Source organism: Ralstonia sp. 24A2 (genome assembly GCF_051783885.1).
GTDB lineage: Bacteria > Pseudomonadota > Gammaproteobacteria > Burkholderiales > Burkholderiaceae > Ralstonia.
The window spans coordinates 922,889-1,032,822 of sequence record NZ_JBPVZD010000002.1 but is presented as its reverse complement, the minus strand read 5'-3'; the positions used below and the strand labels follow the sequence as shown (position 1 = coordinate 1,032,822).

115 protein-coding genes and 1 pseudogene (2 of these 116 running past the window's edge) are annotated in these 109,934 nt (G+C 64.5%); 59 read left to right on the top strand and 57 right to left on the bottom strand.

The features are described 5' to 3' along the window. The 4 genes from ACS13N_RS09695 to ACS13N_RS09680 all read right to left on the bottom strand — a co-directional run. Positions 1-865, bottom strand: the 5' portion of a protein-coding gene (locus tag ACS13N_RS09695) for an NAD(P)H-dependent glycerol-3-phosphate dehydrogenase (protein ID WP_438931467.1). The gene continues 152 nt to the left of window position 1, outside the view; only the first 865 of its 1,017 coding nucleotides appear in the window; the start codon lies at positions 863-865; the stop codon falls past the left edge of the window. A 109-nt stretch (positions 866-974) separates the two neighbouring features. Continuing rightward, positions 975-1,496: a protein-export chaperone SecB gene (gene secB, locus ACS13N_RS09690; RefSeq protein WP_021196351.1), complete on the bottom strand. Its 522-nt coding sequence runs from the start codon at positions 1,494-1,496 to the stop codon at positions 975-977. Positions 1,497-1,645: 149 nt separating this feature from the next. Further along, entirely contained in the window at positions 1,646-1,903 is a 258-nt protein-coding gene (gene grxC / locus ACS13N_RS09685; RefSeq protein WP_004633497.1) for a glutaredoxin 3, read from the bottom strand. 17 nt (positions 1,904-1,920) lie between these two features. Continuing rightward, a complete protein-coding gene (locus ACS13N_RS09680) occupies positions 1,921-2,343 on the bottom strand; it encodes a rhodanese-like domain-containing protein (protein ID WP_438931466.1) in 423 nt (140 codons plus the stop codon). 174 nt (positions 2,344-2,517) lie between these two features. Between ACS13N_RS09680 and gpmA the strand changes: the two genes are divergently transcribed. From gpmA to ACS13N_RS09665, 3 genes are all read left to right on the top strand, one after another. Beyond that, positions 2,518-3,264 (top strand): 2,3-diphosphoglycerate-dependent phosphoglycerate mutase, encoded by a 747-nt coding sequence (gene gpmA, locus ACS13N_RS09675; RefSeq protein WP_438931465.1) that lies wholly within the window; start codon positions 2,518-2,520, stop codon positions 3,262-3,264. 118 nt (positions 3,265-3,382) lie between these two features. Next, a complete protein-coding gene (locus ACS13N_RS09670) occupies positions 3,383-4,969 on the top strand; it encodes a S41 family peptidase (RefSeq protein WP_438931464.1) in 1,587 nt (528 codons plus the stop codon). A gap of 69 nt (positions 4,970-5,038) precedes the next feature. Beyond that, positions 5,039-5,800 carry a HesA/MoeB/ThiF family protein gene (locus ACS13N_RS09665; protein WP_438931463.1) on the top strand — a complete coding sequence of 254 codons (762 nt, stop codon included), beginning with the start codon at positions 5,039-5,041 and terminating at the stop codon, positions 5,798-5,800. Positions 5,801-5,869: 69 nt separating this feature from the next. Here ACS13N_RS09665 and bfr read toward each other — a convergent pair whose 3' ends face one another. The 10 genes from bfr to ACS13N_RS09615 form a co-directional block, all read right to left on the bottom strand. After that, positions 5,870-6,349 (bottom strand): bacterioferritin, encoded by a 480-nt coding sequence (bfr, locus tag ACS13N_RS09660; RefSeq protein WP_039598989.1) that lies wholly within the window; start codon positions 6,347-6,349, stop codon positions 5,870-5,872. Positions 6,350-6,510: 161 nt separating this feature from the next. Beyond that, entirely contained in the window at positions 6,511-6,786 is a 276-nt protein-coding gene (locus ACS13N_RS09655; protein WP_021196344.1) for a (2Fe-2S)-binding protein, read from the bottom strand. Positions 6,787-7,017: 231 nt separating this feature from the next. Beyond that, positions 7,018-8,769, bottom strand: coding sequence for a phosphoenolpyruvate--protein phosphotransferase (gene ptsP, locus ACS13N_RS09650; RefSeq protein WP_438931462.1), 1,752 nt, complete (start codon positions 8,767-8,769; stop codon positions 7,018-7,020). A gap of 35 nt (positions 8,770-8,804) precedes the next feature. Beyond that, positions 8,805-9,074 (bottom strand): HPr family phosphocarrier protein, encoded by a 270-nt coding sequence (locus ACS13N_RS09645; protein WP_039598987.1) that lies wholly within the window; start codon positions 9,072-9,074, stop codon positions 8,805-8,807. Continuing rightward, positions 9,043-9,498 (bottom strand): PTS sugar transporter subunit IIA, encoded by a 456-nt coding sequence (locus ACS13N_RS09640; RefSeq protein ID WP_039598986.1) that lies wholly within the window; start codon positions 9,496-9,498, stop codon positions 9,043-9,045. Before ACS13N_RS09640 ends, ACS13N_RS09645 begins: the two co-directional genes overlap by 32 nt. 119 nt (positions 9,499-9,617) lie before the next feature. Continuing rightward, positions 9,618-10,601, bottom strand: a complete 984-nt coding sequence (gene gshB / locus ACS13N_RS09635) for a glutathione synthase (RefSeq protein ID WP_438931461.1) — start codon at positions 10,599-10,601, stop codon at positions 9,618-9,620. Between the two features lie 24 nt (positions 10,602-10,625). Then, positions 10,626-11,921, bottom strand: coding sequence for a glutamate--cysteine ligase (gshA, locus tag ACS13N_RS09630; RefSeq protein WP_438931460.1), 1,296 nt, complete (start codon positions 11,919-11,921; stop codon positions 10,626-10,628). Positions 11,922-12,337: 416 nt separating this feature from the next. Continuing rightward, positions 12,338-13,876: an ammonium transporter gene (locus ACS13N_RS09625; RefSeq protein ID WP_438931459.1), complete on the bottom strand. Its 1,539-nt coding sequence runs from the start codon at positions 13,874-13,876 to the stop codon at positions 12,338-12,340. A 29-nt stretch (positions 13,877-13,905) separates the two neighbouring features. Further along, positions 13,906-14,244, bottom strand: coding sequence for a P-II family nitrogen regulator (locus ACS13N_RS09620; protein ID WP_021196337.1), 339 nt, complete (start codon positions 14,242-14,244; stop codon positions 13,906-13,908). Positions 14,245-14,313: 69 nt separating this feature from the next. After that, positions 14,314-15,132 (bottom strand): TorF family putative porin, encoded by an 819-nt coding sequence (locus tag ACS13N_RS09615; protein ID WP_438931458.1) that lies wholly within the window; start codon positions 15,130-15,132, stop codon positions 14,314-14,316. 541 nt (positions 15,133-15,673) lie between these two features. Here ACS13N_RS09615 and ACS13N_RS09610 point away from each other — a divergent pair. From ACS13N_RS09610 to ACS13N_RS09600, 3 genes are all read left to right on the top strand, one after another. Then, positions 15,674-15,937 carry an accessory factor UbiK family protein gene (locus ACS13N_RS09610; RefSeq protein WP_438931457.1) on the top strand — a complete coding sequence of 88 codons (264 nt, stop codon included), beginning with the start codon at positions 15,674-15,676 and terminating at the stop codon, positions 15,935-15,937. A 172-nt stretch (positions 15,938-16,109) separates the two neighbouring features. Continuing rightward, positions 16,110-16,622, top strand: a complete 513-nt coding sequence (locus ACS13N_RS09605) for a DUF1269 domain-containing protein (protein WP_438931456.1) — start codon at positions 16,110-16,112, stop codon at positions 16,620-16,622. Positions 16,623-16,826: 204 nt separating this feature from the next. Further along, on the top strand, positions 16,827-18,359 hold the full coding sequence (locus tag ACS13N_RS09600) for a YifB family Mg chelatase-like AAA ATPase (protein WP_438931455.1): 1,533 nt from the start codon (positions 16,827-16,829) through the stop codon (positions 18,357-18,359). Here the strand turns inward: ACS13N_RS09600 and ACS13N_RS09595 are convergent. Next, positions 18,356-18,853: a MarR family winged helix-turn-helix transcriptional regulator gene (locus ACS13N_RS09595; protein WP_438931454.1), complete on the bottom strand. Its 498-nt coding sequence runs from the start codon at positions 18,851-18,853 to the stop codon at positions 18,356-18,358. The two genes, ACS13N_RS09600 and ACS13N_RS09595, sit on opposite strands and share 4 nt — an antisense overlap. A gap of 162 nt (positions 18,854-19,015) precedes the next feature. On the opposite strand from ACS13N_RS09595, the gene ACS13N_RS09590 reads away from it, so the two are divergent. Continuing rightward, a complete protein-coding gene (locus ACS13N_RS09590; protein ID WP_438931453.1) occupies positions 19,016-20,443 on the top strand; it encodes an MFS transporter in 1,428 nt (475 codons plus the stop codon). A gap of 3 nt (positions 20,444-20,446) precedes the next feature. Here ACS13N_RS09590 and ACS13N_RS09585 read toward each other — a convergent pair whose 3' ends face one another. The 3 genes from ACS13N_RS09585 to ACS13N_RS09575 all read right to left on the bottom strand — a co-directional run bounded on the left by ACS13N_RS09585 (position 20,447) and on the right by ACS13N_RS09575 (position 22,801). After that, entirely contained in the window at positions 20,447-21,088 is a 642-nt protein-coding gene (locus tag ACS13N_RS09585; RefSeq protein WP_048933335.1) for a LysE family translocator, read from the bottom strand. 46 nt (positions 21,089-21,134) lie between these two features. After that, positions 21,135-21,788, bottom strand: coding sequence for a LysE family transporter (locus ACS13N_RS09580; RefSeq protein WP_438931452.1), 654 nt, complete (start codon positions 21,786-21,788; stop codon positions 21,135-21,137). Between the two features lie 122 nt (positions 21,789-21,910). Continuing rightward, positions 21,911-22,801: a LysR family transcriptional regulator gene (locus tag ACS13N_RS09575; protein ID WP_438931451.1), complete on the bottom strand. Its 891-nt coding sequence runs from the start codon at positions 22,799-22,801 to the stop codon at positions 21,911-21,913. Between the two features lie 133 nt (positions 22,802-22,934). Between ACS13N_RS09575 and ACS13N_RS09570 the strand changes: the two genes are divergently transcribed. Continuing rightward, a complete protein-coding gene (locus ACS13N_RS09570) occupies positions 22,935-24,500 on the top strand; it encodes an MFS transporter (RefSeq protein WP_438931450.1) in 1,566 nt (521 codons plus the stop codon). 62 nt (positions 24,501-24,562) lie between these two features. Here ACS13N_RS09570 and ACS13N_RS09565 read toward each other — a convergent pair whose 3' ends face one another. Both ACS13N_RS09565 and ACS13N_RS09560 read right to left on the bottom strand, forming a co-directional pair. Further along, on the bottom strand, positions 24,563-25,549 hold the full coding sequence (locus tag ACS13N_RS09565) for an alpha/beta hydrolase (protein ID WP_438931449.1): 987 nt from the start codon (positions 25,547-25,549) through the stop codon (positions 24,563-24,565). Between the two features lie 47 nt (positions 25,550-25,596). After that, the gene (locus ACS13N_RS09560; protein ID WP_438931448.1) at positions 25,597-25,971 is read right to left on the bottom strand and encodes a heavy metal-responsive transcriptional regulator; all 375 of its coding nucleotides are present in this window, start codon (positions 25,969-25,971) and stop codon (positions 25,597-25,599) included. 99 nt (positions 25,972-26,070) lie between these two features. Here ACS13N_RS09560 and ACS13N_RS09555 point away from each other — a divergent pair, with 99 nt between their 5' ends. Further along, entirely contained in the window at positions 26,071-26,898 is an 828-nt protein-coding gene (locus ACS13N_RS09555; protein WP_438931447.1) for an SDR family NAD(P)-dependent oxidoreductase, read from the top strand. A 19-nt stretch (positions 26,899-26,917) separates the two neighbouring features. Here the strand turns inward: ACS13N_RS09555 and ACS13N_RS09550 are convergent, their stop codons facing one another. After that, positions 26,918-27,376 (bottom strand): Lrp/AsnC family transcriptional regulator, encoded by a 459-nt coding sequence (locus ACS13N_RS09550; RefSeq protein WP_438932820.1) that lies wholly within the window; start codon positions 27,374-27,376, stop codon positions 26,918-26,920. 118 nt (positions 27,377-27,494) lie between these two features. Between ACS13N_RS09550 and ACS13N_RS09545 the strand changes: the two genes are divergently transcribed. Together ACS13N_RS09545 and ACS13N_RS09540 are read left to right on the top strand one after the other, a co-directional pair. Next, positions 27,495-28,043, top strand: a complete 549-nt coding sequence (locus tag ACS13N_RS09545; RefSeq protein ID WP_438931446.1) for an RBBP9/YdeN family alpha/beta hydrolase — start codon at positions 27,495-27,497, stop codon at positions 28,041-28,043. A gap of 31 nt (positions 28,044-28,074) precedes the next feature. Then, positions 28,075-28,203: pseudogene (locus tag ACS13N_RS09540) on the top strand (MFS transporter); the annotation flags it as partial. Between the two features lie 45 nt (positions 28,204-28,248). Here ACS13N_RS09540 and ACS13N_RS09535 read toward each other — a convergent pair. Beyond that, entirely contained in the window at positions 28,249-28,773 is a 525-nt protein-coding gene (locus ACS13N_RS09535) for a hypothetical protein (protein WP_438932819.1), read from the bottom strand. A 126-nt stretch (positions 28,774-28,899) separates the two neighbouring features. Between ACS13N_RS09535 and ACS13N_RS09530 the strand changes: the two genes are divergently transcribed. The 3 genes from ACS13N_RS09530 to ACS13N_RS09520 all read left to right on the top strand — a co-directional run bounded on the left by ACS13N_RS09530 (position 28,900) and on the right by ACS13N_RS09520 (position 30,941). Then, complete coding sequence (locus tag ACS13N_RS09530) at positions 28,900-29,415, top strand: O-acetyl-ADP-ribose deacetylase (RefSeq protein ID WP_438931445.1); 516 nt, start codon at positions 28,900-28,902, stop codon at positions 29,413-29,415. Between the two features lie 101 nt (positions 29,416-29,516). Then, the gene (locus ACS13N_RS09525) at positions 29,517-30,068 is read left to right on the top strand and encodes a TlpA disulfide reductase family protein (protein WP_438931444.1); all 552 of its coding nucleotides are present in this window, start codon (positions 29,517-29,519) and stop codon (positions 30,066-30,068) included. A 135-nt stretch (positions 30,069-30,203) separates the two neighbouring features. Continuing rightward, positions 30,204-30,941, top strand: coding sequence for a DUF2278 family protein (locus ACS13N_RS09520; protein ID WP_438931443.1), 738 nt, complete (start codon positions 30,204-30,206; stop codon positions 30,939-30,941). Positions 30,942-31,002: 61 nt separating this feature from the next. Here ACS13N_RS09520 and ACS13N_RS09515 read toward each other — a convergent pair whose 3' ends face one another. The 4 genes from ACS13N_RS09515 to ACS13N_RS09500 form a co-directional block, all read right to left on the bottom strand. Further along, on the bottom strand, positions 31,003-32,481 hold the full coding sequence (locus ACS13N_RS09515) for an FAD-binding oxidoreductase (protein ID WP_438931442.1): 1,479 nt from the start codon (positions 32,479-32,481) through the stop codon (positions 31,003-31,005). Between the two features lie 73 nt (positions 32,482-32,554). Further along, complete coding sequence (locus tag ACS13N_RS09510; protein WP_438931441.1) at positions 32,555-33,871, bottom strand: sigma-54-dependent transcriptional regulator; 1,317 nt, start codon at positions 33,869-33,871, stop codon at positions 32,555-32,557. A 25-nt stretch (positions 33,872-33,896) separates the two neighbouring features. Further along, positions 33,897-35,864 carry a sensor histidine kinase gene (locus ACS13N_RS09505; RefSeq protein ID WP_438931440.1) on the bottom strand — a complete coding sequence of 656 codons (1,968 nt, stop codon included), beginning with the start codon at positions 35,862-35,864 and terminating at the stop codon, positions 33,897-33,899. 149 nt (positions 35,865-36,013) lie between these two features. After that, positions 36,014-37,300, bottom strand: a complete 1,287-nt coding sequence (locus tag ACS13N_RS09500; protein ID WP_438931439.1) for a dicarboxylate/amino acid:cation symporter — start codon at positions 37,298-37,300, stop codon at positions 36,014-36,016. Between the two features lie 450 nt (positions 37,301-37,750). Here ACS13N_RS09500 and ACS13N_RS09495 point away from each other — a divergent pair, with 450 nt between their 5' ends. The 4 genes from ACS13N_RS09495 (at position 37,751) to ACS13N_RS09480 (ending at position 40,355) form a co-directional block, all read left to right on the top strand. Beyond that, complete coding sequence (locus ACS13N_RS09495; protein WP_438931438.1) at positions 37,751-38,080, top strand: (2Fe-2S) ferredoxin domain-containing protein; 330 nt, start codon at positions 37,751-37,753, stop codon at positions 38,078-38,080. A 22-nt stretch (positions 38,081-38,102) separates the two neighbouring features. Then, positions 38,103-38,759 carry an alpha/beta hydrolase gene (locus tag ACS13N_RS09490; protein ID WP_438931437.1) on the top strand — a complete coding sequence of 219 codons (657 nt, stop codon included), beginning with the start codon at positions 38,103-38,105 and terminating at the stop codon, positions 38,757-38,759. 82 nt (positions 38,760-38,841) lie between these two features. Next, positions 38,842-40,035 (top strand): D-alanyl-D-alanine carboxypeptidase family protein, encoded by a 1,194-nt coding sequence (locus ACS13N_RS09485; RefSeq protein WP_438931436.1) that lies wholly within the window; start codon positions 38,842-38,844, stop codon positions 40,033-40,035. 20 nt (positions 40,036-40,055) lie between these two features. Further along, entirely contained in the window at positions 40,056-40,355 is a 300-nt protein-coding gene (locus ACS13N_RS09480) for a YbeD family protein (protein ID WP_438931435.1), read from the top strand. A 68-nt stretch (positions 40,356-40,423) separates the two neighbouring features. On the opposite strand, the gene ACS13N_RS09475 is transcribed toward ACS13N_RS09480, so the two are convergent. Next, a complete protein-coding gene (locus ACS13N_RS09475; protein WP_438931434.1) occupies positions 40,424-41,386 on the bottom strand; it encodes a transcriptional regulator GcvA in 963 nt (320 codons plus the stop codon). Between the two features lie 149 nt (positions 41,387-41,535). Between ACS13N_RS09475 and ACS13N_RS09470 the strand changes: the two genes are divergently transcribed. From ACS13N_RS09470 to lipA, 3 genes are all read left to right on the top strand, one after another. Next, positions 41,536-41,895 carry a DUF2917 domain-containing protein gene (locus ACS13N_RS09470; protein ID WP_438931433.1) on the top strand — a complete coding sequence of 120 codons (360 nt, stop codon included), beginning with the start codon at positions 41,536-41,538 and terminating at the stop codon, positions 41,893-41,895. A 180-nt stretch (positions 41,896-42,075) separates the two neighbouring features. Continuing rightward, positions 42,076-42,765, top strand: coding sequence for a lipoyl(octanoyl) transferase LipB (gene lipB, locus ACS13N_RS09465; protein WP_438931432.1), 690 nt, complete (start codon positions 42,076-42,078; stop codon positions 42,763-42,765). Positions 42,766-42,821: 56 nt separating this feature from the next. Next, positions 42,822-43,823 carry a lipoyl synthase gene (gene lipA, locus ACS13N_RS09460; protein ID WP_438931431.1) on the top strand — a complete coding sequence of 334 codons (1,002 nt, stop codon included), beginning with the start codon at positions 42,822-42,824 and terminating at the stop codon, positions 43,821-43,823. Between the two features lie 84 nt (positions 43,824-43,907). Here lipA and ACS13N_RS09455 read toward each other — a convergent pair whose 3' ends face one another. Together ACS13N_RS09455 and ACS13N_RS09450 are read right to left on the bottom strand one after the other, a co-directional pair. Next, positions 43,908-44,354, bottom strand: coding sequence for a hypothetical protein (locus ACS13N_RS09455; protein ID WP_438931430.1), 447 nt, complete (start codon positions 44,352-44,354; stop codon positions 43,908-43,910). A gap of 206 nt (positions 44,355-44,560) precedes the next feature. Further along, entirely contained in the window at positions 44,561-45,550 is a 990-nt protein-coding gene (locus ACS13N_RS09450; RefSeq protein WP_438931429.1) for a zinc-dependent alcohol dehydrogenase family protein, read from the bottom strand. A gap of 101 nt (positions 45,551-45,651) precedes the next feature. On the opposite strand from ACS13N_RS09450, the gene ACS13N_RS09445 reads away from it, so the two are divergent. Continuing rightward, positions 45,652-46,572: a LysR family transcriptional regulator gene (locus tag ACS13N_RS09445; RefSeq protein WP_438931428.1), complete on the top strand. Its 921-nt coding sequence runs from the start codon at positions 45,652-45,654 to the stop codon at positions 46,570-46,572. 5 nt (positions 46,573-46,577) lie between these two features. On the opposite strand, the gene ACS13N_RS09440 is transcribed toward ACS13N_RS09445, so the two are convergent. The 7 genes from ACS13N_RS09440 to ACS13N_RS09410 all read right to left on the bottom strand — a co-directional run bounded on the left by ACS13N_RS09440 (position 46,578) and on the right by ACS13N_RS09410 (position 54,745). After that, complete coding sequence (locus ACS13N_RS09440; RefSeq protein ID WP_438931427.1) at positions 46,578-48,017, bottom strand: MFS transporter; 1,440 nt, start codon at positions 48,015-48,017, stop codon at positions 46,578-46,580. Positions 48,018-48,084: 67 nt separating this feature from the next. Beyond that, positions 48,085-49,539: an indoleacetamide hydrolase gene (iaaH, locus tag ACS13N_RS09435; protein ID WP_438931426.1), complete on the bottom strand. Its 1,455-nt coding sequence runs from the start codon at positions 49,537-49,539 to the stop codon at positions 48,085-48,087. Between the two features lie 47 nt (positions 49,540-49,586). Beyond that, entirely contained in the window at positions 49,587-50,186 is a 600-nt protein-coding gene (locus ACS13N_RS09430; protein ID WP_438931425.1) for a TetR/AcrR family transcriptional regulator, read from the bottom strand. A 114-nt stretch (positions 50,187-50,300) separates the two neighbouring features. Beyond that, positions 50,301-50,603, bottom strand: coding sequence for a CBU_0592 family membrane protein (locus ACS13N_RS09425; RefSeq protein WP_438931424.1), 303 nt, complete (start codon positions 50,601-50,603; stop codon positions 50,301-50,303). Positions 50,604-50,674: 71 nt separating this feature from the next. Then, positions 50,675-51,484 (bottom strand): TorF family putative porin, encoded by an 810-nt coding sequence (locus ACS13N_RS09420; RefSeq protein WP_438931423.1) that lies wholly within the window; start codon positions 51,482-51,484, stop codon positions 50,675-50,677. Further along, positions 51,484-53,205, bottom strand: a complete 1,722-nt coding sequence (betA, locus tag ACS13N_RS09415) for a choline dehydrogenase (RefSeq protein ID WP_438931422.1) — start codon at positions 53,203-53,205, stop codon at positions 51,484-51,486. Before betA ends, ACS13N_RS09420 begins: the two co-directional genes overlap by 1 nt. Before the next feature lie 16 nt (positions 53,206-53,221). Further along, positions 53,222-54,745 carry an aldehyde dehydrogenase family protein gene (locus ACS13N_RS09410; protein WP_438931421.1) on the bottom strand — a complete coding sequence of 508 codons (1,524 nt, stop codon included), beginning with the start codon at positions 54,743-54,745 and terminating at the stop codon, positions 53,222-53,224. A gap of 268 nt (positions 54,746-55,013) precedes the next feature. Here ACS13N_RS09410 and ACS13N_RS09405 point away from each other — a divergent pair, with 268 nt between their 5' ends. From ACS13N_RS09405 to ACS13N_RS09395, 3 genes are all read left to right on the top strand, one after another. Further along, positions 55,014-56,459 carry a PAS domain-containing protein gene (locus ACS13N_RS09405; protein ID WP_438931420.1) on the top strand — a complete coding sequence of 482 codons (1,446 nt, stop codon included), beginning with the start codon at positions 55,014-55,016 and terminating at the stop codon, positions 56,457-56,459. A 198-nt stretch (positions 56,460-56,657) separates the two neighbouring features. Beyond that, on the top strand, positions 56,658-57,737 hold the full coding sequence (locus tag ACS13N_RS09400) for a DMT family transporter (RefSeq protein WP_438931419.1): 1,080 nt from the start codon (positions 56,658-56,660) through the stop codon (positions 57,735-57,737). Continuing rightward, complete coding sequence (locus ACS13N_RS09395; protein ID WP_438931418.1) at positions 57,734-58,036, top strand: hypothetical protein; 303 nt, start codon at positions 57,734-57,736, stop codon at positions 58,034-58,036. Before ACS13N_RS09400 ends, ACS13N_RS09395 begins: the two co-directional genes overlap by 4 nt. Positions 58,037-58,214: 178 nt before the next feature. On the opposite strand, the gene ACS13N_RS09390 is transcribed toward ACS13N_RS09395, so the two are convergent. From ACS13N_RS09390 to ACS13N_RS09360, 7 genes are all read right to left on the bottom strand, one after another. Then, positions 58,215-60,329, bottom strand: coding sequence for a phosphocholine-specific phospholipase C (locus ACS13N_RS09390; protein ID WP_438931417.1), 2,115 nt, complete (start codon positions 60,327-60,329; stop codon positions 58,215-58,217). A 74-nt stretch (positions 60,330-60,403) separates the two neighbouring features. Continuing rightward, positions 60,404-60,637: a hypothetical protein gene (locus ACS13N_RS09385; RefSeq protein ID WP_438931416.1), complete on the bottom strand. Its 234-nt coding sequence runs from the start codon at positions 60,635-60,637 to the stop codon at positions 60,404-60,406. A gap of 131 nt (positions 60,638-60,768) precedes the next feature. Then, positions 60,769-61,959, bottom strand: coding sequence for a VanZ family protein (locus tag ACS13N_RS09380; protein WP_438931415.1), 1,191 nt, complete (start codon positions 61,957-61,959; stop codon positions 60,769-60,771). 89 nt (positions 61,960-62,048) lie between these two features. Further along, positions 62,049-62,705 (bottom strand): ABC-type transport auxiliary lipoprotein family protein, encoded by a 657-nt coding sequence (locus tag ACS13N_RS09375; RefSeq protein ID WP_438931414.1) that lies wholly within the window; start codon positions 62,703-62,705, stop codon positions 62,049-62,051. A 9-nt stretch (positions 62,706-62,714) separates the two neighbouring features. Next, complete coding sequence (locus ACS13N_RS09370) at positions 62,715-63,686, bottom strand: MlaD family protein (RefSeq protein ID WP_438931413.1); 972 nt, start codon at positions 63,684-63,686, stop codon at positions 62,715-62,717. Beyond that, positions 63,686-64,561, bottom strand: a complete 876-nt coding sequence (locus ACS13N_RS09365) for an ABC transporter ATP-binding protein (RefSeq protein ID WP_438931412.1) — start codon at positions 64,559-64,561, stop codon at positions 63,686-63,688. The genes ACS13N_RS09370 and ACS13N_RS09365 overlap by 1 nt, the downstream gene beginning before the upstream one ends. Beyond that, positions 64,558-65,682: an MlaE family ABC transporter permease gene (locus ACS13N_RS09360; protein ID WP_438931411.1), complete on the bottom strand. Its 1,125-nt coding sequence runs from the start codon at positions 65,680-65,682 to the stop codon at positions 64,558-64,560. The genes ACS13N_RS09365 and ACS13N_RS09360 overlap by 4 nt, the downstream gene beginning before the upstream one ends. Positions 65,683-65,869: 187 nt before the next feature. On the opposite strand from ACS13N_RS09360, the gene ACS13N_RS09355 reads away from it, so the two are divergent. The 3 genes from ACS13N_RS09355 (at position 65,870) to ACS13N_RS09345 (ending at position 68,461) form a co-directional block, all read left to right on the top strand. Then, on the top strand, positions 65,870-66,742 hold the full coding sequence (locus ACS13N_RS09355) for a biotin--[acetyl-CoA-carboxylase] ligase (RefSeq protein ID WP_438931410.1): 873 nt from the start codon (positions 65,870-65,872) through the stop codon (positions 66,740-66,742). Continuing rightward, positions 66,739-67,605: a type III pantothenate kinase gene (locus ACS13N_RS09350; RefSeq protein WP_438931409.1), complete on the top strand. Its 867-nt coding sequence runs from the start codon at positions 66,739-66,741 to the stop codon at positions 67,603-67,605. The genes ACS13N_RS09355 and ACS13N_RS09350 overlap by 4 nt, the downstream gene beginning before the upstream one ends. 91 nt (positions 67,606-67,696) lie before the next feature. Further along, entirely contained in the window at positions 67,697-68,461 is a 765-nt protein-coding gene (locus tag ACS13N_RS09345) for an SPOR domain-containing protein (RefSeq protein ID WP_438931408.1), read from the top strand. Positions 68,462-68,465: 4 nt separating this feature from the next. On the opposite strand, the gene rfaE2 is transcribed toward ACS13N_RS09345, so the two are convergent. Both rfaE2 and ACS13N_RS09335 read right to left on the bottom strand, forming a co-directional pair. Next, positions 68,466-68,963, bottom strand: coding sequence for a D-glycero-beta-D-manno-heptose 1-phosphate adenylyltransferase (gene rfaE2, locus ACS13N_RS09340; protein WP_438931407.1), 498 nt, complete (start codon positions 68,961-68,963; stop codon positions 68,466-68,468). Positions 68,964-69,049: 86 nt separating this feature from the next. Next, positions 69,050-69,910, bottom strand: coding sequence for a ferritin (locus tag ACS13N_RS09335; protein ID WP_104655572.1), 861 nt, complete (start codon positions 69,908-69,910; stop codon positions 69,050-69,052). Positions 69,911-70,348: 438 nt separating this feature from the next. Between ACS13N_RS09335 and ACS13N_RS09330 the strand changes: the two genes are divergently transcribed. Beyond that, complete coding sequence (locus ACS13N_RS09330; RefSeq protein WP_438931406.1) at positions 70,349-71,044, top strand: glutathione peroxidase; 696 nt, start codon at positions 70,349-70,351, stop codon at positions 71,042-71,044. Between the two features lie 4 nt (positions 71,045-71,048). Here the strand turns inward: ACS13N_RS09330 and ACS13N_RS09325 are convergent, their stop codons facing one another. The 6 genes from ACS13N_RS09325 to ACS13N_RS09300 all read right to left on the bottom strand — a co-directional run bounded on the left by ACS13N_RS09325 (position 71,049) and on the right by ACS13N_RS09300 (position 77,062). Next, positions 71,049-72,233 (bottom strand): patatin-like phospholipase family protein, encoded by a 1,185-nt coding sequence (locus ACS13N_RS09325; protein ID WP_438931405.1) that lies wholly within the window; start codon positions 72,231-72,233, stop codon positions 71,049-71,051. A gap of 3 nt (positions 72,234-72,236) precedes the next feature. Next, positions 72,237-73,133 (bottom strand): PhaM family polyhydroxyalkanoate granule multifunctional regulatory protein, encoded by an 897-nt coding sequence (locus tag ACS13N_RS09320; protein ID WP_438931404.1) that lies wholly within the window; start codon positions 73,131-73,133, stop codon positions 72,237-72,239. A gap of 51 nt (positions 73,134-73,184) precedes the next feature. Continuing rightward, complete coding sequence (locus ACS13N_RS09315) at positions 73,185-74,003, bottom strand: enoyl-CoA hydratase/isomerase family protein (RefSeq protein WP_438931403.1); 819 nt, start codon at positions 74,001-74,003, stop codon at positions 73,185-73,187. 68 nt (positions 74,004-74,071) lie between these two features. Beyond that, positions 74,072-75,235: an ABC transporter substrate-binding protein gene (locus tag ACS13N_RS09310; protein ID WP_438932818.1), complete on the bottom strand. Its 1,164-nt coding sequence runs from the start codon at positions 75,233-75,235 to the stop codon at positions 74,072-74,074. Between the two features lie 100 nt (positions 75,236-75,335). Beyond that, positions 75,336-75,998 carry a hypothetical protein gene (locus tag ACS13N_RS09305; protein ID WP_438931402.1) on the bottom strand — a complete coding sequence of 221 codons (663 nt, stop codon included), beginning with the start codon at positions 75,996-75,998 and terminating at the stop codon, positions 75,336-75,338. Positions 75,999-76,057: 59 nt separating this feature from the next. Continuing rightward, the gene (locus ACS13N_RS09300) at positions 76,058-77,062 is read right to left on the bottom strand and encodes an LLM class flavin-dependent oxidoreductase (RefSeq protein WP_438931401.1); all 1,005 of its coding nucleotides are present in this window, start codon (positions 77,060-77,062) and stop codon (positions 76,058-76,060) included. Between the two features lie 106 nt (positions 77,063-77,168). Here ACS13N_RS09300 and ACS13N_RS09295 point away from each other — a divergent pair, with 106 nt between their 5' ends. Further along, on the top strand, positions 77,169-78,092 hold the full coding sequence (locus ACS13N_RS09295; protein ID WP_438931400.1) for an IclR family transcriptional regulator: 924 nt from the start codon (positions 77,169-77,171) through the stop codon (positions 78,090-78,092). 3 nt (positions 78,093-78,095) lie between these two features. Here the strand turns inward: ACS13N_RS09295 and ACS13N_RS09290 are convergent, their stop codons facing one another. Continuing rightward, the gene (locus ACS13N_RS09290; protein ID WP_438931399.1) at positions 78,096-79,088 is read right to left on the bottom strand and encodes a fumarylacetoacetate hydrolase family protein; all 993 of its coding nucleotides are present in this window, start codon (positions 79,086-79,088) and stop codon (positions 78,096-78,098) included. An 84-nt stretch (positions 79,089-79,172) separates the two neighbouring features. On the opposite strand from ACS13N_RS09290, the gene ACS13N_RS09285 reads away from it, so the two are divergent. The 4 genes from ACS13N_RS09285 to ACS13N_RS09270 all read left to right on the top strand — a co-directional run bounded on the left by ACS13N_RS09285 (position 79,173) and on the right by ACS13N_RS09270 (position 82,556). Next, complete coding sequence (locus ACS13N_RS09285; protein ID WP_438931398.1) at positions 79,173-80,054, top strand: IclR family transcriptional regulator; 882 nt, start codon at positions 79,173-79,175, stop codon at positions 80,052-80,054. After that, positions 80,020-81,129 (top strand): DUF3108 domain-containing protein, encoded by a 1,110-nt coding sequence (locus tag ACS13N_RS09280; RefSeq protein WP_438931397.1) that lies wholly within the window; start codon positions 80,020-80,022, stop codon positions 81,127-81,129. The genes ACS13N_RS09285 and ACS13N_RS09280 overlap by 35 nt, the downstream gene beginning before the upstream one ends. Next, positions 81,126-81,977: an alpha/beta fold hydrolase gene (locus tag ACS13N_RS09275; protein ID WP_438931396.1), complete on the top strand. Its 852-nt coding sequence runs from the start codon at positions 81,126-81,128 to the stop codon at positions 81,975-81,977. The genes ACS13N_RS09280 and ACS13N_RS09275 overlap by 4 nt, the downstream gene beginning before the upstream one ends. A gap of 321 nt (positions 81,978-82,298) precedes the next feature. Then, positions 82,299-82,556, top strand: a complete 258-nt coding sequence (locus ACS13N_RS09270; RefSeq protein WP_021196257.1) for a BTH_I0359 family protein — start codon at positions 82,299-82,301, stop codon at positions 82,554-82,556. Positions 82,557-82,671: 115 nt separating this feature from the next. Here the strand turns inward: ACS13N_RS09270 and ACS13N_RS09265 are convergent, their stop codons facing one another. Then, positions 82,672-83,064, bottom strand: a complete 393-nt coding sequence (locus ACS13N_RS09265) for a rhodanese-like domain-containing protein (RefSeq protein WP_438931395.1) — start codon at positions 83,062-83,064, stop codon at positions 82,672-82,674. A 150-nt stretch (positions 83,065-83,214) separates the two neighbouring features. Here ACS13N_RS09265 and ACS13N_RS09260 point away from each other — a divergent pair, with 150 nt between their 5' ends. From ACS13N_RS09260 to ACS13N_RS09230, 7 genes are all read left to right on the top strand, one after another. Beyond that, positions 83,215-84,255 carry a homocysteine S-methyltransferase family protein gene (locus ACS13N_RS09260; RefSeq protein WP_438931394.1) on the top strand — a complete coding sequence of 347 codons (1,041 nt, stop codon included), beginning with the start codon at positions 83,215-83,217 and terminating at the stop codon, positions 84,253-84,255. A gap of 8 nt (positions 84,256-84,263) precedes the next feature. After that, a complete protein-coding gene (locus tag ACS13N_RS09255) occupies positions 84,264-84,617 on the top strand; it encodes a bleomycin resistance protein (protein ID WP_438931393.1) in 354 nt (117 codons plus the stop codon). Positions 84,618-84,635: 18 nt separating this feature from the next. Then, positions 84,636-87,353, top strand: coding sequence for a methionine synthase (gene metH, locus ACS13N_RS09250; protein WP_438931392.1), 2,718 nt, complete (start codon positions 84,636-84,638; stop codon positions 87,351-87,353). Positions 87,354-87,594: 241 nt separating this feature from the next. Further along, entirely contained in the window at positions 87,595-88,020 is a 426-nt protein-coding gene (locus ACS13N_RS09245; protein WP_438931391.1) for a hypothetical protein, read from the top strand. Between the two features lie 279 nt (positions 88,021-88,299). Then, positions 88,300-88,932, top strand: coding sequence for a response regulator (locus ACS13N_RS09240; RefSeq protein WP_009277190.1), 633 nt, complete (start codon positions 88,300-88,302; stop codon positions 88,930-88,932). Between the two features lie 112 nt (positions 88,933-89,044). After that, a complete protein-coding gene (locus tag ACS13N_RS09235) occupies positions 89,045-89,485 on the top strand; it encodes a response regulator (RefSeq protein WP_039598924.1) in 441 nt (146 codons plus the stop codon). A 78-nt stretch (positions 89,486-89,563) separates the two neighbouring features. After that, complete coding sequence (locus ACS13N_RS09230) at positions 89,564-89,704, top strand: entericidin A/B family lipoprotein (RefSeq protein WP_438931390.1); 141 nt, start codon at positions 89,564-89,566, stop codon at positions 89,702-89,704. A 78-nt stretch (positions 89,705-89,782) separates the two neighbouring features. Here the strand turns inward: ACS13N_RS09230 and ACS13N_RS09225 are convergent, their stop codons facing one another. Further along, positions 89,783-91,231 (bottom strand): CHASE3 domain-containing protein, encoded by a 1,449-nt coding sequence (locus ACS13N_RS09225; RefSeq protein ID WP_438931389.1) that lies wholly within the window; start codon positions 91,229-91,231, stop codon positions 89,783-89,785. 217 nt (positions 91,232-91,448) lie between these two features. On the opposite strand from ACS13N_RS09225, the gene ACS13N_RS09220 reads away from it, so the two are divergent. The 3 genes from ACS13N_RS09220 to ACS13N_RS09210 all read left to right on the top strand — a co-directional run bounded on the left by ACS13N_RS09220 (position 91,449) and on the right by ACS13N_RS09210 (position 92,790). Then, positions 91,449-91,622, top strand: a complete 174-nt coding sequence (locus tag ACS13N_RS09220) for a DUF1328 family protein (protein ID WP_438931388.1) — start codon at positions 91,449-91,451, stop codon at positions 91,620-91,622. Between the two features lie 155 nt (positions 91,623-91,777). Then, positions 91,778-92,203 carry a DUF883 family protein gene (locus tag ACS13N_RS09215; RefSeq protein WP_438931387.1) on the top strand — a complete coding sequence of 142 codons (426 nt, stop codon included), beginning with the start codon at positions 91,778-91,780 and terminating at the stop codon, positions 92,201-92,203. Between the two features lie 32 nt (positions 92,204-92,235). Beyond that, positions 92,236-92,790, top strand: coding sequence for a ferritin-like domain-containing protein (locus ACS13N_RS09210; RefSeq protein WP_438931386.1), 555 nt, complete (start codon positions 92,236-92,238; stop codon positions 92,788-92,790). 140 nt (positions 92,791-92,930) lie between these two features. Here the strand turns inward: ACS13N_RS09210 and ACS13N_RS09205 are convergent, their stop codons facing one another. After that, complete coding sequence (locus ACS13N_RS09205; RefSeq protein WP_438931385.1) at positions 92,931-93,254, bottom strand: DUF1840 domain-containing protein; 324 nt, start codon at positions 93,252-93,254, stop codon at positions 92,931-92,933. Positions 93,255-93,430: 176 nt separating this feature from the next. Between ACS13N_RS09205 and argS the strand changes: the two genes are divergently transcribed. The 5 genes from argS (at position 93,431) to ACS13N_RS09180 (ending at position 98,571) form a co-directional block, all read left to right on the top strand. Next, positions 93,431-95,221 (top strand): arginine--tRNA ligase, encoded by a 1,791-nt coding sequence (argS, locus tag ACS13N_RS09200; protein ID WP_438931384.1) that lies wholly within the window; start codon positions 93,431-93,433, stop codon positions 95,219-95,221. A gap of 80 nt (positions 95,222-95,301) precedes the next feature. Beyond that, positions 95,302-96,024 carry an SPOR domain-containing protein gene (locus ACS13N_RS09195; RefSeq protein ID WP_438931383.1) on the top strand — a complete coding sequence of 241 codons (723 nt, stop codon included), beginning with the start codon at positions 95,302-95,304 and terminating at the stop codon, positions 96,022-96,024. A gap of 135 nt (positions 96,025-96,159) precedes the next feature. Next, entirely contained in the window at positions 96,160-96,816 is a 657-nt protein-coding gene (locus ACS13N_RS09190) for a thiol:disulfide interchange protein DsbA/DsbL (RefSeq protein ID WP_438931382.1), read from the top strand. Between the two features lie 115 nt (positions 96,817-96,931). After that, complete coding sequence (locus ACS13N_RS09185) at positions 96,932-97,723, top strand: SDR family oxidoreductase (protein WP_438931381.1); 792 nt, start codon at positions 96,932-96,934, stop codon at positions 97,721-97,723. Next, complete coding sequence (locus tag ACS13N_RS09180) at positions 97,723-98,571, top strand: helical backbone metal receptor (RefSeq protein ID WP_438931380.1); 849 nt, start codon at positions 97,723-97,725, stop codon at positions 98,569-98,571. The genes ACS13N_RS09185 and ACS13N_RS09180 overlap by 1 nt, the downstream gene beginning before the upstream one ends. A 71-nt stretch (positions 98,572-98,642) precedes the next feature. Here ACS13N_RS09180 and ACS13N_RS09175 read toward each other — a convergent pair whose 3' ends face one another. Further along, on the bottom strand, positions 98,643-99,029 hold the full coding sequence (locus tag ACS13N_RS09175) for an antibiotic biosynthesis monooxygenase family protein (protein WP_438931379.1): 387 nt from the start codon (positions 99,027-99,029) through the stop codon (positions 98,643-98,645). 23 nt (positions 99,030-99,052) lie between these two features. Then, complete coding sequence (locus ACS13N_RS09170; protein ID WP_438931378.1) at positions 99,053-100,132, bottom strand: MBL fold metallo-hydrolase; 1,080 nt, start codon at positions 100,130-100,132, stop codon at positions 99,053-99,055. A 163-nt stretch (positions 100,133-100,295) separates the two neighbouring features. On the opposite strand from ACS13N_RS09170, the gene ACS13N_RS09165 reads away from it, so the two are divergent. From ACS13N_RS09165 to ACS13N_RS09120, 10 genes are all read left to right on the top strand, one after another. Beyond that, entirely contained in the window at positions 100,296-100,793 is a 498-nt protein-coding gene (locus tag ACS13N_RS09165) for a MerR family transcriptional regulator (RefSeq protein WP_438931377.1), read from the top strand. A 177-nt stretch (positions 100,794-100,970) separates the two neighbouring features. Continuing rightward, complete coding sequence (locus tag ACS13N_RS09160) at positions 100,971-102,152, top strand: isovaleryl-CoA dehydrogenase (RefSeq protein WP_438931376.1); 1,182 nt, start codon at positions 100,971-100,973, stop codon at positions 102,150-102,152. Between the two features lie 174 nt (positions 102,153-102,326). Continuing rightward, positions 102,327-104,177, top strand: coding sequence for a bifunctional isocitrate dehydrogenase kinase/phosphatase (gene aceK, locus ACS13N_RS09155; protein WP_438931375.1), 1,851 nt, complete (start codon positions 102,327-102,329; stop codon positions 104,175-104,177). A gap of 23 nt (positions 104,178-104,200) precedes the next feature. Next, positions 104,201-104,881, top strand: coding sequence for a carbonate dehydratase (can, locus tag ACS13N_RS09150; RefSeq protein ID WP_438931374.1), 681 nt, complete (start codon positions 104,201-104,203; stop codon positions 104,879-104,881). A 677-nt stretch (positions 104,882-105,558) separates the two neighbouring features. After that, complete coding sequence (locus ACS13N_RS09145) at positions 105,559-106,740, top strand: acetyl-CoA C-acetyltransferase (protein WP_438931373.1); 1,182 nt, start codon at positions 105,559-105,561, stop codon at positions 106,738-106,740. Positions 106,741-106,762: 22 nt separating this feature from the next. Beyond that, on the top strand, positions 106,763-107,476 hold the full coding sequence (locus ACS13N_RS09140; protein WP_438931372.1) for an SDR family oxidoreductase: 714 nt from the start codon (positions 106,763-106,765) through the stop codon (positions 107,474-107,476). A gap of 10 nt (positions 107,477-107,486) precedes the next feature. Continuing rightward, the gene (locus ACS13N_RS09135) at positions 107,487-108,617 is read left to right on the top strand and encodes an acyl-CoA dehydrogenase family protein (protein ID WP_438931371.1); all 1,131 of its coding nucleotides are present in this window, start codon (positions 107,487-107,489) and stop codon (positions 108,615-108,617) included. Positions 108,618-108,638: 21 nt separating this feature from the next. Next, positions 108,639-109,049 carry a rhodanese-like domain-containing protein gene (locus ACS13N_RS09130; RefSeq protein ID WP_438931370.1) on the top strand — a complete coding sequence of 137 codons (411 nt, stop codon included), beginning with the start codon at positions 108,639-108,641 and terminating at the stop codon, positions 109,047-109,049. Continuing rightward, complete coding sequence (locus tag ACS13N_RS09125) at positions 109,046-109,744, top strand: HAD family hydrolase (RefSeq protein WP_438931369.1); 699 nt, start codon at positions 109,046-109,048, stop codon at positions 109,742-109,744. Before ACS13N_RS09130 ends, ACS13N_RS09125 begins: the two co-directional genes overlap by 4 nt. Then, positions 109,744-109,934, top strand: the 5' portion of a protein-coding gene (locus tag ACS13N_RS09120) for a YchJ family protein (protein ID WP_438931368.1). Its footprint extends 244 nt past the window's final position; only the first 191 of its 435 coding nucleotides appear in the window; the start codon lies at positions 109,744-109,746; its stop codon lies off the right edge, out of view. Before ACS13N_RS09125 ends, ACS13N_RS09120 begins: the two co-directional genes overlap by 1 nt.

The following is a 109,934-nucleotide window of genomic DNA, read 5'->3' as shown; positions in this document are numbered from 1 at the left end:
AACGCACGCCCTCGGCAACGTGGCCAAGGCTGTGCAGGATGTCGTCAAGCGTGCGGCCCTGTGCGAGCTGCATGCCGACCGTGCGATTGCGTGAGAGATCGCCCGTGGCGGTGAGCAGCAAATCGCCCATGCCGGTCAGGCCCATGAAGGTTTCCGGCCGACCACCCAGTGCGATCCCCAAACGCGTCATCTCGGCCAAGCCGCGCGTCACCAATGCCGCGCGCGCATTCAAGCCCAGGCCCAGACCATCTGCCGTGCCGGTTGCAATGGCCAGCACGTTCTTCACCGCCCCCCCCACTTCCACGCCGACGAGGTCATCGCTCGCATACACACGCATCGCGTGATGGTGGAAGCCGCGCTGTGTGAGCTTGCCCAGCGCGGCGCTGGTGGACGCCACCGTCATCGCGCACGGCAATCCTTGTGCGACTTCCTTGGCAAAGCTCGGGCCGGACAACACGCCGGTCACCAGATCCGTGCGACCGGTCTGCGCCAGCACCTCGGCCACGATGGCATGTGGCAATGCACTGGTCTGCGGGTCAAACCCCTTGCACAGCCAGATCACGTTACGCACACCACCGTGCGCGGCAACCGCGCGGGTCAGGTCCGCCAGCCCGGCAACAGGCGAGGCGATGACAGCCAATGCGTCCTCGCCAGCAGCATGATCCAGCGCGGCCTGCAGGTCGGCATCGAAACGCAGCGACGCCCGCAGCGCGATGCCCGGCAGGTACGGTTCGTTGATGTGCGTGGCGGCCATCTGCGTGACGAGGCTGGCGTCACGTCCCCACAGCACGACATCGTGCGATTGTGCTGCATGGCTGGCCAGGGCAGTGCCCCAGGCGCCAGCACCCAGAACGGAAATTCGCATGCGCGTGTGCATGTTCAAGATTCGGATCGGTCAGGCAAAAGGTCGAGCAAAAGAAAAAGCCCGCGCGAGCGTAGGCCGGCGCGGGCTTCTGGCGCAATGCGCCTCGTACTTAGTGGGTGGCCTTCGAGCCGTCCGGCATCACCAGACCGCTGTTGCCGCCGGCAGCTTGGGCTTGCTCCATGGCGGCAGCCAGGCGCTGCTCGTACAGAGCCTGGAAGTTGATTTCCGCCAGGTGGATCGGCTGGAAGCCGGCACGGCCGATGGTGTCGGCGATGTTCGAGCGCAGGTACGGGTACACGATGGTCGGGCAGGCGATGCCCAGCAGCGGGTCCATCTGCTCGTCCGGCACGTTGCGGATGTCGAAGATGCCGGCTTGCTTGGCTTCCACCAGGAAGGCCACCTTCTCTTGCACCTTGGTCGTGACCGTACCGATCACCACCACCTCAAACACGCCTTCGGCCAGTTGCGAAGCGGACACGTCCACCTGCACTTCCACGGACGGCTGTTCCTGCTCGAGGAAGATGTGCGGCGAGTTCGGCTGTTCCAGCGACAGGTCCTTCAGGTACACGCGCTGGATGTTGAAGAACGGCTGGCCGTCCTGGCCCGGTTGCTGCTGTTGCTGGTCGCTCATGACTCGCCTTCAGATAGATGTGTGGTCAGTGCGCGGCGGGATCGGTCTCGCGCGCAAGACGCGTATGGTACATGACGCAATGGCGCCCACCATGAGAGCGGGCCTAAAAGTACAACGCCCGGTCAAGACCGGGCGTTTTCGTGTGGCGCTCAGGCCGCCAGCAGTGGCACCAGCCCGCCTTCGCGGTCCAGCGCAGACAGATCATCGAAGCCGCCGATGTGGCGTTCGTCGATGTAGATCTGCGGCACGGTGCGGCGGTTCGTGCGCGTCATCATCTCTTCGCGCTTGCCGGGTTCGCGGTCGATCAGGATCTTTTCGATCTGCTCGACGCCACGCTGCTTCAGGAGTCTTTCCGCTGCCACGCAATAGGGGCAGACGGTGGTGCTGTACATAACCACGTGCGCCATGCTTCAAACCTCGTTTTTTATTTCACAACCGGAAGACCGGCCTGCTGCCAGGCGGCCAATCCGCCCTCAAGCGAATAGACCTCACTGTAACCGGCCTGCTTCAACACTGCTTGCGCCTTCCCAGCACGTTGGCCGGTCTGGCATACGAGGATGATGGGGGTCTCTTTGTTCTTTGCAAGGCCGGCTGCCTTGCCTTCCAGCTCGCCGAGCGGCGCATGCTTGGCTTGCGGTAGGTGACCTGCGGCGTATTCAGCACTCTCGCGCACATCCACCACCACCGCGTTGCGACGGTTGATCAGCTGGGTAGCCGTCGGGGCACTCACCTTGGCGCCGCCGCCGCCCGAGATGCGGCGCTGGATGGGCGCCCAGAGCAGCAGCAGCCCCGAAACGATGGCAACGGCAAGCAGGGCGAGGTTGTTGTAATCGGCAAAGAACTTCACGGTATGGGTTTCCTGGATGGGTCGGGCGAGCCGAATTGGCAAACATCAGCCGAACGGTTCGGGGGCGCGATGCCCGCGGCATTATAAAATAGTCGGTTTCGGCGGCCGCACGATGACGCACGACACATCGACGCAGACCGCGCGCAGGTTTTCTCACTTCTCATCATGGCAGTCATGCATAAGCTCGTCCTCATCCGCCACGGCGAATCGACGTGGAATCTGGAGAATCGTTTCACCGGCTGGGTTGACGTCGACCTGACCGACACGGGCGTCGCCCAGGCCCGCCAAGGCGGCCGCCTGCTGCGCGAAGCCGGCTTCACCTTCGATCTGGCCTACACCTCGGTGCTCAAGCGTGCGATCCGCACGCTGTGGCATGTGCAGGATGAGATGGACCTGATGTGGATTCCGACCCGCAACGAATGGCGCCTGAACGAGCGTCACTACGGTGCGCTGTCGGGTCTGAACAAGGGCGAAACTGCCGCCAAGTTCGGTGACGAGCAAGTCCTCGTCTGGCGCCGCAGCTACGACACCCCGCCGCCCGCCCTCGAGCCCGGCGCCGAAAACGACGCCTTCGGCAACCCGCGCTACGCCGGCCTCACGCGCGAACAGGTGCCCTTGACCGAGTGCCTGAAGGACACCGTGGCCCGCGTGCTGCCGCTGTGGGAAGAATCGATCGCCCCGGCCATCAAGAGCGGCCAGCGCGTGGTGATCGCCGCGCACGGCAACAGCATCCGCGCCCTGGTGAAGTATCTCGATGGCATTTCGGACGCTGACATCGTCGGCCTGAACATCCCCAATGGCACACCGCTTGTGTATGAGCTGGATGCCAACCTCAAGCCGATCCGCCATTACTACCTCGGCGATCAGGAAGCGATTGCCGCGTCCCTCGCGGCGGTTGCCAGCCAGGGTAAGTCGAAATAAACCGTAACGAGGCGTTTGGCACTCCAACGCCTTTATACTGTCGAAGCCTGTAGCCCGGGATGTGCGCGAGCCATCCCGGGTCATGTTTATCTACTGTTCCCACGTCCACGCTCGACACATGCGAACTTCGCTCAAGAACATCAGCTTGATCGCCATCGGCCTCGTCACCGGGGTGCTGGCGACGCTCCAGCTCTCCGCCACTGCGCAGAACGCGACGGTCGGGCCGCTCCCGCTGGAAAAGCTCCGCCTGATGGCCGACATCTTTGGCCAGATCAAGCGCGAATATGTCGAGCCCGTGGACGACGACAAACTGCTGACCGAAGCCATCAAGGGCATGGTCTCCAGCCTTGACCCGCATTCGGCGTATCTCGACAAGAAGGACTTCCAGGAACTGCAGGAAGGCACCCAGGGCCGTTTCGCCGGCTTGGGCATCGAGATTTCGCAGGAAGAGGGCCTGGTCAAGGTCATCAACCCGATTGAAGACACCCCCGCCTTCCGTGCCGGCGTGCAGCCGGGCGACCTGATCACCCGCATCGACGACAAGCCCGTGCGTGGCATGCCGCTGGAGCAAGCCGTCAAGCGCATGCGCGGTGCGCCGGGCACCAAGGTCACGCTCACCATCTATCGCAAGAAGGAAGAGCGCACCTTCCCGCTGACCATCACCCGCGCCGAGATCCAGGTGCAGTCGGTCAAGGCCAAGATGCTGGACAACGGCATCGCCTGGGTGCGCATCACGAGCTTCCAGGAACGCACCGTGCCGGACCTGGCCAAGAAGCTCAATGACTTGGCAAAACAGGACGCCCACCTCAAGGGCCTGATCCTCGATCTTCGCAACAACGGTGGCGGCGTGCTGCAAGCCGCCGTGGGCGTGTCGGCTGCGTTCCTGCCGCCGGACGTGACCGTGGTCTCGACCAACGGCCAGGTGCCGGACGCCAAGCGCACGTACAAGGCGAGCTTCGCCAACTACCGCTTGAGCAACTTCGACGCCGATCCGCTGACGGGTCTGGACCCCGAGTTCAAGACGGTGCCGATCATCGTGCTGACCAACGCCTATACGGCTTCCGCCTCGGAAATCGTGGCCGGCGCGCTGCAGGATCACCACCGCGCCAAGACGATGGGCAAGACGACCTTCGGCAAGGGCTCGGTGCAGACGGTGCGTCCTCTGTCGAATGACACCGGCATCAAGCTGACGATCGCGTACTACTACACGCCGTCGGGCAAGTCGATCCAGGCCTGGGGCGTGCGCCCGGATATTCCGGTCGACCAGAACCCCGATGGCGACCCGGACGACGCGCTGATCACCCGCGAGATCGACACTGAGCGCCACCTGCACAACAAGCAGGAGTCAGAAGAAAGCGAGATGACCGAGCGCGAAAAGCGCCGCGTTGAAGAGCTGCGTCGCCTGGAAGAAGAAAACGCCAAGAAGACGCCAGAGCAGCGCGAGAAGGAACGCAACAAGAAGCCGATCGAGTTCGGTTCGGCCGACGACTTCATGCTGCAGCAAGCCATCAACGAACTGCGCGGCCAGCCGGTCAAGCGTTCGAAGTCGGTGCTCGAAGCCGTGGCAACCTCGGACAAGCCGGCCAAGTCGCCGGCAGCCAAGGACAGCAGCGATGCCAAGTCCAAGGCCAAACCGGCGGCACCGAAGCCCAACGTTCCGGCCAGCGGTGTGATTCCGGCCCCGGAGCCAAGCGGCGCCCGTTAAGACACTGGCCGGCAAACACTGGCAAACTTACGAGGCCGTGCAATGCACGGCCTTTTTCATTGCATCGCCATGAACGACGACCAACTGCTGCGCTACTCCCGCCATATCCTGCTCGACGAGATCGGCATCGAGGGACAGACGCGCCTGCTCGAAGCGCATGCACTTGTCATCGGCGCGGGCGGGCTGGGCGCGGCGGCTCTGCCCTACCTTGCGGCCGCAGGCGTGGGGGCGCTCACCATCGTCGATGACGACACGGTCGACCTGACCAACCTACAGCGCCAGATCATTCACACCACCGAGTCGGTCGGGCAACCGAAAGTGGCATCGGCACAGGCTGCCATCGCACGGCTGAACCCCGGTGTGCAGGTCAATACCGTGCAGCGCAGATTGGATGCCGACAGCATCGGCGCGTTGCTAGAGGGGGCCAATTCGAGCGTGAGTGTGGTACTCGACTGCTCCGACAACTTCGCCACGCGCCAGGCCGCCAACCTCGCTTGCGTGCGCGCGGGCGTACCGCTGGTGTCGGGCGCGGCCATCCGCTTCGACGGGCAGATCAGCGTGTTCGATAGTCGTGCCGGCGGCCCCTGCTACGCTTGCCTATTCCCGCCCGACGAGCCCGCGCCGGATGTGGCGTGCGCAACGATGGGCGTGTTCTCACCGCTGGTTGGCATGGTGGGCACCGTACAGGCAGCCGAGGCGCTCAAGCTGATTGCCGGCATCGGCCGCTCGCTTGCGGGGCGCCTCCTGATGCTCGACGGCCTGTCGATGGAGTGGACGACAATGCGCGTGGCGCGTCAGGCCTCGTGCCCGGTCTGTGGTGGCGTGCACTAGTCAGTCCACCGAGCGCGGACAACAAAAAAGGAGGCCAAGGCCTCCTTTTCCTTTGCCGATCGACGAGGCTTACTCGCTGTCGGCTTCCATCTGCGACTGCAGGAAGTTCTGGATGCCGACCTTGTCGATCAGCTCCAACTGCGTCTCCAGCCAGTCGATGTGTTCTTCGGTGTCGTCGAGGATGTCGACGAAAATCTCGCGGCTGACGTAGTCCTTGACGGACTCGCAGTGCGCAATGGCTTCGACCACCGTGGTGTGCGCAGCCTTCTCCAGCTTCAGGTCGCACTCGAGCATTTCCGGGGTGTTCTCGCCGATCATCAGCTTGCCGAGGTCCTGCAGGTTCGGCAGGCCTTCGAGCATCAGGATGCGCTCGATCAGGCGATCGGCGTGCTTCATCTCGCCGATGGACTCCTTGTACTCGTGGTCCCCGATGCGCTTGAGCCCCCAGTGGCCGTACATGCGCGCGTGGAGGAAGTACTGGTTGATGGCGGTCAGCTCGTTCTTGAGCTGGGCGTTCAGATATTGGATGACCTTCTTATCGCCTTTCATTCTTGGGGCTCCAGCAAAGTGCAACTGCGGTGATGGACGCACGCACGCGTCCGTTCAAGGCGAGCCCTGTGCTGACCCAAGCAATAAATGCCGCCGAGGCTATGAAGCCCAGGCGGCAGATCGCGGCGAATCGGGAAAAACGAGAAACAGGAAAACGGGGGTCAGGCAGCCAACGCGCTAGCCGAAATGGCCTGATCGTTGGCAACGGGCTCGTCGCGACGCTCGATTATGGCATGCGTGCTTGCACGGCCCAACACCTGATCGACGGGGATGCAGCTGACGGCTTCAGCGAGCACCTGCTTGGCGCAGTCCCGGCATTGTCCGCAGCAGGTGCCGACGCCCAGCGTCTCGGCGAGTTCGTCCATTGTCGACACACCCAGACGGGCGGCGCCATGGATTTCGCGGTCGGTCACTTGGTTGCAGATGCAGACGTACACGGCATTCCTCCGCAGCGCTCAGGACGCGCTGTGAGACCAGAATAACAGAGAATGGTAATGAGAACAATTCTTGTTCTACCCCATTCGATCGGCATGGATATGCAGGTGCACGCGAGCCGTCTTTTCACAGAAAGACGTGCAATTTCAATCACTTAGCGGGGAGTTTTCCCTGAAGCGGGCGATGTGCCGGCACGACAGTCGGTCAGAGCCGGCGCTTAAAAAATCAGCAAATCAGGCACGAGCCAGCGCGCCCAGTGCGTCCTGGATTTCGGTGGGTTCGCAGGTGTGCAGCAGGCGGTCGGCCTCGCGCATCAGACGCGGGCGGTCCGAGCGCAGAATCTGCTGCTTCACGCTCAACAACTGCGATGGATGCATCGAGAACTCGGTGAGCCCCATGCCGAGCAGCAGGCGCGTCATGGTCGAATCCCCCGCCATCTCGCCGCACACCGACACCGGCTTGCCTGCCAGATGCCCCTCGCGGATGGTGCGCGCGATCAACTGCAGCACGGCAGGATGCAGCGGGTCATACAGATGCGCGACCGCATTGTCGGCACGGTCAATGGCCAGCGTGTACTGGATCAGGTCGTTCGTGCCGATGGAAAGAAAATCCATGCGGCGCAGGAACACCGGCAGGATCAACACGGCCGCCGGAATCTCGATCATGGCGCCAACCTTGACGGTCGGGTCGTAGGCCAGGCCATCAGCGTCAAGCGAGGCCTTGGCGCGCGTGAGCAAATCCAGCGTCTGGTCGATCTCGCGGGCGTGCGCGAGCATCGGCACGAGAATCTTCACCGGCCCGAAGGCCGACGCCCGCAGCAGCGCGCGCAATTGCGTGAGGAACATCGCCGGCTCCGATAGCGACCAGCGAATCGCGCGCAAGCCCAGCGCCGGGTTGGGCGCGGTCTCGAACACGTCGTCGCGGATGTCGAGCGGCTTATCAGCGCCGATGTCGATCGTGCGGATGGTCACTGGCAGGCCTTGCATCGACTCAACCGCCGTCCGGTACGCGCGGAACTGCTCTTCCTCATCAGGCAATGCGCCACGCCGGTTCATGAAGAGAAATTCGGAACGGAACAACCCCACACCCACGGCGCCGGCCTTCACGGCGGCAGCCGCATCCTCCGGCATTTCGATGTTGGCGAGCAGATCGATCTGCGTGCCATCGAGCGTGACGGTGGGTGTGTGACGCAAGCGCTCCAGGCGCTTCTTCTGCAGCTCGCCCTCGCTGCGGCGATGGCGGTATTCCTCAAGGATGGCCACGCTCGGGTCGACGATGACGATACCGGTATCGCCATCGATGATGATGATGTCGTCCTGCCGGATCAGCGCGCTGGCGTTGTGCACGCCCACCGCTGCCGGAATGTCCAGGCTGCGCGCGACGATGGCGGTGTGCGAAGTCCGCCCGCCCAGATCCGTCACGAAACCGGCGAAGGTCTGGCCGCGAAACTGCAGCATGTCGGCCGGGGCGATGTCGTGCGCGACGACGATCATGCCGGCGTCTGGATCGCAGCCGACGGCCACCGGCGCAGGCGCCAGCGCGGGCGCACCGGCCAGCGCCTTCAGGATGCGCTCGACAACCTGCTCGATGTCGGCCTTGCGCTCGCGCAGGTATTCGTCTTCGATCTCGCCGAACTGGCGGATCAGTTCTTCGAGCTGCGTGGTCAGCGCCCACTCGGCGTTGTAGCGGCGCTGGCGAATGAGCGTCTCGGGCACCTGCGAGAGCAGCGCGTCATCCAGAATCATCGCGTGCACGTCGAGGAAGGCGCCCATCTCTTCTGGCGCATCGGCGGGCAGATCGCGCTTGAGCGTGACCAGCTCGCCGCGCACGGCGGCCCGGGCGCTACGCAGGCGCTCGACCTCGGCATCGAGCTTGTCTTCGTCGACAAGGTAGTGCGACACGTCCAGTGCCGCGCGCGCCAGCATGTGAGCACGGCCGATGGCGATGCCGCGCGAAACCGGAATGCCGTGCAGGGTGAATGGCATAGAGACGCTGGCCGGGAACTACGTTGTGTTGTGGGTTACTCGCCTTCGCCGAAGCGGTCGTTGATGAGTCCGACCAGCCCGTCCATCGCGGCCTGCTCGTCCGGGCCCTCGATCTCCAGCGAGACGGTGGAGCCGATGCCGGCGGCCAGCATCATCACGCCCATGATGCTCTTGGCGTCGACCTGACGGCCGTTGCGCGACATCTTGATCTGGCTGTCGAACTTGCTGGCGAGCTGCGTAAGCTTGGCGGAGGCGCGGGCATGCAGCCCGAGCTTATTGATGATGGTGATATCCCTCTGCAGCATATTTGTCCGGATGGTTGGCAACCTGGTTCTGAACGGCTGTCGAGCCGACCTGCAGTACGCCTTGCGCGCCGCCGGCCAGGGCCTTGGCAGCAAGTTGTTCGAGTTTTTCGGTGCGATAGCAGATGGCGCGCACCAGCATCGGAAGGTTCACGCCGGCCAGCACACGCACGCGGCCCGGATCAGCCAGACGCGAAGCGATGTTGGCGGGGGTTGCCCCGAAGATGTCGGTCAGCACCAGCGCACCGTTGTCCTCGACCAGTTCCGCGAGTTTGGCGCGCGCCTGGGCCAGCACGGCGGCCGGCTCGGCATCGGGCAGGACGTCGATTGCACCCAGCCGCTCGGGCTGGCCGCAATACACGTGTGCAGCGCAATCGCGCAGTGCGCTGGCCAGCGGCGCATGAGCGATGATCAGAATCCCTGCCATGATCGAAAAGCGAATCAGTGTGACACCGATTGTATCAGGGCCATTTGGGGCTATTGTGCGCAGATGTGGCCTAACTCCCCCGAGCGGAGGACACCCGCCGGAGGGGCTATACCGCCGTCCTAGATCGATTTCCGACCCAATCCGCCCGACGTCTTGCCGGCAGCCCGCTCCAGCGCGTCGATGAACATGCCAGCCACGTTGAAGCCGGTCTGCTGGGTGATTTCCTGGAAGCACGTCGGGCTGGTGACGTTGACCTCGGTCAGATAGTCGCCGATCACGTCCAGGCCGACCAGCAGCAGGCCGCGCTGCCAGAGTACCGGCGCAAGTGCATGCGCAATCACGTGATCGCGCTCAGACAGCGGTTGTGCTTTCCCCGTGCCTCCGGCGGCCAGATTGCCGCGCACTTCACCGGCCATCGGAATACGCGCCAGCGAATGCGGCACCGGCGAACCGCCGATCAGCAAAATGCGCTTGTCACCCTCGCGGATGGCGGGGATGTACTGCTGGGCCATGATCGTGCGCGCGCCGTTGTCGGTGAGCGATTCGATCACTGCGCCGAGATTCATGCCGTCGGGCCCGACACGGAAGATGCCCGCGCCGCCCATGCCGTCGAGCGGCTTGAAGATGACATCGCCCTGCTCGGCGTGGAAGTCGCGCAGGCGCTTGGCATCGCGCGACACGATGGTCGGCACGGTGAACTCGCGAAACTGCGCAATCGCCAGTTTCTCGGAGTGGTCACGAATCGCCTGCGGCTTGTTGAACACGCGCGCGCCCTGCCGCTCAGCAACCTCCAGCAGCCACGTGCTGGTGACGTACTCCATGTCGAACGGCGGATCCTTACGCATAAGCACGGCGTCAAAGCCGGTGAGCGGCAGCAGGCGCGCATCGCCTGCGCGATACCACTCCTGCCCGTCTTCTTCATTGCCGGTCAGGGCGATGGGCGTGGCAACGGTTTCGACCACGTTGCCCGCCAGCGTCAGCTGCGACTGCAGGCACGTGTAGATCGCGTAGCCCCGTGCCGTCGCCTCGCGCATCATCGCGAAGGTGGAATCCTTGTAGATCTTGAACGTCGACAGCGGATCGACGATGAACAGGATGCGCATGGCGGCTCCCTCAACAGCGTGTGCTTAGATCAGCGGGTTCGGGTCTGTCTTCTCGAGTTCGAGCGACGCGGCCAGCAAAGCGAGGCGAGCCACCACGCCATACATGTAGAAGCGGTTCGGCTCGCCGGCGCCCGGCTTGGCGTGGCTGTCCGGCAACGAGTTCGACGCAAACGGCAGCGGCACGAAATGCATGCCCGGCGCGTTCAGATTCTCGTCCACGCCGCGGCCTGTGTGAACCCGGTAGAAACCACCCACCACGTAGCGGTCGATCATGTAGACCACCGGCTCGGCCACGGCCTCGTTGATCTTCTCGAAGGTGTGCACGCCTTCCTGCACGATCACCTCGGAGACCTCCAGGCCTTCCTTGACCACGCTCATCTTGTTGCGCTCCTTCCGGTTGAGGCCCTTGACCTCGGAAGGATCGCGCACGGTCATCACACCCATACCGTAGGTGCCGGCATCCGCCTTGACCACCACGTACGGGGTCTCGGTCACGCCGTATTCCTTGTACTTCTTGGCGGTCTTCTTGAGCACCGTTTCGACCGCGTGGGCAAGCTCTTCCTCACCAGCGCGCTCGTGGAAGTCCAGCCCGCTGCACTTGGTGAAGTACGGGTTGACCATCCACGGGTCAATATCGATCAGCTTGGCGAACTTCTTGGCCACTTCGTCATAGGCGGCAAAGTGGTTGGTCTTGCGACGCTGCGACCAGCCTGCGTGCAGCGGTGGCAGCAGGTATTGCTCGTTGATGTTCTCAAGGATGGGCGGCACGCCGGCTGACAGATCGTTGTTCAGCAGGATCGAGCACGGGTCGAAATCTTCCATACCCAGGCGACGGCCCTTGGTGCCGATGCGCGAAATCGGCTCGACCACCAGGCGCTGGCCATCGGGCAGGTCGATCGGGGTCGGCTCCGTGATGTCTTCGGACAGCGACCCCAGGCGCACGTTGAGCCCGGCCTGGCGCATGATCTGCGACAGGCGCGCCACGTTCTGCAGATAGAACATGTTGCGCGTATGGCGCTCGGGGATCAGCAGCAGGTTCTTGGCGTCCGGGCAGATCTTCTCGATGGCGGCCATGGCGGCCTGCACGGCCAGCGGCAGCATCTCGGGCGCCAGGTTATTGAAGCCGCCCGGGAACAGGTTCGTGTCGACCGGCGCCAGCTTGAAGCCGGCGTTGCGCAAATCGACCGAACAGTAGAACGGCGGCGTGTGCTCTTGCCACTCCAGGCGGAACCAGCGTTCGATGGCGGGCGTGGCGTCAAGAATCTTCTGCTCGAGCTCCAGCAGCGGCCCGTTCAGCGCGGTGATCAGGTGCGGAACCATACCCTTCCTATTGATGTAATTTATCGCCCGCTCCGATTGTAGAGGAACAGGCAATAGCTTGCAGACGACAGCGGGCTATCGATATGCGGTCAGTGGACGGTTTCGCAAGGGGAGGTGTGTGGTAACGCACAACACCACACACAAATGGACGACAAATCGCGCGGACAAAAAAAAAAAGCGCGGGGCTGCCGCGCTTGGGGAATAGCCTGACAGATACGGGGAGCGTTCTGCAGGTGGAGGAAACCACGTCTGCAATGTAAGCGTCCGCATAACGAGAGGCAATTGAAGGTTTTTTACATCGGAGTTAAGGCCGTCCGGGCTCGGACTCCGCGCCCAGCAGGCGTTTCACTGTTTGAAACGCAACACCGCAAAAAACCCGGCGCGAAGCCGGGTCTTTCGCAGCGTCAGGCAGACGATCAGTCTTCGTAGGCAGTTTCGCCGTGAGACGTGATGTCCAGACCTTCGCGTTCCTCTTCTTCCGGCACGCGCAGACCGACGATCGCATCGACGATCTTGTACGAGATGAAGGCGACCACGCCAGACCAGATGATCGTGGTCAGCACGCCTTGGAGCTGAATCCACAGTTGGCCGCCGATCGAGTAGCCGTCAGCCACCTTGTTGGCGACGTAGTCGTAGATGCCGGTGCCGCCCAGGCTCGGGCTGGCGAACACTCCGGTCAGCAGCGCGCCGAGGATACCGCCCACGCCGTGCACGCCGAACACGTCGAGCGTATCGTCCATGCCCAGCATGCGCTTGAGGCCGTTCACGCCCCACAGGCACAGCAGGCCGGCGAGGATGCCCAGCGCGATCGAGCCCATCGGGCCGACGAAACCGGCGGCCGGGGTGATGGCCACCAGGCCCGCCACGGCACCCGAGGCTGCACCCAGCATCGACGGCTTGCTCTTGCCGATCCACTCACCGAAGCTCCACGACAGCACGGCAGCGGCGGTGGCCAGCAGCGTGTTGACGAAGGCCAGTGCGGCGGAGCCGTTGGCTTCCAGGGCCGAACCGGCGTTGAAGCCGAACCAGCCGAACCACAGCAGCGAGGCACCGACCATCGTCAGCGTCAGGCTGTGCGGCTTGAGGGCTTCACGGCCAAAGCCAATGCGCTTGCCGAACAGGAAGGCGCCCACCAGACCAGCAACGGCGGCGTTGATGTGCACCACGGTACCGCCGGCAAAGTCCAGCGCGCCCTTCTGGAACAGCCAGCCCGACTTGGACGTCATCACTTCAGCCGCCTTGGCATCGGTAAAGCCATCCGGACCCGGCCAGAACCAGACCATGTGGGCGATCGGCAGGTAGCTGAAGGTGAACCACAGCACCACGAACAGCAGCACGGCCGAGAACTTCGCACGCTCGGCGAAGGCACCGATGATCAGCGCGCAGGTAATCGCGGCAAACGCGCCCTGGAAGGCGAAGTACGCAAACTCCGGCACCACCACGCCCTTGCTGAAGGTGGCGGCCACCGAATCCGGCGTCAGGCCCTTCAGGAACAGGCGATCGAGCCCGCCGAAGAAGGCGTTGCCCTCGGTGAACGCGAAGCTATAGCCGTAGATGGCCCACAGGATGATGATGAGCGAGAAGATGCCCGTGCACTGCATCAGCACCGACAGCATGTTCTTCTTGCGCACCAGGCCGCCGTAGAACAGCGCGAGGCCCGGCAGCGTCATCAGAATGACGAAGGCGGTAGAGACCAGCAGCCATGCCGTGTCGCCCTTGTTGGGCACGGGCGTGGCAGCGGCCGGTGCCGAGGCGGCAGCCGGCGCGGCAGCAGCGGCTGCGGCCGGAGCAGCGGCGGCGTCGGACGCAGCAGCTGCTGCAGGGGCCGCTGCAGCCGGTGCCGAGGCTTCAGCAGCCGGCTTGTCCTGCGCAACGGCGGGTGCCGACATCACGGCGCCCGCAAGCACCGCAACAACGGCCCCTGCGGTCAGGAATCGTGTGAACCAGGTTTTCATGTTTTGACCTCTTCCTTGGCAGATTGGGCTTATAGAGCGTCGCCGCCGGTCTCGCCGGTGCGGATGCGGATGACTTGTTCAACGTCGGCCACGAAGATCTTGCCGTCGCCGATCTTGCCGGTGCGTGCGGATTTTTCGATGGCCTCAACGGCGCGCTCGAGCACGTCGTCAGGCACGGCTACTTCGATCTTCACTTTAGGCAGGAAGTCGACGATGTACTCGGCGCCGCGATACAGCTCGGTGTGCCCCTTCTGGCGCCCAAAACCCTTGACTTCCGTCACGGTGATGCCCGACACGCCGACTTCGGACAACGCCTCACGGACTTCGTCGAGCTTGAACGGCTTGATGACCGCCATGATGAGTTTCATGCTGGATTCCTCCTCGATTGGCAGCGCCCTGCTGTTGCTCAATGGGCGCCGCTTCGCCTCGTTAGCTGGTTAGAAAGTCTTGGTGACCGACAGCAGCGCCGTCGCCTTGCCCATGTAGCTGTTGCGCGTGTTGGTGTAGAAGGCGCGCGAAGCATTGGTGTCGATGTACGCCAGCGATGCCGTCCAGCCGCTGCCGAAGTCCTTCGTCACGCCAACCTTCCAGTCGGCATACGAGGCACGCACGGTCTGGTGCGGCACTTGCTGATAGCCGACGTGCAGGTTCAGCGTCAGGCCCCAGAAGCCGGTGTCGAAGTTGCCCGACAGGTCGAAGTACTGGCTGTGGTGCGAATCGGGCGTGCCGAACAGGTTCGAGAACGCATGCGAGTACTTGAACGTGACCGGGCCGTAGCCGATCTGCGCGTAGCCTTCGGTGGTGTGCGGACGCGTGAAGCCGTCGGGATAGCTGCCCGGGTAGTAGTACTGCAGCACGCCCACGTCGATAGGCACGTCCTTGACGATCTCGGTCTTGTAGCCGCCGTAGAAGTCCATCTCGATGGGTGCAGACACGCTCGAGTTGGAATCGCTCAGCCAGCTGATCGACGAGTTCCAGTTGCCGACGTAGAAGCCTTCAGGCAGCACGCCGCCCGGAATGGCGTAGTCAACCCCGCCCTGGATGGCCGGCTTGTTGTTGGTCTGCATGATGCCGCGATAGCGGTATTGGCTGGCCAGCGTGACGTTGGCAGTCAGTGCAGGTGCCGGAGCGGGTGCTGCGGCAGGTGCATCGGCCGCCGGCGCGGCGGGCGCAGTCTGGGCGATGGCGCTTTGAGTCATACCGGCGGCGGCACCGGTCAACAACACCACACTGGCTGCGTACGCAAATTTCTTCATAACGGCTCTCCCCCTTTTAGAAAGTCGCAACAACGGAACGTGGAAACGTGAAAAAAGTCGCACCAGTTCTGCAACTGTCATGCCATGTCGATGTAGTGAAGTTGGAGGGTTTCCTCGACCGTGACGCCGCGCGCGGCTTGAGGGAGGAAGCAAAGGAAATTGGGGACGGATCGCCCAGGTGATGCGCGCCACCCGCCAACGGTTGCCGCAGGCTGATCTGTCTGATACAGCCTCGGCCCGCCCTGGCGCGTAAAAAGCCATGTGATAGAGTGATTTCAACACCGTGTCACGGCCCAGCCTGATGTTTCGGGGCGGCAGACGTCGAATCTGTCCCCGTTTGGACGGCACCGGCAATGCCGCATCGCAGCGAGACTTGCCGGGATTTGTGGAGTTGGAAGCGCTCAACGGGTAGCATCCACGCCTGCAGCACCGAAACCACGCGCCTTGTGCCGCTCAGCGCACCATGGCACGGCAATCCCCGCGCACAAAAGCGGTGCATGCACCGGCTTGGCGCAGGCAGCACGACCCTCGGAGAACCTCAATGAAACCCACCGATCTCTTTACCGACTTTCAGAACCGCGTGACCGAGGCACTGCGCAACTCGCCGGCCGCCGACATCGAGAAGAACGTGCGCGCGATGATGACCCAGGGCTTCTCCAAGCTTGATCTGGTCACGCGTGAGGAATTTGATGTGCAGTCGCAGGTGCTGGCCCGTACGCGCGCCCGCCTGGAAGAGCTGGAGACGCGCGTGGCCGCGCTCGAAGCGCAGCTCAAGACGACTGCTCCGGCAAGCGCTAACCAGTAACACGCGCACACCCGGCATCACGCCGGGTGCAGGCGCCTTCCCCCGCTGTGCCTGCCGCCGCACCCATGCTGCGGCGCACAGCGAAAAGTTGAGTGCGCCGCCTTGTTGCGGCTGGCGAACTGATCTAGAACGTCCTTAAGACGCACGCGCAGCAGCGCTTGAGGAGAAGATCATGCAGCATCGCCTCTACTTTCTCTTGCCGGACGTCGCCAGCGCCCGGCGTGTCATGAATGACCTCCTGTTGGCGCGCATCACCGAGCGCCACATCCACTTCGTCGCCAAGGAAGGCGCCGACCTCACTGGCCTGCACGAGGCCAACCTGCTCCAGACTTCCGACATCGTCCACGCCACCCAGAACGGGCTGGTGATCGGCGGTGGCGCGGGCGTGGCCGCAGGTATCGTGGCCGCGCTGTTCCCGATCATCGGCGAAGGGCCGCAGTGGGGGATGGTCGGTATCACAACCGTGGTCGGCGCGCTGTTTGGCGCGTGGGCCTCCAGCATGATCGGCAGTTCCGTGCCGAACAGCCGCCTCAAACCGTTCAAGAAGGCGGTGGAGGATGGGCAGATCCTGTTGATGGTGGACGTACCACGCTCGCGCGTGCCCGAAGTGCGCGCCCTGCTGCAGAACACGCATCCCGAAGGCCGCTTCAGCGGCGAGGATTCGGCGATGCCTGCGTTCCCCTGATTTGATCTGCCGACAACAAGACCGGAGCCATGTGCTCCGGTTTCTTTTTGCATTCAGACTGCGCGTCAAATTTGGATGCAAGCCGAGTTGACGGCATAGCGTGGCTGGCACAGTGGCAGGTTCCTCTTACGCCGCGCACTGACACGCCATGCACCCCTACCCTGCCCTCTGTTCCGCTCGTCATGTCAATCGGAGAACGCCGCGATGAGCCTCGCCGTCCTGCGTTCACGCGCGCTTTCCGGCATCGATGCGCCAGCGGTGTCCGTAGAGGTGCATCTGGCCAACGGGCTCCCATCGTTCACCATCGTCGGGCTGCCCGACACGGAGGTGAAAGAGAGCAAAGACCGCGTGCGCGCGGCCATCCAGAACAGCCGCTTCGAGTTTCCAGCACGGCGCATCACGGTCAATCTGGCGCCGGCCGATCTGCCGAAGGAATCCGGGCGGTTTGATTTGGCGATTGCGCTGGGCATCCTCGCCGCGAGCCGGCAGATTCCGCATACGCATCTGGATGCGCACGAGTTTGCGGGCGAGCTGTCGCTCTCGGGTGACCTGCGGCCGATCCGCGGTGCGCTGGCGATGGCGTATGCGCTGTCGCGCAACCCCGCATCCGCAGATGGCGAAGCGCCGCTCACGCGCGCCTTCGTGCTGCCCACTGAGAACGCAGCCGAAGCTGCGCTCGTCAGCGGCACCAAGGTTCTGCCCGCGCGCACGCTCATCGAGGTGTGCGACCACCTTAGCGCCCCTGACCGCAAACTTGCGCCCGCGTTGCCCGCGCCGGTCGATGCCGATATCCGCTATCCCGATCTGTCGGACGTGCGCGGCCAGCCGCAAGCGCGGCGTGCATTGGAAGTGGCGGCAGCGGGCGGCCATTCAATGCTGATGATCGGCCCGCCCGGCACCGGCAAATCGATGCTCGCGCAACGCTTTCCCGGCCTGCTGCCGGACATGAGCGATGACGAAGCACTTTCCGCCGCCGCTGTGATGAGCCTGACGACGCGCGGCTTCGATGCCAAGCGCTGGAAGGTGCGCCCATTCCGGGCGCCGCACCACACGGCGTCGGCAGTGGCGATGGTCGGCGGTGGCAATACGCCGAGGCCAGGCGAGATCTCGCTGGCGCACCAAGGCGTTTTATTTTTGGACGAACTCCCCGAGTTCGAGCGCCGTGTTCTCGAGGTCCTGCGCGAGCCGCTGGAGACTGGCCACATCACCATCTCGCGCGCCGCGCACCAGACCGACTTTCCTGCCAGCTTCCAGTTGATTGCCGCGATGAACCCGTGCCCCTGCGGCTATCGCGGCCATCCGCTGCGCGCGTGCCGCTGCACGCCAGACCAGGTGGAGCGCTACCAGGCGCGCATCTCCGGCCCGCTGCTTGATCGCATCGACGTGCAAATCGAAGTGCCGACGCCCTCGCAGGAAGAACTGCTGGACGGACCGCCGGGCGAGCCTACGGTCAACGTGGCCGAGCGCGTGTCCGCTGCGCATGCGCGACAACTCACGCGCCAGGGCAAGCGCAATGCGCTGCTGGCCGGCCACGAGATCGATCTGCACTGCGCCCGCACGGATGCCGCCGATGGCCTGCTGCGCCACGCGATGACGCGCTTCTCTTGGTCTGCCCGCGCCTATGCACGCGTGCTCAAGCTCGCCCGCACCATCGCAGATTTGGCAGGCGACGAGCAGATCGATGCGGTGCACGTGGGTGAGGCGATCCAGTATCGGCGTGGGGTGAAGGCGGACTAACTCTCGTCCGTGCGCTGCCCGTCGATCAGCTTCGCCAGCAGCTTCGCCAACTGCCGCTGCTCGGCGTCCGTCAGCACCGAGAGCACGGCGCGCTGGTTCTCCACATGCGCGCTGACCGCCTTGTCGATCAACGCAAACCCCGCCTTGGTGAGCGCGACGAGCGTGCCGCGGCCATCTTCCGGATTGGGGCGGCGCTCCACCCAGCCGGCCTGCTGCAGGCGATCGATGCGATTGGTCATGCCGCCCGAAGACATCATCGTCGCGTCGTACAGCGCGGTGGGGGTGAGCGCATACGGCGCGCCGCTGCGGCGCAGAGTGGCGAGCACGTCGAACTCGCCGGGTTGCAAGCCGAACTCCGCAAAGAGCGGGTTCAGCCGTTCACGCGCGATGACGAGCGCCGCCTCGCCCAGGCGCCCGAGCAGCAGCATCGAGCCGACATCCAGGTCTGGGCGCTCGCGATTCCATTGTTCGACGGCCTGTGCAGCACGGTCCATTCTCCCTTCCTCCAGCGGTGGTTATCTTGACGTCGAGATAACTCGTTTTTATCTTGACGCCAAGATAGTGCGATACCAAGCGATACAGCGCAAGCCGACTGTCACAGCCAACCCGGCTGACGCGTCTTGCAGGTATCCCCCATTCCCTTGCTGGAGCCCAAGATGAGTTCAACCTCGATCACCGCAGACGACGCCTCGTGGCTCGATCTGTTTCGCGGTGCCAATGCGCTGCGCGTGCTGGTGCTGGCCGCCGGCGTGGCGCTGCATGCCATCAACCTCTACCTGACCACGACGATCCTGCCGAGCGTGGTCGACGACATCGGCGGCGTGGCCTTCTACGCGTGGAATACGACGCTGTTCATCGTCGCGTCGATCACCGGGGCGGCGGTGGCGGCACAGGTGATCCAGCACATTGGGCCGCGCGGCGCGTACCTGCTGGGTGCTGCAGTGTTCGGCGGCGGCTCGGCGCTGTGTGCGCTGGCGCCCACCATGCCGGTGCTGCTGGTGGGCCGCGTGCTGCAGGGGCTGGGCGGCGGCGTGCTGCTGTCGGCGCCGTATGTACTCATGCGCAGCGTGCTGCCCGAACCCCTGTGGCCGCGTGCGCTGGCGCTGCTCTCGGGCATGTGGGGCATTGCGACGCTGCTCGGGCCGGCGGTGGGCGGCATCTTTGCGCAGTACGCGACGTGGCGGCTGGCGTTCTGGTCGCTGGTCGTGCTGATCGCGCTGGCGGCCGCTGCCGCCGTGGTCGTGTTGAAACCGGCGACCACCCAAACGGAACGTCCGACACCAGTGCCTGCGCGCCAACTCGTGCTCCTGGCGGCGGCTGTGGTGGCAGCGTCCTGGGCCAGCGTCAGCGACACGCCGTGGCTTGGCGCGCTCGGGTTGATCGCGGCAGGCATCACGCTGCTGGCGATCCGCCGCGTAGAGATGCACTCATCCCGCCGCATCCTGCCCGCCGATGCATACGCGGGCCGCTCGGCGCTCGCGGCGCTGTACGGCGTGTCTGCGCTGCTGGCCGTCACCGTCACCTGCACGGAGATCTTCGTGCCGCTGTTCCTGCAGCGGCTGCATGGGCAGAGCCCGCTGATTGCCGGCTACATCGCGGCGACGGCCTCGGCCGGCTGGACGCTGGGCGCCATCCTGAGCGCTGCGTTGCGCGAGGCGTCGGTCACGCGCGTGATTCGCGTGGCGCCGTGGGCGTGCGCGTTGGGACTGCTGGTGCTGGCGATACTGGTGCCGATGGGCGCGGGCAACGTGTGGATCACCGCGCTGATCATCGTCGCGCTCACGTTGGTGGGGTTGGGGGTGGGCGTTGTGTGGCCGCACCTGGGCAACCGCATCATGACGGCAGCGCCAGCAGAAGACCATGACCGCGCATCGGCGTCGATCGTGACGGTGCAGTTGGTGGCAACGGCGTTGGGGGCAGCGTTGGGTGGGGTGGTGCTCAACACATTGGGCGCGGCGGGCCCGGCGCCGGATCTGGGCGTGGCGTCGCGCTGGCTGTTTCTGCTGTTCGCGGTGGCGCCCGTGGGTGCGCTGGTGATTGCGCACGCGGGGCTCGGCACGCGGCCGGCCTCGCAGGCGCATTGAAGATCAGGCAGTCTGCCGTTTCATGAAGAACAGCGCCGCACCCAGACTCATCAGCGTGCCGCCGAACACGCGGCGCTGCCAGCGCAGGGCGCGCGGATTGCGAAACACGCGCTGCGCACGCTCGGCCAGCAGCGCATAACCGTGCAGAACCACCAGGTCGATGCACACCATGGTTGCGGCCAGGATGCAGAGTTGCTGCAGCAGCGGCCGGGCGGGGTCAATGAACTGCGGCAGCACGGCCGCCATGAACACGATGCCCTTGGGGTTGGTCAGGTTGGTCAACAACCCGGTCAGGAAGCGGCGGCGTGCGCTGCTGCCCGACGCCTGTCCGGCCTCACCTTCAGCGGCCTGGCCGATCCGGATGGGCGAGCGCCACTGCATGACGCCCAGGTAGATCAGGTACAGCGCACCGACGATCTTGACCGCCATGAAGGCGTGCTCGGAGGCCACCAGCACAGCACCGAGCCCCGCACCCGCAATGAACAGGATCGCGGTCATCCCGATCTCCATCCCCACGATCGTCACCGACGTGCGGCGCATGCCGTGCGTCAGGCCGTGGCTCATGCACAGGATCACGCCCGAGCCGGGCGCGATGGCCGTCACGGTTGTCGCAACGAAGAACGCCAGCCAGACCTGAAATGTCATGAGGAGCTCCTTTGCCGGGATGCAGGGGCGATACGGTGACCGCCGATCAGTTGGTCTGTCGCTTCACGAAGAACAGCGCGGCGCCGATGCTCATCAGCATGCCGCCGAAGAAACGGCTCTGCCAGCGCAGCGCGCGCGGGTTGCGGAACAGGCGCTGCGCACGCGAGGCCAGCAGCGCATAGCCGTGCATGACGATCAGGTCGACGAACACCATCGTCGCCGCCAGGATGCCGAGCTGAGACAGCAGCGGCTTGACCGGGTCGATGAACTGCGGCAGCACGGCCACCATGAACAGGATGCCTTTCGGGTTCGTCAGGTTGGTCAGCAGCCCGACCAGGAAGCGACGGTGCGCACTGCTGCCCGACACCCGAGGTGACGCATTGTGGGGTTCGCCTTCGGCAGGCTTGGCAATCTGGATGGGCGTGCGCCACTGCACGATGCCCAGATAGATCAGGTACATCGCGCCGACGATCTTGATGGCCGTAAAGGCGTGTTCCGACGCAATCAGCAACGCGCCCAGCCCGGCACCCGCGATGAACAGGATCACCACGATGCCCAGCTCCAGCCCGGCAATCGTGACCGACGTGCGGCGCACGCCATGTGTGAGCCCGTGGCTCATGCACAGAATTGCGCCCGAGCCCGGCGAAATGGCGATCACCCAGGCGGCCAGAAAGAAGGCCAGCCAGACTTGCAACGTCATGATGGTTCCCCGTGATGTGGTGAGTTGAGGTGCAGCGGAAGACGACGATTGTGCACCGGCTGCCGCGAGCGCGCTTGAGCCCAATTGTTTGAGCACCCTATCTAGACAGTATCTTCAACTGCTCACGGATTCATCGTCGCTGGGATATGGGCGACGAGCGCATCGATGGCAACCCGCGTCTTGCAGCGCAGATGGCGCACCTGTGGCCACACCGCGTGGATTTCCTGAGAGCTGACACGGTAGCTCTCCAAGACAGGCACCAATGCTCCGCTTTGTACGTGTCTGGCCAATAGCCAGCTGGGTAGCCAAGCCAGACCGTAGCCGTCGATGGCTGCAGCGGCGATGGCCTGAACGTCATCCATGCTGATCTGCGCCCGTACACCTACACCGGCAGCCTGCACATCCCACGGCGCGGGGCCCCCTGCGTGAGACCGTGCGATCCCAATGTGTCCATCCAACGCCTCCAGACTGCCTGGTATGCCGTGTTGCTGCAGATAGGCGGGAGACGCGCCGATGCTGACGTGCTGCGTGCCCAAGTATCGGGCCGCCAGCGTACCGCTGTCGTGCAGCGTGCCGATCCGGACGGCAAGATCAAAGCCTTCTTCGATCAGGTCCACATACCGATCACTGAACGACAGGTCGATGTGCAGTTGCGGATAGCGACGCGTCAGCCCAAGCAGGATCGGCGCAACACATAGATGCCCGAAGGCCTCGGGCACACTCACCCGCAGCCGGCCACTGGGCTCCACACGACCGTTGTCCAGGTCGGCTTCCGCAGCGTCCAGTTCCGCCAGCGCACGCACGCAGCGCTCGTAGTACCCCTGCCCCTCCGTCGTCAGGACTTGGTGACGCGTGTTGCGATGGAGCAGTCGGACACCGAGCCGCGCCTCCAACCGGGCAATCGCCTTGCCGACTGCCGAGCGCGTCAGGCCAAGCCGCTCCGCGGCGAGTGCAAATCCGCCGGCCTCAACGACCTGCACGAACGTTGCAACCCCATCCAGTTTGTCTTGCATTGCCGCCCCGATTGGTTCCTATCTGGACCACTATATGGGAATTTTTTAGGCCAATACGGGAAATTTGTTCCCATAAACTGTGCTGCGGTGTGGGAAGCCAAACCCCTTCCCTAAATCTCGGAGTGAAACAGCCATGCAGGCGCATGACATCGAGCAGCCGCCCCGGCCGCAGACAGACCATCCCTTTGCCGCTCGCAACACGGTGGCGCTACTGGCCGTGTGCCTGGCCGCCCTGATGTTCGGGTTGGAGATTTCCAGCGTGCCAGTGATCCTGCCCACGCTGGAAGTCGCACTGCATGGCGATTTCAGCGGCATGCAGTGGATCATGAATGCCTACACCATCGCCTGCACCGCCGTACTGATGGCGACGGGAACGCTGGCCGACCGCTATGGGCGCAAGCGCGTATTCCTCTGCACCATCGCACTGTTTGGCGTCGCCTCGCTGCTGTGCGGCCTGGCGTGGAGTACGCCTGTCCTGATCGCCAGCCGCTTCTTGCAAGGCGCGAGCGGCGGCGCGATGCTCATTTGCCTCGTGGCGGTGCTCTCGCACCAGTTCCCCGAAGGCGCCGAACGCGCCAGGGCGTTCGGCATCTGGGGGATCATCTTCGGTATCGGACTCGGGTTCGGACCGCTGATCGGTGGCCTGATCGTCGCCCTGTCCAACTGGCAGTGGGTTTTCTGGGTGCATGTCTTCATCGCCGCCCTGACGCTCGCTCTGGCCTGCATCGGCGTGCGCGAATCGCGTGATCCGCATGCAAGGAGACTGGACCTGGCGGGCATCGTCACCCTATCCCTCGCCGTGCTGGGACTTTCGTACTTCGTGACGCAGGGCGCCGAGACGGGATTCGGCAGCGCTTCCGCCCTGAGCGTCATCGCGGCGAGTGCGGCCAGTTTCGTGCTGTTCCTCATCGTGGAAACGCGCGTCGCGCACCCGATGTTCGACTTCTCGGTATTCCGGGTGCGCAATTTCTCGGGCGCGTTGCTGGGCTCAGTGGGCATGAACTTCAGCTTCTGGCCGTTCATCATCTACTTGCCCATCTACTTCCAGAGTGCCCTGGGGCAAGGTCCGGCTGCCGCAGGCGTGTCGTTGCTGGCCTACACCTTGCCTACGCTGGTGTTCCCACCCATCGGCGAACGACTGGCGCTGCGCTACCGGCCGGGCATCGTCATTCCGGCCGGCTTGCTCACCATCGGGCTGGGGTTCTTCCTGATGCTCATCGGCAGCCGTATCGAACAGGCAAGCTGGCTGACCGTGCTGCCGGGCTGCCTGCTGGCTGGCGCGGGCCTGGGCATTACCAATACCCCTGTGACCAACACCACCACGGGCTCGGTGCCCAGCACACGCGCCGGCATGGCATCCGGCATCGACATGAGCGCCCGCATGATCTCCCTGGCCATCAACATCGCCTTGATGGGATTTCTGTTGATGCAAGGGGTGTTGCAACATCTGCAAGTTGCGCTGGCCAAACCGTTCGACGAGACCTCCACGCGCGCGCTGGCCAACAGTATTGCGTCCGGGAACCTGGCTTCCGCCAACGGTGGCGCGTGGGCATCCATGTCTCCGGAGACGATGGCGGCAACTGGCCGCGCGGCTCTCGTGCATGGTTTCGGCGGGATCATGCTCTACAGCGGCATTGCTGTCTGCGTGCTCGCCGGTGTCAGTTTCCTGATCTTCTCGGACAAAAAAGCTCAGGCATGACCATCCGCCAGCGCGGCAGTCATGCTCCGCTGGCCTCATCACAACAAACCAGTGTCGCGCGGTCACACGCGCGATCGGTTGTTGGCAATCTCCCGCAGGAATCGGATCGAAGCCTGTTCCAGTTGCGCGATGCCTGGCGCCTCCACCGGAAAGTGACCGCAGTTTTCCAGCATCACCAAGGCTTTGTCGCCCTTGATGCGGTCAAAGAACTGCCGGCTCGATTCAAAACCCGTCCAGCGATCGTTCTCCGGGTGTGCCAGCAGGAGAGGGCAATGATCGAAGTCCTCGGGCTCGATGTCCGGCTGCACGGAGAAAATGGACTGCATGAAATTGACCGGCACACGTACACCGCCACCATGAGGGTCTTGGGCAACGAGCCGGTTCAGCGCGGGGTCATTCGACATCGCACCCATTTTGGTAAACCACTTCACGGGCAGCCGCAGTCCGCCAACCAGCGCGGCGCTGAAGGGCAACAGCGGCATCATCACGTGGCGCACCAGCGCGTTGCGGGCAAACTGTCGCTTCACCAGAGACGAGCGCGGATCTGCCAGGGTCGTGGCGATCACGCCGGCGATCGGACCGCCGCCCATCCGCGCCGCGCACAGGTAAGCCAGATAGCCACCCAGGCTTCCGCCGCACAATACGACGCGTCGCCCAGTGTTCTGGTACTCGATGGACGCCAGATCGCACAGCAAGTCGATCCACGCCTGATAGGTCACCAGTGAAGGGGGCGCTTGACTCAAGCCATACCCCGGCAGATCCGGGGCGACCACCTCGTAGCCGGCGCCGTGCAGTAGCTTGCCAATCGGCGCGAACAGCCGGCCGTATCCCCCTCCTCCATGCACAACGATCACCGTCAACGACGATGCCGCACAGGGAAATCGATCAACATGGATCGATGCGCCTCTCCAACGTAACCACTCTTCATTCGGTCCACTGGCGGCGGTGACTCGCGCATGTGCGGGAAAAAAGGATTGGTACTGCTCCCAGTAGGTTTCCGTCTTGTAGCTTGCCTTGGGCATCTGTAGATCGTGTTCGTACGCGGCCACTGAGGCTCCTGTTTGAGACGGCTTGTTGTTATCGACAACGACACTTCTTAGGCGACGTCCCCATCGGCACAATCGCTGCCGACTTTGTCCATCGCATTCAGCAGCCCCGCGCGCAGCATGGTCAGCGCATGGCTCTTTTCGTCGAGTTCCGCAAGCTTTGCTTGCAGACAGGCGACCTTCTGTGCAACGGCGAACGTCGGGCTATCCCATACATGAATGACGTCGTTAATTTCCGCGAGGGTGAAGCCCAACGCTTTCGCGTGGATGATCAGCCGTATCCGCTGCAGCGAGCGTTCGGAATAGCGCTTGTACGTGTTTGTCGCGTGCGGCTGTGTTGCCTTGTCCAGCAGCCCCATGCGCTCGTAGTAGCGCACGGTATCGCGCGAAACGCCCGCTCGCTTGCTGAGTTCGCCGATGCGCATGCTGTGTCTACCCCGTGTTGTGGACCGTCATTAGGGCTTGACCGTTGCCTTTAGTCAACGGTTTACAGTCCGGCCCACTTTCCACTTCACCAGCGGGCCATGAAAGACTGTTTCGATTTTCGCGGAAAAACGGCACTCATCACGGGAGCATCGTCAGGTATCGGGCGCGAGTTTGCCTATGCGTTAGCCAAACGTGGCGCGAAACTTCTGCTGGTTGCACGCTCTCGCGACAAGCTGCACGATCTGACCGTTGAATTGCGACGTGACTACGCCTGCGACGCAGATTTCCTGACGGTTGACCTGAGCGCAACGGACGCCGTCCCGACGGTCGCGCATCTTCTCAAAGCGACCGGCACGGTCGTCGATGTCCTCATCAACAACGCGGGCTTTGCGGCTTACGGACGCTTCGAAACGATTCCGTGGGCGCGCCAGCGCGATGAAGTGCTGGTGAACTGCATGGCGGCGATCGAACTGACCCATCTTCTGCTGCCGGGGATGCAGGCGCGATCCGATGGCGCCGTCGTTAACGTCGCGTCAACAGCCGCATTTCAGCCCGATCCTTACATGGCGATCTACGGCGCAACCAAGGCCTTTCTTTTGTCATTTTCGGAAGCCGTTTGGGCTGAGAACCGGCATCGCGGCATTCGGGTTCTCGCGCTATGTCCTGGTGCGACGCAAACTGGCTTCTTTGATGTCGTGGGCGCAAAGGAAGCGGCTGTCGGCACGCCGATGCCTGTCGCGCGCGTCGTGCAGGACGCATTGTGGGCGCTGGACCGCAATCGGAGCTATCGGATTGTCGGGACGCAGAATCGGCTGCTTGCCAATCTGCAAAGGCTGTTGAGCCGCGAGATGTCGGCGCGCCTGGTTGAGAAAATCCTTCGACCGAGAGGCGCTCGGGAACTACAGGCAGGGGACGCCAGCGCGTAGAGCACGGCCGGGTAACCGGTCAAGGTTGAGCGCCACGGATCGTTTTCGGAGGATAGCTCGCCAGCACGACCGAGGTCGTGACCGGTCCGAATCTGGCCAGCGCATCGATTGCCACTTCGAGTTGTGCCATCTCTTCGACCACCATGCGGACCATGAAACAGTCCTCGCCGGTGATCCGGTGCGCCTCGACGATTTCAGGCATCGCTTCGAAGGCACTCAGGCACTGCTTGATCTGAGCATGGGTGGTGCGGATCCGCACGATCGCCGCGATGCCACGCCCTACGAGACCCGGATTGATCCGCGCCCCGTATCCCTCGATGACGCCTTGCTCTTCCAGTCTTTTGATACGGGCAGTGACCGCTGGTTGCGACAGTCCGATCTGTTTGCCCAACTCGGTATTCGTCATGCGCGCATGCGCTTGTAGCGCCTCGAGAATGCGCCAGTCGAGTCGATCCAGCTCCACCGCCTTTGGTTTCATTCGCATAGACCCTTCAACTCCTTGCAATCGAAGCCAGCGGGCAACGATTTCATTTGTTCGGCCATTCTGACAGAGGCCATCGGCTTTTACACTGGACACTCATTCAAGGAGGCTAAACATGAGTCAACGCGTTCTGATCGTGCCCGGTTACGGCAATTCGGGAGCAACACACTGGCAAAGCATCTGGGAGGCCGCGAAGCCAGGGCACTGGCGTCGCATGAAGGTCGAAGACTGGGATCACGCCGTCTGCGACGAATGGGTGGCGGCAATCGATCGTGACGTGGCGGCGCTTGGTCCCGATACGATCATCGTCGCGCATAGTCTCGGGTGCCTCGCGGTTGTGCATTGGGCCTCGCGTCACACGGCCCCAATTCGCGGTGCGCTGCTCGTCGCTGCTCCAGACCCATCGGCATCAGCCTTTCCCAGCGCCTCGTGCATCGGGTTCTCGCCCGTACCGTCAGCAAAATTGCCATTTCGCAGCATCGTGGTTGCAAGCAACAACGATCCCTATGCGGCGATCAGTTACGCAACGTCCTGCGCCAGTGCATGGGGCAGCGAATTTCTCGACGTCGGAGCACGCGGGCATTTGAATGCCGCGAGTCAACTGGACGATTGGGCTGAGGGCTACCTGCTTCTGCGGAATTTTGATGTCAGCACACTTGCGTGACAGGCAATCTCGCAAGCGAATCTCTGAACTGATGTTCAATTCAAGACGCAATCCTCACGTTCTGCGTCTGGCCATTGCGCAAGCCCTGGCCGGCGCCATCATCGGCAACATGCTGGCACCGAACCCGGCGCTGGCAACGTTGCCGATTTCCATCTTTGTCAGGATCTGCTGATTCGCCGGAGGTCTCAATTTCTGGGGCACGGCTCTAGTACGGATGGAAGCTGGTGAGAAATTGCTCGACCTGCTCCTGCTGCCGAACGTCCCGTGCGGCGTCACCGGATTCCAGCACGACCGCCTGATAGGCGTGCTTGCCGGTGGCAACCACGCGGGCGGTCAGGCGGCGCGGTGCGGGGTCATCGCCGCCGGCCCCCTGCGCAACCAACTCCACGGCGGGCAACGACAGCGGCGGTTGCGCCGCTGTCTTCACTGCGATGTCATGCACGACCACGTTGCCCTTGAGGTTGGCTGACAGCCCCGCGCGCAATGCATCCACCGCTTGCTGGCGCCAGACCGGATCGTCTGCCGGCAATACCACCACGCCGATGGCGAACAGCGTGCCGTCGATGCTGGCAGCCTGCATTGTCATCGGCAGGCGCTGGCCGTTGATGGCGATAGGGCGAGCCTCGGCAGTAGGCTTGGCGGGGTAGTCGACGGCGTAGGCACCTTCGTCAGAATGCACCGTGCGCCAGTCGTACTTTGGCGAGCACGCCATCAGCAACGCACACGCCATCACACCTAAACCTATTCGCCAACCTGCCGTTGTTGTGACTGCCACGCCGCCTCCGTCTTGTTTTGTCGGGTCACCAGCAGCCTATTATCGGACAGAGACCGTCGCCTCATCCCCAAGGACAGCGCCATGCCTCCCCTGACCACCACCCTGCGAGCCCTGCGCGGCGACATCACGACGCTCGACTGCGATGCCATCGTCAATGCCGCCAACAGCTCGCTGCTGGGTGGGGGCGGCGTGGACGGCGCCATCCACCGCGCCGCTGGGCCGGAACTACTGGAGGCGTGTCGCGCACTCCACGGCTGCCGCACCGGGGAGGCCAAGCTCACGCCGGGCTTCGGCCTGATCGCGCGCTACGTCATCCACACCGTCGGGCCGATCTGGCGCGGCGGCCGCCAGGACGAAGCGACGCTGCTGGCCGCCTGCTATCGCAACAGCCTGGCGCTTGCGCGGCAGCACGACGTGCGCACGATCGCGTTTCCATGCATCAGCACCGGCGTGTATGGCTTCCCGCCGCAGCTGGCCGCCCCGATTGCCGTGCGCATGGCCCGCGAGCACGGCACCGGCCTCGACGAGATCACCTTCTGCTGCTTCTCCGCAGCAGACTTGGTGCTTTACGAAACGGCGCTCGCCAGTGGAAAGTGACGCTGAAATCGCAATAGACAGAATGTCGCAGCCAGCCAGCGGGCTCGGCGCGACGGGCCTACAATAGACGTTTGTTCCCCATTTCCGGAGCCGTTGCCGATATGGCCTCGACCCTGACCTCCTCTGCCACCGCGCCCGCTGCCGCTTCCGGCCGCCGCTGGCTGCTGCCCGTCATCGTGCTGGTGCTGGCGGTTGCCGGCTGGTTCGGCTGGCGCGCGTTCTCGCCGTCGCAACACGTGCCGACGGCCACCTTCACGCTGCTCGATGGGCAGAAGCTCTCCACGCAAGACTTGAAGGGCAAGGTCTACCTCGTCAACTTCTGGGCGACGAGCTGCACCACGTGCGTCAAGGAAATGCCGAACATGATCCAGACGTACAACAAGTACAAGGGTCAGGGCCTGGAATACGTGGCCGTGGCGATGAGCTACGACGCGCCGATGTACGTGATGAACTTCAGCCAGACGCGCCAGTTGCCCTTCAAGGTGGCGATGGACGCCGATGGCTCCGCCGCCAAGGCCTTCGGCGACGTGCAACTCACCCCCACCACCTTCCTGGTCGACCGTGACGGCCGCATCCTCAAGCGCTACGTGGGCGAGCCGGAGTGGAGCGCGTTCGATGCGCTCCTGAAGGACACGCTGGGCAAGCAGGCCTAAGCGCGCTCCCCACCCATCAGAACGCCCGGTCGATGCCGGGCGTTTTTGTTTGCGAGCGCGGAGCCTTCCACACAAGGTTCACGCAGTGCTGCTGCAATGGCAGTCCATGAACGCACCGCAAGAGGGAGCAATCGCATGGCCAATCACTACTGCATGTTCAAGGGCAAGCTGAAGTTTGGCGTGCCCTACCTCGATGGCTACAACGGCAACCCGCACTACGCGATCGTGGTGGAGGCGCCGGACAGCGCGGAGTTTGTCGTGCTCGCCAACGTGAAGTCCGACTCGACCATGCCGGGCGCGGGCGAGGCCGGTTACCACGTGCTCTATCAGTGGACGCAGGACTTCAAGCTGCCGATGACCGCAGACCTCGCCGCGCTCGCTCCGGGCCTGCATCAAGACGGCCTCCCGCGCATCGATTACGTGCGCGACACAGGTCTGGTCGACTTTCCGAACATGCAGCCGATCGCGCTCGACACCGCGACCGAGCACAACGACATCAATGCGCTGGTCGACACCATGCTCACGCTCGACCGCACCGCCGCGCCGATCGACTACGTCTATCACGGCAGCTCCGGCGACGACGACCGCAAGGGCTGGCCGCCGCGCGCCGACGTGACCGTATACGGCTTCGGCTACCTGTTCGAGCCGCAGCACAACGGCCTGCACGAGACGCACATGAACCAGGGCAACCCGGTCGTCCACCAGCCTGGCGTGAAAGACCACTCGCGCGAAAACGGCACGCAGCAGGATGGCGCCGTCATCGTGGAGATCGACGGCCAGTTCCAGGCACTGTTCATTGCGTTCCAGACGCAGCGGGTCCCCACGGATGCGCGCGGATATCCAGTGCCCGGGGCCAAGCCGATTCTTGGCTGATCGCGCATGAAAAACGCCCGGTTGGTACCGGGCGTTCTTGTTGCACCAATCAACTCAACTGCTATGAAGTTGGGCAGTATTTGTCCCACAGCTTGTTGCGGAACCGGTTCTCTGGATCCAGGCGTGCCTTGAGTGCCAGCAACTGCGGCGCCTTCGGATACGCGCGTGCGAACTGTGCCGGCGTTGCGTGCAACTGATACGGCAGATAGTACGTTCCACCCAATGCCAGGGCAGCATCGATCAGTTCGCGCGTCCAGATGCCGACCCGCTTCTGGTCTGCGGCGGACACGCCTTGCCAGTAATACAACACAAACGAAAAAACCTCCTCTCGCGCCCAAGCCAGCCACGAACCCGTATCGGGCGGTGCATGGCGAACGGAGATATTGATCGCGTGGGCGTGATTGCGGCGCAAGATTGCAGCGATGCGCGGCACGAACGCATCGAACTGCGCTACCGGTATGAAATATTCCTGGAGCGCATAGAGACTGCCTCCCGCCGCCAGCGGGCCAAGCGACGCCACATCGAGACTGGCCTCGTAATTGCGCCGTACCACCGGATGACCGAGATAGCGCAGTGGATCAATCACGTCCTTGCGAACCAGATCACCGCCGGGAAGCTTGGCAACGCCCCACATCACCGCTTGATCGATCTTGTAGGACTGCCCCTGCGGGACAAGCCGATCCTGGACCGTGACCGGCTTGTCGGTCGAAGACCAACTGACCGCAGTCGCCTGATTGAAGTGAGGCGGTGCCAGGTCGGCGTTGTGCATGACCACCTGCGGATCTCCCCGCACCTGCTCCCGAAAGAACACTGGGTAGCGGCTCACAGGCATGCGATGTACACGGCGTTCCATCACCACATTGGGCGCCAAATCCAGCTCTGCTTCGGTGATGACACCAATCGCTCCATAGCCACCGATTGCGGCATGGAACAGATCTGCGTTGCTCGTGCGTGAGGCCTCCACCAGCGAGCCATCTGCAAGCGCCACCTGAATCGCACGCACCGAGTTGATTACCGGACCCGCACCGACGTAGCGCCCGTGTGCGTTCACCGACAGCGCGCCACCGACAGTGAAGTTGGCATAGCTCTGCATGATCTTCACCGACAGATCGTCGGGATCGATCACCGTTTGCAGATCACGCCAGCGCATGCCCGTCTGCACGCGCACCACCTTGGCTGCTGCGTCATAGCGCACCACACGGTTGAGCTGCCGCATGTCCAGGTGCAGGCTATGCTCGGCGGCAATCTGCCCGCCCATGCTATAGCGTGCGCCCCCGATGCTGATTGGACCCGGCCACTGGACGATTGCCTGACAGACGTCATCCGCTGTGCGTGGAGCCCGTTGCCGGTCGACCCAGGTTGCGTTGAGGCCGGTCACATCGTTGACCAACACCCCCGAGGATGTCGACCACACTGGCAATGGACGCAACGCAGAGAGCGCCGCGCCCGCCGCTACGGCCTGCAGCAGCCTGCGGCGCGCAGGGTCGGGGAGCGTGGCCGAAACGCGTGCATCCTCCGATCCCGGATCGTTCTGCTCCATCCCCTCTCCTCTTCCGCGCCGCTACGGTGCAGCGGTTTCTTCTGGGTGCAACACCGACTATCAGAACATGGTGTTACAGGCCGTACCGCTTGATCTTGTCGTACAGCGTGGCACGGCCCACCTGCAGGATGTCCGCCGCCTGGTGCACCGAACCACCCGTGCGCGCCAGGGTTTCGGCAATCACCGTGCGCTCGTAACGCTCCACACGCTCCTTGAGCGGCATGCCGTCTTCCGACGCGTCCGTCACCACCGGCGTGCGGCCGACGCCGAGCACGAGGCGGTCCGCCGCGTTGCGCAGTTCACGCACGTTGCCGGGCCAGCTTGATTGCATCAACTCGTGACGCTGGCGTTCGGCCAGCATCGGCAGCGGACGCTGGTAGCGGACGGCGGCTTCGAGCAGGAAGTGTTCGAACAGCGGGATGATGTCTTCGCGGCGTTCGCGCAGCGGCGGCAGGTCGATGGCGACCACGTTCAGGCGGTAGTACAGGTCACGCCGGAAACCGCCTGCGTCGATCAACGCTTCCATGTCGCCCTTGGCCGCCGCCACGATGCGCACGTCGATGCGCACCGAGGCGTTCGAGCCCAGCCGCTCCAACGCACCTTCCTGCAAAACACGCAGCAGCTTCACCTGCAGCGCGATCGGCATGCTCTCGATCTCGTCGAGGAACAGCGTGCCGCCCGAGGCGTGCTCCAGCTTGCCGATGCGCCGCTTGCCCGCACCGGTGAACGCGCCGGCCTCGTGGCCGAACATCTCGCTCTCGAAAATCGCCTCGGGCACCGCGCCGCAGTTGAGCGCGATGAACGGCTTGTCATGGCGCGGCGACAGCATGTGCAGGCTGCGTGCGACCAGTTCCTTGCCGGTGCCGGTCTCACCGTTGATGAGCACCGGCGCATCGGTGGTCGCCACGTTCTCGATCAACGCACGCACGGCACCCATCGCAGGCGAGCGCCCGATGATGCGCGTGCCCGCCGCCGGCCCGGCCAGCTCACGGCGCAGCGCGCGGTTTTCCAGCTCCAGCGCGCGGCGCTCGACGGCGCGGCGCACGGTCTCGGTCAGGCGTTCGGCGGGGAACGGCTTCTCGATAAAGTCGAATGCGCCATCACGCATCGCCTGCACGGCCATGGTGATGTCGCCGTGGCCGGTGACGAGCACCACGGGAATCCCCGTGCCGAACGACTGGCAATGTGCGAGCACGTCCATGCCGCTGGCGCCTGGCAAGCGCAGGTCGCTCACGACCACGCCGGGGAAATTCGCGTCGATCTTGCCGACGGCTTCTTCGGCGCTACCGTACGCCTGCACGTTGAAGCCGGCCAGTTCCAGGCTCTGCGCGGTGGCCTGGCGCACAGGCGGGTCGTCTTCGATGAAGAGAACGTTCAAGCCTTCGGACATGGGTCGTATGCGTGTGAAAAACAGTTCAGGAAGGATTGGCCAAGGTCACTTCGGCGCGTACCAGTGTCAGCGTAAATTGCGCCCCACCACCCGGCACGTTCGCGGCCGACAGCGAGCCGCCAAAGTCGCGCGCGATGCTGGTGGAGATTGCCAGCCCCAGGCCCAGTCCCTGGCCGATCTCCTTGGTGGTGAAGAACGGCTCGAAGAGATGCGGCATCGCATCGGGCGGAATGCCGGCGCCATTGTCGCGCACCGTAATACTCAACTGCGTGCTCAACTGCGACGGTGCGCCCTCTACGGGGCCGATGTCGATGTCGATGCGACCTGGGCGTGTGGCATCACGGGCGCCGATCGCATCTAGCGCATTGCCGATCAGGTTGATGAGCACCTGCTCAAGCTTGAGCTCATCGGCGCGGACGATAGCTTCGACTTCGGGCACGCGCCAATGCAGTTCCAGCCGCACATCGCCCAGGCGCGGACGCAGCAGCGCCAGCGAGTGATCGAGCGCCACGCGCACCTGCACATCGCTGTGCTTACGGCGTGAGCGGCCCGCGAACAGCTTGAGCTGCGCGGTGATCTTGCCCATGCGTTCGGTCAGGTCGGCAATGGCCTGCAGGTTGTCGGTGGCGGCGCCGTGCTGGCCGCGCTCCAGCAGGATGCGCGTGTTATCGGAGAAGGTGCGCAGCGCGGCCAGCGGCTGGTTCAACTCGTGTGTGATGCCGGCGGCCATCTGGCCCAGCGCGGCGAGCTTGCTGGCCTGCACGAGTTCATCCTGCGTGGCGCGCAGCTCGGCTTCAGCGCGCGTGCGGTCGACGATCTCGTGCTGGAGCTGCTCGTTGGTGGCCATCAGGTCGGCGGTGCGGTCTTCGACGCGGCGTTCGAGCTGGTCGTATGCGGTTTCGAGCATCCTGCGGCTGCGCAGCATTTCCATCATGCGCAGACGGCGCTGGCGCCAGTAGAACAGCAGCAGGCACGCAAACGCGAAGGCAAACGCGGCGGCCACCGTGGCGCTACGCGCAGCGCTCATCACCGGGTCTAAGGGGGTCAGGTACATCAGCGTCCAATCGGGTTCGACCAGATCGCGCGAGACCTGCAGATAGCGCGTGGCATTCAGGCGCTCGCCGATACGCACAAGCTCCGCGCCTTCGGGCAGGCGCCCGGTCAACCGCAGGAATGCAGGCGCCTCGGGCTGCAGCGGCAGCGGCGTGATCTGCTTGCGGTAGTACTGGCGGGTGGATTCCAGCTGCGCTTGCAGATGGGGCGTCAAGGGCTCGACGGTGCGGTACTGCCACGCTGGCACGGAAGACAGGAAGATCACGCCGTTCTCGTCGGCCACCATCACGGGCTCCGACGCATCGTGACTGGCGCGGCCAAACCATTCGAGGTTGAGCTTGACCACCGTCACGCCAATCACGCGGCCGTCTTGCATGACGGGTTGCGAGATGTAGTAGCCAGGCTCTTCGCGCGTGATGCCGATACCGTAGAAACGCCCGACGTGGCCCGCTGCTGCCTGCTGGAAGTACGGTCGGAACAGGTATTCCGCGCCGACAAAACTGTCGGGCTGGCTGTAGTTGGATGCCGCCATCGCCCGGCCGCTGGGGGCAATCACGTACGTGGCCGTAGCATGCGCGCGATCATTGACCTCACGCAGGTAGCGGTTGGCGCGCTCGACGTTGGCCAGCGTCGGATTGGCCAGCAGATCGTGGATGAACGGATGCAGCGCCACCAGCGCCGGCAGGTATTCGTAGCGGTCGAGCGTGCTCTTGAGGTTGGCGGCGTAGCGGTCGACCCGGCCACCGGCCGCTTGTTGCGCCTGCACAAGGCCGCGGTTCCACGTCACTACAAAGGTGGTCGCGCACACCACGGCCATCACCACCAGGAGCCCGGCGGCCACCAGCCACCAGAACCCGCGTCGCGAACCGGAAGCGCTGGTGAAGGAGAAATCGGGATCGGACATCGGCTGGAGGTGGGCGGCGGAGGCGGGGGATGACATTCCTACCTTGCCTTCCACTGCCGCACTGGCCGTCGTGTGAGTCACGAGGGGCTTCCCCAAAAAAGAAGCGGGGCCGTCTGGAAGGACAGGCCCCGCAATTTTACGCTTTCAGCCACCGGCGCCCGCAGGCGCCCGCCAGGTTGGCTTGATCAAGCCGCCGGAGCAGCCGGCACGTTTGCGCCGCGCTTGCCCGACATCACCTGGGCCAGCTTGCTGCGATCCAGTTCGCGTTCCCACGCCGAGATCACCACGCAGGCCACGCCGTTACCGGTGATGTTGGTCAGCGCACGGCACTCGCTCATGAAGCGGTCGATACCGAGGATCAGCACCATGCCCGCCACCGGAATGTCCGGCACCACGGCCAGCGTTGCCGCCAGCGTGATGAAGCCCGCACCGGTGATGCCCGAAGCGCCCTTCGAGGTCAGCATCGCCACAGCCAGGATGGTCAGTTGCTGCGTCCAGGTCAGCTCGATGTTCAGCGCCTGCGAGATGAAGATCACCGCCATCGTCATGTAGATGTTGGTGCCGTCCAGGTTGAACGAGTAACCGGTCGGAACCACCAGGCCCACCACCGACTTCGAGCAGCCCAGCTTCTCCATCTTTTCCATCAGGTGCGGCAGTGCCGATTCCGACGAGCTGGTACCCAGCACGATCAGCAGCTCTTCCTTGATGTACGCGACGAAGCGGAAGATGTTGAAGCCCGTCAACTTGGCGATCGTGCCCAGCACCACCACCACGAAGATGATGGCCGTCAGGTAGAACGTGCCGACCAGCTTGAGCAGCGGCACCAGCGAGATCACGCCGTACTTGCCGATGGTGAACGCCATGGCGCCGAACGCGCCGATCGGGGCCACGCGCGTGATGACGTGCACGATGCGGAAGAACACGTGCGAGATCTGGTCGATGAAGTCCGTGACCATCTGCGCGCGCTCACCCATGGCGGACAGCGCACCGCCGAACAGCAATGCGATCAGCAGGATCTGCAGGATGTCGCCCTTGGCGAACGCATCCACCACCGTGCTCGGGATGATGTTCAGCAGAAAGTCGACCGTGCTGGCCGAGTGTGCCTTGGCGGCGTATTGCGCCACAGCCTTGGCGTCGATGGTGTTCACATCGACGTTGAAGCCCGAACCCGGGTTGAAGATGTGGCCGGCTGCCAGACCGATGATCAGCGCGAAGGTCGAGACGACCTCGAAGTAGATCAGCGCCTTGCCGCCCACGCGGCCCACCTTCTTCATGTCGCGCATGCCGGCAATGCCGGAGACGACCGTACAGAAGATGATCGGCCCGATCACCATCTTGATCAGTTGAATGAAGCCATCGCCCAGCGGCTTCATCTTCACAGCAAGTTCGGGCGAGTAGTGGCCCAGCAGAACGCCGATGACGATGGCCGCCAGCACCTGTACGTACAGGATTTTGTAGAACGGTTTTTTCATGTCTTCCTCGAGTGTCACAGACCGGCCGTGCGCTCAACTGCTCGCCCGGTCCGACCCGCCCTGGTGTGGTCTCTCTCCTGCCTCGCTACGCCGACGCATCCGGCGTTTCCCGCGGCAGGGCGTTCTTTATTGCAAGGGCTATGCCAGTGCTGATTTTCTTGACCAATAACCCGCCAGCCCTTGTGCCACCTAGTGCCAGCTTGGTGTGCTTACGATGGCACCCGGCCCACCCGTCGTCAATCCCGGAATCCGCGCACATAGGCGTCCAGACATCCGGAAAACGTGTTGCGACGCAGCATCGCGCGGCCAACTCACGGGAAGTCGCCACCTTGGGGCCGTATAATGCCGGCTCGTTACGCAAATCCACACTGTGCGCCCGGTGCCTGGAAGCCCTCCAGATCCTGCCTCGTGCGCCGTCACCTCAGCCCTCTGAGCCTGTCCTGTCCGCCCATGAGCAGCCACTACCAACACCACGTTTTCTTCTGCCTGAATGAACGCGAGGACGGCTCGCGCTGCTGCACCGACTTTGGCGCCAAAGCCATGCAGGAATACGCCAAAAAGCGCTGCAAGGAGCTTGGCATCAACGGCGAAGGCCGCGTGCGCATCAACAAGGCCGGTTGCCTCGACCGCTGCGAACTCGGCCCGGTGATGGTGGTCTACCCCGAGGCCGTCTGGTACACCTTTGTCGACAAAGAAGACATCGACGAAATCATCCAGAGCCATCTGATCGAGGGCAAACCGGTCGAACGCCTGATGGTCGACCGCCCTGCTGACGCCTGAGCTTGATCGCATCCGCTTTTCCATGAACGTGCATACCGAAGAACGCCTGATTCCCGGCCCGGTCGGCCAGATCGACCTGTCGATTGACCTGCCCGATGTGGCAGGTGGCGCGCCGCGTGGCCTGGCACTGGTTGGGCATCCGCATCCGCTGTTTGGCGGCACCAAGGACAACAAGGTCGCGCAGACCTTGGCACGCACCTTCGTCGGCCTCGGCTACGTGACGGTGCGCCTGAACTTCCGCGGCGTGGGCAAGACCGAAGGCACACACGACAACGGCATCGGTGAGCAGGACGACGTGCTGGCCGTGCTCGACTGGATGCGTACGCAAACCGAATGGTCGGCCGATGTGGCCACGCTGCCGCTGGCACTGGGCGGTTTCTCGTTCGGCAGCTTCGTCATCTCGCAGGTGGCACGCCGCCTGGCCGAGGCCGGCGCGCCTGCCGAGCGCCTGGCGCTGGTCGGCACCGCCACCTCGCGCTGGGACGTGGCACCGGTGCCCGCCGACACCATCATCATCCACGGCGAGCAGGACGACACCGTGCCGCTCATCGATGTACTCAACTGGGCGCGCCCGCAAGAATTGCCCGTCATCGTCATTCCGGGTGCCGACCATTTCTTCCACCGCAAGCTGCACCTGATCAAGCAGCTGATCACCGGCGCCTGGGCGCCACGGCCGTAACTTTCACCTTTTGACTTTCCGGGTGCCGCGCCTCCCCCGGTGCGCGGCATCGTTGAACCTCAAGCAGACCGCAGGACCCGCCATGCAGACCCGTTTCACCGCTTCCGTCTTCTCTTCCGCCGCTGTCACCGTTGTTGCCGCAGCCACGCTTGTCACCGCGCTGCCTGCCGCGGCGCAGCCCGTGCCCGCCCCGCAAGTCGCGGCCCGCTCGTGGATGTTGACTGACGTGACCAGCGGCCAGGTGCTCGCTGGCGCCAACATGGACGAGCGCATCGAGCCCGCCTCGCTCACCAAGCTGATGACGGCCTACCTGGTCTTCGAAGCCGTGCGCGACGGCAAGCTCAAGTACGACCAGATGATCACGCCCACCGAGACCGTGCGCTCCGTCAAGACCGATGAATCGCGCATGTTCCTGCAGCCGGGCAAGCCTGCATCGGTGCGCGAGATGACGCAGGGCCTGATCATCCAGTCGGGCAACGACGCCGCGCTGGTGCTGGCCGAAGCCGTGGGCGGCACGGAGACCAACTTCGTGATGCTGATGAACCGCGAAGCGCAGCGCCTGGGCATGAAGAACACGCACTTCGCCAACGCCGCCGGCCTGCCTGATCCGAACCACTACTCCACGGCACGTGATCTTTCGATCCTGACGGCAGCGCTGATCAAGGATTTCCCGCAGGACTACAAGTTCTATTCGCAGAAGGATTTCACCTATAACAACATCAAGCAGCCCAACCGCAACCGCCTGCTGTGGCTCGACCCGACCGTTGATGGCGGCAAGACCGGCCACACCAAGTCGGCCGGTTACTGCCTGGTCACGTCGGCCAACCGGCCGCTGCCGGATGTGCCGGGTGCGAACCGTCGCCTGCTGTCGGTCATCGTCGGCACCAAGAGCGACGCCATCCGCACACAGGAAAGCCTGAAGGTCCTGAACTACGGCTACCAGTTCTTCGACACGGTGCGCCTGTACCAAGCCCAGGCGCCGCTGCAGACGCCTGACGTGTACAAAGGCCAGGCCAAGAACGTGAAGCTGGGCGTGGCCGAAGACAAGTGGATCACCGTGCCCAAGGGCGCAGGTGCTCGCCTGAAGCCGGTGCTGGAGCGTAAGGACCCGCTGATCGCCCCCATCACGCAGGGCCAGCAGCTCGGCACGGTCAAGGTGATGGATGGCTCGACCGTGGTGTCGGAATTCCCGGTGGTGGCGCTGGAAGCCGTGCCGGAAGCCGGCTTCATCGGCCGCACGATCGACTCGGTCAAGCTGTGGTTTAAAAAGAAGTAATCGACCCCATTTACTTCGACATGACCTCTTCGCACACACCCCCGCCGGGCCACATCCCGCCCGAGCAATCACTGATCGAGTATCCGAGCGACTTCCCCATCAAGGTGATGGGGGCGATGCAGGATGATTTTGCCGAGACGATCGTCAAGCTGGTTCAGCAGCACGATCCGGAGTTCCACGCCGGTCGCTTGGAAATGCGCCCGTCGTCGGGCGGCAATTACCTCGGCCTGACCGTCATCGTGCGCGCCACCAGCCGCGAACAGCTCGATGCGTTGTATCAGGCGCTGACCAGCCACCCGATGGTCAAGATCGTGCTGTAAGGCACCTCGTGCTCAAGCAAACGCCCCGGTCATGCCGGGGCGTTTGCTTTTGCGAAGACGATCAGGCATCACCCTTTGGCGACGTGGCCCAGGCAAACGGTGTTGTCGTCCATCAACCGCTCCAGCTTGAGCTTGAACGCCGTGATCTCCGGCAGCAGCCACGCGCGGAACGCCTGCATCTTGGGCGTCTGGAGCGCGCTGTGCGGGCAGACGAAGTAGTAGTTCCATGGGCACGGTGTCGTTGTCTCGAACAGGCGCACCACGCGGCCCGCAAGCAGCTCGTTGAAGGCCAGCGTCGGTCGGATCAGCGCAATGCCCTGCCCGGCCGCCGCGGCCTGCAGCAGCAGCGATGAATCCTGGAACATCAGCCCGCCGCGCGGCTCGACAAACCCGCTCAGGCCGGCGGCCTCGAACCAGGGCGTCCAGTCCTCGCCCTCGCTGCGCAGCAAAGTCATGCCCGCCATTTCGGACACCGTGCGCGGCAGGCGGCCACCGTTGTACGACGGGCTGCAGATCGGGAAGAACACGTCGTCGAGCAGCTTCTCCACATACAGGCCCGGATAGTTGCCCGAGCCCATGCGCAGCGCCACATCCACCTCTTCGCGCCCGAAATCGACCAGTGCGGGGCTGGAGAACAGCTCCACCTCCAACTCCGGATGACGCTCGATGAAGGTGCCGATATGCGGCGTCAGCCAGCGCGCCGCAAACGACGGCATGGTGCTGATGGCCAGGCGGTTGTCGCGATTGCCTGCGCGCAGTTGATGCGTGGCCTGGGCGATCTGGTCGAGCGCCTCGCGCACGCGATCGGCGTAGACACGCCCCGCATGCGTGAGCGTGACGCGCTTGCCACGCCGCTCGAACAGCGGCACGCCGAGCTCCTCTTCCAATGTGCGCATCTGATGGCTGACCGCGCCGTGCGTGACGAACAATTCCGTCGCCGCGCGCGAAAAACTCTCATAGCGGGCCGCCGCCTCGAACACCCGCAGCGCGCCCAGTGGAGGCAGGCGCATCGGTTCGCGGATCTCCGTCATATTCCCTCCGGATTTTCGGTGTGCCGCTTCTTATCTCTATGTGAGCTGCACTATCAAAGACAACAATATATATCGTTTTGTACTAGGCAACCAACCACCTAGACTACTTCCACGGCAGGCCCCGCCTCGATGCCGTGAAGGAGCCGATCATGAAAGCTGTACTAACAAAAATTGTATTCACTCTCCAACCCGGTGAAGTGGTGGCACTGCGTATGCCGGCGAACCAGAACCTGCGCGTTGAAGAGGCCTATGGCCGTGACGTGTGGGTCACGCACGAGAACAAAGCCGGCGATGAATGGCTGCACGCCGGTGGCAGCGTCGCGGTGAAACGCGGCGAGGAAATCGTCGTCTCGGTCGACCCGAAAGCCATTGGCCCGGTGTCGCTGGCCGTGGAAGCGCTGGACGGCCACATGCCTCGCAAGCCGTGGCACGTGACGGACGGCTGGCGGCATACGCTCGCCGCACTCGGCTGGAACGAGCACGCCGAAACGCCGATCGTGGCTGCCTGAGTTGGCCACCTGAGCACGCCGAACCTGTTTTAGCCTCCTTTTGCGGCGTGTGCCGCGAAAGCCCGATGCCGGTGCGATGCCTCTCATCGCGCCGGCATCGTTTTTTTTGGGGCCAACCCTGCGAGCAAGCTGGGCAAAGGCACCCGGCGCCATCGGCGGCCCTGCGATACACTCGCGAGCATGATTCCGATTGACATCGTCGAACGCGGCTTTCAGGACTACGCCGAGTGCTTCGACGCGATGCAGACGTTCACCGCCGAGCGCGGTCCCGACACCCCCGACACGATCTGGCTGGTCGAACACCCGCCGGTGTTCACGCTCGGTCTGGCCGGCGATCCAGCGCATCTGTTGGCCCCCGGCAACATCCCTTTGGTGAAGGTGGACCGTGGCGGACAGATCACCTACCACGGCCCCGGCCAAGTCATTGCCTACCTTTTGCTGGATCTGCGCCGCCGCGGGCTGTTCGTGAAGGCGCTGGTCGACGCGATTGAGGCGGCCGTCATCGAGACACTCGCCACGTATAATGTCGCCTCCGAACGCAAGGCTGGCGCCCCCGGCATCTACCTGTCGAACGGGCAACACCAAGGCGCCAAGATCGCCGCGCTGGGGCTGAAGATCCGCAACGGCTGCAGCTACCACGGCGTGAGCCTGAACCTGGCGATGGACCTGTCGCCCTTCACGCAGATCAACCCGTGTGGCTATGCCGGCCTGGAAACCGTCGACATGGTGACCGCTGGTGCCCACGATGCGTCCGGGCGCACGGTCGATGCGAGCGACTGGCAACCCGTTTCCCGCGACTTGGCCAATGCGCTGGTCGCCCAATTGCAGCAACGCGCGCAAGCGCAACCCGCCGAGGCCGCTACCGCGTAGCGACTGGCAAGCAGGACTGACCCAAGCGTGTGTCACAAGCGCACGCGGAGAACACGATGACCGATTCCGCCACCGGCGCCGCTGAAAGCGTCGTCACTTCCGCCCCGTCGAACAAACCGTACGACGCCACGGCCAAGCAGAAGTCACTCGACAAGACCGCACGCATCCCCATCAAGATCGTGCCGGCCGAGAAGCTCAAGAAGCCGGACTGGATTCGCGTCAAGGCCGCCACCGGCAACTCGCGCTTCTACGAGATCAAGGACATCCTGCGCGCCAACAACCTCGTGACAGTGTGCGAAGAAGCCAGCTGTCCGAACATCGGCGAGTGCTTCGGCAAGGGCACGGCCACGTTCATGATCATGGGCGACAAGTGCACGCGCCGCTGCCCGTTCTGCGACGTCGGCCACGGCCGCCCGGACCCGCTCGATGTGAACGAGCCGGAAAACCTGGCCAAGACCATTGCCCAGCTCAAGCTCAACTACGTCGTCATCACCAGCGTCGACCGCGACGACCTGCGTGACGGCGGCGCCCAGCATTACGTCGATTGCATCTCGCGTACGCGCGCACTGTCGCCGGCCACACGCATCGAAGTGCTGGTACCGGACTTCCGCGGCCGCCTGGAAAAGGCGCTGGACATCCTCCAGGAATGCCCGCCGGACGTGATGAACCACAACCTCGAAACCGTGCCGCGCCTGTACAAGCAGGCCCGCCCGGGCGCCGACTACGCCCACTCGCTCAAGCTGCTGAAGGATTTCAAGGCCCGCAACCCGAACGTGCCGACCAAGTCCGGCCTGATGGTCGGCCTGGGCGAGACGGATGAGGAAATCCTCGAAGTCATGCGCGACATGCGCGAGCACGACATCGACATGCTGACCATCGGCCAGTATCTCGCCCCGTCGGGCCACCACCTGCCGGTGCTGCGCTACGTGCACCCGGACACCTTCAAGATGTTCGAAGAGAAGGCCTACGAGATGGGCTTTACGCACGCCGCCGTGGGCGCCATGGTGCGCAGCTCGTACCACGCCGATCAGCAAGCGCACGAAGCCGGCGTGGTCTGATCGCCAGGCAGAAACGCTGCACAAGCAAAAAGGGCCTTGGGTTACACCCCAAGGCCCTTTTGCTTTGGTGCGGCTGTCGATCGATCAGGCGTTCGAAGCAGCGTCCTTCGGATACGAGGTGTCGCCGTTCCACGACAGGTAACCGTAGGTGTCAGCCTGACGGTCAGCACCTTGCGTGTACGGGTCGAACTTGGCAGCGGCGCCATCGGTGTACGGATCTGCCTTGGCGATGGCGCCGTCGGTGTAGGGGTCAGCCTTGCCGACTGCACCTTGGGTGTAGGGGTCGAAGCGGTCACCCTTCCACGACAGATAGCCGTAGGTGTCGGCCTGGCGGTCAGCGCCTTGCGTGTACGGATCGAACTTGGCGGCAGCGCCGTCAGTGTACGGATCGGCCTTCGCTGCGGCTTGGCCGTTGGTGTAAGGCTCCTTGACCTGCCCGGCGACAGCCGGAGAAGCCGACAACAGTGCTGCGGAAGCAGAAACAGCGGCCACGGCGGCCAAGAGGATACGGCGGGAGAATGCGGTGTTCATGATCGGCTCCTTGATTGCCTGGATGTTCGGTTGCGCTCAGTTCGTTGCGCTTGAGACCAGAATAGATCGTTGTCTTGAATGAATAAATGACCATCTCAAGAAAAGACTGTTCTCCAAGTATCAACAATTGATCTTCGCATAGCTCGATCACCTCAAAAAAGCGCAGCCACCACCACGCAAAGCCTTTGCGCGGCGGTGACCGAGTGTCATACCGTCACGACGATCTTGCCGAACTGCTGGTTGGATTCCAGATAGCGATGGGCCTCGACGATCTGCTCCAGTGGAAACACGCGATCGATCACCGGCTTGAGTGCGCCGGAGGCCAGCCCATCGAGAATGAACTGCTTGGCCGCGCCCAGCTTTGCGGGATCGCGCACCACGCGCTGATAGGTGTACCCGTGCACGCTCAATTGCTTGCCCAGTGCAGCAAATAGCGGGAAGGGACTCGGCTCGGGACTCAGCGCACCGTATTCAATGAGCACACCGTCATCGGCCAGCGCCTCGGCCAGCTGCAGCATTTGGGGGCCGGCAACGGGGTCGAACACCACGCGCGCGCCGGTACCGCCGGTGATGTCTCGCACGCGGGCAACGAGATCTTCGTCTTGCGTGACGATCACATGGTCTGCGCCGGCCGCGCGCAGCGCCTGCGCCTTGTCGTTGGTGCGCGTGGTTGCGATGGCAGTCGCCCCTACCATACACGCGAACTGGATGGCGGCCAGCCCAACGCTGCTCGATGCCGCAGTGATGATGACGGCGTCGCCTCGCTTGAGCTGGGCGAGATCGATCAGCCCGCCCCATACCGTGACGTATTGCATCCAGACGGCAGCGGCCTCCGTCCAGCCCAGCGAAGCCGGGTGCTTGACGGCCACATTGGCCGGCACGGTGGCCACCTCGCCGTACATGCCCCAGCGGGTGATCGATAGCGGCGGCACCACGCTCACCGCATCGCCAATGGCAAAGCCCGTGACGCCCGGGCCGATTGCGCTGACAACGCCTGCAGCCTCGTAGCCTAGGCGGGCCGGAAACACTGGCGCCTCCAGATACTGCCCCGAGCGGAACATCGATTCAGCCCGGTTCAGGCCAAGCGCCTTGACCTGCAAAGTGATTTCGCCCGGCCCGGGCGGCGGGACTTCGATGTCGTCAAAGCGCAGCACTTCCGGGCCGCCGTTTTCGTGAATGCGTACAACGCGCGCCATGTTGGCTCTCCGTTCAAGAATCGAGCCCTGACTATAATTAGCGCCTATTCAGAGATAAACCTCAATTTCCAACCATCTATTGAAACGATTGGTTTTCAATCATGGATCGACTCACCAGCATGGCGGTCTTCGTCAAAGCCGCCGAAACCGGTTCGTTTGCCTCGGCCGGCGTGGCGCTCGGCCTGTCGTCGCAGATGGTCGGCAAGCACGTGCGCTTTCTGGAGGCGCACTACGGCATGCGGCTCATCAACCGCACCACGCGCCGCCAGAGCCTGACCGACGCCGGCACCGCTTTCTACGAACGCAGCCGTGCCGTGCTGGCTGAGGCCGAAGCCGTCGATGCGCTGGCCGCCAACCTGCAGGCCGAACCGCGCGGCACGCTGCGCGTCAACGCGCCGATCAGCTTTGGCGTGCATTGCCTCGTGCCGATGCTGGCGACGTACCTGCGCGCGTATCCCGAGGTGCAGGTCGACCTGACGCTGTCCGACCGCATTGCCGATGTGGTGGACGAAGGCTATGACGCGGTGATCCGCATCGCGCCGCTGGCCGATTCGGGGCTGATTGCACGGCCACTGATGCCGTATCGCCTGGTGGTGTGTGCGTCGCCCGCGTATCTGGCCGCGCACAGCACGCCCATCCATCCGACCGATCTGGAAGGGCATGAATGCCTGGGCTTTGCCTATTGGGCACTGCCCACCGCGCTCGATTGGCAATTCACCGATGCGCATGGGCAGGAACACGCGGTGCGCGTGAAGAGCCGCTTCTCGATCAACAACGGGGCCGGGCTGCGCATGGCGGCGCTTGAGGGGCTGGGCATCATCCTGCAACCGGTCGAACTGGTGCGGGAAGACCTCGCCAGCGGCAGCCTGGTCCAACTGCTTGTGGACTATGAACCGCCGTCACGGCCGATCCACCTGCTCTACTCGCCCGACCGGCGGCCAACGCCCAAGCTGCGCAGTTTTGTGGATGCGATGATGGCGGCGTTTGGCGAGTCGCCCTCGGGGCCGCAATCGCAATCGTGAGCCCCTCAAGCGGGCCGCGCCGATCGCCCCAGCCTGAGCGCCAGCACCACGCACAGTACGAACAGCGCCGCCACAACGCCGATCCCGGCCTGATACGCGCGCACATAGTCCGCCGCCCGCGCGCCCTGCCCCACCACCGAGAAGAACACGCCACTGATGGCCGTGGCGCCAAACGCCGAGCCGATCTGCAGCATCGACGTGACAACACTCGACGCCAGCCCGGCCTTGGCCGGTGGAATCTCACCGATGACGATACGCACCACAGACGGCAGCACAATGCCATGACCGACGCCGGCCACCGCCAGCGCGGCGTAAAACGCAGGCGTCGGCTCCGCGCCCGCGAACAGCAGCGCACCCGACGCACCGAACCCCAGCGCAAGGCACGCAAACCCGGCCGTCAGGATGTGATGACCTACGCGCCGCGCAAGCGCCGGCGACAGCAGCGGCCCCAGGATCGCGCCGACGCCGAACGGAAAAATGGCCAGCCCGGCCGCCAATGGCGTCCAGCCCAGGCCGCTCTGCAGAGTGATGCCATAAGTCAGGAAAAACGCGCTGTCGCAGTAGAAACAGAACGCCAGCATAAGGCCCAGCGAAAACACCGGATTGCGAAACATGCGCAGGTCGATGAGCGGATCGCCGCCACGCTGCTGTAGCCGATGTTCCGTCCATAGAAAACCGCAGAGTGCGGGGACGGCCGCCAGCAACATGGCCACGGTCCATGCCGGCCAGCCGGCCTCGCGCCCCTGTGTGAGCGGATAGACCACCAGCCCGATGAAGAGCGAGAGCCACAGCAGCCCCGGCATATCCAACCGTGCGCCGTGCGCAGCGCGGTTTTCCGGCACCCAGCGCCACGCGCCCGCCAATGCCAGCAGCCCCACCGGCACGTTGATCAGGAAGATCGACTGCCAGCCCAGCCCGAACGGCTTGAGCGTGATGAGCGCCCCACCGCCAATCTGTCCGACGACCGATGCAAAGCCATAGACAAAGCCGTAGAAACTCATGACCGCCGTCTGCCGCTCCCGGGCGACGACGGTGCGGATGGTGGCCAGAATCTGCGGCACCAGCACCGCCGCTGAAGCGCCCTGCAGCACGCGCCCCATCACCAGTACACCGCCGTTGGGCGATGCCGCGCACCACACCGATGCGGCCACAAAACCGGCCATGCCCAGCATGAACATGCGCTTGCGGCCCAACAGATCGCCCAGTCGCCCGCCCGTCACCAGAAACACGGCAAAGGCAGAGGTGTACGCCGACACGATCAACTGCAACTCTGCGGATGTCGCATGCAGACCATCGCGAATGGCCGGCAGCGCTAGGTTGACGATGAAGTAATCCAGCGGTGACAGGAAGGCACCGGTCAGCAGCACCACGAGCGCGAGCGTGCCCGCATGCGCCGCGGTGCGCGCGGGTGGAGCATTGGTCTGTGAAAGAGAATCCGCTTTCATGACTAACCAGTCAAAAATAGGAGAAAGAAAAAGCGCGGGACGACACACCGCGCTCGCCATGGCAGCGTTACAGCATGGGCGCCGGCACTGGCCCTAACACGCGCTCCAGTGCCGCCCCGATCGCCAGTACACGGCGATCGCTGCCCAATGGGCCATCCAGCTCCAGGCCGATGGGCAAGCCACTGGCGGTCATGCCGGCCGGCAGCGACAACCCAGGGATACCTGCCACGCTGGCGCCGTCGGTGTGGCGCAAGTAGGCGGCCATTTCGTCGATGGGTGCACCGCCGTTGATCGACACGGTGGATGAGCCGTTCTCGAAATCGATCGGCACGGCGGGCAGCGGCGTGGTCGGAAACAGGAGCGCGTCGATCTGATGCGCGGCAAATGTCTGCGCATAGTGCTGCTGCAATTGCGGGCGCCAGACCTGCATGGCCTCGGCGTACTGCGCAGGCAGGCCGCCGGCGAGAATCACGTCGTAGGCGCCGCGCACGTCGGGGCTGGCGATCTGCGCAGCCAGCCCCGCGACCGTCTGTACCGGGGCTTCGTTGGCGATCAGCCAGTCGGCCACGTCGCGCACAGGTTCGGTCAAGGCGATGGCCATGCTGATCTGCGCGCACAGCGTATGGAGTTGCGGCATCGACACCTCGGTAAAGGTCACGCCAGCCCCGCGCAGCCGATCAATCGCCGCATGCGCAGTCGCCGCAAGCTCGTGGTCCAGATCCTGCCAACACTCCGCCAGTAGACCGATGCGCAAGTCCGCCAGCGCCACGTCGGACAGCGGCCCGGCGCCGGTGATGACTGCATCGAGCAGCGCAACGTCTGCCGCGGTGCGCGCCATCGGCCCGACGGTATCGCGCGTGCGGCTGATCGGCACGACGGCGTTGTCGTCGTGATAGCGGCGCCGCGGACCGCCGTCTCCTACCGAAGGGCGAAAGCCCACCGTGCCCGTGAGCGCCGCCGGAATGCGCGTCGAGCCGCCCGTGTCACTGCCCAGGCCTGCTGTGACGATACGTGCCGCCACCGCCACCGCAGTGCCACCGGACGAGCCGCCCGGAATGCGCCCCATGTCGTACGGATTGCGCACCGGCCCCACGTGGGGGCTGAGGTTCGTACTGGTGATGCCAAGCGCCATCTCGTGCATGTTCGACTTGCCCAGCAGGATGGCACCGGCATCGAACAACGCCTGCGCAGAAGGCGCGTTGTTGCGAGCAACGAACCCTGCGAGCGACGGGGTACCGCCCGTGGTGGGCAATCGCGCGGTATTGATGTTGTCTTTCACGACGATGGGCAGACCGGCGAGCGGCAACCGCGCGCGTGCTTCGGGCGTCAGCGCGTCGACGGCGCGCGCGGCAGCGAGTGCAGCATCCTCATCCAGCGCCGTCAGCGCGTTCAACTGTCCCAATGCCTTCGCTCGTGCAAGCAAGGTCGCCGTGTAGTCGGCCGATGCCAGCCGCCCCGACTGAATCGCGGCAACGGCTTCGGTTGCCGTCAGGGCTAGCTGCGCCTCTGTACTAAACGCCATATTCTCTCCATTTTCGTGACTATACAGTCAATAAACAAGCAAAAATTTTAGGCAAGTGCGCGCATGGCGATCTCCACGGCAGCCACCAGACGGGCTTCGTCGTGCACCACCTTTCCGAGTACACGCAGGCCCTGCGTCATGCACAGCAGAAAGTCCGCCACCGCTTTCTCGTCCAATGCCGTGTTGAAGACACCTTCGGCCTGACCCCGCATCACCGCAGCCGCCATCAACAGGGCGATCCGGCGCATGATCGATTCGATGCGCTCAGCCACTTCGGCGTCCGTGGGCACCAGCTCGAGCGCGGTGTTGGTAATGAGGCAACCTCGCAAACCCGTCAGCGCACACGCCACGCGCGTGTGATGCAGAAGCGCGCTGCGCAGGGCTTCTGCGGGTGGCAGGCCGGAGTTGAGACGCTCTGACAGGCGTGCCAGCGCGCCCTCCGCATAGTGGTCCAGCGCGGCGAGCAGCATGCCGTGCTTGTCGCCGAATGCGCCGTACAGGCTGCCGCGCAGCAAGCCCGTCGCCGAGGTCAGATCATCCAGCGAGGTGGCGTGATAGCCCCGCTCCCAAAACACGCGCGAAGCGGCTTCGGAAACGGAAGCGATGTCGAATTCACGCGGTCGGCCGCGCTGTGAAGTGGTAGCCACGATGGAGAGCACACGCCTGTCGATCAGATGCGCCTGAGTTTATGACTATGAAGTCAATATATCAAGCAAAGAAAACCGCGTACGTCGACGCGGTTTTGGCCGTATGCAGCGAACCTACTGCTGCGCGGGTTGCCCCGGACGCGGTGCGCTGGCGGGTTCCGCCACCGGACGCCCTGCCTGCTTGTTCCGCCACCAGCCCATCAGCGTGAGCACAAGCCAGAAGAATTGCGTGAGGAACGACGCGAGGTTGAACGAACCCATCAGCGAAATCAGGATGCAGATGGGCCCCAGCAGGTTGAGGCGAACGGCAAACGCGCCGGTCGGCGGCTTATGCAAGACCTGCACGCCAAAGTGCGCGGAGACATAAGCGGCGACGCCGACCAGACCGACAACGTCGGTAAAACCCAGGGAGGCCATGGTGTGTGCTGTAAAAGCAGAGGTTGTGGGAAAGGGATTGAAGTTGCAGGTAGAGCGCCGTCGCTCGCCGCTCAGTACGTCGCCGTCAGCTTGAGCGCGACCGTACGTCGGCCGAGCGTCATGCGATCGACGCCGTTGCGCGCCGAGATCTGGTGGGCGTAGGCAGGCGCGTCCGCGCCCGTGAAGGCGGCGGACAGCATCAGGAATTTGTTGATGGGCCGCGAGAGTTCGATGCGGTAATCGGTAAAGCTGAATGCGCTGTGGTTGCGCACGTGCTCATGGCCCACATGCAGGCCAAGCGTGAAATCGTTGGGTAGCGGCACGTCCCAATTGGCCTCGGCATAGGTTGAACCACGGCTGCCTTTGTCGATACCGTCGGCCAGTGAGTTGCCATCGAAGCCGAAGTAGTTCGACAGCGTGGTCCACAGCTTGACCGACACGCCGCGCCAGCCGGCGCCGACCATCCATTCCGTGTAGTCGTAGCCGGTGGCCGGGCCGCCCGCGAAGGCCTTGTCATAGCGGGCACCCGGATACCAGTAGCGATACAGCCCGGTGGTCAACTCGATGTCGCGCGCAACGGTGGTGGCGTAGCCGAGGTAGGTGTCGATCTCGGCATGCGCGCCGGCGATGACGTGGTCGCTCACCTGCGAGCCCCACGCGCCGATGTAGAAGCCGTTCGGCAGCGTGTAGTCGATGCCGGCTTGCAGCGCAGGCTTGCCCCACGTCTGGCGCAGGCCGCGCGATACGTACTGCGAGACGACAGAAGCGTTGGCCGACCAGCGCTTGTCGTCGCTGGCCGGCGCGTCCTCGGCAAGCGCGGGCAGCGCAGCAGCGCATGCCGCCGCCCCACCCAGCATCGTCGCGACCTTGCGCCAGCGCATCAGGCTGTCACCAGTTCGCTGGCCACCAGCGGCTTCACTGGCGCCTGCAGCGGCGACTTGCCATGCACGTAGAACGCCGCGTCCGAACGCGCAAGCGGTGCCACACCGCGAATACGATCAGCGATCTTCTCGGCCATCATGATGGTCGGCGCGTTCAGGTTGCCGGTGACGATGCGCGGCATGATCGACGCATCGACCACGCGCAGGCCTTCAAGCCCGTGCACGCGGCCTTCGTTGTCGACCACGGCCATCGGGTCGTCGGCCGAACCCATCTTGCAGGTGCAGGACGGGTGCAGCGCGGTCTCGGCGTGATGGCGCACGAAGGCGTCGATCTCGGCGTCGGTCTGCACGCTCGGACCGGGGCTGATCTCGCGACCGCGATACTGATCGAATGCGCGCTGCGCAATGATGTCGCGCGTGATGCGCACACCAGCGCGGAACTCACGCCAATCCACGTCATGCGCCATGTAGTTGAACAGGATGCGCGGCTTGTCACGTGGGTCGCGCGAAGCGAGCTTCACGTAGCCCGTGGACGGCGAACGCATCGACCCGACGTGACACTGGAACCCGTGCATCTTCACCGGGTTGCTGCCATCGTAGTTCACGGCCAGCGGCAGGAAGTGGTACTGGATGTTCGGCCACTCGAAGCTGTCGTCGCTGCGGATGAAGCCACCCGCCTCAAAGTGGTTGCTGGCACCGGCACCCGTGCCGTGCAGGTACCACTCCAGGCCGACCTTCGGCTTGTTGTACCAGAGCGTGTTTTCGTAGATCGACACCGGACGCAGGCACTCGTACTGGATGTACATCTCCAGGTGGTCCTGCAGGTTTTCGCCCACGCCGGGCAGATGCGCAACCGAGTGGATGCCCATGGCGCGCAACTCGTCAGCATTGCCCACGCCGGAGCGCTGCAGCAACTGCGGCGAAGCGATAGCACCGCTGGTGACAATCACCTCGCGGCGCGCACGCCATGTTTCACGGTTGCCGTCCATTAGCGCTTCCACACCCACGGCACGCGTGCCCTCGAAGATCACGCGATCGGCCAGCACGCGCGGCAGCACCGTCAGCGTGGAACGCTTGCGCGCGTTGTCGAGATAGCAGAGCGACGTGCTGGCGCGGCGACCCTTGGCATTGACCGTGCGGTCCATCGGCCCAAGGCCTTCCTGGCGATAGCCGTTCAGATCATCCGTTGCCGGAATGCCGGCCTGCTCACCGGCTTCGATAAAGGCGTGGAACAGCAGGCTGTTGTCCTGCTTGGGCGTGGTGACCTGCAGCGGGCCGGCGTCACCGTGCCAATCGTTGGCGCCCTTGTCGTAGGTTTCCGATTTGCGGAAGTACGGCAGGCAGTCGGCGTAGGTCCAGTCGTCCAACTGGAAGTCGCTCGCCCAGCGCTCGTAGTCCATCGCGTTGCCGCGAATGAAACACATGCCATTGATGAGCGACGAGCCACCCAGCCCCTTGCCGCGGCCCTGCGACATGCGGCGGTTGTTCATGTGCGGCTCGGGCTCGGTTTCGTAGGCCCAGTTGTACGTGGTGCCCTGCAGCGGATACGCCAGCGCAGCCGGCATCTGCGTGCGGAAATCCCAGCGGTGGTCGGGGCCGCCCGCTTCGAGCAGCAGCACGGTCACGTCGGGGTCTTCGGTCAGGCGCGCGGCCAGCACGCAGCCCGCCGAGCCCGCGCCCACGATGATGTAGTCGTATTCCTGTACGGTGTTGGTCGTCAAAACTAGCCCCCCCTGGTTACTCAGCGTCCGTGCCAAACCAGCCCATCGGGGCCGGTGCGAGGTTGATGTAGCTGTGTTTGAGTTCGGTGTACTCGTCCAGACCGCCGCGGCCCAGTTCGCGGCCAATGCCGCTGGCCTTGTAGCCGCCCCACGGGGCCTCGGGGAAGTACGGGTGATAGTCGTTGGCCCACACGGTGCCGAAGCGCAGTGCGCGCGTCACACGGTTGGCGCGGTTCAGGTCTTGCGTCCACACGGCGCCGGCCAGGCCGTATGGCGTGTTGTTGGCGCGGCGCACGGCTTCGTCTTCGGTGGAGAAGCGCTCGATGGTCAGTGCCGGGCCGAAGATCTCTTCAGTAGCGATCTTCATGTCGTCACGCACGTTGGCAAGCACGGTCGGCTCCAGCCAGAAGCCACGCTCGAATTCCTTGCCTTCCGGTGCCTTGCCGCCACAGCGCAGCACCGCGCCTTCCTGCACGCCGGCCTGGATCATGTTGATGATCTTCTGGCGCTGGAATGCAGATTGCACCGGACCCATCTGCGTGCCTTCGGCAAAGCCGTTGCCCACGCGGATGCGCTTCACGCGCTCGACCAGCGCGTCGACAAAGCGGTCATGGATGCCGTCTTGCAGCATCAGGCGCGAACCGGCTGAGCACACTTGCCCTGCGTGGAAGAACGCCGCGTTGACGGCGTAGTCGACAGCGGTATCGAAGTCCGCGTCATCAAAGATGATGTTCGGGTTCTTACCGCCCAGCTCCAGGCCGATCTTCTTGAAGTTGCCGATGGCCGCGTTCATGACGGCCGCGCCAGCGACTGCCCCGCCCGTGAACGAAACCAGATCCACGTCCAGGTTGCGAGACAGCTCAGCACCGGCTTCGCCCGCACCGGTGATCAAGTTGAACACGCCCGGCGGCAGACCGATCTCTTCCAGCAACTGCGTAAAGCGATGCGTGGTCAGCGGCGTCAGGTTGCTCGGCTTGATGATGACTGTGTTGCCCGCGCCCAGCGCCGGCGCGATCTTCCACGCGGCTTGCAGCAGCGGGTAGTTCCACGGCGTGATCAGGCCGCACACGCCCACCGGCTCGCGCAGCGTGCGGCTGATGACGGTGTCCGGCGCTTCGTTGATGAGGCCCGATTCCGTGGCGACCAGCCCCGCGAAGTAGCGGAAGGTAGCGGCGATGCCATCCATGTCCCAGCGGCTTTCGATGAGTGTCTTGCCGGTGTTCAGCGATTCGAGCGTCGCGAGGTTTTCAGCGTCGGCGTCGATGGCGTCAGCAATGCGGTTGAGCAGGCGTGCGCGCTCGCGCGTGCCGGTGTTGCGCCACGGGCCTTCCTCGAACGCGCGACGGGCAGCGGCAATGGCGCGCTGTGCGTCGGCCACGGACGCATCGGCGGCCTGCGTCAGAACGTTTTCGGTGGCGGGATCGACGATGTCGCGGTACACGCCGCCTTCGGGCTGCACCCACTGGCCGTCGATATACAGATCAAGACGGGGAGCCAGCGTGGTGGAACGGAAATCGGTGGAAAGGGAAGCTTGCGTCATATCCAGTAGCCCTGTTGATGGCTGGCGCACAAAGAAGACGGCGCCCGAAATGCCGACACCGTAGCGCCTGAACAGGCGGGACTTGGTGCGGCGACCCAGAAATTCACTGTTGGTGTTTTTATTTACCTTTAGAGAATTATGGACTAGTCTAGGAAAAATTAGTTGCCTCCGGCCAATCGTTAAGACCTAATAAAATAGAAATTTGATAGTTTTTCGCTATTTTCTAGGCGTTATACTGTCGTGAATCACTCTCAGTAAATCCCGCTCCATGACCGCTGCTTCACTCCCGCCGTCTGACGGCCCGCTCGATGACGACAGCTTTGCCGGCCGCCTCAAAGGCGTGCTGACGCGCGGCCGCATCCAGCTCAAGCAGGTGGCGGCGGCGCTGGGGGTGTCGCCCTCGGCGGTACACAAGTGGACGCGCGGCGGCGAGATCGAATACGCCAACTTGCTGGCACTGGCGCGCTTCCTGAACGTGAACTGGCTGTGGCTGCGCTACGGCGACCGCGCCCTGGCCGACCTGGAAGCCAACCTGAACACCGACACCCGCGCCCGTGAAGGCCGTCAGAAGCACCTGGCCGCCATCATGGAAAGCGAGGCGCGCATGACCTTCGCGCAGGAAATCTCCGGCGTGGTCACGTGGGAGTGGAACCTGCTGACGGATGCGGTGGCGTACTCACCGAATGCCGCGCGCCTGTTCGGCCGGCCGATCCGTACGCTGGAAGACTTCTGGCAGTGCGTCGCCCCCGAAGACGCGCCGGGCGTGCAGGCCGCGATCGCGCAGAACCTGGCCGACGGCGGGGTCTACGCGCATGAATTCCGCATCCGCCCGGCACCGGATGTGGTGCGCTGGATTGTGTCGCGCGCCACACTCGTGCGGGATGCGCAGGACCGCCCGGTCAAGATGATCGGCCTGAGCCTGGACATCACGGAACGCCGCACGGCTGAGGCCGCGTTGCGCGACTCGGAAGCGCTGCTCGCCAAGGCGCAGCAGATCGCCCGCCTGGGGAGCTGGGTCTGGGAACCCGGCAGCGACGCCTGCCGCTGGACAGACGAGGCCTACCGCATCTTCGGCTGGGTGCCGCAGGCCACGCCGGTGACGATGGCGCGCTACCTGGAAGCCATCGTTCCCGCCGATCGCGCCCGCGTGCAGGCCGTGCTGGACCAGGCCGTGGCCACACGGCAGCCGTATCGCGTGGAATACACCATCGCCCTGCCCGACGGCACGCGCCGCCATATCCACGAGGAAGGCGAAGCGCAGGAGCCAACGGCTGCCACGCCCACCATGATCGGCGCGGCGCAGGACGTGACCGCAGAGGTGGAAGCGCAAGCCGCCTTCCGCGACAGCGAAGCCAAGCTGCGCACGCTGTTTGAGCAGGCGCCAGTCGGCATCGCGCAGGTGAGCCTGGAGGGCCGCTGCCTGCGTGCCAACCCATGGCTGTGCAAGCTGCTGGGCCAGTCCGAAGCGGCGCTGCAGCAGCGCACGCTGCTCGATCTCACGCACCGAGATGACCTTGCGCGCCACCTGCGCCAGTACGGGGAGTTGCTCGCTGGCACGGTGCCGACCTATGCGCTCTCGCTGCAATTGGTACGCGGCGATGGCTCAGCCGTACCGGTGCGCGTGACCACGTCACTGGCGCGCGACCCTGCCACCGAGGCACCGCTGCACCTCATCACCGTGATGGATCTAGTGCCCGAGGCAGGTGCTTCCTAACGCACCACCGTCACTTGACGTTGCATACGTCAACTTCTGACAAACCCGTCAATCGTTGCGACTGATTTTCCGGCAAGCCTGGAGGGCCGGCTTAGACTCACCCAGAAATACCTTCAGTTAATTTTTGCACCTCCAGTAACTTTCGCGCTACCCGCATGATGCATCGCGGGCACGGCGCACAGAACAAGGAGACCGGTTTTGGCTTCATCCTCCGCCGCCCGCGCGGCACATCATCGACGTACGCTGCAGTGGGGCTACCGCTGGGCGCTATGGGCCGCCATCCTGTGGGGCGCCTGGTACGTGCCGGGCACGGCCGTCTGGCATGAATCGCCGTTCGGTGCGCTGGACCTCTCCGATCCGCGCGTCTTCTTGACCTGCGCGGCCGTCATCACGGCATTCCATAGCTGCATGGTGGTGCTGTTCCAGTGGGTGTGGCTCGGCACGCTCGGCAAGCTGGGCGACTACTTCCGCACCATCGGCCAGTTCCGCAAGATCTCGCGCTGGTACTTCATTGCGGCAGTGGCTGGCGGGCTGATGGCCAACTTCGGCTCGTACTTGGCGATGGGCTACGTGGGCGCGGTGTTCGCGGCGGTAGCAGGCCTGCTGTATCCGGTGGTGGGCGCGACGATGGCCAAGCTTTGGTACAACGAGCGCATCAGCGCGCGGGCAGCGGTGGGCATCGCCATCATCATCCTCGGCGGCGTGGCGATCTACGCGCCAGCGCTGATGGCCGAATCGCACAGCGGCGGCAACCAGTGGATCGGTTACCTGGGCGGCGCCATGGCCGCCATCGGCTGGGGGCTGGAAGGCGCGATCGTCGGCCGCGCGATGGACGTGACCGACCCCGACTGCGGCGTCTCCATCCGCTACACCGCCGAGGCCATCTACTGGGTCGTCCTCATCCTGCCGGCCATCGCGCTGTTTGCACACGTGCCGGTGCCCGTCACAACCATCGTCTCCGGCATCGTGCACAGCAAGGCGCTGCTGTGGCTGGCGGTGGGCGGCCTCACCTTCTCGTTCTGCGCGGTGGCCTGGTACAAGTCCTTCCCGCTGATCGGTGTGGGGCGCGGGCAGGCGCTGGGGGCGTTCTACGCGATGTTCGCCACGATCTTCACCGCCGTCTTCACGCTGCAATTTCCGGAGTGGTACTTCCTGATCGGGCTGGCGCTGGTGATCTTCGGTGGCTTTGTGATGGTGTCGGAAAGCTCGGAAAACCTCGAGGTCATTCGCGGCACGACACCCGCCATCCCCGCAACGACAACGGAGACGCACGCATGAAACTGCACACGAAGGGCTACATCCTGCAACTGCTGGCCGAGAGCGATGGCCTGTGGGACAGCGACATCGCCCATCGCACCTGCATCGAATATGGCAAACCCGAAGACGAGTACTGGACAGGCAACATCCGCGCCATTCTGGCCGACCTGTATTCCGGAGGCCTGGTGCAGACGCCCGAAGACACGCTGGACGAAGCCACCGGCAAGATGCACTTCCGCTATGTCATCACCGAGTTTGGCCGCCGGCGCATGGCGGATACCGGCCTGATCGACGTCGAACCGAAGGAGACCACGCAATGACGAACTACTGGGGCTATCCATTTGCCGACGTGCTGGCGATCGCGATGATCGTCGGGTTGAGCGCGTTGGCACTGTATCAGGCACGCACGTACACGCGGCAACTCTGACGCTGCGCATCAAGGAAATAAAAACGGCCCGCTGACAGTCACGTCAGCGGGCCGTTTTGCTTGGGTACCGCTTATGTGCCCAGTGCCGGGTCTGACACGCTCGGGCGGTCCGTCTCCACGTGGCCGGCCAGGCGGCGCTGGAAGCCGGCATCGGTGCTGGCCGTAACCGTCAGGTCGTACCAGGCGTGCTGGCCGCGCAGGTCCAGGTACAACGAAGCATCGTCCCCGCCACGCACTTCGCGCTGCACGCTCTCGCCCGTGTAGGCGTTCTTGATCGTGAAGGTCGTGTGTGCACGGCCATGGTTGATCAGGCGCAGTTCCAGGTTACCGTTGGCCACGTCGTAGCCTTCCTTCACTTCCAGCGCACGGCGGCCATGCGGATGCAGCAGGCCCGACAGCGTGAGCTTGCCGACAAAGCGACGCAGGAAGCCGTTGGGGCCGTGCACCGTGAAGTCGTACGCACCGCCGGCACCCACGGGCAGTTTGTCCGACAGGCGCTTGCCGGCTTCCACCGTGTAGGTGCGCGGTGCATCCATGCTGCCGGTGGTGTAGACAAGGAAGGCCGCGCCCACGTCGCCCGTGTTGACGAAATCAAGCTGGAACTTGGCAGTGGCCTCGTCGTTGCGGCCGCGCACGAACAGCTCGTACGGCAACGCACGCGCCGGACGCACACCGCTTTCCTGCTTGGGCACGGCCTGCAGCAGCGGCGGCAGCGGGATGTAGTCGGCGTGGCGCAGCTTGTCCTTCGGCACATAGGCCGCCGTGCTCGGCAGCGCGGGCACCACCTCGTTGGGCGTGGCGAAGTTGAACGCCGAGGTCAGATCACCACACACCGCACGGCGCCACTTCGAGATGTTCGGCGACTTGACGTTGTGCGTGCGCGCGTAGCGCTGCTCGATGAAGCGGATGATCGACGTGTGGTCGAACGTTTCCGAGCAAACGAAGCCGCCTTTGGACCACGGCGACACCACCAGCATCGGCACCCGCACGCCCAGGCCATAGCTGCCGGCGCCGTACTTGCTGTTGCCTGGGAAGTACTCGCCCGTGGTGTCGACGGTCGACAGGCCGTTGCTGCCCGCGTTGCCGGATGCGGCAAACGGCGGCACGAGGTGGTCGAAGAAGCCGTCGTTCTCGTCGTAGGTGACGAACACCGCGGTCTTGCTCCACACCTCGGGGTTGGAGGTCAGGATCTGCAGGACCTGGTCGATGTACCACGCGCCGTAGTTGGCCGGCCAGTTCGGGTGCTCGGAGAAGGCCTCCGGTGCGGCGATCCACGACACCTGCGGCAGCGTGCCGTTCTGCACGTCGCGCTTGAGGATGTCGAAGTAGCCATCGCCGGCCGACACGTTGGTGCCGGTGCGTGCCTTGTCGTACAGCGGGGTGCCCGGCTGCGCGTTCTGGTACTGGTGGAAGTACAGCAGCGCGTTGTCGCCGTAGTTGCCGATGTAGGCGTCGCTCGTCCAGCCCCACGAGCCGGCGGCGTTCAGGCCGGTGCCGATGTCCTGGTAGATCTTCCACGAGATGCCGGCGGCTTCGAGCACTTCCGGATAGGTGGACCAGCCGTAGCCGGCTTCGGCGTTGTCGATCACCGGGCCGCCGCCGACGTTGTCGTTGCCGACGTAGCCGGTCCACATGTAGTAGCGGTTCGGGTCAGTCGAGGTGGGCGTGGAGCAGTGGTAGGCGTCGCAGATGGTGAAGGCGTCGGCCAGCGCGTAGTGGAACGGAATGTCCTGGCGTGTCAGGTAGGCCATCGTGGTGGTGCCCTTGTGCGGGACCCAGCCGTCGTAGCGGCCGCCGTTGACGGCAGCGTGCGTGTCGTTCCAGCCGTGCGGCAGGTCTTGCAGGAACTGCAGGCCCAGGTCCGGCGCGCTCGGGCGGAATGGCAGCACCTCGCCCACGGCACCGACCAGCGGCTGGTGCCACACGCTCTTGCCGGTGGGCAGCGTGACGGTGCGCGTATCGCCATACCCGCGCACGCCCTTGAGCGTGCCGAAGTAGTGGTCGAACGAGCGGTTTTCCTGCATGAGGATCACGATGTGCTGCACGTCCTCGATATTGCGGTGCGCGTTATGGGCGGGAATCGCCAGTGCCTGGCGGATGCCTTCGGGCACCGCGCCCATGGCTGCGGATGCAGCAGCCAATTGGGCGGCGGAACGGAGAAAACCACGGCGGCTCTTGGAGGTCATGTTCTCTACCTGTTGTCTGTGTTGGGGGTTGGGGGGGGGGAACAACACGGGGCAGCGTCTGACTGATCGGGGCGTCAGTCGACGGTATGCATCACGGGTGGCGCCAGGCCATCGCGCGGCATGGTGGGCAAGGCGGCGGCAGCCTGCTGGGAAGATGGGGATGGTGACAACGTGGAAACCGGCGCCCGTACCACGGCGGGCACATGCGGATCAGCGGCATCGCAGCCAGCCAGCACAACGGCGAATGCCGCCGCAGCCAGCATCGCTGGGCGGACGAACGGTCGACTGACAACGCGGCTCGCACACATGGATGACCTCCAGATGACACCGGCGGCCTATGCATGCAGCGCGCGCCTGTCACTCAACAGGCGCTAAGGTAGAAAGGAATCGTGTCGGCCACGTGACGGCGGCGCACGCCATCACGTAAGCGGATGCGGGGTCAGTCTGAGGGCCGGTTGGCGCGCCGTTCCAGCTGGGTCTGCTCGGCCCGCCAGGCAAGATAGCCGAGGCCGAGGAACGGCCACAGCCAGCCGATCCATTGCGACAGGCTGTTGAAATGGACGAAGCGCCCAAGCCGCCAGCTTTGCGCCGACACCCACGAGTACGGGCTCGGCGGCAACACGTTCGACAAGAGAATCAGCGCGATCAGCAGCGTCATTGCCAGCGCGCCGCGCAGCCAGCGCGGCAGACGTACCAGCAGCACCAGCACCAGCGAGCCCACCACCAGCCCGAAGCGCGCGCCGGATGAGAGCCAATCCCACGCACCGGCCAGCGGAAACTGCAGCAGCGTCGCCCCGGCCTTCACCAGCAACGCGCTCGCCAGCAGCGCTGCCAGCAGGCGCAACAACGGCGCACCGCGGCGCATGGCCACTGTTGCCAGCAGCCCAGTGCCGACCCAGCTACAAGCGGTGATGAGGGCTTCCAGCAATTCCTGGCGCTGCAGCGCCTCGGGGTGCGCTTGCAGCCGGTCATGCCAGTCGAACAACTCCGGAAACCAGCTGTTGATGATGCTGGTCAGGAACGCATCCGGCGACGGGTCCAGCACGATGCTGCGGATCACCCCGCCCATGCTGAAGAGGAATTCCTGCGGAAAGATCTGCGCGAACGGCCACAGCAGCAGCAGCAGGATCGCAAAGGTGGCATGCGGCTCGAACCAGCGGCGGCGCAGTCGGCGCAGCCCACCCCGGTCGATCAGCCGTGCCGAGAACGGCACCATGACGATCGCCCCCAGCAGCGCGCCCAGCGTATTGGTCGCCAGATCCACGTTGGACGACACGCGCGTCGGCAGGTATGTCTGGATGGCCTCCATCGCGCCCGAGAGCAGCAGCCCGGCCACCAGCGCGATCAGCACCGCGCGCCAGCCCGTGATGCGCGGATGCAGCGCCAGCACCGTGAGCATGCCCAGCGGCATGTAGCCCCACACGTTGGTGACCACGTCGAAGACGGTGTTGTAGCGCGGCAGCGGCGCGGTCAGATACGCAAACGGCGAGACACCCGTGTCCGTCCAGCCCGCGAACGGATACAGGCTTGCATAGACCACCAGGAAGACGAAACAGGCCAGCCCGGCGCGTGCGAGCGGCGAGTGACGATGCGGGGTAGGCGTGGAAGGTTGTGTGTGGAGGTCCGGCACCGGCGGAAGCTGCAGTCAAACTGGGGCGCAATACCCATGATACCGTCCGACGCCATCGGACGCGGACGGTTCCCGCTTCCGGTGGAGGGTCAGCGCGGGCGCGCGGCCGGCTGCGACGCCGCGGTCGGATTGCGGGCCGCCAGCGGCAACCCCGCCACCCAGTCCAGCACCTCGTCGATGGCGCGGTCGGATGCCTGCGTGAGCGCCGCCACGCCGCCTGCCGCATCGGCGCTCGGGGCGGGTGCATCGGCCTGCACCACCCGCTGGTCGACCACGTCGCGCGACCTGAACACCGTCGCCCGCAGGCGCACCACCCCCCGGCTCGCGCCCGGCTGGTCGAACACCTGCGAGAAGTCGACCAGTTCGACACGCAGCATCGGCACGTCCTGCCCGGCGTAGCCGACCACCTGGCCGCGTGCGGCTGCCGCGTTGCGCAGGCGTGCGTCGAACAGGTTCACGGGGGACTCCACCCAACGGCTGTTGGCATAGGCGTCGGTGCGCTGGCCCTGCGCGTAGGCCAAGCGGTAGTAAATGGCGTTGCCGTCCATCCAGCCGGGGCCGGCCACCTCGGCCACCCGCAGCGCGGTCGGCAGGCGCGTGCCGCTGCCTGCGCTGGGGGCGAGGCCAAAATCGTAAAGCGCAGTCGGCGCGACCGGCGCGCTGGAACAGGCAGCCAGCGCCACCACGGCGGACAGTGCAAGCGCGCGGCTGAGTGTGTGACGCAGAACAGCAGACAACATCGGCATGGATTCTCCTCAGGGCTGGCGGGCAGCGGGCGCCGTGAAACCGGTCTCACCGGGGCCGGGCGAGCCGGGTGCCGGGCCAAACAGCACGCTCTGCGGTCGGGCATTGAAGCTCGTCACGGCATTGTCGAAGCCGCGCACGGCCTGGCGGGCCTCACGCGCGAAGCCATTGAGCTGCGGCAGCGTCTCGTAGGTCAGCACATTGGCAGCCGACTGCATCGACTGCGTGGCAGTGGCCAGGTCCGAGCCCGCGCCGGAAATCGTCGTCAGCAGCGGCCCCTTGGGGTCGGACAGCGCCTGCGACAACTTGCGCGTGGACGTGATCGTCGCATCCAGGTTGTCGGCAATCTGCGGCAACTTGCGCACGGTCGGCTCGGCCTGCTGCGCGAGCGTGCTATAGGCATCCATCGTCTTCTGGAACGACTGCATCGTGTTGGTGAGCTGCTGGCGGTGCTCGTCGTCAAACATGATCGACAGCGAGCTGAGCGTCTGGTCGAGCTTGGAGAGCATCTGGTCGCCGCGCTTGTCCAGTTCATCCAGGAAGCCCGCTTCCATGCGGATGCGCGCCGGCTCCTTGGCCGAGGTGGCGAGGTGCTCGGGGTTGGGTGTGCGCTTGCTGCTGCCGTTACCCTGATCGAAACCGCGATCGTCCAGCTGCACGTAGGCAAGACCGGTCACGCCCTGGTAGGCCAGCCGGCCGTAGGTGGTGGTGGTGATGGGCGCATCCTTGTCGACCAGCACGCGCACCACGATCTGCCCGGGCACCTTGTCGTCAAAGCGGATGCTGTCGACCTTGCCGACATCCAGGCCGCGGTACTTCACGGCGGCCTGCGGGTTCAGCCCGTTGACCGTCGAGCGGGTGACCACGTCGTACGGCAGGCGCACGGTCTGGTCTCGGTTGAACCACGTCACGGCGAGCGCAACAAAGATCACCAGCCCGATCGTGAACAGCCCGGCCAGAAATGCGTGGGCTTTGTTTTCCATCAATCCTCCTGCGTCGAAAGCGAGGCGGCGGCCACCGCTTCCGTCATCTCAGGGCCCAATGCCATCAGGGCCCGCTTGCCCCGCTCACCCAGGAAGTACTCCTTGATGAACGGGTGGTCGATCTGGATGATCTGCTCCACCGGCTTGGCCGCCAGCACCTTGCGATCGGCCAGCACGGCAATGCGGTCGGACAGCGCCACCAGCGTGTCCAGGTCATGCGTCACCATCACCACGGTCAGGCCCAGTTCCTGGCGCAGCTCGCGGATGAGGGCGACGTAGTCGTCAGAAGCGCGCGGGTCCAGGCCGGCGGTGGGCTCATCCAGGAAGACGAGTTCCGGCTCCAGCGACAACGCCCGCGCCAGCGCCACGCGCTTGATCATGCCGCCGGACAGGTCCGACGGCATCTTGTCGGCGTCGGTGGACTTGAGCCCCACCATCTGCAGCTTGAGCATGGCCACGCGCACGATGAAGGCATCGGGCAGCGTACGCAACTCGCGCATCGGCAATGCCACGTTGTCGATCACCGACAGCGCCGAAAACAGTGCGCCATGTTGAAACTGCATGCCCCAGCGGTTGCGCATCGACTGCAGATCGTTGCCGATCTGGCAGGTCAACTCTTCGCCAAAGATGTGGATGGTGCCCGAGGTGGGCTTCTCCAGCCCGACCACCTGGCGCAGCAGCGTGGTCTTGCCGCTGCCCGAGCCGCCCACGATGGAGAGCACCTCGCCACGAAAGACATCCAGGTCGATGTTGTCGAGCACCGTCGTGTTGCCGTAGCGCTTGGTGACGCTGCGCACCTGGATCACACGCTCGCGCGCGGGCGTGAGAGGCGGCGCGACCGGGTGATCAAGCTGAGGATGGCGTATCCGCGTCATATCCCGACGTCCTTGAAGAGGATGGCGAACACCGCGTCGGCCAAGATCACGATGGTGATCGACACCACCACCGAGGTGGTCGTGCCCTCGCCCAGGCTCTGCGTGTTCGGCTGGATGCGCAGGCCAAAGTGGCACGCCACCAGAGCGATCAGCATGCCAAACACCACGCCCTTGCCAAGGCCGAGCCACAGGTTGGCCACCGGCACCGCATCGGGCAGCGAGGTGATGAAATAGGTTGGGCTGATATCGAGCTGGAACTTGGCTGCCAGAATGCCCCCGGCCAAGGCGAGCAGGTCCGTCCACGCCACCAGCAGCGGCATGGCAATCGCCAGTGCAATCACCTTGGGCAGGATTAGCCGGAAACCGTGCGAGATCCCCATCACGCGCATGGCGTCGAGCTCTTCGGTCACCCGCATCACCCCGATCTGCGCGGTGATGGCCGAACCCGAGCGCCCTGCTACCAGAATGGCCGCCAGTACCGGCCCCAGCTCGCGGATGATGGCCATGCCCAGGATGTTGACGATGAAGATGCTGGCCCCGAACACCCGCAACTGATTGGCCGACAGGTAACTCAACACGATACCGATCAGGAAACCCACCAGCGCCGTGATGCCCAGCGCCTTGTAGCCGGTGCTGTAGATATTGGCCGAGATCTCGCGCCACGGGCCGAGATGCGGCGCGCGCAGGAACCGCCCGAAGTCGAACATCAACTGGCCGACCATGGCGATGCCGTCGCGGGCGTGGTCGAAGAAATCGAACATGCCATTGCCCAGGATCACCACCGGGTTGATGCGCGGCGCCAGGCGTTTTTTCCAGCCGCCCGGATCGAGCTTGGCGACGCGGTCAATCATGCGGCGCTGGTCAGGGCGGGCGTCGAGGTGTTCAGGCCATTCGTTGCCCCAGGCGCGCCAGAGGAGCTGCGCGCCAAAGTGATCGATGCGACCAACTTCAGTCAGGCACCACGCGTTGGCGTTGTCCAGCCCGGCGCGAATCTGCTGGCGCGCGCTGCGCACGCCGGCCCGCTCGGCCAATGCGAGCGTGGTCCAGTCGCCGGAGAGGAAGGCGACGGACTTCCCATCGACAACGCGAACCTCAAGCTGGGGCGTACGGCAGGTGATCAAACGGGTTCTCCGGGGGTCGGGTGATGCCGGGTGATGCTGAGTATCGGTCGAATTGTAGCCAACACGCCGCCCGACACTGTCACACTGTGGGTCTCATGCGCCGCTCGGTGCAAGCGCCGGGCCCCAGTTTGGAGGCCCCGCTCGTACAATGCGCCCATTCCCTGCGCGAATCTGATCGCCCTTTTTCATGTCTCTTGCCGAACCCTCCGCGCGCTGGCGCCTCACGCGCGAACGCATCCAGCCCAGCGGCCCGGCTGCCGACTGGCCGGTCGAGGTGGTCGAGGCCACCGGCTCCACCAGCGCCGACCTGATGGCTGCCGTGCGCAACACCGCCTGGCCTGCCAAGGCCGCTGGCCCAGGGCAGGCGCCGCTCCTGTCTGCCCGCGTGCTGGCCGCCCAGCGCCAGACCGCCGGGCGTGGCCGACAGGGCCGTCCATGGGATGGCGACCACGGTCTGACCTTCTCCATCGCCTGCGCCTTTGCCGGTGAGCCAGCGCTGCTCGGCGGCCTGAGCCTCGCCGTGGGCGTTGCGGTGGCCGATGCCGTGGCAGCCTACGCCGAAACGCATGGCGGCAGCGCACAGGCTCTGGCACTCAAATGGCCGAACGATGTGCAGATCGCCGGGCGCAAGTTGGCCGGCATCCTGATCGAGACCGTACGCGCCGCACCCGGGCAGACCTGGGCGGTGATCGGCATCGGCCTGAACCTGGAGCGCCCGTACGTGCTGGAAGGTACGCTGGGCCGCGAACTGTCGGGGGTGGAAGAACTGGTGGACGCGCCTGAACCGAACGGGGTGTTCTCCGCATTGCTCACGTCGCTGGGCGAACACCTGCAACGCTTCGGCGCGCAAGGCCTCGCGCCCTTCGTTGCGCCGTTTGCCGCACGCGATGCGTTTGCCGGCGAGCGCGTACGCCTGTGGCAGGACGGTACCGTCGTACTCGAAGGCGTGGCGCACGGCATCGATGCGCAAGGGCGACTGGCGATCGAATCGGGCGGGCGCGTGCAATGGATCCACAGCGGCGAGGTCTCGCTGCGCAGTGCAGACGCGGAGCGGCCATGACACGCCTGAAGGCCCCGCACTCGGCGCCCGCGCGGCCGCTGTTGCTGGTCGACGCCGGGAACACGCGCATCAAGTGGGCGTGGATTGCCAGCGATGTCGATGCCCTGCCCGTGGAGCCCGGCGATACGCCCTGGCAGCACGCCGGCGCCCGCTCGCACGATCAGCTTGCAGAACTCGTTGAAGACTGGCGCGATTGCCACGCCCTGGGCGTCGCGCCGCCTGAAGTGTGGATCAGCGCGGTGGCCGGCCCTGCACTGCGCGACGCACTCACCGCACGCATCGCCCGCGTGTTCGACGGCGCGCGCGTACGCATTGCCACATCGGAAGCCGCGACAGCTGGCCTGCGCAATGGTTATCGCGAACCTACGCAACTCGGCACCGACCGCTGGGTGGGCGCGGTGGGCGCGCGCAGCCTGTGGCCCGACACCGCCCTGCTGCTGGTAACGGCCGGCACCGCCACCACGCTCGACATCGTCGCACCCGATGGCCTGTTTGCCGGCGGCCTGATCCTGCCCGGCATCACGCTGATGATGCGTGCGCTCTCGCGCAACACGGCCCAACTGCCGGAAGTGGACATCAGCTACCTCAGTGCGCGCGATGCGGTTGCACCGCCGTGGGCCGACAACACGCAGGACGCCATCGCCCTGGGCTGCGTCACGGCCCAGGCCGGTGCGATCGCGCAGACGTGGCAGACGCTGCAATCGCAATATCCCGGCCCGGCACGCTGCGTGCTGAGCGGCGGTGCGCGTGCTGCCCTCGCTCCGCATCTGCGCATGCCGTTCCAGATGCACGATAATCTCGTGTTGCTTGGCCTACAGGTGCTGGCGCGCGCGAACCGGGAAGGTGCGGCGACTCTGGCGTAAAGGCCCAGCCCACCGTTTTCGTATTACCGTTGTTGCTGTCGCCGTGTTCCTGCATTCTGAGCCACCGTCCGAATCCACCTCCGTCCGCACCATGACGCTTCGCCTCGCCTTGCTGCTCTTGCTGCTCGTCAACGGCGTTTTGCTGGCGGCCAATACTGGCGTGTTCGGGCAGAACGTGCCCTCGACTTGGTTCGAGAGCGAGCGCGAACCCGAACGCATGCAACGCCAGATCCGTACCGAAGGGATTCGCATTCTTGAGCCGGCACCCGCTGCTGGCGTTGCGGCGCCCCAGGGCGCGCCAGCGTCATCGCCCGCAGCAGCCGGCGCCTCGACGAACACCAGGGCCAGCATCGAACGCACTACGCTTGCCGCAGACACGGCCGGCAATTGCACCGAACTCGGCGGGCTGACAGACGCTCAGGCCACACGTGGCCTCGATCAACTCAAGCAGATGCCGGGCGTACAGGTCGAGCGCATCACGCGCCAGGAAGACAACCGCTGGTGGGTCCACATGCCCGCCCGCGACACGCGTGATGACGCCGAGCGCAAGGTGGCCGAGCTCAAGCGCCGCAACGTGGCCGATTCAGCCATCGTGCAGGAAGGCAATACGTTCGTGGTATCGCTGGGCCTGTTCCGCGACAAGGAGCGCGCGCAGCAGCTTCTGGATGAGCTGCGCGCCAAGGACGTACGCACTGCCGTGGTCACGCAAACGCGCCGGCTCGGCGCGCAGACATCGCTGCGCGTGACCGCCACCGCTGATGCGGCCTCGGGTGTCACCGCCCAATTGGCCACCCTCAAGAAGACACTCGGCGCCGAAGACCTGCACGCTTGCGCGGCAGTCACGGCAGCACGCTAAAACCTCAGGACGTCGCGCGCACGCGCTTGAGCAGCGCAGTGGTCGAGCGGTCGTGCTCGAACGGAATCGCCAGTGCAGTCCCACCCCAGCCCCGCACCACGCGCGTTTCCTCCAACGCATCGACGTTGTAATCGCCGCCCTTGACGTAGATGTCGGGGCGCACGCGTTCAATCAGCGCGACCGGCGTGCGTTCGGCAAACAGCACCACCAGGCTTACCGATTCCAGCGCAGCCAGCACGGCCAGACGGTCATCCTGCGTGTTGAGCGGGCGATCGTCGCCCTTGCCCAGCATGCGCACGGAGGCATCGGTATTCACCCCCACCACCATCGATGCCCCCAGCGCGCGTGCCTGTGCCAGGTACGTCGCATGGCCGCGATGCAGGATGTCGAACACCCCATTGGTGAAGACGATCGGGCGCGGCAAAGCGCGCACACGGGCCTCCACGTCGGCGACATCGCAGATCTTCTGTTCAAAGGCGGGTGCGGGCTGGCGAGCAGTCATGGCGCAAACAAAATCGGAGTGGAAAACAAAACGGCCCATCGAATCGATGGGCCGCTGGCGCAGTTGGCACAGGCGAGTGACAAGGATCAGGCCGCTTGTTCCGCGCCGGCCGAGCCGAGCAGGCGTGCGTTCAGTTCCTTGCGGTAGCGGTTCAGGTCTTGCACGGTTTCGAAGGTGCGCTCGAACAGCAGACCCATGTTGTGCAGGATGCGCTCGATGACCTTCTTTTCCCAGCCAGCGTCGAACTTGATCTGCTCGTCCAGCCAGTGCTCCAGCCAATCCGGGTTCGGCAGGCGCGACTGCACCGTGTCTTGCGGGAACAGTGCCTTGTTCACGTGCAGGTTGGTCGGGTGCAGCGGCTTTTCGGTGCGACGGGCCGAGGCCATCAGTACGCCGATCTTGGCGAACGCGCTGCGGGCGTTATCGCCGAACGTGCCCAGGTACTTCTTCATGTAGCGCAGGTAGGCGCCGCCGTGGCGGGCTTCGTCCTGCGACAGGTGCTTGTAGATCGACTTGATGACCGGCTCGGTGTGCCATTCGGAGGCACGGCGGTACCAGTGGTTCAGGCGGATCTCGCCGCAGAAGTGCAGCATCAGCGTTTCCAGCGGCGGGGCCGGGTCGAACTCGAAGCGCACGTTGTGCAGCTCTTCTTCGGTCGGCACGAGATCCGGGCGGAAGCGGCGCAGGTACTCCATCAGCACCAGCGAGTGCTTCTGCTCTTCAAAGAACCACACGCTCATGAACGCCGAAAAATCGGAGTCGTGGCGGTTATCGCGCAGGAACATCTCGGTGGCCGGCAGAGCGGACCACTCGGTGATGGCGTTCATCTTGATGGTCTGCGCTTGCGCGTCGGTCAGCAGCGACGCATCGAACGTGTCCCACGGAATATCCTTTTCCATATTCCAGCGGACCGCTTCCAACGACTTGAACAATTCGGGATAGAGCATGGTAAGCCTTTGAATTTGCAGGCGGATTCTAGCAGACATGCTTGACCGGCCCCGGTTTTTCATGGTTACCGGGGCAAAGAACGGTGTCTGCCCGTTTCCTCATCACAACAGGCCTGCCGGTGCCACGCGTGCAACGTGGCTTGGCGACCCCCTTGATACGCCGGGTTGTAGCGCATCGCCTCGCGGTGTGCCGCGATGTGATCGGCGGCCGTCTGGCGACCATCGGGCCGTCGTCTTCTGTGGGGCGGGCCCGTTCGTCACCTCGGGCGCCGGGCGTGCCCTCCAGTATAGGAAGCGTTGCGGCCCAGATGAGAGACAAGCAACGATTGGCGTGCAATGCGCAAAGCACTTTTGGTGCGGCACGACCCCGGGGCGTTATACCCTAGACTGAAGACAAATCATGTATTGCCGCTGACTGCCGGCTTTCGGAGGCTCGCCATGTTGTTTTCCGCCATCGCGCTCACGTCCCACCGGCGCCTGCACCCGCACGCGTCCGGCGTGCTGCGCCGGCACCACCTGCTGATCGTTGCGATCGCCATCGTCATCGCCATTATTGCCCTGCTGCTGCCGCGCACCGGGCACGCTGCAACGGCGGTGCCCACGGTGTCCGCCGCTCAGCCGCCGGCTACCGCCGCGTCGGGCAGTTGCCCGGCCAGCCTGAATTTCCGCGTCAAGCGGTTGCAGGACGACGCGCCACAAGACCTCTGCCAATACGCCGGCCGCGTGGTGCTGGTGGTCAATACCGCCAGCTACTGCGGCTACACGTATCAATATGAAGGGCTGGAAGCGCTCTATGCAAAGTACCGCGACAAGGGGCTGACGGTGCTCGGCTTCCCGTCCAATGATTTCGAGCAGGAACCGGGCAATAGCAAGCAGATCGCCAGTTTTTGCTACAACACTTACGGCGTGAAATTCCCGATGTTCTCGAAGACTGCGGTGGTGGGCCCAAGCGCATCGCCGCTCTATACGTGGCTGGCCACGCAGACGAAGCAGCCGCCCAAGTGGAACTTCCACAAGTACCTGCTGGACCGCAGCGGCCGCGTGGTGGCGGTGTATCCGAGCAAGGTTGAGCCGGGCGATCCGACGATCACCAAGCGCATCGACGCGCTCTTGGCGGAACCGGCACCTCACTGATGGTTCAGGCGGCACGCATAGTGTCGGGCACCACGCCGTAGAGGAACGCGGCCAGTTCATCGCGACGCGCCTCGACATCGCGCTCGCCCAGGTCGATCAGTTCCTGCGTGTATTCCGGCTCGAACAACAGATAGCTGGCGAACGCCGCACCGCGCGCTTCGGTACCACCCAGCGGCTTGAGCAGCGCGCGCACCGTGCTCGGCAGGCGCTGCACGTGGCGCGAGGCAATCAGCTCGATGCGCTCGGACGGCGCCATCACCAGCACCTCGATCTTGCGCCAGCCATCGCGCGCGTCGGAAATCTCGGGGTTGCGGCTCACCATCGCGTTGATGTGCTGCAACCGTTCGATGTCGGCTGACAGCCCATCGAGAAAGATGCTCGCCAGTGCCTGCCCGGCGATCTGCGCCAACGACGGATAGCCGGATGCCGGCACCGTGTCATACCACCCCGGCTGCGAACGCGAGGCCGCCCCCACCACCAGGATGCGATTCGCCCCCAGATGAATGGCCGGGCTCAGCGGCGACATCTGCCGCATCGTGCCGTCGCCGAACCACTCGTCGTTACCTTCGAGCTGCAAGGGCTGCGCGGGGAAGATGAATGGGATACTCGACGAGGCCAGCATGTGCGACACGCCAATCTGATCAGCCACCGCAATCCGCTGCGAGCGCCGCCACGGCAATACCACGTGCGGCGACTGATAGAAAGTGACGTGGCGCCCGGTCGTGTACGACAGCGCGGTGATGGCCAATGCGCGCAACGCGCCGGCGTCGAAGGCGGCCTGCACCTGCTCGCCATCGTGCTGCGACTCCAGCAGTTCACGCAGCGGCGTGTTGTCGAACAGCGCGCGTGGCGTGTGGCCGGTCAACCAACCGAATGCCAGCGCAGTCAGCCAGCGTGTGCCGCTGGCGCCGACGCGACCGACATCGGTGCGATAGACGCGATCCGCGTGCAAGTTTGCCCAGAGTTGGGTGAGCGCCTCGGTGGCCTGCGTGAAATCCTGCGCACCGCGCGCCATGCCCAGACTGTTGATGGCCCCGGCCGAGGTGCCGCAGATCACGTCGAACGGCGCACGCGCCACGCCCGGTGCGTACTCGCGCGCCAGCCGTGCAATGCCGCGCAGCACGCCCACCTGATAGGCGGCGCGTGCGCCGCCGCCCATCATCAACAGCGCGGTGCTATCGATCGACATCGATCAGGGCGTGTCGTTGGCCGGTTTGCGCGCCGAAGTCTTGGCCGGCGCTTTCTTGGCGGCGGTCTTGGCGGGCGCCTTCTTGGCAGCCGCTTTCTTGGTCGCAGGCCCGGCGGTCTTGCCTGCGGGCGCCTTGGCGGCCGGCTTCGATGTCGACTTGGCTGCCGTGCGCTTCGGCGCGGCCGGCGCGGTCTCCTCTTCGATGTCTTCCGGCGCCGAGTCGAGCCCCTCCGCACCCGGCGCGCCGCCAAATCCGGGGAAGCCAGCAGGGAAACCGGGCATCAGGCTCTGCGGCATGGGCATGGCTGCTGCTGCGGAGCTGGCGATCTGGTTGAACTGCTGCTGCAGCATGTTCCACCACGGTGACGGGTCCATTGCAGCTGCGGCAGCGCGTGCGGCGGACTGCGCCTGGGCTTGCGCCTCGGCAGCGGACTGCGCCTTTGCCTCGGCCTCGTCATCGTCGGTGTCTTCCGCGTCGATCTCGGCCTCATCTTCGCGCGGTTCGTCAGCTTCGGCAGCCTTTGCAGTGGAGGTATGCGGCCACGCCGGCTTGGGCTCAGCGGCGGCCTTGGCTTCGCTCCCCGACAATCCATCGAACGTGGCTTTCATCGCATCGGGCGACAGTGCCGAGCCGAACGTCTGCAGCGCGACCAGCGTGGCGCGCTGGACCTCCAACCCCTGGATGGCGGTGCGCAGCAGGCTGGCGTTCAGTTGTAGCCAGCTCTCCACGGCGCGCAGGTCGTGGATGCGCTTGTCGAGCTCCTCCAGGTCCATCGGCGGTGCAGCAAAATTGGCCATGCTGGGCAGCGCGCCACCGGCCATCCCTGCCAGGCCGCCGCCCCACAGCTTGCGCAAAAAATCAAAGCCGCCTTCAGCGAAGTTGGGCATCTGGGTGAACATGGTGTCTCCTACGAAATCGGTCGTGAATCGAGCACGCTCAGGTGCCATCAATCAGGTGCCATCAAACGTGGGCGGGCGCTTCTGGCGCAGGCTGGCGATGCCTTCGCGCACGTCGGGGCCGGCAAACCCCATGAATTCAAGCGCCAGTGAGGTATCAAAGCTTGGCCCTGCCAGACGCAGCCAGTTGTTCAATGCGTACTTGGTCCAGCGGATGGCCGTTTGCGAGCCCGCAGCCAAACGCTCGGCAATCTCGAATGCGCGGTTGATGAGGTCCTTCTCATCGACCGCCAGCGACACGAGGCCGATGCGCTCGGCTTCATCGCCGGTCACGGATTCGCACAGCAGCAGGTAGTACTTGGCGCGGGCCATACCGCACAGCAACGGCCAGACAATCGCCGCATGGTCGCCGGCCGCCACACCCAGGCGCGTATGGCCGTCGACGATGCGCGCATCCTTGGCGGCAATCGAGATGTCCGCCAGCAATCCGGCCACCAGCCCCGCGCCCACGGCCGGGCCGTGCATGGCGCTGACGACGGGCTTGTCGCAGTTGATGAGGTTGTAGACGAGGTCGCGCGCCTCGTGCCAGACGCGCGTGCGCACGTTAAAGTCGTCCGCCATCTGCTCGACCAGGTGCAGATCGCCGCCGGCCGAGAAGCCCTTGCCCTCGCCCCGGATGAGCGCCACGCGCACCGAGGGCTCGGCGGAGACATCGCGCCAGATCTCAGCCAGCTCGCGGTGCAGGCTGGCGTCCGCTGTGGAAAGCTTGCGATTGGCCGACTGGGCGGCACCCATCACGATCTCGAGGATGGGGCCGTGCTGGAAGAGTGTGAGCGCCTGATAACGGGCGAAGCGTGGGGCGAGCGAGGTCATGATGGGTCGGAATGTGAATCAAGCATAGCGGATGGAGCTGCGCCTGCAACGCCGGATGTGCGGCATGGTTACTTGGCCTCGTCAGCCAGACGCCACTCGCCACGGCGTATCTGCGCCATCACGCGGGCGCGTTGATCCAGGCCGACATGGTCCTGCGGGCTCATGTTGACGACGCCGGTGCTGGTCGGCAGGTCGCGTACATGTTCCAGCGCATGGCGCAGCGCTTCACGGAAAGCCGGCGTGCCCGGCTTGGCCCGCTGGAGCGCCACCGGCACGGCGCGCTGCAGCAGCAGGCCGATGTCGCCCGTGTAAGCGGCGAAGATCGACACGGTGCGTTTGCCGAACGCGGCCTCGTAGCGGCGGGTGAAGTCGAGCGCCTGCACTTTGGCCGGATTGCTGTCGGGCAACTGCGTGGCAACCATCACCGGGCCGGTGGGCACGTAGGCGCCCTCGCACTCCTTGCCGCACAGCTTCATGAACTCGTTGTTGGACACGCCGTGGTTGAAGTAGATCTTGCCGGTGTAACCGCGCTCGGCCAGCGCGCGCGCAGGCAGCGCGGCCGGCGTGCCTGAACCACCAATGACCACCGCATCCGGCTTGCTCGCCAGCAGGTGCAGCACCTGGGCCGTCACGCTGTTGTCGGTGGGCGAAAAACGTTCGGTATCGGTGATGCGGATGTGCTTGAGATCAGCAAAGCGCTGCACCTCGGTCAGGAAGGCCTCGCCCAGTGCGTTGGCGAACCCGATATAGGCAATGGTCTTCACACCGTGCGCGGCAGCATGCTCGGCAATGAGCGACGCCATGTGCGAATCCGAATGCGGCGTCTTGAAGATCCAGCGGCGGTGCGCGTCCATCGGCTCGATCAGCCGGGCGGACGACGCCAGCGAGATCACCGGCGTCTTGCCCTCGGCCGCCACGTCGATCATCGCCAGCGTATTGGGCGTAGTGGACGAGCCGACGATCAGGTCCACGTTGGACTCGGTCATCAGCTTGCGCGTGTTGGTGACGGCGCGCGTGGTGTCGGAGGCGTCGTCGAGCACGATCACCTCGACCTTCTCGCCTGCGATCTCGCGCGGCCACAGCTTGGTGGCGTTCTTTTCGGGAAACCCCAGCGATGCCTGCGGACCCGTGGAAGAAACCGTCACGCCGATGCGGATGTCCGCGAGCGCGGTGGATGAAAGCAATGCAAAACCAACCAGTACGCCTGCATGTCGCCAATTCGGTCGCTGCATCTGTCGCCGCATGGGTGTCTCCTCCCGTGGTTTTGGGAGAAAGCGTAGCGGTTTTGCGCCGGTTTGGCGATGCGGGCGCGCCCGGGCATCCGGCACGCGCTCAGGCGGCTGCGGTCTGCTCCGGCACACGCTCGGCCAGCTGGCGCAGCGCGTCGCCATAGGCGTCGGCATCCATTTCCATACTGGACTTGGCCAGGTAGTACGCCAGCCCAAGGCGCGACGACGTGCGCGTGAAGAGTTGGTAAAAATCGCCCAGGTCATGCAAGCGCGCAACCTTCTGCCACGGGATCACCGCCGTCTTGCCGGAAGGCCCCTGCACCGACAGCGCAGCCGGTGACAGCGCCCAGTGGTGGAGCCCCTCCAGGCGCGCGACACTGCGCTGCACCGATCGCCGCGTGATGTTCGCGACAAAGGGATCGGTGACCCGGTCGAGCCGCGCCCTGAGCCACTGGGCGATGCGCAGAATGAAGCGGACCACCGCTGCGCCGTAGCGCCACCAGAGCACGCCGTAGATGAGCGCGACCACGGCAAAGGGCAGCAGCGTTCCCGCAACGCTCCCACGAGACGGCATCGTCAGCACCACCAGCGCGGCCCCCGCAAGGGGAAAGACCAGCAGCATGAGCGCCAGAAACCGCTGAAAGAACGCATCAATGCGCGCCTGCATGGCCACCTTCCTGGCGGTGATCCGCGCGATGCGCTTGGCGGTGATGCGGTCAGCCAGCGCCTGGCATTGCTCGGCGCTGATCCGGAAACGTAATTCCATGGCGGTGCCCTCGGCTCGGTTCGGCCGTGATTCTAGGGCCGCGCACGCCGAATGAGAATCTAGGCAGCCAGTGCCGTCAGCCCCGCACGCGGCAGCGCTTCCTGCACCAGCGCGCGCATCGATTCGAGCACGACCGCCTGCGGCATCAGGCCGAAGTTATGCAGCGCCATGACGTGGTCAACGCCCATGTCGGACAGCCGCGCGAGCTTCTCGGCCACGGCATCCGGTGTGCCGAACAGAGACAGCCCGCTCGCCAGCACGTCGTCATACGTTTGCCGGCGCGCGTAGAGCCGCGTGGCGACATACAGGTCGAACGGCGCCGCAGCAGCCTCGCGCACCGCCGCTTCCGTCGGGCCGACATGCGTATGCAGTGCCACCGCCGCCATGCCGCGCGCATCATGGATGCCGGCTTCCGCCAGGCCGCGCCGGTAGTCCTCCATCAGCAGGCGGATGTCATCAAAGCCGTCCACCGAGGCGTACGGCACGAACAGCATGCGCCGCCCCTGCCGGCCAATGTGGTACGCCGCTTCGCGCCGCAGAATCGCCACGTGGATCGGCACCGTTGCCTGCACAGGCAACACGTTCAGGCGCACGTCGCGCAGCGTGTGGAACCGGCCTGCGTGGTGCACGCGCTCGCCGGCGAGCAGCCGCTCGACCAGCATCAACGCTTCGTCAAAACGCTCGCGCTTGATGGCCGGATCAACGTCGTAGCCCTCGAACTCGTGCTTCAGATACCCCGAGCCCACGCCCAGCGACAGCCGCCCGCCCGAGAGTGCGTCGACCATCGCGTAGTTCTCGGCCACGGTGGCCGGGTGATGGAACGTGAGGATGGAGATGGCCGTGCCCAACCGCAGCCGCTGCGTCTGCGCGGCCAGGTGCGACAGGAAGACTGCTGGATTGGGTACGGCACCGTATTCGTGAAAGTGGTGCTCGGCCACCCAGAAGGTGTCGTAGCCCAGCGCCTCGGCGTGACGCGCCTGGGCGATGACGTCTGCGTAGAGTTGCGGCAGACTGCGGTGCCGGTCCGGATAGTGGTCCTGCACGGAAAAGATCGACAGCTTCATGGCGTCTCCGGGGTTCTCGGTGTCTTTTCCAGCGCGCGGGACCGCCACGCCGGTTGTATCTTTTTGCGTAACGCGTATCTTATAAAGCGACACCCGAGACTTCAAGATGCTTCCTGCAGACACCCTGCCGATTGGCGATTCCCCCGACGAACTGCCTGCTGTCGAACCGCTGGACGAAAGCGCCGCCCCGGAGCGGACCAGCGCCGGCATCCAGTCCGCCGAAATCGCGCTGACGGTGCTCTCGGAGATGGCGCGCACGGGCGGCGCGCATGCCGTCTCCGAGCTGGGCCGGCAGCTCGGCATGCCGCGTGCCAAGGTGCATCGCTATCTGGTGTCATTGGAGCGCATGGGCTTTGTCGAGCAGGACCCGGCCTCGGCACGCTACCGGCTGGGCGCGCAGGCATTGCAGGTGGGGCTGTCGGCACTATCCGACGTGGATTTCGTGCGCGAAGGCAGCAACATGCTGCCCAAGCTGGCCGAGCGGTTGAATGAGAGCGTGTTCCTCTCGATCTGGACCGAGCGCGGCCCGGTGATCGTGCGCTGGGAAGACGGTGGCCGACCAGTGACCGTCAACGTGCGCGTCGGCTCGGCCATGCCGCTGCTGAACTCGGCGACGGGCCAGGCGTGCGCCGCATGGATGCCCGAGATTCAGATCGTTTCGCTCATCGACCGCGAGTTGCGTGGCCCCGGCGCCGGCAAGGCCGGCCTGACCGATTGGCTGAACTGCCGCGCACGTTGGCAAACGGTGCGGCACGAGGGTGTGGCACGCATTGCCGGCACGCTCGTCAACGGCATCGACTCGGTGGCCGTGCCGGTGCTGGATGCGCAAGGCAAGCTGGCGGGGGCCATTACGGCGCTGGGGTTGTCCAGCGTGTTCGATGCCAGCCTGGAAGGACCGGCCTCACGGCTGCTGCGCGAGGCCGGACGGGCGCTGTCGCTGCGCCTGGGCTACCACGGTCAGGCGATGACGGCCGGTACGGCGCAACCCAAGCGCGGGCGCCGTGCAAAGGCCGCACCTGAATCAGCGTAATGCTCAGTTCTGCGTGCCGGGCGCGACGACTTCCTGGTCGATCGCCCCGAAAATCGACACGCCATTGGCGTCGAACATCTCGATCTTCACCGTGTCGCCGTAGCGCATGAACTCGGTCGCGGGCGCGCCGGATTCGATGGTCTCCAGCATGCGTTTCTCGGCAATGCAGGCGTACCCCTTGCTGCGGTCCACGTTGGAAATCGTGCCCGAGCCGACGATGCTGCCCGCGCGCACGTTGCGCGTCTTGCAGATGTGCGCGATCAACTGGCCGAAGTCGAACACCATGTCGGTGCCGCACTCGGGCTGGCCGACCTTCTTGTTATTCCAGCGCACCGTCATCGGCAGATGCACCTTGCGCTCGCGCCAGGCATCGCCCAGCTCGTCGGGCGTGATAGCCACGGGCGAGAACGCTGTCGCCGGCTTGCTCTGGAAGAAGCCAAACCCCTTGGCGAGCTCCGCCGGGATCAGGTTGCGCAGCGACACATCGTTGGCAAGCACGATCAGGCGGATACCCTCGGCGGCAGCGGCGGCCTCGGTGCCCATCGGCACGTCGCCGGTGATGACGGCCACCTCGGCCTCGAAGTCGATGCCGAAGGCCTCGCTGCGGCAGACGATGGGGTCGTGCGCGCCGGCCAGGTCGTCGGAGCCGCCCTGGTACATCAGCGGGTCGGTCCAGAACTCGGGGGGCATCTCGGCGCCACGCGCCTTACGCACCAGCTCCACGTGGTTCACGTAGGCTGAGCCGTCCGCCCATTGGTACGCGCGCGGCAGCGGCGCCATGCACTGGGCCGCATTGAACGCAAACGGATGCCGGGCGCGGCCGGTGTTGAGCTGCTCGTACAGATCCTGCAGCTGTGGTGCATAAAAGACCCAGTCGTCCAGCACGCGTTGCAGCGTCCCGGCGATATGCGTAGCGTAGTGCGCGGTCTTCAGGTCGCGCGAGACCACGGCCAGTTGGCCGTCGCGCGAGCCATCCTTGAGGGTGGCGAGTTTCATGGGCGTCGTGTGCGGAGAAAAGCTGCGCGGATGCTACACCATGCATCGGCTAAACTGGGCCGAACCGACCTACCTCACCCGACCATGTCCACGCTGCCTACCGACGCTGATCTCGACCTGGAGACCGATGTTGACGGCGACATCGCGTCCGACGACTCCCCCGCGCGCTCTGGCATCCAATCCATCGAAGTCGGCTTCCGGCTGCTGGAGGTGCTCACGCACACCAACGGCCCGATGATGCTGCGCGATCTGGCACGCGCCGCCCCCATGAACCCCGCCAAGGCGCACCGCTATCTGGTGAGCTTTGCGCGCCTCGGGCTGGTCACGCAAACGCCCGACGGCCGCTACGACCTCGGCCCCTTTGCGCTGGAAATGGGGCTGGTGAGCCTGAACCGGCAAGACCCGATGCGCCGCGCCCGCCCTGCCGCTGCCGCGCTGCGCGATGAGATCGACCACACCATCGGCCTAGCCGTGTGGGGCAACCTGGGCCCGGCCATCGTCCACTGGGAGGAAGCCAGCCACCCTGTGACGGTCAGCTTGCGTCTGGGCGACGTGATGCCAATGCTCAACTCGGCCACGGGCCGCGTGTTCGGCGCCTACCTGCCGCGCGCGCAGACGCAACCCTTCATCCTGCGCGAGCTCGAACGTGCTGCCGCAAAGCATGACAACAGCGCCGACGACAACCCCGAACTGCCGCGCACGCTCACGGCTTACGACGCCCTGTGCGCCGACGTGCGCGCGCATGGCGCCTCGCGCATCCACGGCGGCGTGCTGCCGGGCATCAATGCGATGTCGCTGCCGGTGTTCGATGCCAACGGCCAGTTGTGCCTCGTACTGATCGCTCTGGGCGCGCAAAGTACCTTCGACACCACGTGGAGCAGCCCGCTGGAGCGGCGCTTGCGGCAGGCTGCACAACAGCTCTCCGCCGACCTTGGATACGTTGCACCCCTTGCCTCGCAATCCTGAAGACCGGACGGCCGCGCGAGTACGCCGCTGGCGCCGCTGGGGGCTGATCGCACTGGCGGTGCTGGCTGCGCACGGCATTGCCGTTGTGTGGATCGCACGCAGCCACCAGATGGCGTGGCCGCCCGAACCGGAACAGATCATCCCGACCCTGCTGCTGCAGCCAGAACCCGTCAAGCCACCTCCGCCGGCCCCCAGGGCGCAGCCGAAACCTGCGCCGCCAGAACCACGCCCGGCACCACCCCGGCCCGCGCCTGTGCAGGCAGCCGTGCCAGAGCCAGAGGACGCCGACATCGCAATGGGTGCCGCTGCCGGCGCCTCTGCCGACACCGGCATGGTCCGCGACCTGAGCGGCGAAAGCGGTGAAGGCAACGCGCCGCCAGCGCCCGAAGCGCGCTTCTCGCCACCACCCTCGGCCACGCTGCACTACGCCACCTACGTCAACGGTGTGCGTAATGAAGACGGGGTCATCCGCTGGACCACGGACGGCAAAACTTACACGCTGTCGGTCGAAATTCCGCTGCCGCTGTTCTTCGGGTCACTTGCCTTCCGCAGCAACGGCGCGATCGACACGTATGGCCTGACTCCAGCACGCTATGAGGAAGTGCGTGGGCGCCGACAACCCGACGTGGCAACCTTCCACTACGCCGAAGCGTCACCCGCGTCCGGCGTACCGGGCGCGCCCACCATCACATTCACGCGTACACCCAATGCGCTGCCGCTGCCGGCGGGCACGCAAGATCGCTTCAGCGTGTTCCTGCAACTGACGGGACTGGCGCGTGGCAACCCCGAGCGCTTCACCAGCCCGGGCCTGACGCTGGAAATCCCCATCGCCGATACCGACAGCGTGGAGGTCGCGCGCGTGCAGCATGTTGGCGAAGACACCATCGACACGCCCGAGGGCACGATCCGTGCACAGCACTTCGTACGGCTGCCGCGCCGCGAAGGCGACCAGCGGCGCGTCGAGATCTGGCTGTCCGCCGAACGCGGCTGGCTGCCGGTGCGCCTGCGCCAGACCGAGCCCAACGGCATGCAGTTCGAGCTCGTCTATCAATCCGAGGAAGGAGGCCAATCATGAGCGCCAATGCAGTCTCCAGCTCCCAAGCCCACTCCGGTAGCGTGCACGCCAACGGCATCGACATCCACTACCGCATCGACGGCGCTGATGGCCCTTGGGTCATGCTCGCGCACGCGCTGGGTGTCGACCACCAACTGTGGGACGGCATCGCCCAGCACCTCGCCGCGCGCCACCGCGTGCTGCGCTACGATGCGCGCGGCCACGGCAAGACCACTGCTCCGCACGGTGCCTACACACTGTTCCAGATGGCCGATGATGCGGCCGGCCTGCTCGATGCGCTGTCGATTCCGCAGGTGCATTTCATCGGGCTGTCGATGGGCGGCATGGTCGCGCAGATCATGGGCGTGCGGTATCCGCAGCGGCTGCTCTCGCTCACGCTGTGTGACACCGTGTGTGTCACCCCCGTGACGGCGCATGCGATGTGGGACGAGCGCATCGGCCAGGTCGAAGCGCACGGCATGGGCGGCATCATCGAGCCCACCTTGCAGCGCTGGCTGACCGCGCCTTACCGCGAAGCCCACCCCGATGTGGCCGAGCGTATCCGTACACTGCTGCGCACCACGCCACCGCACGGCTACGTTGGCGCATGCCTCGCCATCAAGGCGCTCGACACGCGCGGCGGGCTCGCACGCATCGCCTGTCCCACGCTTGTCATGACGGGCGAGGAAGACGCCGGTGCGCCGGTGGAAGTGGCACGCGAGATCGCCTCGCTCATCCCCAACGCGCGCTTGAAAGTGATGCCGCACGCAGCCCATCTCGCCCCCATCGAACAGGACGAGGCCTTCCTCACCGTTCTGGATGAATTCCTCGGGCACGCGGGATGCGGCAGCCAATGTGACACGCCCTGACGTGTCCTTGCCCAGCCGGTAGTTGCAGGCGCCACGCACACCGCCCGCCGTCTACCCGCCGAATGGTGGACAGCCGCTTGCGACTTTCGATGCAGACACGGAAAGGTCTTGTTACGCGATAACAACGCGCGTCACACATTCCGCCTCGCGTTCGCGAACTTTATGACCAATGATTAAGCCCAAGGAGTAGATGGGGCGAAACGCAATCTGGAACGCGGGAAATGATCGGCCCTTGAAGTCAGGATCGCGAGCCCCATCTACCCGGTGCAGCAGTAGAGCAGTCCCACAACAGCAAGACGATTGACGCCTCGGAGGTGCACCATGCAAATGATCTACAACAGCGACAACTACTGCGTTGTCGAATTCGGTGTAGACGGCCAACACGCCATGCTTGCCGCAGGCGGCTACGAGATCGTCGACAAGAACCTCAAACGTGAAATCTTCCTCGGGGGCGAGCTTGCCGAGCATTTCCGTGAGGATGTGAAACGCCTGATCGCCAGTGAACCGACGGCAGAAGAAGTCGACGACTTCCTCGGCAAGTTCGACTCGGTGATGACGCAGCCCGTCACGATGCACTGAAGTCGATCGGTGCGGGCAGCATGCCCGCCTGGTGAACCCAGAAAAAACGCCCGGAGCTTGGCGCTACCGGGCGTTTTTTCGTGCGTGAATCAACTATCGCGTCGATAGCTTCCGTCTAGCATTGCTCCCAAGGCAAGCCTGCGTGCCGCCAGCCATTCAGCGTGTTGCGATGGCGCGTGCCATCGAGGTCGCCCTCGAACCCGTGGCGCACGACATAGACGTCGCGAAAACCCGCATCTTCCAGCGCCTGTGCCGCCGCCGCCGAGCGGTTGCCGCTGCGGCAGATCAGCACGATGGGGCGCTCGACGCCGTAGCCCGAGAGCTTGCGCACCGTCGGCACGAACTCCGGGTTCACCTCCCAGTGCGGGCCGTCGTTCCAAGAAACGTGGTGTGTGCCGGCCGGATGGCCCACAAACAGGTGTTCCATTTCGCTACGGCAGTCGACAAAAAGCGCGGCAGGCGTGCGTTGCAGGAAGGCGTGGGCGTCGGTGGGATCGAGCAGTTGCATGGTGGCGATCAGGGTGAGGCGAATGGCGTAATGTGGATTATAGGAGCGCGATTGCCCACAACGGCGGCAAGTCATTGATGCGACTGGTAAAATTCGCCTTTGGCCGTCGATTTTGTTGTTCTGTCTAGTTTCGGCCTGATCGGAGTCCCCATGACCGCGCCCCTGCCCTACACCCGTGCCGCCAACCTGCCTGCGCTGCTGCGCGAGCGCATCCTGATCCTGGACGGCGCGATGGGCACCATGATCCAGCGCTACAAGCTGAACGAGGCGCAATACCGCGGCGAGCGCTTTGCCGACCACCCGATCGACGTGAAGGGCAACAACGAGTTGCTGCTGCTCACCCGCCCTGAGGTCATCCGCGAGATCCACGAGCAATACCTGGCCGCCGGTGCGGACCTGATCGAAACCAACACCTTTGGCGCGACGACCATTGCGCAGGAAGACTACAAGATGGCGGACCTGGCCTACGAGATGAATGTCGTAGCGGCCCGCATCGCGCGCGAGGCCTGCGACAAGTACAGCACGCCCGATAAGCCCCGCTTCGTGGCCGGTGCTTTCGGCCCGACGCCCAAGACGGCAAGCATTTCGCCCGACGTGAACGACCCGGGCGCGCGCAATGTCAGCTTCGACCAACTGCGCGATGCGTACTACGAACAGGGCAAGGCGCTGCTCGAAGGCGGCGCCGACGTGTTCCTGGTCGAAACCATCTTCGACACGCTCAACGCCAAGGCCGCGCTGTTCGCCATCGACCAGCTCTTTGAAGACACCGGCAAGCGCGTACCCGTGATGATCTCCGGCACGGTGACCGATGCGTCTGGCCGCATCCTCTCGGGCCAGACGGTGGAAGCGTTCTGGAACAGCCTACGCCACGCCAAGCCGATCACCTTCGGCCTGAACTGCGCGCTAGGCGCCGCGCTGATGCGCCCGTACATTGCCGAGCTGGCGAAGATTTGCGACGTTGCCGTGTCGTGCTACCCGAACGCCGGCCTGCCCAACCCGATGAGCGACACGGGCTTTGATGAAACGCCCGACGTCACCTCCAGCCTGGTCGACGAATTTGCCGCGGCCGGCCTGGTGAACCTGGTGGGCGGCTGCTGCGGCACCACGCCCGAGCACATCAAGGCGATTGCCGACCGTGTTGCGAATCGCAAGCCGCGTGGCTGGCCGGGCCAGTACAAAGACGCCGCCTGAGGCCAGCCATGACCGCGCGCATCGACAGCACCATCCCCGTGCTGGCCTCGCTGGACTTGCAGGAATCCGCCCGCTTCTATACGGAGCAGCTTGGCTTCATGCAGGGACTGATCGCAGACGACTACCTGATCGTCAGCCGCGATGGCGCCGAGATCCATTTCTGGCTGTGCGACGACCGCCGCATCGCCGAGAACACGTCCTGCTACCTGCGCGTGCCGAACACGCAGGTGCTGTTTGAAGAATTCACCGCGCGCGGGCTGGAGCTCGCGCCGCCGGCCGTGCGTCCGTGGGGCATGAAAGAGCTCTACGTGATCGACCCGCACGGCAACCTGTTGAAGCTGGGCGAACACGCCCCCGCCTGACCGAACTCCCGCACCATCATGACCGACCATCCCATGCGCCTCTCTGGCCTCGAACCGTTCAACATCGGTGAGAGCACGCTGTTCGTCAACGTCGGCGAGCGCACTAACGTCACCGGGTCCAAGGCGTTCGCGCGCATGATCCTGAACAGCCAGTTCGACGAGGCGCTGGCCGTGGCGCGCCAGCAGGTCGAAAACGGCGCGCAGGTCATCGACATCAACATGGACGAGGCGATGCTCGATTCGAAGGCGGCGATGGTTCGCTTCCTGAATCTGATCGCCTCGGAACCCGACATCGCACGCGTGCCGATCATGATCGATTCGTCCAAGTGGGACGTGATCGAAGCAGGCCTGAAATGCGTGCAAGGCAAGGCGATCGTCAACTCGATCTCGCTCAAGGAAGGCGAAGAACAGTTCGCGCACCACGCCAAGCTGATCAAGCGCTACGGCGCAGCCGCCGTGGTGATGGCCTTCGATGAGCAAGGCCAGGCCGACACGTTCCAGCGCAAGACCGAGATCTGCAAACGCAGCTATGACTTCCTGGTGAACCAGGTCGGCTTTGCGCCGGAAGACATCATCTTCGACCCGAACATCTTTGCGGTCGCAACCGGCATCGAAGAGCACAACAACTACGCGGTCGACTTCATCGAAGCCACGCGCTGGATCAAGCAGAACCTGCCGTACGCGAAGGTAAGCGGCGGCGTGTCGAACGTGTCGTTCTCGTTCCGCGGCAACGAGATGGTGCGCGAGGCGATCCACACCGTGTTCCTGTACTACGCGATTCAAGCGGGCATGGACATGGGCATCGTCAACGCCGGCCAGCTCGGCGTGTACGAGAACCTCGACCCCGAGCTGCGTGACCGCGTGGAAGACGTGGTGCTCAACCGCCGCCCGGATGCGACCGACCGCCTGCTGGAAATCGCCGACAACTACAAGGGCGGTGGCACCAAGCGCGAAGAGAACCTCGCCTGGCGCCAGGAGCCGGTGGAAAAGCGCCTGGCTCACGCCCTCGTGCACGGCATCAACGACTACGTGGTCGAAGATACGGAGGAAGTCCGCCAGAAGATTTTTGCTGCCGGCGGCCGCCCGATCCAGGTGATCGAAGGCCCGCTGATGGACGGCATGAACATCGTGGGCGACCTCTTTGGCGCCGGGAAGATGTTCCTGCCGCAGGTGGTGAAGTCCGCCCGCGTGATGAAGCAGGCCGTGGCCCACCTGATTCCGTTCATCGAAGAAGAGAAGCGCCAGATTGCGGCTGCCGGCGGCGACGTGCGCTCGCGCGGCAAGATCGTCATCGCCACGGTCAAGGGCGACGTGCACGACATCGGCAAGAACATCGTCACCGTCGTGCTCCAGTGCAACAACTTCGAAGTCGTGAACATGGGCGTGATGGTCCCATGCAACGACATCCTGGCGAAGGCGAAGGTGGAAGGCGCGGACATCATCGGCCTGTCGGGCCTGATCACGCCATCGCTCGAAGAGATGGCCTACGTGGCCTCGGAAATGCAGCGCGATGACTACTTCCGCGTGAAGAAGATCCCGTTGCTGATCGGTGGCGCAACCACGAGCCGCGTGCACACCGCCGTAAAGATCGCCCCGAATTACGAAGGCCCGGTGGTCTACGTACCGGACGCTTCGCGCTCCGTGTCGGTTGCATCGAGCCTGCTCTCGGACGAAGGTGCTGCGCGCTACGTCGAAGAGCTGCACGCCGACTACGACCGCATCCGCACCCAGCACGCCAACAAGAAGGCGCAGCCGATGGTGTCGCTGGCCGCCGCGCGCGCCAACAAGACGAAGCTCGACTGGAGCAACTACACGCCGCCCAAGCCGAAGTTCATCGGCCGCCGCGTGTTCAAGAACTACGACTTGAACGAGCTTGCGCAGTACATCGACTGGGGCCCGTTCTTCCAAACGTGGGACCTGGCCGGCAAATTCCCGGACATCCTCAACGACGAGATCGTGGGCGAATCGGCCCGCAAGGTGTTCTCGGACGGCAAGAGCATGCTCGCGCGCCTGATCGCCGGGCGCTGGCTCACGGCCAACGGCGTGATCGCGCTGTTGCCGGCCAACACCGTCAACGACGACGATATCGAGATCTATACGGACGAGTCGCGCTCGGAAGTCGCACTCACCTGGCGCAACATCCGCCAGCAAAGCGAGCGCCCGATCATCGACGGCGTGATGCGCCCGAACCGCTGCTTGGCGGATTTCATCGCGCCCAAGAGCACTGGCATTGCCGACTACATCGGCCTGTTTGCCGTCACCGGCGGCATCGGGGTCCAAAAGCGTGAAGCCGCCTTTGAAGCCGACAACGACGACTACAGCGCGATCATGCTCAAGGCCCTGGCCGACCGCTTTGCCGAAGCCTTTGCCGAATGCCTGCACGCCCGCGTGCGCCGCGACCTGTGGGGCTACGCGTCGGACGAAACGCTCGACAACGACGCGCTCATCCGCGAGGAATACAAGGGCATCCGACCCGCGCCCGGCTACCCGGCCTGCCCGGAACATACCGTGAAGCGCGACATGTTCCGCGTGCTCGACGCGCAGGAGATCGGTATGGATCTGACCGAAGCGCTGGCGATGACGCCGGCTGCGTCCGTGTCGGGCTTCTACCTCTCACATCCGGACAGCACGTACTTCACGCTGGGCAAGATCGGCCAGGATCAGGTGGACGATATGGCCGCCCGCAGCGGTGAAACCCGCGCCTTCGTGGAGCGCGCCCTCGCCCCGAATCTATGATTCTGTGACAAGACGTATAAGACATAGTGTGTTCCACACTGTGTCTTACGTCCACAAACCCTTACCAGCATTGGCTTTGGCGGCATTTCAAGAGGGGTGATGCTTTCATTACAAAGGCTTACACCCCCTAACAGTCGTAACCGGAAGAGCTCCCTAGACTGAACCCATTCACTCAACACACACAGAGTGATGCCGCGACGAATCCCTCGCGTGGCCGTTCAGAACGAAAGGAGCCTCCTCCATGAACAAGCTGCTGATCTCCCTGTCCGCCATCGCCATCGCTGCTGCTTCGGCTTACGCCAACGCACAAACCCCGTCGGCCGGCGCCTCGCTGCAAACCAACGGCACGGCCGCCGTCGCACCGGCACAAGCCACCGGGGGCGCCAACGCGGGTGTGGGCCTGAAGGCCGATACCGGCGCCAAGCTGGACACCGAGTCCGCCAAGAGCCAACTGAGCACCAAGGCCGAGCACGGCGCCAAGGCTGTGCACGAGCACAAGGCCAAGGCTGAAGCCGGCGTGGACAAGACCGCAGACAAGGTCGGCGAGTCCGTAGGCAAGGCTGAAAAATCGGCCCACAAGACGGTGAAGGCTGCCAAGGCAGACGCCGCCGGCAGCACCAGCGTTGATGCCAGCGTGAACGCCGGCGCCGCCGCGCAAAGCAAGTAAGCCAAACTGACATCGCGCCGGGCCCGACCCGGTACGCGACACCGAAGGCCATCACGGGGCGGAAACTGACCGCCCCGTTTTCTTTTGGGCGCGCACCTGCATGTTGCGACCTCCGCACACTCGCAGGCGCCCATGGAATCCCGGAGAAATCGCCGAAGTCCGGCAATACAAGCGACTCCGGTTTCACGCTACAGTCCGATACAATGTCTGTCGTATCGAACCAACAAGCGCAGCGCGCACACCGGCATCCTGCTGGCCGTGCCGTCCACAAGGAGCAGCATGATTCGCGTCCTGATTGCGGACGACCATGAAATCGTCCGTGCCGGTCTTCGACAGTTCCTGTCAGAAGAGCGGGACATCGAAGTCGCGGGGGAAGCGGCAAGTGGCGAAGAGGTGATGGAGCAACTCCGCACCGGCGCCTTTGACGTGGTCGTGCTCGACATCTCCATGCCCGACCGCAACGGCATCGATACGCTCAAGCTGGCACGCCAGCGCCACCCGGATCTGCCCGTGCTGATCCTGTCCACCTTTCCGGAAGACCAGTACGCGATCAACCTGATCCGCGCCGGCGCCTCGGGCTACCTGACCAAGGAAAGCGCGCCGGATGAACTGGTGAAAGCCATCCGCACCGTGTCGCAGGGCCGCCGCTATGTGAGTCCGACGGTGGCGGAGTTGCTGATCGGCGGCCTGGAAAAACCGACCGACCAGCCCCTGCACCAGACGCTGTCCAAGCGCGAATTCCAGATCTTCTGCAAGCTCGCGCGCGGGCAATCGGTGTCGATCATCGCTGAAGAACTGTTTTTGAGCGTCAAGACGGTCAGTACCTACCGCACCCGCATCCTGGAAAAGATGGGCATGAAGTCCAATGCCGATCTGACCTATTACGCCATCAAGAACGGCCTGGTGGAGTGATGCTTCCCAGGGCAAAAACCCTGGGCGGAACGCACCGATCGACCGGAAACCCTGTTGGCATGTAGGACAACGCCTGATACCACCCAGGCGGCCCGCTGGCTACCATCAACGCATGCTGGATCAAGCTGTCACCCTCTCCACCCGTGGCTTGCGTGTCCTCCTCATCGAGGACTCCCCCGTGCTTCGTGGCATGGTGCTGGAGTACCTCAAGGCGTCCGCTTTTGTGGCGGTTGTCGAATGGGCCGACACGGAAGATTTGGCACTGCGCCAACTGGCGCAAGGCCACTACGATGTCGTGATCGTCGATCTGCAATTGCGCCAGGGGAACGGTTTCAAAGTCCTCCAAACGTTGCGCGATCAAGCATCGCCCAGCGTGCGCATCGTCTACACCAACCACGCGCAGGTGCCGACCTACCGGCAGCGCTGCTTTGAAGCCGGCGCCAACTACTTCTTCGACAAGTCGCTCGAACTCGACAAGGTGTTCGAGGTGATCGAAGAACGCGCAGGCCTGGCACGCCCCCGCCAGCAGACCGTGCACCATCCGCACGCCTGAGACCTGCCTGCCAGCGGCCGTCATGCTGCGGAACCCAACATCGCCCACATTGCTTTCGACCCCCACAAGGAGCGTTTCATGAAGACCCTGTGTGCCGCAATTGCGTTGACGTGCATCTTCCTGGCCGGCTGCAACACCATGGCTGGTGCCGGCAAGGACCTCCAGAACGGCGGCCAGAAACTGGAAAACGCGGCCGACGACGCCAAGCAAAAGATGTGAGCGCGACGCTGTAAGGCGCGCATATAAAAAGCCCCTTAACTTGGTTAAGGGGCTTTTGCTTTTCCGCCCATCTGCTGTTCAGACCAGCGCGCCACCTTCGCCGGAACCCGGCGCCACACCACCGGGCAGTGTGTGCGGACCCGCAGGCCCACTGCCGCTGACACCCTCGCGATAGAACACCGCGTCAGTCGCCGGCAACTCAGCGATGATGGTCACCCCGCCGCCAGGCATCGAATCGATGGTCAACGTGCCGCCCAGTGCAATGGCGCGCTGCTCCATGCCCAGCAGGCCGTGATGGCCGACCATGCGGCGGCGCTCGATATCGGCCGGGAACCCGCGGCCGTTATCGCGCACGCGCAAGCGCACGCCCTCTTCGCTCGCATCCAGCGCCACGGACACCGTCGTTGCATGCGCGTACTTCGAAGCGTTGGTGAGCGACTCCTGCACGATGCGATACAGGGCGATCGCCGCATCGTCGGTGAGCTTGGGCATCTCATCAGGCAGGCTGACCTCGGTGTGCCAGCCGTTGCGCACGCCAACATCCTCGGTCAGTTGCGAGAGCGCTTCGACCAACCCCAGGTTGAGCAGGATGGTCGGGCGCAGGTCTTCGATCAGGCGGCGTTTGATCTGGATGCCCTGGTCCACATGCGACATCACGCGCGTAATCTTTTCGCCCACAGCCGGCTCAGTGGACGTGAGGCGTGAGCGCAGCCAGTGCAAGTCCATCTTGGTGGCGGTGAGAATCGCGCCCAGTTCGTCATGCAGCTCGCGCGCAAGACGCGTCTTCTCGTCTTCAGTCACGCGCTGCAAGTGGGCGGCCAGGTCGGACAGCTGACGCGTGCGTTCGCGCACCATGCGGTCGAGCTTCTGGCTTTCTTCTTCAAGCAGATCGCGCTCCTGCTCGGTGGCGGCAAGGCGCTTGGCGTGCTGCATGCCCAGCACCACCAGCAGAATGATGTTGACCGCGGTAATGAGCGCGATGCCGTAACGCGAGAGCGCCAGATCGCGCTCGGCGTGCTCGAGGCTGCGGGCCACGGTGCCGATCTCGCGCTGGCGCAGGCGGTCCAGGCCCTGACGCACGGCCTCCATCGAGGCCTTGCCGAAGTCCGTGCGGACGAGGTCGAGCGCCACCTCCAAGTCACGCTTGCCGTAGATGAGCGTGAGCTCCATCTCAGTGAGCTTGCGGCTGACCTGCAGCGCGGTCTCCGAGAACTGCTTGAGTGCTTCCGGATCGTTGGCGTAGTGGTCGCGGATCTCCGCAATCAACGCGTGGATGTGCGGGATCGCCTTGTTGTACGGGTCGAGGTATTCATCCTTGCCCGTGAGCAGGAAGCCGCGCTGCCCGGCCTCGGCGTTGACGAGCTCGGCAAGCAGTTCGTTGATGGCGGTTTCTGCCTGCTGCGACTGAATCACCTGCCGATACCCCTGGCTCAGGCGGATATTGCCCGTCTCCGAGGCAATCAGCACGCCCAGCGTCAGCAGAATGCCGCCGGCGAGCAGCAGGGTGGAGCGCAAGGATGACCGCATGGCATGCAGACCCATTTGAAACGCATGAAACGCATCCGGCCGCCCGACGCGGCACACGTTGCGTGTGTTTTTTTATGTCAATACCCATGATACCCCGTGGTCGAGCCGGACGACACCTAGGACGCACCCGCCCTGGCACGGCGTGTGCGTGGGAATACGCCACCAGGTGCATCCCCTGTGAAGACCTGCATCCCATCCCCTATCCGGAGGCAACAACATGCTGAAGTGGGCACTCATCTTCGCCATCATTTCCGTGGTGGCCGGCGTACTGGGTTTTACCGGCATTGCCGCAGGCGCGGCGAGCATCGCCAAGATCCTGTTCTTCATCTTCGTCGTGCTGTTCGTGCTGTTCCTGGTGCTTGGCGTCACGATCTTCAAGGCGGTCGATTAGCGCCGACAGCACAGACGGGAAAAGCGCGGCCCGTGTCTTGCTAGTTCACCTGGCAGACGGCCCGCTTTTTCAGGATTTTCAGGAGCCGAAATCGCAACTGACCCACTGCGCCGCCGGTGTGTGCTTCCCGGGGTGCCACAACGAGGAGTTTCGCCATGTCTCTGTTTGCCAGCCAACGCGTTCGCAATCGCATCGATGACGTCAGCGACCGCGCGCACCGTGCCATGCGCAGCGCCGGTGACGCCGTAGACAACGCCCGCCACGCCACACGCCCCGCCGTGGACGACGTGCAAAGCCTGCTGCGCTCCCTCGAAAGCGCCATCTACACCCTGACCGATGAGGGCAGCGCGGAAGCCCGCCGGGCCAGTCGCACGTTGCATGCGCGCGCCGACCAGTTGCGCCGCGCCGCCAATGACCGTGCTCATCAGGCCCGTGACCGCATGGATTGGGCGCTGGGCCGCACGGAAGACACCATCACTTCAGCACCGTTCAAGTCAGTGGGCGTGGCGGTGGCCATTGGCGCGGCGATCGGGCTGGTCTTCGCCTTGGCCAGCAGCAGCCGCCGCGAGCCCAGCGAATAAGCCCGCAGTACCTAACCGGCAGGAGCACTCACATGAGCTCGCCCCTCGTCGCCGCCCCGGAAAGCAGCTTTCTCTCTGACATCAAGACCTTGCGCGAACGCGCCCGCAAGCACATCCAGAAAGGTGCGGTGACGGGGAACTACAAAGCGGATCGAGAGACCGTGCTGCGGCTGCTGAACGAGGCGCGGGCCACCGAGCTGATCCGCGTGCTGCGCTACCGGCGCCACCACTTCATGGCCCAGGGCATCAACGCCGAGCCGATCGCCGCCGAGTTTCCGGTGCACGCCAATGAAGAACAGCAGCATGCCAACAGCATCGCTACGCGCATCGTGCAGCTGGGCGGCGGGCCCAACTTCAGCCCCGAGGCCCTATCCACACGCAGCCATTCAGAATACGTGGAAGCCGACCGCCTGGTCGACATGATCAAGGAGAACCTGCTGGCCGAGCGCATCGCGATCGACAGCTACCTGGAGATGGTGCGCTACATCGGCGACCGTGACCCCACCACGCGGCGCGTGCCGGAAGCCATTCCGGCCGTGGAAGAAGAGCACGCGGACGAGCTGCCCAACATGCTGCACGACCAGTAACAGTAAGACGAAAGACGGGAGAAGACACAGCAAACAGGCGCGCTCGCCCCCCTTCCCCCGCTACCGGCCCTAGTGGCCGGATGCCCGGACCAACCCGTTTTGGCGGCCGGGCATTTTTTTGAGCGGAATATCTAGCGAACTCAGACGCCCCACATCACGGGGGTCTGCTCGCCCAGCGACTCTTCCAGCATGTGCAGCAGCGGGTAAGCGCGTTGGCCCAGGTGCGGCGGCTCCTCCTCGCCGTTTTCGTCCAGCTCGGGCGTTGCCAGCTCGGCGACCTTGATATGCGCCTGGTGAGTGTCGTCCTTGATGGCCAGCCTCAGACGGTCGATGGCGTGGGGCATCTCTTCGGGCGTAATGACGCCGCGCTCGCCCAGCGTCTTGCCGATCACGCCCAGCAGCACCATGGCGAGATCCTTCTGCATGGAGAACTTTTGCGAAGCGTGCGAAGTAAAGGTGATCATGATTTCGTGGTTTCCCTGAGTTGGGTGGGGGCCGCAGATTGCCACGGAGCGGACCGGATACCTCTAGGACCGTGGCGCACCTGATAAAATTTCGTACTTTTCCCCGAACAACGCAACTGGCGGCGCCGGAACTGGATTTCAACCTGTTTCAGCACTGTCGGCGTCATGGTTTCTTTATGCTGCCCTCCCACAAACAGACGATCGCCCAATTGCTGTCCGACGCCGTCGGCTCCCTGCTGCCCGAGGGCGCCAACCGACCGGAGATCGTCCTGGAGCGCCCCAAGCAGGCCGCGCACGGCGACATCGCCTGTAACGTGGCGCTGCAACTGGCCAAGCCGCTGGGCAAGAACCCGCGCGAACTCGCCGGCAGCATTGCCGACGCCATCCGCGCCGATGCCCGCGGCCAGCGCCTGGTTTCCGCCGTGGAGATCGCCGGCCCCGGCTTCATCAACCTGCGCCTGTCGCCGGCTGCGCGTGCCGACGTGATCGCCGCCGTGTTTGCCGAAGGCGACCGCTTTGGTGCCGCGAATACCCATGACGGCGCCCCGGTGCTGGTGGAATTCGTCTCGGCTAACCCGACCGGCCCGCTGCACGTCGGCCACGGCCGCCAGGCCGCGCTGGGCGACGCACTGGCCAGCCTGCTCGACTGGCAGGGCCACAAAGTCCACCGCGAGTTCTACTACAACGACGCCGGCGTGCAGATCCAGAACCTGGCGGTCTCCGTGCAAGCCCGCGCACGCGGCTTCAAACCCGGCGACGCCAACTGGCCCGAAGCCGCCTACAACGGCGACTACATTGCCGACATCGCCGCCGATTACCTGGCCGGCAAGACGGTACGTGCCTCCGACGGCGAGCCCGTGACGGGCGCTGGCGACGTGGAAGACCTCGAAGCCATCCGCCGCTTTGCCGTCACGTACCTGCGCAACGAACAGGACATCGACCTGCAGGCCTTCGGCGTGAAGTTCGACCGCTACTACCTGGAATCGTCCCTCTACACCGAGGGCAAGGTGCAGCAGACGGTCGACGCCCTCATCGCCGCTGGCAAGACCTACGAGCAGGAAGGCGCGCTGTGGCTGCGCACGACCGACGACGGCGACGACAAGGACCGCGTCATGCGCAAGTCCGACGGCGCCTACACCTACTTCGTGCCGGACGTCGCGTACCACACCACCAAGTGGGGCCGCGGCTTCACGCAGGTCATCAACGTGCAGGGCAGCGACCACCACGGCACCATCGCCCGCGTGCGCGCCGGCCTGCAGGGCCTGAACATCGGCATCCCCAAGGGCTACCCCGACTACGTCCTGCACAAGATGGTCACGGTGATGAAGGACGGCGCCGAGGTGAAGATCTCCAAGCGCGCGGGCTCCTACGTGACCGTGCGCGACCTGATCGAATGGTCCAACGGCGATGCCGAGAGCGAATCCGGCGTCGACACCATCCGCGCCTGCGTGGAAGCCGGCGAGCCGAACTGGCCGTCGCACTTCACGCGCGGCCGCGACGCCGTGCGCTTCTTCCTGCTGTCGCGCAAGGCCGATACCGAGTTTGTCTTCGACGTGGATCTGGCGCTGAAGCAGAGCGACGAGAACCCGGTGTACTACGTGCAGTACGCCCACGCACGCATCTGCTCGGTGTTCGAGCGTGCGGGCGTCGATGCGGCCTCGCTGACTGGCGCCGACCTGGCTGCGGTCACCGGCCCGGACGTCAGCCCGCAAGCGACCGCGCTTGTGCAGCGCCTGGCGGCCTTCCCCGACATGCTGGCCGATGCCGCGCGCGAACTGGCGCCGCACGCCGTGGCGTTCTACCTGCGCGACCTGGCCGGCGACTTCCACGCGTTCTACAACGCCGATCGCGTGCTGGTCGACGACGAAGCCGTCAAGCGTGCCCGCCTGGCACTCCTGGCCGCCACGCGTCAGGTGCTGCGCAACGGGTTGGCGGTCATCGGTGTCTCCGCACCTCAAAAGATGTAAAGCCCGCGGTGATGCCTCAGTGGCGACCGCAGTGACGACATACGGCGCTCTTATAATCGGGCGCTTCTAGAAGGATGGACATGGCACGCAATACGCAATCTTCCCGTGCTCGCTCGCAACGGGGCGGCACGTTTCTGGGTCTGGTGCTTGGCCTGATCGTCGGTCTGGCGATCGCCGTGGTGGTGGCGGTGTACATCACCAAGGCGCCGGTGCCGTTCGTGTCGCGCAACGGCGCACAGCCCAAGCCGAGCGAACCGGGCACCGTGGTCAACCCGCTGCCGACACCCGCACCGGCGGCGCCGCAGGCCAGCACGCCGGCAGCCGCCGATCCGAACGCCCCGCTGTGGAGCCGCGTGCCGGCCAAGCCGGTCGACCAGGTGCCCGAGCCGAACGCCCCGGCACCGGGCACCACCACCCGCCCGACCGAACCCAACGCGGCCACGCAGCCGGCCAGCACGCCTACCGCCCGCCCGCCCAAGCCAGCCGCGCCGCCAGCAGCGGCCGCCAACGAGAAGCCGGTCGCCGACCCGATTGCCGAGATTGCGCGCCAGGATGCAGCCAAGACGGGCTACTTCCTGCAAGTAGGCGCTTACAAATCGTCTGACGATGCCGAGCGCCAGAAGGGCAACCTCGCCATGCAGGGCTTCGAGGCCAAGGTGACGCAGCGTGAAGTGAACGGCGCTACGATGTTCCGCGTGCGCATGGGCCCGTACAACTCGCTGGATGAGATGACCGCCGTGCGCAGCCGCCTGCAGGCGTCGGGCGTGGAGTCGTCGGTCATCCGCTTCGCCCGCCAGCAGTGACATGAAAACACGCGGCCCGCTTGAACCCGGCGGGCCGTGATCTGTCAGAAACCTGAGATTCAGTTACGCTGGCACCCGCCTTGGGCTGCACAGATTCGGTTTCCCTGGCTTTCCCGCCTATTTCGTCCATTCGCCATGAAAAAACTTGCTGCTTTCCTGATTGCCCTCGCTACCGGTGCCGGCTTCCTGATGACCGCACCGGCCCAGGCCGCGCCTACCGCCGGCAAGGAGTACAAAGTGCTGCAAACGCCGCAGCCCGTGCTCGCAGGCAAGATCGAAGTGACGGAGTTCTTCTGGTACGGCTGCCCGCACTGCTACGACTTTGAAAACACCTGGACGGCCTGGGTGGCCAAGCAAGGCAAGGACGTGGTGATCAAGCGCGTGCCGGTAGCTTTCAATGCCAAGCTGGAACCGCATACCCGCATCTACTACACGCTGGAAGCGCTGGGCAAGCTGGACGCCAAGGACGCCAGCGGCCGCACGCTGCATGACCGCGTGTTTGACCAACTGCACAAGAACTACCGCTCGATGTCGGAGCTGGACGACATTGCCAAGTTCATGGCGGCCAACGGCGTCGACGAAAAGCAGTTCCGCGACACCTACAACTCGTTCAGCGTGAACGCCAATACCAAACGCGCCGCACAACTGGCCGATCAGTACAAGATCGAAGGTGTGCCGACTATCGTGGTGCAGGGCAAGTACACCACGTCGCCGGCCGATGCTGGCAGCAACGTGGGCGCCGCACAGACGCTCGACTACCTCGTCCAGCAGGTGCGCGACCGCAAACTGTGATGGATGACCACGCCTGGGGCTCGGCCCCTGGCGTGACACCACCACCGACGCCCGCCTCCGTGCGGGCGTTTTTTGTGCCGCCTTTCCCTGCCCCTCCTCCGACAGGACATCCGACATGAGTCAAACCGTCTTCATCACCGGCGCTTCCAGCGGCATCGGCCAGGCACTGGCGCGGCAGTACGCCGCCCAGGGTGCCACGCTGGGGCTGGTTGCACGGCGCGTCGACGTGATCAACGACTTCGCGCAGACCTTGCCGGCAGGCATCCGCGTGCATTGCTATGCCGCCGATGTGCGCAGCGCTGAGTCGATGCGCACCGCCGCTGAAGCCTTCATCGCTGAGGCCGGCGTGCCTGACGTGGTGGTCGCCAACGCCGGCATTTCGGAAGGCACCGACCTGCGCGAACCAGGCGATCTGACAGCGTTTGCGCGTGTGATGGACACCAACTGGATGGGCACGCTCAACACCTTCCAGCCCTTCGTCGAACCGATGCTGGCACGCGCCAAACCCGGTCAGCCCGGCGGCACGCTGGTCGGCATTGCCAGCGTGGCGGGCGTGCGCGGGCTGCCGGGTGCGGCGGCGTACAGCGCGTCCAAATCGGCGGTGATCAAGCTGATGGAAAGCCTGCGCGTGGAGTTTGGCCCGCGCGGTTTGCGTGTGGTGACCATCGCCCCCGGCTACATCCGCACGCCGATGACCGCGCACAACCCGTATCCGATGCCCTTCCTGATGCCGGTGGACGTGTTCGCGCAGAAAGCCGTGAATGCGATCCATCGCGGTGTGCGCTTCACCGTGCTGCCGTGGCAGATGGGTATCGTGGCCAAGCTGCTGCACGTGCTGCCGCGCTGGCTGTATGACCTGGCCTTTGCGCGCGCCCCGCGCAAACCCCGCAAATCTGAGAATTCCTGATGATGTTTACCGACGCGCTCGGCGACGCGCACGCCCCCGTCGACACCACGCCGCGCATCGCCAGCCTGGTGCCGTCCATTACCGACCTGCTGTTTTCGCTCGACCTGGGCGACCAGCTTGTCGCCCGCACCGGCTTCTGCATCCACCCGCGCGAGGCCGTGCGCAACGTGCCCAAGGTGGGCGGCACCAAGACGGTCAAGCTCGACAAATTGCGCGAGCTGGCGCCCACGCACGTCGTCGTCAACATTGACGAGAACACGCGCCCGACCGTCGACAAGCTGCGCGAGTTCATCCCCAACATCATCGTCACGCACCCGTGCGCGCCGGAAGACAACCTAGCGCTGTACCAACTGCTGGGTGGCATCTTCCGCCGTGAGGCGCAGGCGCAAACGTTGTGCGACGCCCTTACGCAAGAGCTGGAAGCCCTGCGCGGCCGCCACTTCCTGCCGCACCGCGTGCTGTACGCCATCTGGCAGGACCCGTGGATGACGGTGTCGCGCGACACGTACATCTCGCGCATGCTCAATCTCATCAATTGCCATACGTGGCCAGACGATCCCGCGCCCGTGCAATGCGGCACCGAGAAGAGTGGCGACTGTGCCCGTCCCAACCGCCCCGACACGCGCTACCCCACCTTCCGCTGGAGCGATGAGGTGGTGCGTAGCATCGACTGCGTGCTGCTCTCCACCGAGCCCTACAGCTTTACCGAAGAGCACGTCGACGCGCTGGAAAAGCAGATTGGCAAGCCGGTCTATCTGGTGGATGGCGAGATGGTGTCGTGGTACGGCAGCAAGGCCATTGAAGGCGTGCGGTATCTGGCGCAGTTTGGAAAGACGTTGCGCCTGTAGCGCAGCAACCGCCCAAAACAAAACCCGCCAGCAGGCGGGTTTTTCGTTGGTGGTGGGCCTAGCGCCAAGTGCTAGCGCAGGAAGTTGTAGTCGTACTCCACCTTGGCAATGCGCAGGTGGTACGTCGCATACCACTGCTCACGCCCCATCTTCTGCGCGGTCAGGTGCTCGACCTGGTTCTTCCACTCGCGAATGGCCTCCAGCGACGACCAATACGACACCGTAATGCCAGGTCGTCCCTGCTGCGCTGCGCCCTCGTCGCGCACGGACTCGATACCCAGAAAACCCGGCATGTCGCGCGCCAGTTCGACCATGCGGTCAGCCATGGCACCGTAGCCGTTATCGCCATCGGTGCGTGTGGACGAGAAGATCACCGCATAGTACGGCGCCGTGGGCGTGTTGGCGGGAAACGGCAGGACGGCGGCGCTGTCATCGAGAACGTCGTGCTGGTCGGCCATGTTGGGCTCCGGGTGAGAAGCAGTTATGCAGCTACGTGAAAGCGGATGATGCCGTCGGTGCCAGTCTCGCGCACCAACTCACCACGATGCCACAGCGCGTGCAGGTGCGCGAGCGCTTCGCCCATCGCAAACGTCATCTGGTGCACGTCAAACTGACGCTTGAAGATGACGTTGACGATGTCGCGCGCGGATTGCGGCGCCGCTTTGCATGCAGCCAGCGTGTCGGCCAGGCGGTCGACATGATGATCGCGCAGTTGCTGGATGCGCGTATGCAGCCCGCGGAACGGCCGCCCGTGCGACGGCAGGATCAGCACATTGGCCGGCAGCGGCTCGTATTTGCCGAGCGAATCCAGATACAGCGTGAGCGGATCGGCCTCGGGTTCCAGATCGAACACGCTCACGTTAGTGGAGATGCGCGGCAGCACCATGTCGCCAGAGATCAGCACGTTGGCATCTTCACTGTAGAGCGCGACGTGCTCGGGCGCGTGGCCGAAGCCGGTGATGATGCGCCAGGTGTGCTGGCCGATGGTGACGACGTTGCCGTCCATCAAGCGGCGGTACTGGCCGGGGACGCCCGGCACCAGCGTGCTGTAGTAATCCTTGCGGTTGCGGATGCCGTCGATGGAGGTGGGGTCCGTCAGGCCGTGGCGCTCGAAGTGGCGCGCGGCAAATTCGCCGCCGGCATTCGAGGCGCCCGTACCGCCCACCAACATGCGCGCGAACGCATAGTCGCCCAGGCTCATCCACAGGCGCACGTTCCAGCGTTTCTGGTCACCGCCCTCGCACAGCCAGTTGGAGAGACCAACGTGATCGGGGTGGCAATGCGTGACCAGTACGCGCAGCACTGGCAGGCCGTCGAGATGGTTCGCGAAAATGGTTTCCCAATGCCCGCGAATGGCTTCGTGGTTGATGCCACAGTCGATGATGGTCCAGCCGTCTTGCCCGTCCTGGTGATCGCGCAGCAGCCAGAGGTTGATGTGATCGAGTGCAAACGGCAGCGGCATGCGCAGCCAGTAGATGCCGGGGGCGACTTCAAACCGCGTGCCGCCTTCGGGAAGCGTGTCGCCAAAGGGATAGTCGAGTTGGTGTTCGAGCGCGTTCATGGGTGTGGTCTCAAGTGCCGCCTTCAGAGGGCAGTCTTCATGCATTGCGGTTTGACGCCATTGACGCTAACGTAAACGTCAATTCGCCGCCGGTCTCCCATCTTAAGCGAAAACTTAAATTGGCTGCCCGATGCGCACCCGCCATCACAGGATCACCCGCCGTATGTCTGCTTCCACCCCGTCTGCCGCCGCTGAGCTTGCCGCTGATCTCGAATCGGGCGACGCCTGCGAACAAGCCGACGCCAGTTACACCATCACCGACCTCGCACGCGAATTCGACATCACCCCGCGCGCCATCCGCTTCTATGAAGACCAGGGCCTGCTGGCGCCGGATCGCCAGGGCCCGGGCGGACGCCGCCGCGTGTATTCCGCCGGCGAGCGCACGCGCCTGAAGCTGACCTTGCGCGGCAAGCGGCTCGGGCTGTCGCTGGGCGAGATCAAGGAGATCCTGGATCTGTACGAATCGCCGCGCGATACGGTGCCGCAGCTGGAGCGCTTTCTGGCGTCACTCGCGCAGCACCGCGCCGTGCTCACGCAGCAACTCGATGATCTGAACGCCCAACTGGCCGAAATCGACCAGCACGAGCGCCAATGCCGTCGCCTGTTGGACGATGCCCAGGCAGGCACTGCCAAACCGCCGAAGCGACGCAAGGCAGCTTGATTCGGTAAATTTACACAGTTGACGTTTACGTAAACGTCAATACAATACGCAACACCCTGCAGCATCCTCCCGGCACGGGTGTGCCCGCCACAAGCGACGCGCACCTCACAACGCCACCACTGACCCAGAGACACGCGCGGCCCGACTTTTCTATGCACGCGCCCAAGGAGACCCACCATGATTGAACTGCCCGGCCTGAAATTCGACTTGGGCGAAGACATCGAGATGCTGCGTTCGGCCGTGCGCGACTGGGCGCAGGGCGAGCTGGCACCGCGTGCAGGCGAGATCGACCGCACCGACCAGTTCCCGATGGACGCGTGGCGCAAGATGGGTGACCTGGGCGTGCTCGGTATCACGGTGGCCGAGGAGTACGGTGGCGCCAACATGGGCTACCTGGCGCACATGATCGCCATGGAAGAAATCAGCCGCGCGTCGGCGTCGGTTGGCCTGTCGTACGGCGCGCACTCGAACCTGTGCGTCAACCAGATCCACCGCAATGGCACGCCGGCCCAGAAGGCCAAGTACTTGCCCAAGCTGGTGTCGGGTGAATGGGTGGGCGCACTGGCGATGAGCGAGCCGAATGCCGGGTCGGATGTCGTCAGCATGAAGCTGCGCGCGGAGCTCAAGGGCGACCGCTACGTGCTCAACGGCACCAAGATGTGGATCACCAACGGCCCCGACTGCGACGTGCTGGTCGTCTACGCCAAGACCGAGCCCGAGCTGGGCGCGCGCGGCATGACCGCGTTCCTCGTCGAAAAGGGCATGAAGGGCTTCTCGGTGGCGCAGAAGCTGGACAAGCTCGGCATGCGCGGCTCGCACACGGGCGAGCTGGTGTTCGACAACGTGGAAGTGCCGGTGGAGAACATCCTCGGCCAGGAAAACGGCGGCACCAAGGTGCTGATGAGCGGCCTGGATTACGAGCGCGCCGTGCTCTCCGGCGGCCCGATCGGCATCATGCAGGCCTGCATGGACGTGGTCACGCCGTACATCCACGACCGCAAGCAGTTCGGCCAGAGCATTGGCGAATTCCAGCTCATCCAGGGCAAGATGGCCGACATGTACACCACGCTGCAGGCATGCCGCGCGTACCTGTACACGGTCGGCAAGAACCTCGATTCGCTGGGCCGCGACCATGTGCGCCAGGTGCGCAAGGACTGCGCCGGGGTGATTCTCTATACCGCCGAAAAGGCCACTTGGATGGCGGGTGAAGCGATCCAGATCCTGGGCGGCAACGGCTACATCAACGAATTCCCGGTCGGCCGCCTGTGGCGTGATGCCAAGCTGTACGAGATTGGCGCCGGCACGTCGGAAATCCGCCGCATGCTGATCGGGCGCGAGCTGTACGCAGAAACGATGTAAGGCGGGCGCCGGGTGGTCGTCGCGGACAGGCGGGTGGCACGGAGCCATCGGCCAAACGGATAAGGAGGCGGAACGGTTTCAGGGCGTGAACACGGCAGCAGAGGCCATACAATCTAGGTCTTCGTGGTTGGCTGCTTTTCTGATCGCTTTTCCGCCCTCCCCCGCGTACACGCCATGTCCCATTTCCCCAAGCTCCTGTCCTCGCAGATTGCCTTCGACGTCGCCCGCACGATGCTCGACGGGTTCGACAAGCACTACCGCTTGTTCCGTGAAGTCTGCATCCAGGCCAAGGTGGCGTTCGAGCACGGGGACTGGCCGGCCATGCAGCAACTGCAGCGCGACCGGATTGCCTACTACGACGAGCGCGTGCGCGAAGCGTCGGTCATCCTGGAAGACGAATACGACGCCGAGAACATCGACGACGAGATCTGGCGCCAGATCAAGCTGCACTACATCGGCTTACTGACCAACCATCACCAGCCGGAACTGGCCGAGACCTTCTTCAACTCGGTGTGCACGCGCATCCTGCACCGCTCGTACTTCAACAACGATTTCATCTTCGTGCGGCCGGCCATCTCGACGGAATACATCGAGAACGAAGAGTCGCCCACCAAGCCGACGTACCGCGCCTACTACCCCGGCTCGCGCGATGGCCTGGGCACCTGCTTCGAGCGCATCGTGCACAACTTCCAGCTCAATGCGCCATTTGAAGACCTGAGCCGTGACGTCGGCTACCTGGTGCGCGCGGTGGAAGAGCAGTTCGGCGATTTCCGTATCTCGCCGAATTTCCAGGTGCATGTGCTGTCGTCGCTGTTCTTCCGCAACACGTCGGCCTACATCATTGGGCGCGTGATCAACGGCGACAAGTCCTACCCGCTGGCCGTGCCGATCATGCGCAACGCCGACGGCCAGTTGCGCCTGGACACCGTGCTGCTGCGTCCGGAACAGTTGATGATCCTGTTCTCGTTCACGCACTCGTACTTCATGGTGGACATGGAAATTCCGTCCGCCTACGTGACCTTCCTGCGTGACCTGATGCCGCGCAAGCCGCGCGCCGAGATCTACACCTCGCTCGGCCTGCAGAAGCAGGGCAAGAACCTGTTCTATCGGGATTTTCTGCACCATCAGCAGCACTCGTCGGACAAGTTCATCATCGCGCCCGGCATCAAGGGCCTGGTGATGCTGGTGTTCACGCTGCCGTCGTACCCGTACGTCTTCAAGGTCATCAAGGACTACTTCCCGCCGCCGAAGGAAACCACGCGCGAGCTCATCAAAAGCAAGTATCAGCTGGTGAAACGACACGACCGCGTGGGCCGCATGGCCGATACGCTGGAGTACTCCGACGTGGCCTTCCCGTTGTCGCGCTTTGATGAGGAGCTCATCAAGGAATTGGAGAAGCACGCGCCCTCGATGGTCGAATACCAGCGCGCCGAAGACGGCAGCGAAGAGATCGTCATCCGCCACGTCTACATCGAGCGCCGCATGACGCCGCTGAACATCTGGCTGCACGAAGGCACCGATGCGCAGGTCGAGCACGGCATCATCGAATACGGCAACGCCATCAAGGAACTCATCGCCGCGAACATCTTCCCGGGCGACATGCTCTACAAGAACTTTGGCGTGACGCGCCACGGCCGCGTGGTCTTCTACGACTACGACGAGATCGAATACCTCACCGACTGCAACGTCCGCAAGGTGCCGCAAGCGCGCACCGAAGAAGAGGAAATGTCGGGCGAGGTCTGGTACAGCGTCGGGCCGCACGACATCTTTCCGGAGACGTACGGCACATTCCTGTTGGGCGATCCGCGCGTGCGCGAATCCTTCCTCAAGCACCACGCAGACTTTTTCGATCCGGCCATGTGGCAGTCCTACAAGGACCGCCTCCTGTCCGGACACATTCACGATTTCTACGCGTATGACGCAAGCGAACGCTTCGTCAACCGATACGGCGCCGGCGCACAGGGGACTGCAGCCGAACAGACGACCGAACCGGTCACAACAACGCTGCAACGCGCCGCCGCCTAACTCTCTCAACACGACGGGAAACCATGCCACATCGCATCAAAGAACTCTTCGAGAACAACCGCAAGTGGGTCGAGCGCGTCAACGCTGAAGACCCGGAATTCTTCTCGGCGCTCGCTAACCAGCAGAACCCCGAGTATCTGTGGATCGGCTGCTCGGATTCGCGCGTACCCGCCAACCAGATCATCGGCCTGCCGCCGGGTGAGGTGTTCGTCCACCGCAACATCGCCAACGTGGTGGTGCACTCGGACTTGAACTGCCTGTCGGTGCTGCAGTTTGCAGTGGAAGTGCTGAAGATTCGGCACATCACCGTGGTGGGCCACTACGGCTGCTCAGGCGTGAAGGCGGCGCTGACCAAGCAGCGGTTCGGGCTGGCGGACAACTGGATCCGTCACGTGCGTGACGTGGCTGAGCAGCATGAGACGTACCTCGGCACGGTGGTCAATGACCAGTCGCGGCATGACCGCCTGTGTGAGTTGAACGTGATCCACCAGGTCAACAACGTGTGCCTGACGACGATCGTGCAGGACGCGTGGGATCGTGGGCAGCCGTTGACGGTGCATGGCTGGATCTATGGCGTGAAGGATGGGATGTTGCGCAACCTGGGCATGGCGGTGAATTCCAATGAGGAATTGCATGCGCAGCTTTCGGATGCCTGGCTGAACTATGGCAAGGATGGGAGTGCGCCTACGCCGGTTGGGTTCTGAGGACTGAGGGGTGGGGCTTGGTTTTTTTTGGTATTGGTCCATCCCTTGTTTCATCCCCTGCCGGGGCTGACTCACTTTCTTTGTCTTGCCAAAGAAAGTAAGCAAAGAAAGGCGCGCCCGAGATGGCGAAAGACTCCTTGAATTTGTGTCGCAGGGAGGGGAAGGGAAAAACTCGCTTCGCTCAAACAGTTTCCCTTCCTTTTTCCTCCCTGCAACAGAAATTCAAGGCGCCATCTAGGGCAAGGTACGGCCACACCATCGGACCACAACCGCAGTAGCAAGTACGCGGCAAGACGCAGAGCGAAGCAAGCAGCAACACAGCAACACAGCAACAAACAAGAGCCTGACGGAGCACGCACACCAACGGTTTGGCCGTTGACGTTCCTGCCCTAGATGGCGCCTTGAATTTGTGTAAGCGGGCGGAAAAAAGAACGGGAACTGTCTGAGCGCAGCGAGTTTTCCCGTTCTCCGCCCGGTTACACAAATTCAAGGAGGGGGTCGCCATCTCGGGCGCGCCTTTCTTTGCTTACTTTCTTTGGCAAGACAAAGAAAGTGAGTCGCCCCCGGCAGGGGGTGAAACGGAGGTGGACCACCAAGTCCAAACCCCAAAAGCAAGAGACACGCAGCCCCTGCACCACAAGTGCAGAACCCTGTCGACAGCACACCAGGAGATCGCCATGTCTGACCGCATCATCATCGCCTCAGCAGCCCGCACCCCGATGGGCGCCTTCCAAGGCGAACTTGCAAGCCTCACCGCTCCGCAACTCGGCGCCGCCGCCATCCGCGCGGCAGTCGAGCGCGCCGGCCTGAAGCCCGAGCAGATCGAAGAAGTCATCATGGGCTGCGTCCTGCCCGCAGGCCAGGGCCAGGCCCCGGCCCGCCAGGCAGCCCTCGGCGCAGGCCTGCCGCTATCGGTTGGCTGCACCACGGTCAACAAGATGTGCGGCTCAGGCATGCGCGCCGCAATGAATGCATACGATGCACTGCTCGCAGGATCGCTGGATGTAGTGGTCGCGGGCGGCATGGAAAGCATGACCAATGCCCCGTACCTGATCCCGAAGGGCCGCGGTGGCTACCGCATCGGCCACGGCATGATCTACGACCACATGATGCTCGACGGCCTGGAAGACGCCTACGACAAGGGCCGCGCCATGGGCACCTTCGGCGAAGACTGCGCCGAGAAGTACGGCTTCACCCGCGAGGCGCAAGACCACTTTGCAATGACCTCCGTGCGCCGCGCACAAGAGGCCACCGAATCTGGCGCGTTCCGCTGGGAGATCACCCCCGTCACCGTGTCGAGCAAGGCCGGTGACACCGTCATCGACACCGACGAAGGCCCGCGCCGCATCAAGGTCGACAAGATCCCCTCGCTCAAGCCCGCCTTCAAGAAAGACGGCACGGTGACGGCCGCCTCCTCGTCGTCGATCAACGATGGCGCCGCGGCGCTGGTGATGATGCGCGAATCCACCGCCAAGCAACTCGGCATCACCCCGCTGGCGGTGATGCTCGGCCACACCACGCATGCGCAGGCACCGGGCTGGTTCACCACCGCGCCGGTCACGGCCATCGACAAGCTGTTCAAGAAGCTCGACTGGAACTCGGGCAACGTCGATCTGTTCGAGATCAACGAGGCGTTTGCCGTGGTGCCGATGGCCGCGATGCACGATCTGCACATCCCGCACGAGAAGGTGAACGTGAACGGCGGCGCGTGTGCGCTGGGCCATCCGATCGGGGCATCGGGTGCGCGCGTGATTGCGACGTTGCTGGGCGCGCTGCAACACCGCGGCGGCAAGCGCGGTGTGGCGAGCCTGTGCATCGGCGGTGGTGAAGCCACGGCGGTCGGCATCGAGCTGTACTGAACGGAATGGAAAAAGCAGCGCGATGACAAACACCACATCCCGCCGCACGCGCACCGCACTCATCCTGGGTGCGTCGCGCGGCATCGGCCTGGAAACCGTCAAGCAGTACCGCGCCGATGGCTGGCGCGTGATCGCCACCGTGCGCTCGCAAGAGGCCGCGCAAGACCTGCAAGCCCTCGGCGCGGAAACGCATGTGCTGGACCTGACCGACGCCAACGCCGTCGCCGGCCTCGTGTGGAAGCTCGACGGCGAAGCGCTGGACGTGGCGATCTACGTGGCGGGCATCTACGGCCCGCGCACGCAGAACGCCACGCCCGTCAGCCAGGCCGACTTTGATGCCGTGATGCACACCAACGTGTGGGCGCCGATGGGCTTGCTGCCCGCCGTGCTGCCGATGGTGGAAGCTGGCTGCAATAGCGCGGATGAAGCCGGCGGCGTGCTGGCCGTCATCTCCAGCCGCATGGGCAGCATTGGCGATATGGGCGGCAATGGCGGCTGGCTGTACCGCGCCAGCAAGGCGGCGGTGAATGCCGTACTGCGCGGGGTGTCGATCGACGCCAAGAACGCCACATGCCTGACTTTCCACCCCGGCTGGGTGCAGACCGACATGGGCGGCGCCGGTGCGGCCATCACGCCGCAAGAAAGCGTGGCCGGCATCCGCCGCGTGATTGCCGGCGCCACGCGCGCCGACAACGGCGGCTTCCGCAACTACGACGGCAGCGTCATTGAATGGTGAGGCCGGAACGATGCTGCTGACCCAAGAACAGGAAATGATCCGCGACGCCATCCGCACTTTCGTGCGCGAGGCAATCACCCCACACGCCGCCGCATGGGACCGCGATGCGACGTTCCCGAAAGACGTGCACCGCCAGCTCGGTGAACTGGGTGCCTATGGCGTTGCCGTGCCGGAAGAACTCGGCGGTGCCGGGCTCGACTACCTGTCGCTCGCGCTGATCCTGGAAGAGATTGCCGCTGGCGACGGCGGCACCTCCACCGTCATCAGCGTGAACAACTGCCCGGTGTGCAGCATGCTGATGGCGTTTGCAAACGACGCGCAGAAACAGCAGTGGCTCGTGCCACTGGCGCGCGGCGAGATGCTGGGCGCGTTCTGCCTGACCGAGCCGCATGTCGGCTCCGATGCTTCGGCACTGCGCACCACGGCCACCCGGGATGGCGACCACTGGGTGCTCAATGGCGTGAAGCAGTTCATCACCAGCGGCAAGCATGCCGACGTGGCGATCGTCATGGCCGTGACGGACAAGGCGGCGGGCAAGCGCGGCATCAGCGCGTTCCTGGTGCCGACCAAGACGCCCGGCTACGTCGTCGCGCGGCTGGAAGACAAGCTCGGCCAACACTCTTCCGACACGGCGCAGATCGTGTTTGAAGATTGCCGCATTCCCGCCGATTGCCTGCTGGGTGAAGAAGGCGCGGGCTACAAGATGGCGCTGTCGGGGCTGGAAGGCGGACGCATCGGCATTGCCTCGCAAAGCGTGGGCATGGCACGTGCAGCCTTCGAGGCCGCGCTGGCCTATGCCAAGGAGCGCGAGAGCTTCGGCCAGCCGCTGTTCGCGCACCAGGCGGTGCAGTTCCGTCTAGCCGAGATGGCCACGCGCATTGACGTGGCGCGGCAGATGGTCTGGCACGCCGCCAGCCTGAAAGACGCGGGGCTGCCGTGTCTGAAAGAAGCGGCCATGGCCAAGCTCAACGCCAGCGAGATGGCCGAGCGCGTGTGCTCCGATGCCATCCAGGTCTTCGGCGGCTACGGCTACGTGAACGACTTCCCGGTCGAGCGCATCTACCGCGACGTGCGCGTGTGCCAGATCTACGAAGGCACCAGCGATATCCAGAAAATCTTGATCGCCCGCGCCTTGGCGTGAGCGTGTGTGGAGGAGAACGCCATGGCCATGACGAAAGGATTCCGCGCACTGGTGGACGAAGCCATGGCGCAGGTGCAAACGCTCTCCGTGGACGAGGCGCGTGCCCTGCTCGACGCCCCGCACGTGCAGTTTGTCGACGTGCGCGAGATCCAAGAGCTGGCGCGCGACGGCGTGATTCCGAACGCGTTGCACGCCCCACGCGGCATGCTGGAATTCTGGGTCGATCCGGACTCTCCGTATTACAAGCCGGCCTTTGCAGCCGACAAGACCTTCGTCTTCTTCTGCGCGGCCGGCTGGCGCAGCGCGCTGGCCACCAAGACCGTGCAGGACATGGGGCTGGAGCGCGTCGCCCATATTGAAGGCGGATTCACCGCCTGGAAGGCAGCCGGAGCCCCGGTTGCCGCTTACGAAAAACCCACGAAAAAAGCATGACCGCAGTCTCTCAATCCGCCGCGACCCAACCCCGCCACCCACGCTTTGACGCGATCCTCTTCGATTGCGACGGCGTGCTGGTGGACAGCGAACCCCTCGTCAACAAGCTGATCTGGCAGATGCTGAATGAACTCGGCATCGAGATCAGCCAGGAAGACTCCATCAAGCGTTTCCTCGGCAAGGCCATCCGCGAAGAACTGGAGGCGATTGCCGAGATGCGCGGCGCACCGCTGCCGCCGAACTGGCTGTCCACCTTCCACGCACGCCGCAACGCGCTGCTCGAAGCCGAAGTGGAAGCCGTACCGCACATTGCGCACGCCATTGATGTGCTCTCCAAGCTGGGCTTGCCGATGGCCGTGGCCTCCGGCGCCGATCGCGTGAAGGTGGAACTGCAACTGAATCGCACCGGTTTGATCGAGCACTTCCAGCCGACGGATGTGCGCATTTTTTCGGCCACCGAGGTCGCGCGCAGCAAGCCCGCTCCCGATGTGTACCTGCTGGCCGCCAGCAGCCTGGGGGTAGCGCCGTCGCGTTGCCTGGTGATCGAAGACAGCCCCACGGGTGTGACCGCCGGCCACGCAGCGGGCATGACCGTGCTGGCCTACGCTGGCCGCAATGCGCCCGGCCCGCTGCTTGCCGCAGGTGCCACGCGCACCTTTACCGATATGCGCCACCTGCCGGAGCTACTGGCCTGATGGGCGCCCAAGCCAAGCCGATCCACCCGACCGACGCCTGCCCCTGCGGCGGCGTTGCGTACGCGCGCTGCTGCGGCCCGTTCCATGCGGGCGAAGCGATGCCGGCCACGGCTGAGCAATTGATGCGCTCGCGCTACAGCGCGTATGTGCTGGGCGACACGGCGTATCTGCGCAACACGTGGCATCCGTC

Excerpts from the sequence above, each read along its gene's own strand:
- ACS13N_RS09190 (WP_438931382.1), top strand. The coding sequence starts at position 96,160 with ATGAAAAAACTTGCTGCTTTCCTGATTGCCCTCGCTACCGGTGCCGGC.
- ACS13N_RS09610 (WP_438931457.1), top strand. The coding sequence starts at position 15,674 with ATGAAACCCACCGATCTCTTTACCGACTTTCAGAACCGCGTGACCGAG.
- ACS13N_RS09335 (WP_104655572.1), bottom strand. The coding sequence starts at position 69,910 with ATGCTCTATCCCGAATTGTTCAAGTCGTTGGAAGCGGTCCGCTGGAAT.
- ACS13N_RS09445 (WP_438931428.1), top strand. The coding sequence starts at position 45,652 with ATGGATCGACTCACCAGCATGGCGGTCTTCGTCAAAGCCGCCGAAACC.
- ACS13N_RS09135 (WP_438931371.1), top strand. The coding sequence starts at position 107,487 with ATGCTGCTGACCCAAGAACAGGAAATGATCCGCGACGCCATCCGCACT.
- ACS13N_RS09520 (WP_438931443.1), top strand. The coding sequence starts at position 30,204 with ATGGCCAATCACTACTGCATGTTCAAGGGCAAGCTGAAGTTTGGCGTG.
- ACS13N_RS09285 (WP_438931398.1), top strand. The coding sequence starts at position 79,173 with ATGTCCACGCTGCCTACCGACGCTGATCTCGACCTGGAGACCGATGTT.
- ACS13N_RS09210 (WP_438931386.1), top strand. The coding sequence starts at position 92,236 with ATGAGCTCGCCCCTCGTCGCCGCCCCGGAAAGCAGCTTTCTCTCTGAC.
- grxC (WP_004633497.1), bottom strand. The coding sequence starts at position 1,903 with ATGGCGCACGTGGTTATGTACAGCACCACCGTCTGCCCCTATTGCGTG.
- ACS13N_RS09590 (WP_438931453.1), top strand. The coding sequence starts at position 19,016 with ATGAGTTCAACCTCGATCACCGCAGACGACGCCTCGTGGCTCGATCTG.
- ACS13N_RS09275 (WP_438931396.1), top strand. The coding sequence starts at position 81,126 with ATGAGCGCCAATGCAGTCTCCAGCTCCCAAGCCCACTCCGGTAGCGTG.
- ACS13N_RS09640 (WP_039598986.1), bottom strand. The coding sequence starts at position 9,498 with ATGGCAGGGATTCTGATCATCGCTCATGCGCCGCTGGCCAGCGCACTG.
- metH (WP_438931392.1), top strand. The coding sequence starts at position 84,636 with ATGACCGACCATCCCATGCGCCTCTCTGGCCTCGAACCGTTCAACATC.
- ACS13N_RS09505 (WP_438931440.1), bottom strand. The coding sequence starts at position 35,864 with ATGTCATCCCCCGCCTCCGCCGCCCACCTCCAGCCGATGTCCGATCCC.
- ACS13N_RS09515 (WP_438931442.1), bottom strand. The coding sequence starts at position 32,481 with ATGGAGCAGAACGATCCGGGATCGGAGGATGCACGCGTTTCGGCCACG.
- ACS13N_RS09475 (WP_438931434.1), bottom strand. The coding sequence starts at position 41,386 with ATGACGGAGATCCGCGAACCGATGCGCCTGCCTCCACTGGGCGCGCTG.
- gshA (WP_438931460.1), bottom strand. The coding sequence starts at position 11,921 with ATGGTTCCGCACCTGATCACCGCGCTGAACGGGCCGCTGCTGGAGCTC.
- gpmA (WP_438931465.1), top strand. The coding sequence starts at position 2,518 with ATGCATAAGCTCGTCCTCATCCGCCACGGCGAATCGACGTGGAATCTG.
- ACS13N_RS09315 (WP_438931403.1), bottom strand. The coding sequence starts at position 74,003 with ATGACCTCGCTCGCCCCACGCTTCGCCCGTTATCAGGCGCTCACACTC.
- ACS13N_RS09665 (WP_438931463.1), top strand. The coding sequence starts at position 5,039 with ATGAACGACGACCAACTGCTGCGCTACTCCCGCCATATCCTGCTCGAC.
- ACS13N_RS09420 (WP_438931423.1), bottom strand. The coding sequence starts at position 51,484 with ATGCGCTGGCGCAAGGTCGCGACGATGCTGGGTGGGGCGGCGGCATGC.
- ACS13N_RS09620 (WP_021196337.1), bottom strand. The coding sequence starts at position 14,244 with ATGAAACTCATCATGGCGGTCATCAAGCCGTTCAAGCTCGACGAAGTC.
- ACS13N_RS09555 (WP_438931447.1), top strand. The coding sequence starts at position 26,071 with ATGAAAGACTGTTTCGATTTTCGCGGAAAAACGGCACTCATCACGGGA.
- ACS13N_RS09310 (WP_438932818.1), bottom strand. The coding sequence starts at position 75,235 with ATGCAGCGACCGAATTGGCGACATGCAGGCGTACTGGTTGGTTTTGCA.
- ACS13N_RS09300 (WP_438931401.1), bottom strand. The coding sequence starts at position 77,062 with ATGAAGCTGTCGATCTTTTCCGTGCAGGACCACTATCCGGACCGGCAC.
- ACS13N_RS09355 (WP_438931410.1), top strand. The coding sequence starts at position 65,870 with ATGTCTCTTGCCGAACCCTCCGCGCGCTGGCGCCTCACGCGCGAACGC.
- ACS13N_RS09225 (WP_438931389.1), bottom strand. The coding sequence starts at position 91,231 with ATGCGGTCATCCTTGCGCTCCACCCTGCTGCTCGCCGGCGGCATTCTG.
- ACS13N_RS09670 (WP_438931464.1), top strand. The coding sequence starts at position 3,383 with ATGCGAACTTCGCTCAAGAACATCAGCTTGATCGCCATCGGCCTCGTC.
- ACS13N_RS09270 (WP_021196257.1), top strand. The coding sequence starts at position 82,299 with ATGCAAATGATCTACAACAGCGACAACTACTGCGTTGTCGAATTCGGT.
- ACS13N_RS09535 (WP_438932819.1), bottom strand. The coding sequence starts at position 28,773 with ATGGCGTGTGCGTTGCTGATGGCGTGCTCGCCAAAGTACGACTGGCGC.
- ACS13N_RS09170 (WP_438931378.1), bottom strand. The coding sequence starts at position 100,132 with ATGAACGCGCTCGAACACCAACTCGACTATCCCTTTGGCGACACGCTT.
- ACS13N_RS09440 (WP_438931427.1), bottom strand. The coding sequence starts at position 48,017 with ATGAAAGCGGATTCTCTTTCACAGACCAATGCTCCACCCGCGCGCACC.
- ACS13N_RS09625 (WP_438931459.1), bottom strand. The coding sequence starts at position 13,876 with ATGAAAACCTGGTTCACACGATTCCTGACCGCAGGGGCCGTTGTTGCG.
- ACS13N_RS09350 (WP_438931409.1), top strand. The coding sequence starts at position 66,739 with ATGACACGCCTGAAGGCCCCGCACTCGGCGCCCGCGCGGCCGCTGTTG.
- ACS13N_RS09240 (WP_009277190.1), top strand. The coding sequence starts at position 88,300 with ATGATTCGCGTCCTGATTGCGGACGACCATGAAATCGTCCGTGCCGGT.
- ACS13N_RS09395 (WP_438931418.1), top strand. The coding sequence starts at position 57,734 with ATGAAACTGCACACGAAGGGCTACATCCTGCAACTGCTGGCCGAGAGC.
- ACS13N_RS09375 (WP_438931414.1), bottom strand. The coding sequence starts at position 62,705 with ATGCCGATGTTGTCTGCTGTTCTGCGTCACACACTCAGCCGCGCGCTT.
- ACS13N_RS09330 (WP_438931406.1), top strand. The coding sequence starts at position 70,349 with ATGTTGTTTTCCGCCATCGCGCTCACGTCCCACCGGCGCCTGCACCCG.
- ACS13N_RS09450 (WP_438931429.1), bottom strand. The coding sequence starts at position 45,550 with ATGGCGCGCGTTGTACGCATTCACGAAAACGGCGGCCCGGAAGTGCTG.
- lipB (WP_438931432.1), top strand. The coding sequence starts at position 42,076 with ATGATTCCGATTGACATCGTCGAACGCGGCTTTCAGGACTACGCCGAG.
- ACS13N_RS09470 (WP_438931433.1), top strand. The coding sequence starts at position 41,536 with ATGAAAGCTGTACTAACAAAAATTGTATTCACTCTCCAACCCGGTGAA.
- ACS13N_RS09255 (WP_438931393.1), top strand. The coding sequence starts at position 84,264 with ATGACCGCGCGCATCGACAGCACCATCCCCGTGCTGGCCTCGCTGGAC.
- ACS13N_RS09165 (WP_438931377.1), top strand. The coding sequence starts at position 100,296 with ATGTCTGCTTCCACCCCGTCTGCCGCCGCTGAGCTTGCCGCTGATCTC.
- ACS13N_RS09245 (WP_438931391.1), top strand. The coding sequence starts at position 87,595 with ATGAACAAGCTGCTGATCTCCCTGTCCGCCATCGCCATCGCTGCTGCT.
- ACS13N_RS09390 (WP_438931417.1), bottom strand. The coding sequence starts at position 60,329 with ATGACCTCCAAGAGCCGCCGTGGTTTTCTCCGTTCCGCCGCCCAATTG.
- ACS13N_RS09290 (WP_438931399.1), bottom strand. The coding sequence starts at position 79,088 with ATGAAACTCGCCACCCTCAAGGATGGCTCGCGCGACGGCCAACTGGCC.
- lipA (WP_438931431.1), top strand. The coding sequence starts at position 42,822 with ATGACCGATTCCGCCACCGGCGCCGCTGAAAGCGTCGTCACTTCCGCC.
- ACS13N_RS09185 (WP_438931381.1), top strand. The coding sequence starts at position 96,932 with ATGAGTCAAACCGTCTTCATCACCGGCGCTTCCAGCGGCATCGGCCAG.
- ACS13N_RS09230 (WP_438931390.1), top strand. The coding sequence starts at position 89,564 with ATGAAGACCCTGTGTGCCGCAATTGCGTTGACGTGCATCTTCCTGGCC.
- secB (WP_021196351.1), bottom strand. The coding sequence starts at position 1,496 with ATGAGCGACCAGCAACAGCAGCAACCGGGCCAGGACGGCCAGCCGTTC.
- ACS13N_RS09265 (WP_438931395.1), bottom strand. The coding sequence starts at position 83,064 with ATGCAACTGCTCGATCCCACCGACGCCCACGCCTTCCTGCAACGCACG.
- ACS13N_RS09365 (WP_438931412.1), bottom strand. The coding sequence starts at position 64,561 with ATGACGCGGATACGCCATCCTCAGCTTGATCACCCGGTCGCGCCGCCT.
- ACS13N_RS09405 (WP_438931420.1), top strand. The coding sequence starts at position 55,014 with ATGACCGCTGCTTCACTCCCGCCGTCTGACGGCCCGCTCGATGACGAC.
- ACS13N_RS09585 (WP_048933335.1), bottom strand. The coding sequence starts at position 21,088 with ATGACATTTCAGGTCTGGCTGGCGTTCTTCGTTGCGACAACCGTGACG.
- ACS13N_RS09645 (WP_039598987.1), bottom strand. The coding sequence starts at position 9,074 with ATGCTGCAGAGGGATATCACCATCATCAATAAGCTCGGGCTGCATGCC.
- ACS13N_RS09510 (WP_438931441.1), bottom strand. The coding sequence starts at position 33,871 with ATGTCCGAAGGCTTGAACGTTCTCTTCATCGAAGACGACCCGCCTGTG.
- ACS13N_RS09595 (WP_438931454.1), bottom strand. The coding sequence starts at position 18,853 with ATGGACCGTGCTGCACAGGCCGTCGAACAATGGAATCGCGAGCGCCCA.
- ACS13N_RS09615 (WP_438931458.1), bottom strand. The coding sequence starts at position 15,132 with ATGAAGAAATTTGCGTACGCAGCCAGTGTGGTGTTGTTGACCGGTGCC.
- can (WP_438931374.1), top strand. The coding sequence starts at position 104,201 with ATGCCACATCGCATCAAAGAACTCTTCGAGAACAACCGCAAGTGGGTC.
- ACS13N_RS09495 (WP_438931438.1), top strand. The coding sequence starts at position 37,751 with ATGAGCAGCCACTACCAACACCACGTTTTCTTCTGCCTGAATGAACGC.
- ACS13N_RS09145 (WP_438931373.1), top strand. The coding sequence starts at position 105,559 with ATGTCTGACCGCATCATCATCGCCTCAGCAGCCCGCACCCCGATGGGC.
- iaaH (WP_438931426.1), bottom strand. The coding sequence starts at position 49,539 with ATGGCGTTTAGTACAGAGGCGCAGCTAGCCCTGACGGCAACCGAAGCC.
- ACS13N_RS09140 (WP_438931372.1), top strand. The coding sequence starts at position 106,763 with ATGACAAACACCACATCCCGCCGCACGCGCACCGCACTCATCCTGGGT.
- rfaE2 (WP_438931407.1), bottom strand. The coding sequence starts at position 68,963 with ATGACTGCTCGCCAGCCCGCACCCGCCTTTGAACAGAAGATCTGCGAT.
- ACS13N_RS09605 (WP_438931456.1), top strand. The coding sequence starts at position 16,110 with ATGCAGCATCGCCTCTACTTTCTCTTGCCGGACGTCGCCAGCGCCCGG.
- ACS13N_RS09545 (WP_438931446.1), top strand. The coding sequence starts at position 27,495 with ATGAGTCAACGCGTTCTGATCGTGCCCGGTTACGGCAATTCGGGAGCA.
- ACS13N_RS09235 (WP_039598924.1), top strand. The coding sequence starts at position 89,045 with ATGCTGGATCAAGCTGTCACCCTCTCCACCCGTGGCTTGCGTGTCCTC.
- ACS13N_RS09550 (WP_438932820.1), bottom strand. The coding sequence starts at position 27,376 with ATGAAACCAAAGGCGGTGGAGCTGGATCGACTCGACTGGCGCATTCTC.
- ACS13N_RS09385 (WP_438931416.1), bottom strand. The coding sequence starts at position 60,637 with ATGTGTGCGAGCCGCGTTGTCAGTCGACCGTTCGTCCGCCCAGCGATG.
- ACS13N_RS09425 (WP_438931424.1), bottom strand. The coding sequence starts at position 50,603 with ATGGCCTCCCTGGGTTTTACCGACGTTGTCGGTCTGGTCGGCGTCGCC.
- ACS13N_RS09455 (WP_438931430.1), bottom strand. The coding sequence starts at position 44,354 with ATGAACACCGCATTCTCCCGCCGTATCCTCTTGGCCGCCGTGGCCGCT.
- ACS13N_RS09205 (WP_438931385.1), bottom strand. The coding sequence starts at position 93,254 with ATGATCACCTTTACTTCGCACGCTTCGCAAAAGTTCTCCATGCAGAAG.
- ACS13N_RS09490 (WP_438931437.1), top strand. The coding sequence starts at position 38,103 with ATGAACGTGCATACCGAAGAACGCCTGATTCCCGGCCCGGTCGGCCAG.
- ACS13N_RS09345 (WP_438931408.1), top strand. The coding sequence starts at position 67,697 with ATGACGCTTCGCCTCGCCTTGCTGCTCTTGCTGCTCGTCAACGGCGTT.
- ACS13N_RS09320 (WP_438931404.1), bottom strand. The coding sequence starts at position 73,133 with ATGTTCACCCAGATGCCCAACTTCGCTGAAGGCGGCTTTGATTTTTTG.
- ACS13N_RS09305 (WP_438931402.1), bottom strand. The coding sequence starts at position 75,998 with ATGGAATTACGTTTCCGGATCAGCGCCGAGCAATGCCAGGCGCTGGCT.
- ACS13N_RS09370 (WP_438931413.1), bottom strand. The coding sequence starts at position 63,686 with ATGGAAAACAAAGCCCACGCATTTCTGGCCGGGCTGTTCACGATCGGG.
- ptsP (WP_438931462.1), bottom strand. The coding sequence starts at position 8,769 with ATGCCATTCACCCTGCACGGCATTCCGGTTTCGCGCGGCATCGCCATC.
- ACS13N_RS09580 (WP_438931452.1), bottom strand. The coding sequence starts at position 21,788 with ATGACGTTGCAAGTCTGGCTGGCCTTCTTTCTGGCCGCCTGGGTGATC.
- ACS13N_RS09560 (WP_438931448.1), bottom strand. The coding sequence starts at position 25,971 with ATGCGCATCGGCGAACTCAGCAAGCGAGCGGGCGTTTCGCGCGATACC.
- ACS13N_RS09570 (WP_438931450.1), top strand. The coding sequence starts at position 22,935 with ATGCAGGCGCATGACATCGAGCAGCCGCCCCGGCCGCAGACAGACCAT.
- ACS13N_RS09215 (WP_438931387.1), top strand. The coding sequence starts at position 91,778 with ATGTCTCTGTTTGCCAGCCAACGCGTTCGCAATCGCATCGATGACGTC.
- argS (WP_438931384.1), top strand. The coding sequence starts at position 93,431 with ATGCTGCCCTCCCACAAACAGACGATCGCCCAATTGCTGTCCGACGCC.
- ACS13N_RS09575 (WP_438931451.1), bottom strand. The coding sequence starts at position 22,801 with ATGCAAGACAAACTGGATGGGGTTGCAACGTTCGTGCAGGTCGTTGAG.
- ACS13N_RS09485 (WP_438931436.1), top strand. The coding sequence starts at position 38,842 with ATGCAGACCCGTTTCACCGCTTCCGTCTTCTCTTCCGCCGCTGTCACC.
- aceK (WP_438931375.1), top strand. The coding sequence starts at position 102,327 with ATGTCCCATTTCCCCAAGCTCCTGTCCTCGCAGATTGCCTTCGACGTC.
- ACS13N_RS09525 (WP_438931444.1), top strand. The coding sequence starts at position 29,517 with ATGGCCTCGACCCTGACCTCCTCTGCCACCGCGCCCGCTGCCGCTTCC.
- ACS13N_RS09180 (WP_438931380.1), top strand. The coding sequence starts at position 97,723 with ATGATGTTTACCGACGCGCTCGGCGACGCGCACGCCCCCGTCGACACC.
- ACS13N_RS09220 (WP_438931388.1), top strand. The coding sequence starts at position 91,449 with ATGCTGAAGTGGGCACTCATCTTCGCCATCATTTCCGTGGTGGCCGGC.
- ACS13N_RS09500 (WP_438931439.1), bottom strand. The coding sequence starts at position 37,300 with ATGAAAAAACCGTTCTACAAAATCCTGTACGTACAGGTGCTGGCGGCC.
- ACS13N_RS09480 (WP_438931435.1), top strand. The coding sequence starts at position 40,056 with ATGACCTCTTCGCACACACCCCCGCCGGGCCACATCCCGCCCGAGCAA.
- ACS13N_RS09175 (WP_438931379.1), bottom strand. The coding sequence starts at position 99,029 with ATGGCCGACCAGCACGACGTTCTCGATGACAGCGCCGCCGTCCTGCCG.
- ACS13N_RS09410 (WP_438931421.1), bottom strand. The coding sequence starts at position 54,745 with ATGACGCAAGCTTCCCTTTCCACCGATTTCCGTTCCACCACGCTGGCT.
- ACS13N_RS09260 (WP_438931394.1), top strand. The coding sequence starts at position 83,215 with ATGACCGCGCCCCTGCCCTACACCCGTGCCGCCAACCTGCCTGCGCTG.
- ACS13N_RS09195 (WP_438931383.1), top strand. The coding sequence starts at position 95,302 with ATGGCACGCAATACGCAATCTTCCCGTGCTCGCTCGCAACGGGGCGGC.
- ACS13N_RS09130 (WP_438931370.1), top strand. The coding sequence starts at position 108,639 with ATGGCCATGACGAAAGGATTCCGCGCACTGGTGGACGAAGCCATGGCG.
- gshB (WP_438931461.1), bottom strand. The coding sequence starts at position 10,601 with ATGCGCATCCTGTTCATCGTCGATCCGCTGTCGACGTTCAAGATCTAC.
- ACS13N_RS09600 (WP_438931455.1), top strand. The coding sequence starts at position 16,827 with ATGAGCCTCGCCGTCCTGCGTTCACGCGCGCTTTCCGGCATCGATGCG.
- ACS13N_RS09295 (WP_438931400.1), top strand. The coding sequence starts at position 77,169 with ATGCTTCCTGCAGACACCCTGCCGATTGGCGATTCCCCCGACGAACTG.
- ACS13N_RS09530 (WP_438931445.1), top strand. The coding sequence starts at position 28,900 with ATGCCTCCCCTGACCACCACCCTGCGAGCCCTGCGCGGCGACATCACG.
- bfr (WP_039598989.1), bottom strand. The coding sequence starts at position 6,349 with ATGAAAGGCGATAAGAAGGTCATCCAATATCTGAACGCCCAGCTCAAG.
- ACS13N_RS09160 (WP_438931376.1), top strand. The coding sequence starts at position 100,971 with ATGATTGAACTGCCCGGCCTGAAATTCGACTTGGGCGAAGACATCGAG.
- ACS13N_RS09125 (WP_438931369.1), top strand. The coding sequence starts at position 109,046 with ATGACCGCAGTCTCTCAATCCGCCGCGACCCAACCCCGCCACCCACGC.
- ACS13N_RS09325 (WP_438931405.1), bottom strand. The coding sequence starts at position 72,233 with ATGTCGATCGATAGCACCGCGCTGTTGATGATGGGCGGCGGCGCACGC.